Annotated in this window: 104 protein-coding genes and 2 pseudogenes (1 of these 106 only partly in view); 35 read left to right on the forward strand and 71 right to left on the reverse strand. The window is 64.7% G+C overall.

Annotated features, from left to right (window positions below):
• Window positions 1-121: the start of an STM3941 family protein gene (locus YU9_RS0110095; protein WP_027572709.1), read on the reverse strand. It extends 503 nt beyond the left edge of the window; only the first 121 of its 624 coding nucleotides appear in the window; it begins with the start codon at window positions 119-121; the stop codon falls past the left edge of the window.
• Window positions 122-450: 329 nt separating this feature from the next.
• Here YU9_RS0110095 and YU9_RS0110100 point away from each other — a divergent pair, with 329 nt between their 5' ends.
• From YU9_RS0110100 to YU9_RS0110125, 6 genes are read left to right on the forward strand one after another with little or no spacing between them, the layout of a single operon-like run.
• Window positions 451-3,300, forward strand: a complete 2,850-nt coding sequence (locus YU9_RS0110100; RefSeq protein WP_027572710.1) for a bifunctional transaldolase/phosoglucose isomerase — start codon at window positions 451-453, stop codon at window positions 3,298-3,300.
• 13 nt (window positions 3,301-3,313) lie between these two features.
• Window positions 3,314-4,312, forward strand: coding sequence for a phosphogluconate dehydrogenase (NAD(+)-dependent, decarboxylating) (gene gnd, locus YU9_RS0110105; RefSeq protein ID WP_027572711.1), 999 nt, complete (start codon window positions 3,314-3,316; stop codon window positions 4,310-4,312).
• Window positions 4,313-4,340: 28 nt separating this feature from the next.
• A complete protein-coding gene (gene zwf / locus YU9_RS0110110) occupies window positions 4,341-5,852 on the forward strand; it encodes a glucose-6-phosphate dehydrogenase (protein WP_027572712.1) in 1,512 nt (503 codons plus the stop codon).
• A complete protein-coding gene (gene pgl / locus YU9_RS0110115) occupies window positions 5,849-6,598 on the forward strand; it encodes a 6-phosphogluconolactonase (RefSeq protein WP_027572713.1) in 750 nt (249 codons plus the stop codon). Before zwf ends, pgl begins: the two co-directional genes overlap by 4 nt.
• Complete coding sequence (locus tag YU9_RS0110120) at window positions 6,585-7,115, forward strand: gluconokinase (RefSeq protein ID WP_027572714.1); 531 nt, start codon at window positions 6,585-6,587, stop codon at window positions 7,113-7,115. Before pgl ends, YU9_RS0110120 begins: the two co-directional genes overlap by 14 nt.
• 33 nt (window positions 7,116-7,148) lie before the next feature.
• Window positions 7,149-7,961: a Cof-type HAD-IIB family hydrolase gene (locus YU9_RS0110125; RefSeq protein ID WP_027572715.1), complete on the forward strand. Its 813-nt coding sequence runs from the start codon at window positions 7,149-7,151 to the stop codon at window positions 7,959-7,961.
• 160 nt (window positions 7,962-8,121) lie between these two features.
• Here YU9_RS0110125 and YU9_RS0110130 read toward each other — a convergent pair whose 3' ends face one another.
• Window positions 8,122-9,921 carry a glycoside hydrolase family 15 protein gene (locus YU9_RS0110130; protein WP_027572716.1) on the reverse strand — a complete coding sequence of 600 codons (1,800 nt, stop codon included), beginning with the start codon at window positions 9,919-9,921 and terminating at the stop codon, window positions 8,122-8,124.
• Window positions 9,922-9,951: 30 nt separating this feature from the next.
• On the reverse strand, window positions 9,952-11,913 hold the full coding sequence (gene malQ / locus YU9_RS0110135) for a 4-alpha-glucanotransferase (RefSeq protein WP_027572717.1): 1,962 nt from the start codon (window positions 11,911-11,913) through the stop codon (window positions 9,952-9,954).
• 205 nt (window positions 11,914-12,118) lie between these two features.
• Between malQ and YU9_RS0110140 the strand changes: the two genes are divergently transcribed.
• The 6 genes from YU9_RS0110140 to treY are packed head-to-tail and all read left to right on the forward strand — an operon-like array spanning window position 12,119 to window position 26,116.
• Entirely contained in the window at window positions 12,119-14,065 is a 1,947-nt protein-coding gene (locus YU9_RS0110140; protein WP_027572718.1) for a maltotransferase domain-containing protein, read from the forward strand.
• Between the two features lie 11 nt (window positions 14,066-14,076).
• Window positions 14,077-17,370: a maltose alpha-D-glucosyltransferase gene (treS, locus tag YU9_RS0110145; RefSeq protein ID WP_027572719.1), complete on the forward strand. Its 3,294-nt coding sequence runs from the start codon at window positions 14,077-14,079 to the stop codon at window positions 17,368-17,370.
• Window positions 17,363-19,501 carry a 1,4-alpha-glucan branching protein GlgB gene (glgB, locus tag YU9_RS0110150; RefSeq protein WP_027572720.1) on the forward strand — a complete coding sequence of 713 codons (2,139 nt, stop codon included), beginning with the start codon at window positions 17,363-17,365 and terminating at the stop codon, window positions 19,499-19,501. Before treS ends, glgB begins: the two co-directional genes overlap by 8 nt.
• A gap of 3 nt (window positions 19,502-19,504) precedes the next feature.
• On the forward strand, window positions 19,505-21,583 hold the full coding sequence (gene glgX / locus YU9_RS0110155; RefSeq protein WP_027572721.1) for a glycogen debranching protein GlgX: 2,079 nt from the start codon (window positions 19,505-19,507) through the stop codon (window positions 21,581-21,583).
• The gene (gene treZ, locus YU9_RS0110160; RefSeq protein ID WP_027572722.1) at window positions 21,580-23,328 is read left to right on the forward strand and encodes a malto-oligosyltrehalose trehalohydrolase; all 1,749 of its coding nucleotides are present in this window, start codon (window positions 21,580-21,582) and stop codon (window positions 23,326-23,328) included. The genes glgX and treZ overlap by 4 nt, the downstream gene beginning before the upstream one ends.
• Before the next feature lies 1 nt (window position 23,329).
• Complete coding sequence (treY, locus tag YU9_RS0110165; RefSeq protein ID WP_027572723.1) at window positions 23,330-26,116, forward strand: malto-oligosyltrehalose synthase; 2,787 nt, start codon at window positions 23,330-23,332, stop codon at window positions 26,114-26,116.
• A gap of 2 nt (window positions 26,117-26,118) precedes the next feature.
• On the opposite strand, the gene YU9_RS0110170 is transcribed toward treY, so the two are convergent.
• Complete coding sequence (locus YU9_RS0110170) at window positions 26,119-26,436, reverse strand: polyhydroxyalkanoic acid system family protein (protein ID WP_027572724.1); 318 nt, start codon at window positions 26,434-26,436, stop codon at window positions 26,119-26,121.
• A gap of 181 nt (window positions 26,437-26,617) precedes the next feature.
• Here YU9_RS0110170 and YU9_RS45590 point away from each other — a divergent pair, with 181 nt between their 5' ends.
• Window positions 26,618-26,782 carry a DUF3309 family protein gene (locus YU9_RS45590; RefSeq protein ID WP_084298933.1) on the forward strand — a complete coding sequence of 55 codons (165 nt, stop codon included), beginning with the start codon at window positions 26,618-26,620 and terminating at the stop codon, window positions 26,780-26,782.
• Between the two features lie 125 nt (window positions 26,783-26,907).
• Here the strand turns inward: YU9_RS45590 and ligD are convergent, their stop codons facing one another.
• Complete coding sequence (gene ligD / locus YU9_RS0110180) at window positions 26,908-29,583, reverse strand: DNA ligase D (RefSeq protein WP_027572725.1); 2,676 nt, start codon at window positions 29,581-29,583, stop codon at window positions 26,908-26,910.
• Window positions 29,584-29,700: 117 nt separating this feature from the next.
• On the opposite strand from ligD, the gene YU9_RS0110185 reads away from it, so the two are divergent.
• Window positions 29,701-30,588 (forward strand): Ku protein, encoded by an 888-nt coding sequence (locus tag YU9_RS0110185; RefSeq protein ID WP_027572726.1) that lies wholly within the window; start codon window positions 29,701-29,703, stop codon window positions 30,586-30,588.
• 128 nt (window positions 30,589-30,716) lie between these two features.
• On the opposite strand, the pseudogene YU9_RS45595 reads toward YU9_RS0110185, so the two are convergent.
• Window positions 30,717-30,863, reverse strand: a pseudogene (locus tag YU9_RS45595) (winged helix-turn-helix domain-containing protein); the annotation flags it as partial.
• Window positions 30,864-31,160: 297 nt separating this feature from the next.
• On the opposite strand from YU9_RS45595, the gene upp reads away from it, so the two are divergent.
• Both upp and YU9_RS0110205 read left to right on the forward strand, forming a co-directional pair.
• Window positions 31,161-31,796: a uracil phosphoribosyltransferase gene (upp, locus tag YU9_RS0110200; RefSeq protein ID WP_027572727.1), complete on the forward strand. Its 636-nt coding sequence runs from the start codon at window positions 31,161-31,163 to the stop codon at window positions 31,794-31,796.
• Window positions 31,797-31,829: 33 nt separating this feature from the next.
• A complete protein-coding gene (locus YU9_RS0110205; RefSeq protein ID WP_027572728.1) occupies window positions 31,830-33,404 on the forward strand; it encodes an AMP-binding protein in 1,575 nt (524 codons plus the stop codon).
• 32 nt (window positions 33,405-33,436) lie between these two features.
• Here YU9_RS0110205 and YU9_RS0110210 read toward each other — a convergent pair whose 3' ends face one another.
• Entirely contained in the window at window positions 33,437-34,603 is a 1,167-nt protein-coding gene (locus tag YU9_RS0110210; RefSeq protein WP_027572729.1) for an acyl-CoA dehydrogenase family protein, read from the reverse strand.
• Between the two features lie 177 nt (window positions 34,604-34,780).
• Between YU9_RS0110210 and YU9_RS0110215 the strand changes: the two genes are divergently transcribed.
• Together YU9_RS0110215 and YU9_RS0110220 are read left to right on the forward strand one after the other, a co-directional pair.
• On the forward strand, window positions 34,781-35,284 hold the full coding sequence (locus YU9_RS0110215; protein ID WP_371259135.1) for a MaoC family dehydratase: 504 nt from the start codon (window positions 34,781-34,783) through the stop codon (window positions 35,282-35,284).
• On the forward strand, window positions 35,284-36,135 hold the full coding sequence (locus YU9_RS0110220; protein ID WP_027572731.1) for a CoA ester lyase: 852 nt from the start codon (window positions 35,284-35,286) through the stop codon (window positions 36,133-36,135). The genes YU9_RS0110215 and YU9_RS0110220 overlap by 1 nt, the downstream gene beginning before the upstream one ends.
• Before the next feature lie 49 nt (window positions 36,136-36,184).
• On the opposite strand, the gene YU9_RS0110225 is transcribed toward YU9_RS0110220, so the two are convergent.
• On the reverse strand, window positions 36,185-36,568 hold the full coding sequence (locus YU9_RS0110225; RefSeq protein WP_036017215.1) for a hypothetical protein: 384 nt from the start codon (window positions 36,566-36,568) through the stop codon (window positions 36,185-36,187).
• 146 nt (window positions 36,569-36,714) lie between these two features.
• Window positions 36,715-37,512: a fumarylacetoacetate hydrolase family protein gene (locus YU9_RS0110230; protein WP_027572733.1), complete on the reverse strand. Its 798-nt coding sequence runs from the start codon at window positions 37,510-37,512 to the stop codon at window positions 36,715-36,717.
• A gap of 213 nt (window positions 37,513-37,725) precedes the next feature.
• Here YU9_RS0110230 and YU9_RS0110240 point away from each other — a divergent pair, with 213 nt between their 5' ends.
• Together YU9_RS0110240 and YU9_RS48925 are read left to right on the forward strand one after the other, a co-directional pair.
• Complete coding sequence (locus YU9_RS0110240; protein ID WP_027572734.1) at window positions 37,726-37,944, forward strand: hypothetical protein; 219 nt, start codon at window positions 37,726-37,728, stop codon at window positions 37,942-37,944.
• A complete protein-coding gene (locus YU9_RS48925) occupies window positions 37,941-38,117 on the forward strand; it encodes a hypothetical protein (protein WP_198028222.1) in 177 nt (58 codons plus the stop codon). The genes YU9_RS0110240 and YU9_RS48925 overlap by 4 nt, the downstream gene beginning before the upstream one ends.
• Window positions 38,118-38,176: 59 nt before the next feature.
• Here YU9_RS48925 and YU9_RS0110250 read toward each other — a convergent pair.
• The 4 genes and pseudogenes from YU9_RS0110250 to YU9_RS0110265 all read right to left on the reverse strand — a co-directional run bounded on the left by YU9_RS0110250 (window position 38,177) and on the right by YU9_RS0110265 (window position 40,898).
• Window positions 38,177-39,288, reverse strand: a pseudogene (locus YU9_RS0110250) (trypsin-like peptidase domain-containing protein).
• 153 nt (window positions 39,289-39,441) lie between these two features.
• Complete coding sequence (locus YU9_RS0110255; protein WP_027572736.1) at window positions 39,442-39,777, reverse strand: hypothetical protein; 336 nt, start codon at window positions 39,775-39,777, stop codon at window positions 39,442-39,444.
• Between the two features lie 91 nt (window positions 39,778-39,868).
• Window positions 39,869-40,360 carry an Hsp20/alpha crystallin family protein gene (locus tag YU9_RS0110260; RefSeq protein WP_027572737.1) on the reverse strand — a complete coding sequence of 164 codons (492 nt, stop codon included), beginning with the start codon at window positions 40,358-40,360 and terminating at the stop codon, window positions 39,869-39,871.
• A gap of 76 nt (window positions 40,361-40,436) precedes the next feature.
• On the reverse strand, window positions 40,437-40,898 hold the full coding sequence (locus tag YU9_RS0110265) for an Hsp20 family protein (protein ID WP_027572738.1): 462 nt from the start codon (window positions 40,896-40,898) through the stop codon (window positions 40,437-40,439).
• Window positions 40,899-41,233: 335 nt separating this feature from the next.
• Here YU9_RS0110265 and YU9_RS0110270 point away from each other — a divergent pair, with 335 nt between their 5' ends.
• The gene (locus YU9_RS0110270; RefSeq protein WP_245266333.1) at window positions 41,234-42,751 is read left to right on the forward strand and encodes a hypothetical protein; all 1,518 of its coding nucleotides are present in this window, start codon (window positions 41,234-41,236) and stop codon (window positions 42,749-42,751) included.
• Here YU9_RS0110270 and YU9_RS0110275 read toward each other — a convergent pair.
• Window positions 42,740-44,038, reverse strand: a complete 1,299-nt coding sequence (locus YU9_RS0110275; protein WP_027572740.1) for an MFS transporter — start codon at window positions 44,036-44,038, stop codon at window positions 42,740-42,742. The two genes, YU9_RS0110270 and YU9_RS0110275, sit on opposite strands and share 12 nt — an antisense overlap.
• Window positions 44,039-44,376: 338 nt before the next feature.
• Here YU9_RS0110275 and YU9_RS0110280 point away from each other — a divergent pair, with 338 nt between their 5' ends.
• The 3 genes from YU9_RS0110280 to YU9_RS0110290 are packed head-to-tail and all read left to right on the forward strand — an operon-like array spanning window position 44,377 to window position 48,147.
• Window positions 44,377-45,591 carry an ABC transporter substrate-binding protein gene (locus YU9_RS0110280; protein WP_027572741.1) on the forward strand — a complete coding sequence of 405 codons (1,215 nt, stop codon included), beginning with the start codon at window positions 44,377-44,379 and terminating at the stop codon, window positions 45,589-45,591.
• 8 nt (window positions 45,592-45,599) lie between these two features.
• The gene (locus YU9_RS0110285) at window positions 45,600-47,333 is read left to right on the forward strand and encodes an FAD-dependent oxidoreductase (protein WP_027572742.1); all 1,734 of its coding nucleotides are present in this window, start codon (window positions 45,600-45,602) and stop codon (window positions 47,331-47,333) included.
• 19 nt (window positions 47,334-47,352) lie between these two features.
• On the forward strand, window positions 47,353-48,147 hold the full coding sequence (locus YU9_RS0110290) for an IclR family transcriptional regulator (protein WP_027572743.1): 795 nt from the start codon (window positions 47,353-47,355) through the stop codon (window positions 48,145-48,147).
• A gap of 156 nt (window positions 48,148-48,303) precedes the next feature.
• Here the strand turns inward: YU9_RS0110290 and YU9_RS0110295 are convergent, their stop codons facing one another.
• From YU9_RS0110295 to YU9_RS0110310, 4 genes are read right to left on the reverse strand one after another with little or no spacing between them, the layout of a single operon-like run.
• The gene (locus YU9_RS0110295; RefSeq protein ID WP_027572744.1) at window positions 48,304-49,083 is read right to left on the reverse strand and encodes an SDR family NAD(P)-dependent oxidoreductase; all 780 of its coding nucleotides are present in this window, start codon (window positions 49,081-49,083) and stop codon (window positions 48,304-48,306) included.
• A gap of 38 nt (window positions 49,084-49,121) precedes the next feature.
• A complete protein-coding gene (locus tag YU9_RS0110300; RefSeq protein WP_027572745.1) occupies window positions 49,122-49,865 on the reverse strand; it encodes an aspartate/glutamate racemase family protein in 744 nt (247 codons plus the stop codon).
• A gap of 9 nt (window positions 49,866-49,874) precedes the next feature.
• The gene (locus YU9_RS0110305) at window positions 49,875-51,140 is read right to left on the reverse strand and encodes an FAD-binding oxidoreductase (RefSeq protein WP_027572746.1); all 1,266 of its coding nucleotides are present in this window, start codon (window positions 51,138-51,140) and stop codon (window positions 49,875-49,877) included.
• Between the two features lie 3 nt (window positions 51,141-51,143).
• Window positions 51,144-52,805: a thiamine pyrophosphate-binding protein gene (locus tag YU9_RS0110310; RefSeq protein WP_027572747.1), complete on the reverse strand. Its 1,662-nt coding sequence runs from the start codon at window positions 52,803-52,805 to the stop codon at window positions 51,144-51,146.
• Between the two features lie 215 nt (window positions 52,806-53,020).
• On the opposite strand from YU9_RS0110310, the gene YU9_RS0110315 reads away from it, so the two are divergent.
• The gene (locus YU9_RS0110315; protein ID WP_027572748.1) at window positions 53,021-53,710 is read left to right on the forward strand and encodes an aspartate/glutamate racemase family protein; all 690 of its coding nucleotides are present in this window, start codon (window positions 53,021-53,023) and stop codon (window positions 53,708-53,710) included.
• A gap of 59 nt (window positions 53,711-53,769) precedes the next feature.
• Here YU9_RS0110315 and YU9_RS0110320 read toward each other — a convergent pair whose 3' ends face one another.
• The 6 genes from YU9_RS0110320 to YU9_RS0110345 are packed head-to-tail and all read right to left on the reverse strand — an operon-like array spanning window position 53,770 to window position 59,668.
• Window positions 53,770-54,555, reverse strand: a complete 786-nt coding sequence (locus tag YU9_RS0110320) for an ABC transporter permease (RefSeq protein WP_027572749.1) — start codon at window positions 54,553-54,555, stop codon at window positions 53,770-53,772.
• Complete coding sequence (locus YU9_RS0110325; protein ID WP_245266334.1) at window positions 54,552-55,409, reverse strand: ABC transporter permease; 858 nt, start codon at window positions 55,407-55,409, stop codon at window positions 54,552-54,554. The genes YU9_RS0110320 and YU9_RS0110325 overlap by 4 nt, the downstream gene beginning before the upstream one ends.
• 23 nt (window positions 55,410-55,432) lie before the next feature.
• Entirely contained in the window at window positions 55,433-56,482 is a 1,050-nt protein-coding gene (locus tag YU9_RS0110330; RefSeq protein ID WP_027572751.1) for an ABC transporter substrate-binding protein, read from the reverse strand.
• 28 nt (window positions 56,483-56,510) lie between these two features.
• The gene (locus tag YU9_RS0110335) at window positions 56,511-57,818 is read right to left on the reverse strand and encodes an FAD-binding oxidoreductase (protein WP_027572752.1); all 1,308 of its coding nucleotides are present in this window, start codon (window positions 57,816-57,818) and stop codon (window positions 56,511-56,513) included.
• A gap of 15 nt (window positions 57,819-57,833) precedes the next feature.
• Entirely contained in the window at window positions 57,834-58,550 is a 717-nt protein-coding gene (locus YU9_RS0110340) for an HAD family hydrolase (protein WP_027572753.1), read from the reverse strand.
• A gap of 35 nt (window positions 58,551-58,585) precedes the next feature.
• Window positions 58,586-59,668, reverse strand: coding sequence for an ABC transporter ATP-binding protein (locus tag YU9_RS0110345; protein WP_027572754.1), 1,083 nt, complete (start codon window positions 59,666-59,668; stop codon window positions 58,586-58,588).
• 212 nt (window positions 59,669-59,880) lie between these two features.
• Between YU9_RS0110345 and YU9_RS0110350 the strand changes: the two genes are divergently transcribed.
• Window positions 59,881-60,819 carry a LysR family transcriptional regulator gene (locus YU9_RS0110350; RefSeq protein ID WP_027572755.1) on the forward strand — a complete coding sequence of 313 codons (939 nt, stop codon included), beginning with the start codon at window positions 59,881-59,883 and terminating at the stop codon, window positions 60,817-60,819.
• A gap of 137 nt (window positions 60,820-60,956) precedes the next feature.
• Here the strand turns inward: YU9_RS0110350 and uxuA are convergent, their stop codons facing one another.
• The 6 genes from uxuA to YU9_RS0110380 all read right to left on the reverse strand — a co-directional run bounded on the left by uxuA (window position 60,957) and on the right by YU9_RS0110380 (window position 67,199).
• On the reverse strand, window positions 60,957-62,147 hold the full coding sequence (gene uxuA / locus YU9_RS0110355) for a mannonate dehydratase (RefSeq protein WP_036017217.1): 1,191 nt from the start codon (window positions 62,145-62,147) through the stop codon (window positions 60,957-60,959).
• A gap of 11 nt (window positions 62,148-62,158) precedes the next feature.
• Window positions 62,159-63,208: an L-idonate 5-dehydrogenase gene (locus YU9_RS0110360; protein WP_027572757.1), complete on the reverse strand. Its 1,050-nt coding sequence runs from the start codon at window positions 63,206-63,208 to the stop codon at window positions 62,159-62,161.
• The gene (locus tag YU9_RS0110365) at window positions 63,205-64,611 is read right to left on the reverse strand and encodes a TRAP transporter large permease (RefSeq protein ID WP_027572758.1); all 1,407 of its coding nucleotides are present in this window, start codon (window positions 64,609-64,611) and stop codon (window positions 63,205-63,207) included. Before YU9_RS0110365 ends, YU9_RS0110360 begins: the two co-directional genes overlap by 4 nt.
• 4 nt (window positions 64,612-64,615) lie before the next feature.
• Entirely contained in the window at window positions 64,616-65,194 is a 579-nt protein-coding gene (locus tag YU9_RS0110370) for a TRAP transporter small permease (RefSeq protein ID WP_027572759.1), read from the reverse strand.
• Between the two features lie 140 nt (window positions 65,195-65,334).
• Window positions 65,335-66,300 carry a sialic acid TRAP transporter substrate-binding protein SiaP gene (locus YU9_RS0110375; protein WP_371259138.1) on the reverse strand — a complete coding sequence of 322 codons (966 nt, stop codon included), beginning with the start codon at window positions 66,298-66,300 and terminating at the stop codon, window positions 65,335-65,337.
• Window positions 66,301-66,383: 83 nt separating this feature from the next.
• Window positions 66,384-67,199, reverse strand: a complete 816-nt coding sequence (locus tag YU9_RS0110380; RefSeq protein ID WP_027572761.1) for a FadR/GntR family transcriptional regulator — start codon at window positions 67,197-67,199, stop codon at window positions 66,384-66,386.
• 148 nt (window positions 67,200-67,347) lie between these two features.
• Between YU9_RS0110380 and YU9_RS0110385 the strand changes: the two genes are divergently transcribed.
• Both YU9_RS0110385 and YU9_RS0110390 read left to right on the forward strand, forming a co-directional pair.
• Entirely contained in the window at window positions 67,348-68,832 is a 1,485-nt protein-coding gene (locus YU9_RS0110385; protein ID WP_027572762.1) for a mannitol dehydrogenase family protein, read from the forward strand.
• A 94-nt stretch (window positions 68,833-68,926) separates the two neighbouring features.
• Window positions 68,927-69,334, forward strand: a complete 408-nt coding sequence (locus tag YU9_RS0110390; RefSeq protein ID WP_027572763.1) for a nuclear transport factor 2 family protein — start codon at window positions 68,927-68,929, stop codon at window positions 69,332-69,334.
• A 25-nt stretch (window positions 69,335-69,359) separates the two neighbouring features.
• Here the strand turns inward: YU9_RS0110390 and YU9_RS0110395 are convergent, their stop codons facing one another.
• Window positions 69,360-70,136, reverse strand: a complete 777-nt coding sequence (locus tag YU9_RS0110395; RefSeq protein ID WP_371259136.1) for an HAD family hydrolase — start codon at window positions 70,134-70,136, stop codon at window positions 69,360-69,362.
• Between the two features lie 150 nt (window positions 70,137-70,286).
• Between YU9_RS0110395 and YU9_RS0110400 the strand changes: the two genes are divergently transcribed.
• The gene (locus YU9_RS0110400; RefSeq protein WP_027572765.1) at window positions 70,287-71,135 is read left to right on the forward strand and encodes an SDR family oxidoreductase; all 849 of its coding nucleotides are present in this window, start codon (window positions 70,287-70,289) and stop codon (window positions 71,133-71,135) included.
• A gap of 129 nt (window positions 71,136-71,264) precedes the next feature.
• Here the strand turns inward: YU9_RS0110400 and YU9_RS0110405 are convergent, their stop codons facing one another.
• Window positions 71,265-72,152, reverse strand: coding sequence for a dienelactone hydrolase family protein (locus tag YU9_RS0110405; protein ID WP_027572766.1), 888 nt, complete (start codon window positions 72,150-72,152; stop codon window positions 71,265-71,267).
• 704 nt (window positions 72,153-72,856) lie between these two features.
• On the opposite strand from YU9_RS0110405, the gene YU9_RS0110410 reads away from it, so the two are divergent.
• On the forward strand, window positions 72,857-73,435 hold the full coding sequence (locus YU9_RS0110410; protein ID WP_027572767.1) for a MarR family winged helix-turn-helix transcriptional regulator: 579 nt from the start codon (window positions 72,857-72,859) through the stop codon (window positions 73,433-73,435).
• A gap of 12 nt (window positions 73,436-73,447) precedes the next feature.
• Here YU9_RS0110410 and YU9_RS0110415 read toward each other — a convergent pair whose 3' ends face one another.
• Window positions 73,448-74,398: a hypothetical protein gene (locus YU9_RS0110415; protein WP_027572768.1), complete on the reverse strand. Its 951-nt coding sequence runs from the start codon at window positions 74,396-74,398 to the stop codon at window positions 73,448-73,450.
• Between the two features lie 818 nt (window positions 74,399-75,216).
• Between YU9_RS0110415 and YU9_RS0110425 the strand changes: the two genes are divergently transcribed.
• Entirely contained in the window at window positions 75,217-75,987 is a 771-nt protein-coding gene (locus tag YU9_RS0110425) for a response regulator transcription factor (RefSeq protein ID WP_027572769.1), read from the forward strand.
• Window positions 75,988-76,275: 288 nt separating this feature from the next.
• Here the strand turns inward: YU9_RS0110425 and YU9_RS0110430 are convergent, their stop codons facing one another.
• The 37 genes from YU9_RS0110430 to motA form a co-directional block, all read right to left on the reverse strand.
• Window positions 76,276-76,734: a hypothetical protein gene (locus tag YU9_RS0110430; protein ID WP_027572770.1), complete on the reverse strand. Its 459-nt coding sequence runs from the start codon at window positions 76,732-76,734 to the stop codon at window positions 76,276-76,278.
• Window positions 76,731-77,243, reverse strand: a complete 513-nt coding sequence (locus tag YU9_RS0110435; RefSeq protein WP_027572771.1) for a hypothetical protein — start codon at window positions 77,241-77,243, stop codon at window positions 76,731-76,733. Before YU9_RS0110435 ends, YU9_RS0110430 begins: the two co-directional genes overlap by 4 nt.
• Window positions 77,244-77,285: 42 nt before the next feature.
• Complete coding sequence (locus YU9_RS0110440; RefSeq protein ID WP_027572772.1) at window positions 77,286-77,762, reverse strand: rod-binding protein; 477 nt, start codon at window positions 77,760-77,762, stop codon at window positions 77,286-77,288.
• Entirely contained in the window at window positions 77,759-78,178 is a 420-nt protein-coding gene (locus YU9_RS0110445; RefSeq protein WP_027572773.1) for a hypothetical protein, read from the reverse strand. Before YU9_RS0110445 ends, YU9_RS0110440 begins: the two co-directional genes overlap by 4 nt.
• A 6-nt stretch (window positions 78,179-78,184) precedes the next feature.
• Complete coding sequence (fliR, locus tag YU9_RS0110450; RefSeq protein ID WP_027572774.1) at window positions 78,185-78,937, reverse strand: flagellar biosynthesis protein FliR; 753 nt, start codon at window positions 78,935-78,937, stop codon at window positions 78,185-78,187.
• Window positions 78,934-81,015, reverse strand: a complete 2,082-nt coding sequence (flhA, locus tag YU9_RS0110455; protein WP_027572775.1) for a flagellar biosynthesis protein FlhA — start codon at window positions 81,013-81,015, stop codon at window positions 78,934-78,936. Before flhA ends, fliR begins: the two co-directional genes overlap by 4 nt.
• A 75-nt stretch (window positions 81,016-81,090) precedes the next feature.
• Window positions 81,091-81,357: a flagellar biosynthesis protein FliQ gene (fliQ, locus tag YU9_RS0110460; RefSeq protein WP_027572776.1), complete on the reverse strand. Its 267-nt coding sequence runs from the start codon at window positions 81,355-81,357 to the stop codon at window positions 81,091-81,093.
• Window positions 81,354-81,776 carry a flagellar hook assembly protein FlgD gene (flgD, locus tag YU9_RS0110465; RefSeq protein ID WP_027572777.1) on the reverse strand — a complete coding sequence of 141 codons (423 nt, stop codon included), beginning with the start codon at window positions 81,774-81,776 and terminating at the stop codon, window positions 81,354-81,356. The genes fliQ and flgD overlap by 4 nt, the downstream gene beginning before the upstream one ends.
• A gap of 15 nt (window positions 81,777-81,791) precedes the next feature.
• Entirely contained in the window at window positions 81,792-82,202 is a 411-nt protein-coding gene (gene flbT, locus YU9_RS0110470) for a flagellar biosynthesis repressor FlbT (protein ID WP_027572778.1), read from the reverse strand.
• The gene (flaF, locus tag YU9_RS0110475; RefSeq protein ID WP_027572779.1) at window positions 82,202-82,546 is read right to left on the reverse strand and encodes a flagellar biosynthesis regulator FlaF; all 345 of its coding nucleotides are present in this window, start codon (window positions 82,544-82,546) and stop codon (window positions 82,202-82,204) included. The genes flbT and flaF overlap by 1 nt, the downstream gene beginning before the upstream one ends.
• Window positions 82,547-82,600: 54 nt before the next feature.
• Window positions 82,601-83,647, reverse strand: coding sequence for a flagellar hook-associated family protein (locus tag YU9_RS0110480; RefSeq protein ID WP_027572780.1), 1,047 nt, complete (start codon window positions 83,645-83,647; stop codon window positions 82,601-82,603).
• A gap of 3 nt (window positions 83,648-83,650) precedes the next feature.
• On the reverse strand, window positions 83,651-85,126 hold the full coding sequence (gene flgK, locus YU9_RS0110485) for a flagellar hook-associated protein FlgK (RefSeq protein ID WP_027572781.1): 1,476 nt from the start codon (window positions 85,124-85,126) through the stop codon (window positions 83,651-83,653).
• 34 nt (window positions 85,127-85,160) lie between these two features.
• A complete protein-coding gene (locus YU9_RS0110490; RefSeq protein ID WP_027572782.1) occupies window positions 85,161-86,390 on the reverse strand; it encodes a flagellar hook protein FlgE in 1,230 nt (409 codons plus the stop codon).
• A 90-nt stretch (window positions 86,391-86,480) separates the two neighbouring features.
• Window positions 86,481-87,062 carry a transglycosylase SLT domain-containing protein gene (locus tag YU9_RS0110495; protein WP_027572783.1) on the reverse strand — a complete coding sequence of 194 codons (582 nt, stop codon included), beginning with the start codon at window positions 87,060-87,062 and terminating at the stop codon, window positions 86,481-86,483.
• On the reverse strand, window positions 87,013-88,347 hold the full coding sequence (locus tag YU9_RS0110500) for a flagellar hook-length control protein FliK (RefSeq protein ID WP_027572784.1): 1,335 nt from the start codon (window positions 88,345-88,347) through the stop codon (window positions 87,013-87,015). Before YU9_RS0110500 ends, YU9_RS0110495 begins: the two co-directional genes overlap by 50 nt.
• Window positions 88,344-89,522 (reverse strand): chemotaxis protein, encoded by a 1,179-nt coding sequence (locus tag YU9_RS0110505; protein WP_027572785.1) that lies wholly within the window; start codon window positions 89,520-89,522, stop codon window positions 88,344-88,346. The genes YU9_RS0110500 and YU9_RS0110505 overlap by 4 nt, the downstream gene beginning before the upstream one ends.
• Window positions 89,519-90,832 carry a MotB family protein gene (locus YU9_RS0110510; RefSeq protein WP_027572786.1) on the reverse strand — a complete coding sequence of 438 codons (1,314 nt, stop codon included), beginning with the start codon at window positions 90,830-90,832 and terminating at the stop codon, window positions 89,519-89,521. Before YU9_RS0110510 ends, YU9_RS0110505 begins: the two co-directional genes overlap by 4 nt.
• 6 nt (window positions 90,833-90,838) lie before the next feature.
• Window positions 90,839-91,537 (reverse strand): hypothetical protein, encoded by a 699-nt coding sequence (locus YU9_RS0110515; RefSeq protein ID WP_027572787.1) that lies wholly within the window; start codon window positions 91,535-91,537, stop codon window positions 90,839-90,841.
• Window positions 91,534-93,159 (reverse strand): flagellar basal-body MS-ring/collar protein FliF, encoded by a 1,626-nt coding sequence (fliF, locus tag YU9_RS0110520; protein WP_027572788.1) that lies wholly within the window; start codon window positions 93,157-93,159, stop codon window positions 91,534-91,536. Before fliF ends, YU9_RS0110515 begins: the two co-directional genes overlap by 4 nt.
• Before the next feature lie 308 nt (window positions 93,160-93,467).
• Complete coding sequence (locus YU9_RS0110525; protein WP_027572789.1) at window positions 93,468-94,382, reverse strand: flagellin; 915 nt, start codon at window positions 94,380-94,382, stop codon at window positions 93,468-93,470.
• Window positions 94,383-94,658: 276 nt separating this feature from the next.
• Window positions 94,659-95,567 (reverse strand): flagellin, encoded by a 909-nt coding sequence (locus tag YU9_RS0110530; RefSeq protein WP_027572790.1) that lies wholly within the window; start codon window positions 95,565-95,567, stop codon window positions 94,659-94,661.
• A gap of 263 nt (window positions 95,568-95,830) precedes the next feature.
• On the reverse strand, window positions 95,831-96,571 hold the full coding sequence (fliP, locus tag YU9_RS0110535; protein WP_027572791.1) for a flagellar type III secretion system pore protein FliP: 741 nt from the start codon (window positions 96,569-96,571) through the stop codon (window positions 95,831-95,833).
• The gene (locus YU9_RS0110540; protein WP_027572792.1) at window positions 96,568-97,011 is read right to left on the reverse strand and encodes a flagellar basal body-associated FliL family protein; all 444 of its coding nucleotides are present in this window, start codon (window positions 97,009-97,011) and stop codon (window positions 96,568-96,570) included. Before YU9_RS0110540 ends, fliP begins: the two co-directional genes overlap by 4 nt.
• A gap of 42 nt (window positions 97,012-97,053) precedes the next feature.
• On the reverse strand, window positions 97,054-97,761 hold the full coding sequence (gene flgH, locus YU9_RS0110545; protein ID WP_027572793.1) for a flagellar basal body L-ring protein FlgH: 708 nt from the start codon (window positions 97,759-97,761) through the stop codon (window positions 97,054-97,056).
• Entirely contained in the window at window positions 97,762-98,532 is a 771-nt protein-coding gene (locus YU9_RS0110550; protein ID WP_027572794.1) for a MotE family protein, read from the reverse strand. It abuts the gene before it with no gap.
• 67 nt (window positions 98,533-98,599) lie between these two features.
• Window positions 98,600-99,730 carry a flagellar basal body P-ring protein FlgI gene (gene flgI / locus YU9_RS0110555; protein ID WP_027572795.1) on the reverse strand — a complete coding sequence of 377 codons (1,131 nt, stop codon included), beginning with the start codon at window positions 99,728-99,730 and terminating at the stop codon, window positions 98,600-98,602.
• A complete protein-coding gene (gene flgA / locus YU9_RS0110560; protein ID WP_084298934.1) occupies window positions 99,727-100,203 on the reverse strand; it encodes a flagellar basal body P-ring formation chaperone FlgA in 477 nt (158 codons plus the stop codon). The genes flgI and flgA overlap by 4 nt, the downstream gene beginning before the upstream one ends.
• A gap of 13 nt (window positions 100,204-100,216) precedes the next feature.
• Entirely contained in the window at window positions 100,217-101,005 is a 789-nt protein-coding gene (flgG, locus tag YU9_RS0110565; RefSeq protein ID WP_027572797.1) for a flagellar basal-body rod protein FlgG, read from the reverse strand.
• A gap of 18 nt (window positions 101,006-101,023) precedes the next feature.
• Window positions 101,024-101,353, reverse strand: coding sequence for a flagellar hook-basal body complex protein FliE (locus YU9_RS0110570; protein WP_027572798.1), 330 nt, complete (start codon window positions 101,351-101,353; stop codon window positions 101,024-101,026).
• Between the two features lie 2 nt (window positions 101,354-101,355).
• The gene (flgC, locus tag YU9_RS0110575) at window positions 101,356-101,772 is read right to left on the reverse strand and encodes a flagellar basal body rod protein FlgC (RefSeq protein ID WP_018641261.1); all 417 of its coding nucleotides are present in this window, start codon (window positions 101,770-101,772) and stop codon (window positions 101,356-101,358) included.
• Window positions 101,773-101,783: 11 nt separating this feature from the next.
• A complete protein-coding gene (gene flgB, locus YU9_RS0110580; protein WP_036017219.1) occupies window positions 101,784-102,185 on the reverse strand; it encodes a flagellar basal body rod protein FlgB in 402 nt (133 codons plus the stop codon).
• Between the two features lie 64 nt (window positions 102,186-102,249).
• On the reverse strand, window positions 102,250-103,335 hold the full coding sequence (gene flhB / locus YU9_RS0110585) for a flagellar biosynthesis protein FlhB (protein WP_027572800.1): 1,086 nt from the start codon (window positions 103,333-103,335) through the stop codon (window positions 102,250-102,252).
• A gap of 13 nt (window positions 103,336-103,348) precedes the next feature.
• Complete coding sequence (locus YU9_RS0110590) at window positions 103,349-104,389, reverse strand: flagellar motor switch protein FliG (protein ID WP_027572801.1); 1,041 nt, start codon at window positions 104,387-104,389, stop codon at window positions 103,349-103,351.
• 2 nt (window positions 104,390-104,391) lie between these two features.
• On the reverse strand, window positions 104,392-104,766 hold the full coding sequence (fliN, locus tag YU9_RS0110595) for a flagellar motor switch protein FliN (RefSeq protein ID WP_027572802.1): 375 nt from the start codon (window positions 104,764-104,766) through the stop codon (window positions 104,392-104,394).
• A gap of 76 nt (window positions 104,767-104,842) precedes the next feature.
• Window positions 104,843-105,154 carry a hypothetical protein gene (locus tag YU9_RS0110600; RefSeq protein ID WP_027572803.1) on the reverse strand — a complete coding sequence of 104 codons (312 nt, stop codon included), beginning with the start codon at window positions 105,152-105,154 and terminating at the stop codon, window positions 104,843-104,845.
• Window positions 105,135-106,076 carry a flagellar motor switch protein FliM gene (locus YU9_RS0110605; RefSeq protein ID WP_027572804.1) on the reverse strand — a complete coding sequence of 314 codons (942 nt, stop codon included), beginning with the start codon at window positions 106,074-106,076 and terminating at the stop codon, window positions 105,135-105,137. The genes YU9_RS0110600 and YU9_RS0110605 overlap by 20 nt, the downstream gene beginning before the upstream one ends.
• Window positions 106,073-106,969, reverse strand: a complete 897-nt coding sequence (gene motA, locus YU9_RS0110610; RefSeq protein WP_027572805.1) for a flagellar motor stator protein MotA — start codon at window positions 106,967-106,969, stop codon at window positions 106,073-106,075. The genes YU9_RS0110605 and motA overlap by 4 nt, the downstream gene beginning before the upstream one ends.
• Before the next feature lie 142 nt (window positions 106,970-107,111).
• Between motA and YU9_RS0110615 the strand changes: the two genes are divergently transcribed.
• Genes YU9_RS0110615 through fliI form a run of 3 tightly spaced genes read left to right on the forward strand, consistent with a single transcriptional unit; the run spans window position 107,112 to window position 110,000 of the window.
• On the forward strand, window positions 107,112-107,900 hold the full coding sequence (locus YU9_RS0110615; protein ID WP_027572806.1) for a DUF1217 domain-containing protein: 789 nt from the start codon (window positions 107,112-107,114) through the stop codon (window positions 107,898-107,900).
• 3 nt (window positions 107,901-107,903) lie between these two features.
• Complete coding sequence (gene flgF, locus YU9_RS0110620; RefSeq protein ID WP_027572807.1) at window positions 107,904-108,632, forward strand: flagellar basal-body rod protein FlgF; 729 nt, start codon at window positions 107,904-107,906, stop codon at window positions 108,630-108,632.
• Window positions 108,633-108,674: 42 nt separating this feature from the next.
• Window positions 108,675-110,000 (forward strand): flagellar protein export ATPase FliI, encoded by a 1,326-nt coding sequence (gene fliI, locus YU9_RS0110625; protein ID WP_027572808.1) that lies wholly within the window; start codon window positions 108,675-108,677, stop codon window positions 109,998-110,000.
• Here fliI and YU9_RS47560 read toward each other — a convergent pair.
• Complete coding sequence (locus tag YU9_RS47560) at window positions 109,997-110,212, reverse strand: hypothetical protein (RefSeq protein ID WP_156951804.1); 216 nt, start codon at window positions 110,210-110,212, stop codon at window positions 109,997-109,999. The two genes, fliI and YU9_RS47560, sit on opposite strands and share 4 nt — an antisense overlap.
• Before the next feature lie 598 nt (window positions 110,213-110,810).
• On the opposite strand from YU9_RS47560, the gene YU9_RS0110640 reads away from it, so the two are divergent.
• Window positions 110,811-111,446: a MarR family winged helix-turn-helix transcriptional regulator gene (locus YU9_RS0110640; RefSeq protein WP_027572809.1), complete on the forward strand. Its 636-nt coding sequence runs from the start codon at window positions 110,811-110,813 to the stop codon at window positions 111,444-111,446.
• Window positions 111,447-111,993: the final 547 nt, after the last annotated feature.

The raw sequence follows: 111,993 nt of genomic DNA on the forward strand, positions 1-111,993 counted from the left end.
GCAGCCGCAGCTGCGTCACGCAGCGACTGATTTCGAGATCGCAGGACGCGTCGATGCTCACCGTCGACGCAACCGATTGCCGGCTCTCGGCGCCCGCCGAACCTTCATGATGGGCGTGCATGCTTTTCCCCCCAGCTTGGCCATTCGCGGCCAACCCACGACGCAACGGCGGATCCACTTCGCCGAAGGCACTCCACGCAACCGTTGGCTGACAACGCGAGACGGCTGACGCTACGCAAGGAGACCTCGGCCGTATCCTCCGGCCAACGACTTCTACGCAACACAGCAACTGCCCGCCTGGATCGCCATGATCGCGACGGAGTTCCACTGGAGAGTATGACTCTCATACCCTTGATTGGTTCCCTCCGGGGAGCATGTAAGCTAGAGGATAGCGCGTCAGGACCGGCGCGAAAACCCCCTCGTCCGCAGGCTTGGAGAGAAATAAGCATCATGAATCCCGTCAAAGAACTGGAAAAGCACGGACAAGCGGTCTGGCTGGACTTCCTGGCCCGTGGCTTCATCGCCAAGGGCGACCTGAAGCGGCTGATCGACACCGATGGCGTCAAGGGCGTCACCTCCAATCCGTCGATCTTCGAGAAGGCGATCGGCAGCTCCGACGAATATGACGCCTCGATCGGCAAGGCACTGAAGCGCGGCGACCGGACCGTGGCCGACCTGTTCGAGGCGGTCGCAATCGAGGACATCCAGAATGCCGCCGACGTGCTGCGCCCGGTCTATGATCGCCTCGAGGGCCGGAACGGCTTCGTGAGCCTGGAAGTGTCGCCCTATCTGGCGATGGATACCGCCGCCACGGTCGCCGAGGCGCGGCGGCTCTGGAAGGATGTCGGTCGCCAGAATCTGATGGTGAAGGTGCCGGCGACGCGCGAGGGCTTGCCGGCGATCGAACAGCTGATCGGCGAAGGCATCAGCATCAACATCACGCTGCTGTTCTCGAAGGCCGTCTATCTCGAGGTCGCCGAAGCCTATCTCGCCGGCCTCGAGAAATACGTCGCCGGCGGCGGCGATCCGTCGCATGTCGCGAGCGTGGCGAGCTTCTTCGTCAGCCGGATCGACACCATGGTCGACAAGCAGCTCGACGAGAAGATTGCCCGCGCCAATGATCCATCGGAGAAGGAGCGGCTTGCCGCACTGAAGGGCAAGGTCGCGATCGCCAATGCCAAGCTCGCCTACCGGGACTACAAGCGCCTGTTCACAGGTTCGCGCTGGGAGAAGCTCGCCGCCAAGGGTGCCAAGCCGCAGCGCATGCTGTGGGCCTCCACCGGCACCAAGAACAAGGACTACAGCGACGTCCTCTATGTCGAGGAGCTGATCGGCCCCGACACCATCAACACCATGCCGCCGGCGACGCTGGATGCGTTCCGCGATCACGGCAAGCCGCGCGACAGCCTGGAAGAGAATGTCGATGACGCCAGGCGCGTGCTGGAAGAGCTGGAGCGCTCCGGCATCTCGCTCGATGCGATCACCGAGGAGCTGGTCAAGGACGGCGTCAAGCTGTTTGCGGACGCCGCTGACAAGCTCTACGGCGCCGTCGCGCACAAGCGTGCCACCGTGCTGGGGCCCGCGCTCGACCGCCAGCTTCTCTCGCTCGGCGACGGGCTCGGCAAGGCCGTGGCCAAGAGCACCGAGGAATGGCGCGCCTCCGCAAAAATCCGCAGGCTCTGGCAGCGCGACAAGTCAGTGTGGACCGGCACGGACGAGGACAAATGGCTCGGCTGGCTCGACAGCGCCGCCAAGGCCGATATTGCCGATTACGAGGACTATGCGGGCCGCGTGAAGGGCCAGAAATTCTCCGACGCTGTCGTGCTCGGCATGGGCGGATCGAGCCTCGGACCGGAGGTGCTGGCCGAGACCTTTGGCAAGAAGCCCGGCTTCCCCAAGCTGCATGTGCTCGATTCCACCGATCCCGCGCAGGTGCGGGCGATGGAAGGGAAGATCGACATCGCCAACACCGTGTTCATCGTCTCCAGCAAGTCCGGCGGCACCACCGAGCCGAACGCGATGAAGGACTATTTCCATGAGCAGGTCGCCAAGGCGGTCGGGACCAAGGTGAAGACCGGCCATCGCTTCATCGCGGTGACCGATCCCGGGTCGTCGCTGGAGAAGGCGGCAAAGCAGCTGAACTACGCCCGCATCTTCCACGGCGAGCCCTCGATCGGCGGACGCTATTCGGTGCTCTCGCCCTTCGGTCTGGTGCCGGCGGCGACCGCGGGCATCGACGTCAACACCTTCGTCAAGCATGCGCTCGCGATGGCCCGCTCCTGTGGGCCGGACGTGCCGCCATCCGAGAACCCGGGCGTGCAGCTCGGGCTTGCCATGGGCCTCGCCGGGCTCGAAGGCCGCGACAAGGTGACGATCCTGGCGTCGAAGAAGATCGCCGATTTCGGCGCCTGGGCCGAGCAGCTTATCGCGGAATCGACCGGCAAGGAGGGCAAGGGCCTGATCCCGATCGAGGGCGAGCCGCTGGGCGATCCCTCGGTCTACGGCAACGATCGCTTCTTCATCGACATCCGCATCGAGGGAGAAGCGGATGCCGCCCACGATTCCAAGCTTGCCGCGATCGAAGGGGCCGGCCACCCCGTGGCGCGCATCGTCATGAAGTCGATCGAGCATCTCGGCCAGGAGTTCTTCCGCTTCGAGATGGCGACGGCGGTTGCCGGCTCGATCCTCGGCATCAACCCGTTCGACCAGCCGGACGTGGAGGCGGCCAAGATCAGGACCCGCGAGCTCACCGCCGCATTCGAGAAGACCGGCGCGTTGCCGGAAGAGCAGCCGGTGGTCAGCACGGATGAGGCCGATCTCTACACCGACGAGGCCAACGCGGCGGCGCTGCGCGCGGCCGGCGCCAACGGCGATCTCAGCTCCTGGCTGAAGGCGCATCTATCCCGCTCGAACCATGGCGACTATGTCGCCCTGCTTGGCTACATCGCGCGCGACAAGGCGACGATCGACGCGCTCCAGGCCATGCGGCTGGAGGTGCGCGAGAAGCGGCACGTCGCGACCTGCGCCGAGTTCGGGCCGCGCTTCCTGCACTCGACGGGCCAAGCCTACAAGGGCGGACCCGACAGCGGCGTGTTCCTCCAGATCACGGCCGACGATGCCAAGGATCTGCCGGTGCCGGGCCAGAAAGCCAGCTTCGCCGTCATCAAGGAGGCGCAGGCGCGCGGCGATTTCGACGTGCTCACCGAGCGGGGCCGGCGTGCGCTGCGCGTGCACCTGAAGGGCGGGCTCAAGAAGGGTCTCGCGGCCCTCAACGCGGCGCTTAGCGACGCGCTGAACTAAAGGAACAATGCAGATGCAACTCGGCATGATCGGCCTCGGCCGAATGGGCGGCAACATCGTTCGCCGCCTGATGCGCCAGGGACATTCGACCGTGGTCTACGACAAGGACGCCAAGGCGGTCGCAGGACTTGCCGCAGACGGCGCGGTTGGCTCGGCGACGCTGGAAGAGTTCGTCGCGAAGCTGGAGCGTCCGCGCACGGCCTGGGTGATGCTGCCGGCAGGGCGCATCACCGAGACCACGATCGAGACGATCGCCGGCGTGATGCAGGCTGGCGACGTCATCATCGACGGCGGCAACACCTTCTGGCAGGACGACGTCCGCCGCGGCAAGGCGCTGAAAGAGCGCGGCATCCATTATGTCGACGTCGGCACCTCCGGCGGCGTCTGGGGCCTCGACCGCGGTTATTGCATGATGATCGGCGGCGAGAAGCAGGTGGTCGACCGGCTCGATCCGATCTTCGCAGCGCTCGCGCCAGGCGCCGGCGACATCCCACGTACGGAAGGACGCGAGGGGCGCGATCCCCGCATCGAGCAGGGCTACATCCATGCCGGTCCCGTGGGCGCCGGGCATTTCGTCAAGATGATCCACAACGGCATCGAATACGGGCTGATGCAGGCCTATGCCGAAGGTTTCGACATTCTCAAGAATGCCAATATCGAGGCTTTGCCGGCAGATCATCGCTACGATTTCGATCTCGCCGACATCGCCGAAGTGTGGCGGCGCGGCAGCGTGATCCCGTCCTGGCTGCTCGACCTCACCTCGACCGCGCTCGCCGACAGCCCGCAGCTGTCGGAATATTCCGGCTTCGTGGAGGATTCCGGCGAAGGTCGCTGGACCGTGAATGCCGCGATCGACGAGGCCGTGCCGGCCGAAGTCTTGACCGCGGCGCTCTACACACGTTTCCGTTCCCGTCGGGAACACACCTTCGCCGAAAAAATTCTCTCTGCAATGCGTGCAGGGTTCGGCGGCCACAGGGAGCCGAAGCAGCCGGGCGCTTCGAAACCAAAGTAACGAGTAAACAAGCGAAGGCCGACAATTCGTGACAAAAGACCCGCAAGTAAAGCGCAAGCCGGAAAATTGCGCCTTCGTCATCTTTGGTGTCACCGGCGACCTCACCCATCGCCTGGTGATGCCCTCGCTCTACAATCTGGCGGCCGAGCACCTGTTGCCGGAAAAATTCTGCGTCGTCGGCGTCGCCCGCAGGGGCCAGTCGGATGACGAGCTGCGCGACAGCCTGATGCAAGGCCTGCGCGAGTTCGCGACGCGGCCCGTGGACAACGACATCGCCAAGAAGCTGCTGGAATGCGTGACCTTCGTCGAGGCCGACGCAAAGGATCCGCCCTCCTTCGACCTCCTGCGCGAGCATCTGGATTCGCTGGAATGTGCGCACGAGACCGGCGGCAACCGGCTGTTCTATCTCGCCACCCCGCCCGCCGCCTTCGCGCCGACCGCGCGCGAGCTCGGCCGCACCGGCATGATGAAGGAGAACGGCGCCTGGCGGCGGCTGGTCGTCGAAAAACCGTTCGGCACCGACCTCGCCTCGGCGCGTGCGCTGAACACCGAGCTGCTGAAAATCATGGAGGAGCACCAAATCTACCGGATCGACCACTATCTCGGCAAGGAGACGGTGCAGAACATCCTGGTGCTGCGCTTTGCCAACGGCATGTTCGAGCCGATCTGGAATCGCAACCATATCGACCACATCCAGATCACCGTCGAGGAGAGGCTCGGCGTCGGCCACCGCGGCGGCTTCTATGACGCGACCGGCGCGTTGCGCGACATGGTGCCGAACCATCTGTTCCAGCTGATGTCGCTGGTGGCCATGGAGCCGCCGAGCCGTTTCGACGCACATTCGGTGCGTTCCGAGAAGGCCGAGGTGCTCACCGCGATCCAGCGGCCGAGCCTGGAGGAAGCACTGAAGAGCTCGGTGCGCGCGCAATATCTCGCAGGCCGCATCGGCGATAACGACATCCCGGACTATCGCAAGACCTCGGACGTCAAGCCCGGCAGCACCACGGAGACCTATGTCGCGCTCAAGCTGATGATCGACAATTGGCGCTGGGCCGGCGTGCCGTTCTATTTGCGCACCGGCAAGGCGCTGGCGCACAAGCGCACGGAGGTGGCGATCAAGTTCAAGCAGGCGCCGCTGTCGATGTTCTCGGGCACGGCGGTCGATCGCCTGTCGCAGAACTTCCTCACCATCGGCATCGCGCCGACCGAAACCATCGAGCTTCAGTTCAACGCCAAGGTCCCGGGTCCGAGCGTCACCATCGACGGCGTCGAGATGAAATTCCGCTACGGCGACTATTTCCGGGCCGATCCCTCGACCGGCTACGAGACGCTGATCTACGACTGCATGATCGGCGACAACATCCTGTTCCAGCGCGCCGACGGCGTCGAGGCCGGCTGGCAGGCGGTGCAGCCGTTCCTGGACGCCTGGAAGAGCGCGGGCACCAACGGCATCGAGACCTATGAAGCCGGCAGCGAAGGCCCGAAATGCGCCGACGAGTTGCTCCGGCGCGACGGGCGAAGCTGGCGGAAATACTTGTGACTGCGGCCGGCCAGCCGAAGCTGATCGTCGAAGCCGACGCCGACGCGCTTGCCCGCGCCGCGGCCGAACGGGTCATGGCGCGGATCGCGGCCAATCCCGGACGGATCGCGATCTGTCTCACCGGCGGCTCCAGCCCGAAGAAGCTCTATCAATTGCTCGGCAGCGAGGCCTTCCGCGGCAGGATTCCATGGGACCGCGTGCACTGGTTCATCGGCGACGAGCGCTTCGTGCCCGAAAGCGATCCCCTCAACAACATGGCGGTCGCGCGCGCGGCGTTTCTCGACCGCCATGCGCCCGCCGGCCATATCCACCCGATTCCCACCACGGCTGAAAATCCCGATGCCGGCGCTGAAGCCTATGCACGCGAGCTGCAGGCCTTCTATGGCACAGACCAGCTCGATCCGGGACGCCCGCTCTTCGACCTCGTTCTGATGGGCGTGGGGCCCGACGGCCACACCGCCTCGCTATTTCCCGGTTATCCCGAGATCGAGGAGACTCGACGCTGGGTCGTCGGCGTCGCCAAAGCCAATGTCGCGCCGTTCGTGCCGCGAGTCTCGCTCACCCTGCCCGTTCTGGCCTCCTGCCGCGAGATGCTGTTCGAGATTGCCGGGCACGACAAGCGGCCGATCTTGACGCGCCTCTTCAATGGCGAGAATCTGCCGGCCTTACGCGCGCGCTCGGATGGTGAGACTATCTGGCTGGTCGATAGGGCCGCGCTTCCGGAGGAAATTCGTGGGCCGCGCTGAAGCACCTTGTGCATTGATTGTGATGGGCGTGTCGGGTTCGGGCAAGAGCACGGTTGCGAGGGCACTCGGCGGGCGGCTCGGCTGGCGTTTCGAGGACGGCGACAGCTTTCATCCCGCCAGCAATGTCGAGAAGATGCGCGCCGGCCATCCGCTCACCGACGAAGACCGCTGGCCCTGGCTCAACGCCATCGCCGACGAGATCGCGCGGGTCTGCGGACGCGGCGAGCACGTCATCATCGCCTGCTCGGCGCTGAAGCACGTCTATCGCGACGTGCTGCTGCGTGGTCGCGATGACGTCCGCTTCGTCTTCCTGAAGGGCACGAAGGAGCTGATCGCCGAGCGGCTCGCACGCCGCAAGGGCCATTTCATGCCGCCCGAGCTGCTGACGAGCCAATTCAACACGCTGGAGCCGCCGGAGGCGGGAGAGCACGCGGTCACGGTCTCGATCGACGAGACCGTCGAAGCGATCGTGGACGGCATCGTGCGGCAGCTGAAACTGGGCGGCGCGAAACGCTGAGGCAAGAAACCTGATGAATTCCAAGGTCCTGCCATGACGCAAATCTCACTCGTGGTATCCGACGTCGACGGCACGCTGCTGACCAAGGACAAGACGCTGACCGAGCGCGCGCGGAGCACGGTGCAGCGGCTGCACCGGGCCGGCATCGGCTTCACCATCACCTCCAGCCGCCCCGCGATCGGCATGCGCTTCCTGATCGAGCCGCTGGCGCTGTGGCTGCCGGTCGGCCCCTTCAACGGCTCCTCGATCATCGATCCCGAGATGAGGCCGGTCGAGCAGCACCTGATTCCCGCAGGCGCGGCCGAGCGGTCCCTGCGGATCCTTCGCGACTACGGCGCCGACATCTGGCTGTTCACCACCGACAAATGGCTGATCGACAATCCGCGCGGCAGCTACGTCGCCCACGAGCAGCACACGATCCGCGCCGACCCCAGCATTGTGACGGATTTTTCGCCGCATCTCTCCAGCGCCTGCAAGATCGTCGGCGCCAGCGCTGATGCAGCAGGCCTGGAGCGCTGCGAGAAGGTCATGCAAGAGGCACTTGGCAGCGAGGCGATGGCGGTCCGCTCGCAGACCTATTATCTCGACATCACCCCGCCCGGCTTCAACAAGGGCACCTTCGTCGAGGCGATGGCCAAACGCCTCGGCATCTCGACCGACGCCGTCGCCACCATCGGCGACATGCAGAACGACCTCGCAATGTTCCGCGTCAGCGGCACCTCGATTGCCATGGGCAACGCCGCCGACAACGTCAAGGACGAGGCGACGCATGTCACTGCGAGCAATGAGCAGGACGGCTTTGCCGAGGCGATGGAGATGATCTTGAAGCGGAATGGGGTTGGGTAGAGCTGGCCGCGGACTCTCAACCTCTCCCGCTTGCGGGAGAGGTCGCCGCGTAGCGGCGGGTGAGGGCTCTCTCCTCTCGGGGGCTCTCGCCCGCGGAGACACCCCCACCCAGCCCTCCCCCGCAAGCGGGAGAGGGAGCGCACCTCCCTCGGGGCGCTAGTCACTTCGACCGCTGCATCGCCGGCTTTTCACTCTTCAGCCTGGCCGCCGAGAGATTATGTGCGGTGTTGATCAGGGCGATGTGCGTCAGCGCCTGCGGAAAGTTTCCGGTCTGGCGCCGCGCCTCGGAATCGTATTCCTCCGCCAGCAGCCCAACGTCGTTCGCAATCCCAACGACACGATCGAACAGGACTTGCGCCTTGTCGAGGTCGCCCGACAGCACATAGGCATCGGCGAGCCACAGGCTGCAGGCCAGGAACGCGCCTTCGAGCGGCGGCTGCTCCGCTGGCAGCTCGCGCGGATCGTGCCGCAGCACGAAGCCGTCGCGCATCAGGCATTTCTCGACGGAAGCAATGGTGCCGCGGACGCGCGGATCCGATGGCGGCAGGAAGCCGACGGCCGGCAACAGCAGCACGCTGGCATCGAGCAGTTTCGAGCCGTAGGATTCGACGAAGGCATTTTCCTCTGCATCGAAGCCGTTGTTGCAGACGTCGCGATGGATCGCCTCGCGCAGGGTGCGCCAATGCAGCAGCGGTGCCTTGAAGCCGAAGGTCTCGGCACTCTTGATGCCGCGGTCGAAGGCGACCCAGGTCATGACCTTGGAGAAGACGTAGTGTTTGGGCTGACCGCGACGCTCCCAGATGCCGTGATCGGGCCGGTCCCAGATCTCGGCCAGATGATTGAGCACCGCGCATTCCAGCGCCCAGGACTGCTCGTCGAGCTGGAGCTTGACCATGCGCGACTGGTGGAAGGCATCGATCAACTCGCCGTAGACGTCGAGCTGGAGCTGCGCGTGCGCGGCGTTGCCGACGCGCACGGGCTGCGCGCCTTCGTAGCCGCCGAGCCAGCCCGCTTCCCATTCGAGCAGCCGTCGCTGGCCCCAGATGCCATACATGATCTGCATGTTCGCCGGCGAGCCGGCGGCGGCGCGCAGCAGCCAATTGTGCCAAGCCAAGGCTTCCTCGGTGTAGCCCGAGTTCATCAGCGCCAGCAGCGTGAAGGTGGCGTCACGCAGCCAGCAGAAGCGGTAGTCCCAGTTCCTGCTTCCCCCGAGCTTTTCCGGCAAGGAGGTGGTGGGTGCCGCGACGATGCCGCCGGTCGGGGCAAAGGTCAGCGCCTTCAGCGTGATCAGCGAACGAATGACCAGATCCTGATAGTCACCGTCGCGGGCGCAGTGGCCGCACCATTCCTGCCAGAATCTTTCGGTTTCCGCGAGCGCGAGCTCCGGGTCGATCGGCCCGGGTGGCGGCAGATGCGAGGGACCATAGGTCAATACGAAGGGGATGGTCGCTCCGGCCGTCACCTCGAAGTCGGAAACCGTGGTCAGATTCTCGCCGCGGGACTCGACCGGCGTGCGCAGCACGATCATGTCCTGGCCGGCAATTGCCATCAGGGAATGGTCGATCCGCCGCACCCAGGGAATGTCGGCGCCGAAGCCGAAGCGGATGACGAGCTCCATCCGCATCTTCACGGTGCCGCTGACGCCTCGGACCAGCCGCACGATGTCGGACGCCTTGCCGCGCGGCGGCATGAAATCGATCAGCGCGAGGGTGCCGCTCTTCGTCTCAAAACGCGTTTCGAGGATGAGGGTATTGCCGAGATAGCGCCGCGAGATTCGGAGCGCGTTCTCACTCGGCGCGATCAGCCAGCGCCCGTTCTTGTGCGTGCCGAGGATGGCGGCAAAGCAGGCGTCGGAATCGAAGGCAGGCCAGCACAGCCAGTCGATCGAGCCGTTGCGCCCGACCAGCGCCGCGGTCTCACAGTCGCCAATCAGCGCATAGTCCTCGATCCTTTGCATCAATGTCGTACGAGCCTGGGAAGCCCCGGCCTTTCAACTCCCGCCGGTCAGCGAACGTTCCCGCGTCGCGGCCTTCAAAGCCGCGAGATCGATCTTGGAGGCGATTTTGTCGAGCGCGACAGGAAGACGCTGGCGCCAGTTCGGATGCTCGTCGATCGTGCCGGGAATGTTGGGCTGGTCGATCACGCCGAGCAGGTCCTCCATGGACACCGCGAGCAGGCGCGAGGGCGTGCGCGACAGGAAGGCAAGCACCGAATAGAGGTCGTTGGCGCCGATGCCGTTCTGGCGCAGGATCTCGTCGAGCCTGCCGAGCGCATTCCAGCGCGCCTGGTCGTTCTCGCCGGGATCGAGCCCGAGCGAGCGTTTCATCCTGAGATCGCTGAAGGAGCGCCAGCCCGCATAGGTGCAGAGGTCATGCGTGTTCAGCGTGACCAGCGCGTTGGGCCGGTAGTGGTCGACATTGCGGAAATGGCCGGCATCGTCGCGCTCGAACATCATGACGAGATAGGACCAGATGCCGAAATCCTGCATCATCTCTCGGAAACCTTCCGGCACGGTGCCGAGGTCCTCGCCAATCACGATGCATTTGTGGGCCGCGCTCTCTCGCACCACCGCGGCGAGCAGCGCCTCGAACGGCATCTGCACATAAGCGCCGTTGTCGGGCTTGAAGCCGCGCGGCACCAGATAAAGCCGCTTCAAGCCGAGCGCGTGATCGAGCCTGATGGCGCCGGCATGGCGCATCGACGCTGCGAGCATGTCGGCGAACGGCACGAAGGATTGCGCCTCGAGCCCACCGGCATTGAAGCCGGCGAGACCCCAGTCCTGGCCGATGGTGTTGAGCACGTCGGGCGGCGCGCCGACGGCGAGATGGCGGGAAATCGCCGTCTGCTCGTTCCAGGCATCGAAGCCGTTGGACTGCACGCCGACGGCGACGTCGAGGTAGAGCCCGACCCGCATGCCGAGCTGACTGGCGAACTCCTTGGCGGCATGCAGCTGGCTATCGGCCGTCCATTGCACGAATTCGACGAACTCGACCTCGCGCTTATCAGGGCCATTGTGCAGCTCGGCGCATTTCGTCTCATCCGGCTGCTGCCATTCCGCCGGCCATTCCCACCAGGGCGCGGTGAAGCGATGACGCAGCACCTCGAAGCAGGCAAAGCGGGACAACAGCGGCGCGCGGGCGGCGCGGAAGGCGTCAAACGCCTTGCGGCGCGCCTGGCTCGCGCTCGTCACGAAGCTGTTGAAGGCAGCGCGCAAGGCCAGCCATTTCAAAGCCGCCATGTCGGCATAAGGGACGCGATCACCTTCGCGTAAGCGGGCGGCCGTCGCGGCCGCGTCGGGCACGAGGTCTGCCGAGAATTCGGGAATCGCCTCGACGTCGATATAGAGCGGGTTGAGGAAGAGCCGACTGTTGGGCGAATAGGGGCTGCAATCGGCCGGGTGGTCGTCGAACAGGACATGCAGCGGATTGAGCCCGACGCCGTCGGCCCCGAGCTGCTTGGCAAGCCTGACCAGCCCTGCGAGGTCGGTGAAGTCGCCGATGCCCCAATTGCGGTCCGAACGGACGCTGTAGAGCTGCACGGCAAGCAGCCAGCCGCGATCGAAATCGCCGCCGAAGGCGCGCTCGGGCGCCACGATCATCGGCACATCTTCCGTCGCGCCTTCGGCATCGGTCAGTGTCAAGCGGTGATACCCAGGCGCCAGGCCCGCGGGCCAGGCGATCACGGGCTCGCGCGTCTCGCCTTGCGCGATCACATTGCCGTTGCCGAGGATTTTCCATTGCAGCGGTGGCACGCCGATAGAAGCCAATTCCGTGCGCGGATGGCCCAGCGCACGCACCACGACCGGCCCGCTGGCGAAGCGGTAGACCCGCTTCTCCGGCAGAGCCTCGAGGATGGATTTGAGCGCCTCGGGCGCGGTGACCCGCAGCTTGCCGAGGGCATCGATGAATTCGGACTGAACGCCCTTGATCCGGGCTTGAGCTAAAAGATCCATTCGGCACGCAGCTTGCAAGCCATTGTTTGGCCAGGGGCATCGATTTTAACGAGATCGCGGAAGAGGTTAGTCACGCGGTAACTCGCAAACTGCGCTTGCCGTTCCCGAGGGAACCAATGACACACAAGCGGCTTTCTATAATGGTACCAAGCGTGGGTTCCCGACAAGGGAAACGGGCTCCTGCTTTCTTGTCAATGGCATCACCGTGAACAAGACAATTCAAACTGTCGAAAGTGCCGCAGCCGGCAGCGCTTTCCTGATCGAGGACGTCTATCCCTTGATCGACGGCGGCCGCTTCGCCGTGAAGCGGATCGCGGGCGAACCGGTCGAGGTCTGGGCCGACATCTACCGCGACGGCGACGCCGTGATCGCCGCCGCGCTGATCTGGCGCCGTGAGCACGACGGCGAATGGCGGAGCGAGCCGATGAGCCATCACGGCAATGACCGCTGGTGCGGCGCGTTCACGCCCGTTGAGCCCGGCCAATATGTCTACGCGATCGAAGCCTGGACCGACGAGTTCGCCACCTGGTCGCACGCGGTCGCGCGCAAGCAGCGCACCGGGGCCGATGTCAGCCTCGATGCGATCGAGGGCGCCGGCCTTTTGACCAAGGCGCATGGCGCGCGGCAGGACGCAGCAGCGGTCATCATCAGGCAATGCGAGGACTATCTGAGGAACGGCGACGTCGCTTCGCTGCTGGCAACCGAACTCGGCGAAGCCATGGCCGAGAGCCAATCGCGACCCGACCTCACGCGCTCGTCGCCCTTTCCGCTGGCCGTAGACCGCGACAAGGCGCGCTGTAGCGCCTGGTATCAGATGATGCCGCGCAGCCAGAGCGCATTGCCGGGCCGACATGGCACGCTGCGCGACTGCATCGCGCGGGTGCCTGACATCGCCGCCATGGGCTTTGACGTGCTCTACTTCACGCCGATCCACCCGATCGGCCACACACGCCGCAAGGGCCGCAACAACGCGCCGGGGGCGCGTGAAGGCGATCCCGGCTCGCCCTATGCGATCGGCTCGGCCGAGGGCGGCCACGATGCGCTGCATCCCGAGCTCGGCACGATCGAGGATTTCCGCGCGCTGGTTGCCACATGTCTTGAGTACGGGCTCGAGCTCGCGCTGGACTTCGCCGTGCAGTGCTCGCCGGACCATCCCTGGCTGACGCAGCATCCGGAATGGTTCAAATGGCGGCCGGACCGCTCGGTGCGGACGGCGGACGGCCCCTATTCCGACATCGTCATCCCCGATTTCAATTCGGTCGATCGCATCGGCCTGTGGAACGCGTTCCGCGATGCCATGCTGTTCTGGATCGACCATGGCGTGACCATTTTCGCCATCGATAATCACGACACCGCGCCGCTCGCGTTCTGGGAGTGGCTGATCCGCGACATCCGCCACCAGCACCCGGAGGTAATCCTGTTCTCCAAGACCTATGCACGGCCAAAGCTGATGAAGGGCCTCGCCAAGCTCGGCTTCGCGCAGTCCTTCACCTACTTCCCCTGGCGCACGGAAAAGTGGGAGCTGGAGCAATATCTCGGCGAGCTGACGCGCTATCCTGAGCGCGATGTCTATCGTCCGCACCTGTTCGTCAACACGCCTGACCTGTTGCCCTATCACCTCCAGAGCGGCGAGGCCTGGGCATTCAAGTCGCGCATCGCGCTGGCGGCGACGCTCTCGGGCAACTACGGCATCTTTGGCGGATTCGAGCTGCTGGAGCATGAGGCGATTCCCGGCCGCGAAGAATATCTGGATTCCGAAAAATATCAGATCAAGCAGCGCGACTGGGACAAGCCCGGCAACATCAAACCCTACATCGCCGCGCTCAATCGCATCCGCACCGAGAATGCGGCGCTCCGGCAGACGGTCAATTTGCGCTTCCTCGGCGTCGAGGATGGGGAAACCATTGCCTTCGTGAAGCAGACAGCCGAGCCCGCCAATGCCGTCATCGTCGTGATCGCGTTGTCGCGCCATGTGCGCGAATTCTGGCTGCCGCTCGGCGACGTCAGCATTGACGCCGGCGGGCAGCGACACCATGTGACGACACTCGAAAACCTCCTCACCGGCGAACGGTCCCGCATCGAATGGGGCGGAATCAGATTGCGTATCGATCCAGAGCGCGATCCGGCGCTTCTGTTCCGCGGCCTGGCGTAAGGGTTCACGCCATGAATGTCCTGTCTTCCGTCGATGCCAAAAAAGCCGAGGCTGCCGAGGCCGTGGATGAGCTCTGGTACAAGGACGCGATCATCTACCAGCTCCACGTCAAGGCCTTTGCCGACAGCAACAATGACGGCATCGGCGACTTCACCGGGCTGACCGAGAAGCTGCCCTATCTCCAGGAGCTCGGCGTCACCGCACTGTGGCTGCTGCCGTTCTATCCCTCGCCCGGCCGCGATGACGGCTACGACATCGCCGACTACGGCTCGGTCAATGCCGATTTCGGGACGATGAAGGATTTCAAGCGCTTCATCCAGGAGGCACAGAAGCGCGGCCTGCGCGTCATCACCGAGCTCGTCGTCAACCACACTTCCGACCAGCACAAATGGTTCAAGCGCGCGCGACGCAGCCATCCCGGCTCCAGCGCGCGCAACTGGTACGTCTGGAGCGACACCGACCAGAAGTATCAGGGCACGCGCATCATCTTCACCGACACGGAGAAGTCGAACTGGACCTGGGATCCCGAGGCCGGCGCGTTCTACTGGCATCGCTTCTTCTCGCACCAGCCCGACCTCAATTTCGACAATCCGCGCGTGGTGAGCGCCATCATCCAGGTGATGAAGCGCTGGCTGGATGCCGGCGTCGACGGCTTTCGGCTCGATGCCATTCCATATCTCTGCGAGCGCGAGGGCACCTCGAACGAGAACCTGCCGGAGACGCATGCGGTCATCAAGCGCCTGCGCCAGGAGCTCGATGCGTACTCCAAGGGCAAGCTGCTGCTGGCCGAGGCCAATCAATGGCCGGAGGATGTGCAGGAATATTTCGGCCGTGGCGACGAGTGCCACATGGCCTATCACTTCCCGCTGATGCCGCGCATCTACATGGCGATCGCGCAGGAGGATCGCTTCCCGATCACCGACATCCTGCGCCAAACGCCGGACATTCCGGCGAGCTGCCAATGGGCGCTGTTCCTGCGCAACCACGACGAGCTGACGCTGGAGATGGTCACCGACGTCGAGCGCGACTATCTCTGGACCACCTACGCCAACGATCCCCGCGCCCGCATCAATGTCGGCATCCGCCGGCGCCTTGCGCCGCTGATGGACAACGACCGGCGCAAGATCGAGCTGATGAACTCGCTGCTGCTGTCGTTCCCCGGCACGCCGATCATCTATTACGGCGACGAGATCGGCATGGGCGACAACATCTATCTCGGCGACCGCAACGGCGTGCGCACGCCGATGCAGTGGAGCCCGGACCGCAATGGCGGCTTCTCGCGCTGCGATCCGGCGCGCCTCTATGCGCCGCTGATCATGGATCCGGTCTATGGCTATGAGTCGGTGAACGTGGAGGCGCAGTCGCGCAGCCTGTCCTCGCTGCTCAGCGCCACCAAGCGGCTGATCTCGGTGCGCAAGTCGACGCTCGCCTTCGGCCGCGGCACCATGACCTTCATCCGCCCGGCCAACCGCGCCGTGCTCGCCTATGTCCGGCAATACCGCGACGAGGTGATCCTCTGCGTCGCCAACCTCTCGCGCGCAGCGCAAGCGACCGAGCTCGACCTGTCGCCGTGGAAGGACCGCATCCCGCAGGAGATGCTCGGCCGCACCCGCTTCCCTGCGATCGGGGAGCTGCCCTACATGATCACGCTGGGGCCGTACGGCTTCTACTGGTTCCAGCTGCTCGAACGCAACAAGTCCGAGCCGGTGACGCCGCGCGCGGTGCCGGAGTTCGAGACGCTGGTGGTGCCGGTGAACTCGAACTGGGTGTCGCTCGCCCGCGAGCGCGGCGTGTTCGAGCGCGACGTGCTGCCGGGATTTCTGTCACGGACGCGGTGGTTCCGCGAGCACAATCCCAAGCAGATCAAGACCGCGCTGACCTCGGCGGTGCCGTTCTGCGACATCGGCGATAACAGGCCCTGGATCGCTTTCTTCGAGACCAAGCAAGGGGACGCGGCCACGCGCTACGTGCTGCCGCTACAGATCGAGTGGGTGCGCTTCGACCGCGAGCGCTTCAATCCCAAGGCGCTGGCCGCCGTGCGCCAGGGCGCGCGCGAAGGCACGCTGCTCGACGTCGCGACCGACCAGATCTTCATCGGCCTGTTCCTGCGCAATCTGTCGCAGAAGCTCGTGGTGGAAGAGAACAATCTGCGGCTGGACTTCAAGCCCACCAGCCGCTTCGCCGATTACACCATCAAGGAGCCCGAGCGCATCCGCGCGATCGAGCAGTCGAACAGCACCGCGCTGGTCGACAACCAGTACGTCGCCAAGATCTATCGCCGGCTCGAAAGCGGCATCAGCCCCGAGATCGAGATCGGCCACTATCTCACCGAAGTCGCGCGCTTCGCCAACACGCCGGCGCTGCTCGGCAGCGTCGAGCTGGTCGAGGGTAACCAGCGCAGCGCGCTTGGCGTGCTGCATGCCTATGTCGAGAACCAGGGCGACGGCTGGACCGTGACGACGGGATATCTCGATCGCTATATCGACGAGCAGCGCGTGGCGCCGGCCGATGAGATGCCACGCGAAACCCAGGAGCAGGCGCCGTATCTGCATTTCATCGCGCAGATCGGCCGGCGGCTCGCCGAGCTGCATGTCGCTCTGGCCGCGGCAAAATCCGACGATCTCGCTCCGGTGCCGATCGACGCCGCCCAGACCAGGGCCTGGCTGTCCGACCTCAATGCGCGCGCCGAGCGGGTTCTCGAGCGGCTGGCCGACAGCCGCGACGGGCTGCGGGAGGCGGACCGGCCCCTGATCGATCGGCTCACGGCGATGCGCGCGAGTCTGCCCGACGGCCTCAATGCGCTCTTGCCATCCGACATCGGCGGGTTGAACATCCGTCATCATGGCGACTTCCGGCTCGGGCAAACTCTGATCGTGAAGGACGATATCTTCATCATCGACTTCGACGGCGATCCGCGTGTGCCGCTGGCCAATAAGCGGCGCAAGGCGCCGGCCGCGCGCGACGTCGCCGGCCTGATCCACTCGATTGATGTTTCGGTTAACGCGGCCCTCAGTCGCGCGCTCACGGGCGCCTCCGACGAGCAAGACCGGCTTGCGGCCGCGCTCGACGAATGGCGCGAGCGCGCCTCCGCGACCTTCCTGTCCGCCTACCGCGAAACCATGACCGATCGGAGGCTGTGGCCGGACGATCGGCAATCCGCGGAAGGCCTGTTAAGCTTTTTCCTGCTTGATCAAGCGTTCGACGAAGTAGAGTACGAGCTGTCCTACCGGCCTGAAGGGCTCCATGCGCCGCTGACCGGACTGCTTCGCATTCTGTCCAGTGCCGAGAGCGAAGCCCATGCCTAAACTGCCTGCCGAAGCCTATGCGATCATCGAGGGCCGCCACTCCGATCCCTTCCACTATCTCGGGCTGCATCCCGAGGGCGGCAAAAGCGTGGTACGCGCCTTCCTGCCCGAGGCCACCGATGTCGAAGCAGTCGGCGAGCATGGCGAGATCGCTTCGCTCGACCGCGTGCACGATTCAGGCCTGTTCATCGGGGCCCTGCCCAATGGCTCGAAGCACTATCAGCTGCGCGCGAAATTCGGCAACAACGTCGTCGAGTTCGAGGATGCCTACCGCTTTCCGCCGATCCTGACCGATTTCGATCTCTACCTGCTCGGCGAAGGCACCCATCAGCGCCTCTACGACAAGCTCGGCGCGCATCCGATGCGGCTCGAGGGCGTCGACGGCATCGGCTTCGTGGTGCTGGCGCCAAATGCACGGCGCGTGTCCGTGGTCGGCGATTTCAACTTCTGGGATGGGCGGCGTCACCCCATGCGGGTGCGCGGCAGCGGCTATTGGGAATTATTCATTCCGCATGCGAAGGCTGGCGATCACTACAAATTCGAAATCATCGGCCCGCACGGCCACCTGCTGCCGCTGAAATCCGATCCGCTGGCATTTGCCAGCGAGCTGCGGCCGAAGACGGCTTCGATCGTGTTCGACGAGGCGCGTCTGGCGCGGCCGCGCCCGGCGCCAGACGGCATCAGCGCACTGTCGGCGCCGATGTCGATCTACGAGGTCCATCTCGGCTCGTGGCGGCGCAAGAACGGCAATGAATGGCTGACTTATCGCGAGCTGGCCGAGCAGCTGCCGGCCTACGCCCGCGACATGGGCTTTACCCATCTCGAATTCCTCCCCGTGAGCGAGCATCCTTTCGACGGCTCCTGGGGCTACCAGCCGACCGGCCTCTACGCGCCAACCAGCCGCTTCGGCACACCCGATGACTTCGCGACACTGGTCGATGCCTGCCACCGCGAAGGCATCGGCGTGCTGCTGGACTGGGTGCCTGGTCATTTCCCGGACGATCCGCACGGGCTCGGCCATTTCGACGGCACTTCGCTCTATGAGCACGCCAATCCGCTGCAAGGCCGCCACCTCGACTGGGGCACGCTGATCTACAATTACGGCCGCACCGAAGTGACGAACTTCCTGGTGTCGAATGCGCTGTTCTGGCTGGAGCGCTACGCGATCGACGGCCTGCGCGTCGATGCGGTCGCGTCGATGCTCTATCTCGACTACAGCCGGCCGCCCGACGCGTGGATTCCGAACCAGTATGGCGGGCGCGAGAACATCGAAGCGATCAACTTCCTGCGCCGTTTCAACGCGGAAGTGTTCGCCCGCTTCCCGCAGGCGACCACCGCAGCTGAGGAGTCCACTGCCTGGCCGCAGGTCTCACGCCCGGTCGAGTTCGGCGGGCTCGGCTTCGGCTACAAATGGAACATGGGCTGGATGCACGACACGCTGAGCTACATCAGCAAGGATCCGATCTACCGCAAGCACCACCACGGCGAGATCCTGTTCGGCCTGCACTATGCGTTCTCGGAGAACTTCATCCTGCCGCTGTCGCATGACGAGGTCGTGCACGGCAAGCGCTCGATCCTCGGCCGAATGCCCGGCGACGAGTGGCAGCGCTTCGCCAATTTGCGCACCTATTACAGCTTCATGTTCGGCCATCCCGGCAAGAAGCTGCTGTTCATGGGCGCAGAGATCGCGCAGAGCCGGGAATGGAATCACGACCAGTCGCTCGACTGGCACCTGCTCGAATACAAGTACCATTCCGGCATCCAGGCGCTGATCCGTGACCTCAACCGGCTCTACCGCGCGGTGCCGGCGCTGCACCAGATGGATTGCGACCAGGCCGGTTTCGAATGGCTGATCACTGACGATGCCAACCGCAACGTGTTCGCCTGGCTGCGCAAGGGATTCGACGAGCACGCACGGTGTCTCGTCATCGTCAACTTCTCGCCGAACGTTTACCAGAACTATCGCGTTCGTGTGCCCCTTGGCGGCAAGTGGAAAGAAGTGCTCAACTCAGATTCCGCGCATTACGGCGGCAGCAATGTCGGCAATATCGGCGAAGTTCATGCCGAGGGCGGCGAGCTCCGCCTCACCATTCCGCCGCTCGCTGCGATCTTCCTTGTTCCGGAAAGCTGATCAATGCGCCTGACTGCTGGATCGCCTACACGCCTCGGCGCAAGCTGGGACGGACGCGGTACCAATTTCGCGCTGTTCTCCGCCAACGCGCAGAAGGTCGAGCTCTGCCTGTTCGACGCGCAGGGCCGCCGCGAGCTCGAGCGTATCGAGCTGCCTGAGAAGACCGAGGATGTCTGGCACGGCTATCTCAACGACGTCTCGCCCGGCCAGCTCTACGGCTATCGCGTACACGGCCCCTACGAGCCCGAGCACGGCCATCGCTTCAATGCCAACAAGCTGCTGCTCGACCCCTATGCCAAGCGGCTCGCCGGGCGGCTGGTCTGGAGCGATGCGCATTTTGCCTATCGCACCGGCTCACCGCGCGAAGACCTGTCCTTCGACCGGCGCGACAACGCGCGCGGCATGCCGAAGGCCGTCGTGGTCGACGAGACCTTCAACTGGGGCCGCCGCGAGATCCGTCCCAACACCCCCTGGGAAGACACGATCATCTACGAGGCCCACGTCAAGGGCCTGACCCAGAAGCGCGGTGACGTGCCGCCGAATTTGCGGGGCACCTATGGCGGCCTGTCCTCGCCGGCGATGATCGAGCACCTGAAGAGGCTCGGCGTCACCACGGTCGAGCTGCTGCCGGTGCACAGCTTCGTCGACGACCGAATCCTCGTGGAAAAGAAGCTCGCCAATTACTGGGGCTACAACACCCTGTCCTTCTTCGCGCCCGAGCCGCGCTACGCCCAGGACAATGCGCTCGATTCCTTCCGCACCACCGTGGCGCGGCTGCACGATGCCGGGATCGAAGTGATGCTCGACGTCGTCTACAACCACACCGCCGAGGGCAACCACCTCGGCCCGACGCTGTGCTATCGCGGCATCGACAACGCCTCCTATTATTGGCTGAACCGCGAGAACCCGCGCTACTATGACGACTTCACCGGCTGCGGCTCGTCGGTGAACCTCACCCATCCGCGCGTGCTGCAGATGGTGATGGATTCCCTGCGCTACTGGGTCGAGGTCTGCCACGTCGACGGCTTCCGTTTCGACCTTGCCACCACGCTGGCGCGGGAGCCAAACGGCTTCGATCGCCGCAGCTCGTTTCTCACTGCGGTCCGGCAGGACCCGGTGCTGGCGACCGTCAAGCTCGTCGCCGAGCCGTGGGACCTTGGCCTCGGCGGCTACCAGGTCGGCGCCTTCCCCTCGCAATGGTCGGAATGGAACGACCGCTATCGCAGCGCCATGCGCCGGTACTGGAGCGGCGAAGGAAGCCTGATCGGCGACATCTCCAGCCGCATGACCGCGTCGTCCGACCTGTTCAACCACGACGGACGGCGGCCGCGCGCCAGCATCAATCACATCACCGTCCACGACGGCTTCACGCTCGCCGACCTCTTCAGCTACAACGAGAAGCACAACGAGGCCAATGGCGAGGACAATCGCGACGGCTCCAACGACAATCACAGCAACAATTGCGGTGTGGAAGGGCCGACCGACGATCCCAAGGTCATCGGCCTGCGCCGCCAGCTGCGCAAGAACGTGCTGGCCTGCCTGATGCTGGCGCAGGGCGTTCCGCTGATCCTTGCCGGCGACGAGGTCGGCAACTCGCAATCCGGCAACAACAACGCCTATTGCCAGGACAACGAGGTCGGCTGGGTCGGCTGGGACAATCTCGGCAAGGAGGGCGACGACATGATCGACTTCGTCGCCCAACTCGCCGACATCCGGCGCCGTTTCTCGCAACTGCGCAGCCATCGCTGGCTGGATGGCCGACCCAAGGACGGCGCCTCCTATGGTGCGTTGTGGCTGACACCCGCCGGCAACGAGATGACGGAGAGCGACTGGAAATTTCCGGAAGGCCGGTTCCTCTCCTATGTGATGGGCCCGATGGAACCGGGAGGGGCTGCGATCTTTATCGTTCTGAACGCCGCCCCCGAAGAGATCGCATTCAAATTGCCCCAAATGACCGAATACAAGAGCTGGCAGCAGATCCTGAACACGACCGATGCCAAGCTGAATACGATCGACTTCCCGCCAGGGAGCGACAGCAAGGCGCCGCCGCGCTCCGTGCTCGCCTTCGCGGGGGCGCCATGAGGCCATCCTTCGGGGCGAGGCCGACGAAAGACGGCGTGTCGTTCCGGCTGTGGGCTCCCGGCGCGCGCCGTGTCGACCTCCTGCTCGACCGCAGGCACGCGATGCAGCGCCGGCAGGATGGCTGGTACGTCGCCGACATCGCCGGCCTCACCGCCGGCAGCCCCTACAAGTTCAGGATCGACGACAAGATCGACGTGCCGGATCCCGCTTCGGCTTTCCAGCCGGACGATGTGTTCGGCCCAAGCGAGGTGATCGATCACGACGCTTTCGAGTGGCGCGCGCGCGATTGGCGTGGTCGCCCCTGGGAAGAGACGGTGCTGATCGAGGCTCATGTCGGCACCTTCACAGCTGAAGGCACCTACCGCGCCATGATCGACAAGCTCGATCATCTCGCAGCGACCGGCATCACTGCGCTGGAATTGATGCCGCTCGCCGATTTCGCAGGACGCCGCGGCTGGGGCTATGACGGCGTGCTGTGGTATGCGCCCGACAGCGCCTACGGCCGGCCCGAAGATTTGAAGATGCTGATCGACGAGGCGCATCTGCGCGGGCTGATGGTATTCCTCGACGTCGTCTATAATCATTTCGGCCCCGAGGGGAATTACCTCGGCCGCTATGCGCCGACGTTCTTCACCGACGCGCACACGCCGTGGGGCAGTGCGATCGATTATCGCGTGCCGCAAGTGCGAGCCTTTGCCGTCGAGAACGCCCTTTCCTGGCTCAGCGACTACCGCTTTGACGGCCTCAGGCTGGATGCCGCCAATCACATCATGGCTGTCCCGGGCGAGCAGTCCATGCTGCAGGACCTCAGCGTATCCGCCGGCGAGCTTGCCAAGGCGACGGGGCGGCACATTCATCTCGTGCTGGAGAACGGCGACAATCGCGCCAGCCTGCTCGACGCTGCGCAGGAGCCGCCGAACGGCAAATATCGCGGACAGTGGAACGACGATTATCACCACGTCTGGCACGTCATGCTGACCGGCGAACTCGCCGGCTACTACGGCGACTACCAGACCCCGCGCATGGATCTCGCCCGCGCGCTCGCCTCCGGCTTCGTCTATCAGGGCGAGATCTCGGAGTTCTGGGGCAAGAAGCCGCGCGGCGAGCCGAGCGGCAAGCTGCCGCCGGCAACCTTCGTCAATTTCCTGCAGAACCACGACCAGATCGGCAACCGCCCGCTTGGCGAGCGGCTGGAAAGCCTGACATCGCCAAGACAGATCGAGGCGGCGCTCGCGGTTACCCTGCTCGCCCCGATGGTGCCGATGCTGTTTCAGGGTGAGGAATGGGGCTCGACGGTCCCCTTCCCGTTCTTCTGCGATTTCCAGGGCGGACTCGCCGACGCCGTGCGCAAGGGACGCAAGCAGGAATATGCCTGGGCTTACGAAAAATACGGCGACGAGGTGCCCGACCCGCTCGATCCGGCAACGCTGGAATCGGCCGTGCTCGACTGGACCGGCCGCACGCCGCAGCAGGACGCCCGGCTTGCGCTGGTGAAGGACCTGCTCGCGCTCCGTCACAAGGAGATCATGCCGCGGCTCAAGGGCGCGAGCTTCGGCGACGCCGAGGCAGCCGACGACGGCCTGCTCACCGCGCATTGGCGGATGGGCGACGGCACGACGTTGCGCCTTGTCGCCAATCTGTCGGATCACGAGATCATGTCCGACGTCAGCGCGGGCACGCCGATCTGGGGCGGGACCAGCGAGCAGCTTCCGCCCTGGTCGGTGGTCTGGCGCCTCGGAGGTTGACATGCCTCCTGCCATTCCGCTCGCGACCTACCGGCTCCAGCTCACCGCGGATTTCGACTTCGACAAGGCTGCCGAGGTCGTTCCATACCTCAAGGCGCTTGGGATCACGCATCTCTACGCCTCGCCGGTGATGAAGGCGCGCAAGGGCTCGACCCATGGCTATGACACCGTCGATCACAGCCAGTTCAATCCCGAGCTCGGCGGCGAGGCCGGTTTTGCGCGGCTGAGCGAGGTGCTTCAGCAGCACGATCTCGGCCTCATCATCGACTTCGTGCCCAATCATGTCGGCGTGCATTTCGCCGACAATCCCTGGTGGCTCGACGTGCTGGAATGGGGCCAAGCCTCGCCGCACGCGGCCTCCTTCGACATCGACTGGGATCAATTGGCCTACCGCGCCCGCGGCGGCGTGCTGCTGCCGATCCTTGGATCATCCTACGGCGAGGCGCTGGAGCGCGGCGATATCGAGCTGCGTTACGATCGGGATGAGGGAAGCCTTTCCGCCTGGTATTTCGAGCATCGCCTACCCGTCGCCCCGGAGCGCTATGGCGAGGTGCTGCGGATGGTCGTCAAGGAGGCGGACGCGGCGGAAACGGAACCCGGCAAGCGCCTGCTGGCGCTCGCGACCCGCTACACCGGGCTGCGCCGTCCCAATCGCAAGGAAGCCCCCGGCTTCAAGGCCGAGCTCAAGGAGATCGCAGGCGCCACCGACGTCATCAGTCGCGGCCTTGCCGCCTATCGCGCCGGCAAGGACCGCCCGGCACAGACGCTGACGCTGCATCATCTCCTGGAGCGCCAGCACTACAAGCTCGGGCACTGGCGGCTTGCCTCCAGCGACATCAACTATCGCCGCTTCTTCGACGTCAACGGCCTCGCCGGCCTGCGCGTCGAGGATCCCGGCACCTTTGCCGCCACCCACCGCCTCGTGAAGCAACTCATCGCCGACGGTAAATTACAGGGCATCCGACTCGATCACATCGACGGCCTGCGTGACCCCGCACAATATTGCCAGCGATTGCGCCGGCTGGTGCGCGACGCCCAAGGCACCACAAAGCCGTTCTATACGGTGATCGAGAAGATCCTGTGCGAGCACGAGCGCCTGCCGCATTTCGCCGGCGTGCAGGGCACCACCGGCTACGAGTGGATGAACGTCATCACCCAAGTGCTGGTCGACGCCAAGGGGCTAGAGGCGCTGGACGAGACCTGGCGGCAGATCAGCAACCGGCCGCCGCGGCTTGCGCCTTACGTCAAGGACGCCAAGCGGCGCGTGCTGGAGACATTGCTGACCAGCGAGTTCACCGTGCTGACGCGCCTGCTCGCGCGCATCGCCAACGGGCATTATTCGACACGCGACTTCTCAGCCGACAGCCTGCGACAGGCGCTCGAGCTTTATGTGCTGCATTTCCCGGTCTATCGCACCTATCTGACGCACAGCGGCCCCACCGCGCACGACCGCAAGCTGATCGAGGACACCATCGCGCGTGCCCGCCGGGAGTGGTTTGCCGCCGACGAAGGCATTTTCGACTTCCTGCGCGATGCGCTGACCATGGACCTGCTTAAGCCCGGCCGTCCTCCGCACAGCACGCCGCGCGTGCGCCGCTTCGCGCTGAAAGTGCAGCAATTCACCGGGCCGATGATGGCGAAGTCGCTGGAGGACACGGCGTTCTATCAATTCCACCGGCTGCTTGCGCTGAACGAGGTCGGTGGCGATCCCGCGAGCACCGGCCTCAGCATTCCCGCCTTCCACCAGGCCATGCAGGCGCGCGCCAGGGAGTGGCCGCGCGGCATGACCGCGACGGCCACCCACGACACCAAGCGCGGCGAGGATGCCCGCATGCGCATCGTCGCGCTCAGCGAGATTCCCGGCGAATGGACCAGCGCGGTGGCGCGCTGGAAGGTGTTGAACGCGCCGCATCTCACGCTGCACGGCAATTTCCGCGCACCGTCAGCGACGTTCGAATACATGCTCTATCAGACCCTGCTCGGCGCCTGGCCGCTTCAAGGGCCGGCCGATGGCGGCTTCGTCGAGCGCATCCAGGCCTATGCGCTCAAGGCCGCGCGCGAGGGCAAGGAGGAGACGAGCTGGCTCAATCCGCATGAAGCATATGAGAACGGCATCCGAGACTTCATCGAGAAGATCCTCGACCCCGCTCAATCCGCCGAATTCCTGGAGACGTTGCAAACGCTGGCTCGCCGCGTGGCATTGCTCGGCACGTTGAACTCGCTGAGCCAGCTCACGCTCAGGGCGACGCTGCCGGGCGTGCCGGACTTCTATCAAGGCACCGAATTCTGGGACCTGTCGCTGGTCGATCCCGACAACCGCCGCCCCGTCGACTTTGCCGCACGGCACGCGGCGCTGACGTCATTGGAGGCGCCGGACTGGAGCGGCCTGATCAAGGCCTGGCCGGACGGCCGGCTCAAGCTGGCCTGGACGCGCCATCTCCTCAAGCTGCGCAACGAGCTTGCCGACATCTTCGCGCAAGGCGACTACCAGCCGCTGGAGGTTCGGGGCGCTCATGCCGACCAGGTCATCGCCTTTGCCCGCCGCCACAGCCGCGCAGCCGCGATTGTCGTGGTCGGGCGTCAGTTCGCGCCGTTCACCCAGGCGGGCCGGGAATGGCCCGTGCTGGAGGGTTTTGACGCAACGATCGACATCACGGGCTATACTGTGCCCGGCCTTGCGGGGAACGACTTGCCGCTCGCACAGGCTTTCCGCGACTTTCCCGCCTCAGCCATCGCGGCCCGAACGGCGAACGCCATCAGGCCCTCGCGGCAGCGCGTGCACGCCTGAAGTTACTTTCCCCCGTCTTTGGTCAACAGCAATTGGCCGCGCTTCCTGATCGTCGCCTGCGCCATCTCGGCAAAGCGCTGCAACAACCAGGGCAGCACCACCTCGACGCGGACTTGATCGTCGGCGACGTCGACCTGACCGGTCGCCACCTGCCCGAGCGCACGGATGCGGAAGTTCATGCTATCGCCGCTCCAGCGCTCCTCCTCGACCTGCATCACTGGAATGCTTGCTGCGGCGCGGGCAAGCCCTGCCTTGAGCCGACGCACCGCTTCCTCGCGGCCGAGACGATGCGGAATTGAGACGACAAGCGGCGCTGACATGGCCATGCCCCGTGGTGACTGTTCCTCACATAATCATGCCGGCGAGACGGGCAAAGGTTCCATGCGAGTTGATCCTGTGACCGCCCTTTCGTAGCCGGAACTATCAAACCTGCGGCAAGTTGCCCTCACACGACGGGACAGGTGCAAACGACCCTTTCAACAAAGGGCTGAGGAGATTCGCATGTCAATCGGCACGATCATTCTGATCATTCTGGTCATCGCCCTGCTCGGCGGCTTCAGCGGCATCGGCGGCGGTCCGTTCTATGGCACCGGCTATTATGGCGGCGGCGGCCTCGGGCTTGTCATCATCATTCTGTTGATCCTGCTCCTAATGGGACGGATCTAGTCGAAAGCATGAACTCCCGTAGGGGTTAGCCGTAAGGCGTAACCCACCACTTGTCTCTCCGCAGAAGCGAAAGAGGTGGGTTACGCCAGCGGACCGCGCTTTGCGCGGCCGCGTGCCAACCCACCCTACTTCATTTTCCCCGTCAGCTTTTTGACCGCCGCTTTGATCGATGCGGCGGCATCGTCATAACCCTCCCATGCTTTCGATCTCGGCAACAGGCCCGGCACGGTGCGTAGCGTGTAGCGCTTCGGATCGAGGTCGCTCTTCACCTGCGCCCAGGTCAGCGGCATCGACACCGTGGCACCGGCGCGCGCCCGCGGCGACAATGGGGCAACTGCCGTCGACATGCGGTCGTTGCGGAGATAATCGAGGAAGATCTTTCCCCTGCGCAGCTTCTTCGACATGTTGAGCAGATAGCGTTCGGGATTACCGTCGGCCATCCATTGGCAGACGCCTTGCGCAAACGCCTTGGCCTCCTTCCAGCTCACCTTGTCGCGCGCGCCGTGGAGCAGCGGCACCACCACGTGGAGGCCCTTGCCGCCCGTGGTCTTGCAAAAGCTGTCCATGCCGACATCGCTCAGCCGCTGCCGCATCTCCTTGGCCGCCTCGACGACGTCGGCGAAGTCCACGTCCGGCGCCGGATCGAGATCGAACACCAGCCGCCCCGGCGTGTCATAGGCATAGGGCGCGCAGTTCCAGGGATGCAGCTCGACGCCGCCGATCTGCGCCACGGCGGCGAGCCCCTCGAGCCGATCGATCTGAAGATAGGGCTTGCGGTCGCCGGAGACCCGCGCGAGCTCCAGAAGGTTCGACTGCCCCTGCATGGCGTGGCGCTGGAAGAAGCATTCGCCCTTGATGCCGTCAGGGGCGCGGATCAGAGAACATGGCCGGCCCTTGAGGTGCGCGATCATCCATTCGCCGACGGCTTCGAGATAGCGGGCAAGGTCCAATTTGGTGACGGGCTCGCCATTGCCGTCATCGGGCCAGAGCTCCTTGTCCGGCTTGGAGATGACGACACCCATGACCTCGGCATTTTGAGCGGCCTGCCTCGGTTGCCGGCCCGCCTTCGTGCGCGTCGCCTTCTTGGCCAAGGGCTTGGCGAGCTCGGTATCGACCGGCGTCTCGGCCTCGACCTCCTCGGCCGGCTTGTCCTGTCGCAATCCCTTGAACGCCGCCTGGCGGATATTGCCGTCGGCGGTGAAGCCGGCGAACTCGATCTCGGCGACGAGCTCCGGCTTCAGCCAATGCACGTCCCGCGTCTTCTTCGGCGCGTTCTTGCCGCCGAAGGGGCTTTCCTTGGCCTCCACCGCCTTCAGTGCGGGCATGATGCGCTTGACCTTGTCCGCGCCAAAGCCGGTGCCGACCATGCCGACAAAGACGAGATGATCGCCGCGCTGCACGCCGGCCATCAAGGAACGGAATTTGCCGTTGGTGGTCTTGTACCCGCCGATCACCACCTCGTGGCCGGCGCGACATTTCGACTTGACCCAGCTCTCGGTGCGGGCGGAACGATACGGCGCGTTCAGCTTCTTCGACACCACGCCTTCGAGCTCGAGCTTGCAGGCCGATTGCAGCACGGCATCGCCGCCGCTCTCGAAATGCTCGACATAGCGGATCTGGCTCGATTTCCGCTTGCGCGATTCCAGCAGCTCCTTCAGCTGCGCCTTGCGCTCGCCGAGCGGCAGACGGCGGTAATCCTGATTTTCCGCGAAGAGCAGGTCGAAGGCAAAGAAGATCAGCTCGTCCGTCTTGCCATCGGACAGCGCAGCTTGCAGCGAGGAGAAGTTCGGCGCGCCATTATGGTCGAGCGCGACGATCTCGCCGTCGATCATCACGTCCGGCAGCGCTGCCGCTTCCTCGGCAATGGCGGCGAACTTGCCAGTCCAGTCGAGACCCTTGCGCGTCTTCAGCGTCGCCTCGCCGTTCTCGACCCGGAGCTGCACCCGGTAACCGTCGAACTTGATCTCATGGCACCAGCCCTCGTCGGCCGGCGGCCGCTCGACCAGCGTACAGAGCTGCGGCGCAACGAAATCCGGCATCTCCGCGACCTTCTTGACGTTCGTCGCGGTCGTGGCGCTCTTCTTCGCCGTCCGGCCGGCTTTCAACGCGGTGCGCGGCGCCGGCTTCACCGTGCGCCCTTTGCTCTCCTCGGCACGGTTGGACTGCCAGACTGCATCGGCCTTGCCCTTGGGGCCTTTGGCCAGCATGAACGGCTTTGGCGCGCGGCCCTTGCCTTCGGCGATCTGCTCCATCGCGCGGCCGGAGGCGACGGACTTGTCCTGCTCGAGAATGTCGTTGTCCGCGCCTTCGCGGACATATTCGTCACGATGCTTGATCAGCAGCCAGTTGGTACGCTTCTCGCCGCCGCGGTTGCGCATGCGCACCAGGACCCAGCTGCCATGCAGCTTGTCACCGTGCAGGGTGAACTTCAGGTCGCCCTTCTTGAAGCCGGCTTCGGGATCATCCGATTCCCAAGTGCCGCGGTCCCACAGCATCACGGTGCCGCCGCCATATTGGCCTTCGGGAATCGTGCCTTCGAAATCACCATAGTCGAGCGGATGATCCTCGACCTCGACCGCCAGCCGCTTGTCGTGCGGATCGAGCGAGGGCCCCTTCGTCACCGCCCAGGACTTGAACACGCCGTCGAGTTCGAGCCTGAGATCGTAATGCAGCCGAGTCGCGTCGTGCTTCTGGATCACGAAGCGCCGCTGTTTCGAGGGCGCTACCGCGGCCTTGCCCGATGGCTCGGGCGTCTTCTCGAAGTCCCGCTTCTGTCGGTAAGTGGAGAGTTTTTGCAGCACGACCGGTCCCGCTTCTCTTTCGGCATTCAAGCCTATCACGGCAAAAGTCCCGCCCGGAACCAAAACCCTATGGAACGGTTGGGGTTCCAAAACGCCTTGAAAACGCTGGAGAATGGAATGGCCCCGCGCGCCTATTGGAAGGGAACGTTGAAGCTGTCGCTGGTCAGCTGCCCGGTCGTGCTTTATCCGGCGACCACTGCGGCCGAGAAGACGCGATTTCACCTGATCAACCGCGAGACCGGGAACCGGCTCAAGCAGCAGATGATCGATTCCGAGACCGGTGACGTCGTCGAGAGCGACCAGAAAGGCCGCGGCTACGAGCTGCGCAAGGGCAAATATGTCGAGATCGAACCGGAGGAGCTCGAGGCGGTCCAGATCGAGAGCAACCATACCATCGACATCGAGAGCTTCGTGCCGCGCGAGGAGATCGACCAGCGCTACCTCAACCATCCCTATTACATCGCGCCCGACGGCAAGGCCGCCATCGATGCCTTTGCCGTGATCCGCGACGCGATGAAGGACGAGGAGCGCGTGGCGCTGGCCAAGATCGTTCTCACCAACCGCGAGCATGTCATGGCGATCGAGCCACTCGGCAAGGGCCTGCTCGGCACCACGCTGCGCTTCCCTTACGAGTTGCGCGACGAGGACCAGTTCTTCGACGACATCAAGAGCCCGAAGATCACCAAGGACATGGTCGAGCTCGCCGGCCACATCCTGCACACCAAGACGGCACATTTCGATCCCAGCAAGTTCAAGGACGAATACGAGGACGCGCTGAAGGCGCTGGTGAAGCGCAAGGCCAGCGGCAAGAAGATCGAGCTGCCGGAGCCCGAGGAGCGACCGAGCAATGTCGTCAGCCTGATGGACGCGCTGAAGCAGAGCCTGAAAGGACGCGGCGGCAAGAAGACGGCGGCAAAGTCACATGCGCGGCGTGCGACGGGACGGCACCGCGGAGCCGCCAAGAAGGCGCACCGGTCAGGGGCGAGACACAGGAAGGCAGGCTGATTTACTCAGTCATTGCGAGGAGCCCTTGCGACGAAGCAATCCAGAGTGTCTCCGCGGAGGGATTCTGGATTGCTTCGCTGCGCTCGCAATGACGATGTGGGGACAGCATCCCGCCACAAACGACGGAATCAATCCCCCGCTTTTAACCTGTACCCGATCCCGGTTTCCGTCAGCACATATTGCGGCCGTTCGGGATCGGCTTCGATCTTCTGGCGGAGCTGGCGGACATAGACGCGCAAGTATTGCGCGTCGGTCAATTCGTCCCAGAGCTCCTTCGACCGCGGGCCTTCTCGATCGCGTGGTTGCGCCGGAGATGGTCGACGCCACGCTCGAGGAGACCATCGCCGGCCTGCGCGCCATCCACAAGCTGTCGCATGCCACTGCGAAGAGGCCTGCGCCAGAGAGCCATGGACGCCATGCGCGCAGCGATCGACCGCGAACTGACCATGGCTGCCTTTGAAGCGAGCAACCGGACCCGCACCGCGGTCGCGTTGACGGGCTAAGGCCACCTATCCCGCGGAAAAGGCCTGCCTGATCTGGCGCAGTTTCACGGAACCGTGTAGAGCGGTTTCATGAGCACCAGCAACGTCAACGTCGTCGTCCACCCCCTGGTCCAGCACAAGCTCTCCCTGATGCGGGAGAAGGATCGCTCGACCAAGAGCTTTCGCGAGATCCTGAACGAGATCGGGATGCTGCTCTGCTACGAGGTAACGCGCGACCTGCCGCTGGAGCTGGTCGAGATCGAGACGCCGATCGCGCCAATGCAGGCGCCGAAGATCGCCGGCAAGAAGCTCACGCTGGCGCCGATCCTGCGCGCCGGCGTCGGCTTCCTCGACGGCATGCTGGCGCTGATGCCCTCGGCGCGCATCGCCCATATCGGGCTCTACCGCGACCCCGAGACGTTGCAGGCCGTGGAATATTACTTCAAGGCGCCGCAGGACCTGTCCGACCGCACCGTGATCCTGATGGACCCGATGCTGGCGACCGGCAACTCGGCTTGCGCCGGCGCCTCCCTGCTCAAGGCGCGCGGCGCCCGCGACATCCGCTTCGTCTGCCTTCTGGCCGCGCCCGAGGGCATCGCCCAGTTCCAGAGCGAGCATCCCGACGTGCCGATCTGGACCGCCGCGATCGACGAGCGGCTCAACGATCACGGCTACATCGTGCCGGGCCTCGGCGATGCCGGCGACCGGATGTTCGGCACCAAGTAGACAGGTTTGCGCGAGCGCGTTACTCCAGGTGGCATGAGCGCCAACGCATTTTCGCTGCAATCGCTGATCCGGATCGAGACCGCCGCCGATCCTGCTCTCGTGTTTGACGGCGTTCCGGTCTCGCGCGCGGAATTCCTGGCAAAGGTCGAGCAGACTGCCGCCTGGCTTGCGGCCCAAGGCATCGGCAAGGGCGACGTCGTCGCGGTCTGGCTGGTCAACCGGGTCGAATGGCTCGCACTGCTGTTCGCCGCCGCACGGCTCGGTGCGGTCGTCGCCGCCGTCAATACGCGCTACCGCAGCGCGGAAGTTGCGCATCTGCTCAAACTGTCCGGTGCCAAGCTCATGGTGGTCGAGGCCGCATTTCGCTCGATCGATTTTGCCGCCATCCTCGCCGACGTCGCCAAGGCCGAGGTGCCCGCACTGCAACAGCTTGCCGTGGTCGGCGCGGATGCGATCCCGGCGCACTGGGCCTGCCTGCGGTTCGATGCGTTTGAGAAGCCCTATCCACCGGCTCCGCCGATTCAAGATGACGTCGACCTGCCCGTGCTGCTCTATACGACGTCAGGCACCACAAAGGGGCCGAAGCTGGTCGCGCATTCGCAGCGGACGCTGGCCACGCACGCCGCCTCGGTCGCCCACGCGCTCCAACTCGATCACCGGCGTCATTCGCTGCTGGCCATGCTGCCGTTCTGCGGCACGTTTGGCATGACCAGCCTGCTCGGCTTCATCGCGGCCGGCGCGACCATCCATGTGCTCGACGCCTTCGAAGCCGCGCCGGCCCTGAAGATTCTCAGCGCGTGCAGGATCACGCATTCCTTCGGCTCGGACGAGATGTTCCGCCGCATCCTTGCGCTCACCGATGCGCCACGGCCGTTTCCGCATCTCGAAATCTGCGGCTTCGCCGCATTCCAGCCCGGCTGGCGCGAGCTGGCAGCGGAGGCGGAGGCGCGCGGCATGAAGCTGTTCGGCCTCTACGGCTCGAGCGAGGTGCAGGCCCTGTTCTCGATCGGCCGCGCCGGTGATGCCTTCGCCGATCGCATCGAGGGCGGCGGCTGGCCGATGTCGCCTGATGCAAAAGTGCGCGTCCGGGACACCGAGACCGGCGAGCTCGCGCCCCAAGGCGTCTCCGGCGAGATCGAGATCAGCGCACCCTCGCGCTTCCTCGGCTATTTCAACAATCCGGACGCGACGCGCGATGCGATTGCCGCCGACGGGTTCTTCCGCACCGGCGACATCGGCCGGCTGCGCGGCGACGGCTCCTTCGTCTACGAGACCCGCGCCGGCGATGCGATGCGGCTCGGCGGCTTCCTGGTTGCGCCCGGCGAGATCGAGGACGAGCTCAAATCCTGCGCCGGCGTGGCCGACGCCCAGGTCGTCGCGGTCGACATCAAGGGCCAGGCACGCTGCGTCGCCTTCGTGACCCCGACGAAGGAGCCGCCAATGCAGGAGACGCTGATCGCGCGCCTGCGCGAGCGGCTTGCCGGCTACAAGGTGCCGGCGCGGATCTATGTCGTGGACGCCTTCCCTGTCACCGACAGTGCCAACGGCGTCAAGATCCAGCGCGCCAGGCTTCGTGCCATGGCGATGGAACGGATCGCCGCCGAATAGGCGGCCTATGTGATCTGCGCCACAAGACTCTTTCAGTACGACTTCGCGAGCCCCAGCACCTTTTCCGCGATGAAGCTGAGCGCGAGCTGCGGGCTGACCGGCGCGATGCGCGGGATCAGCACCTCACGCAAATAGCGCTCGACATGGAATTCCTTGGCATAGCCGAAGCCGCCATGGGTCATCACCGCCTGCTCGCACGCCGAGAAGCCGGCTTCGCCCGCGAGATATTTTGCGGCATTGGCCGCGGCGCCGCAGGGCATGCCCTTGTCGTACTGCCAGGCCGCCGACATCACCATCAGCCAGGCCGCCTCGAGCTCAACCCAGTTCACCGCGAGCGGATGCTGGATGCCCTGGTTCTTGCCGATCGGGCGGTTGAACACGACGCGCGTCTTGGCGTATTCGGTCGCGCGCGACAGCGCCAGCTTGCCGAGGCCAACGGCTTCCGCCGCGATCAGGATACGCTCGGGGTTCATGCCTTCGAGGATGTACTGGAAGCCCTTGCCCTCTTCGCCGATGCGATCCTCCATCGGGATCTCGAAATCCTCGAAGAACAGCTCGTTGGAATCGACGATCTTGCGACCCATCTTCTCGATCTCGTGGACCTTGATCCTGTTGCGGTCGAAATCGGTGTAGAACAGGCTGAGACCGTGGGTCGGCGAACGCACCTCTTCCAGAGGCGTGGTGCGCGCCAGCAGCAGGATCTTGTGCGCGACCTGCGCGGTCGAGATCCACACCTTCTGGCCGTTGACGATGTAACGGTCGTTCTTGGCCACCGCACGCGTCTTGAGCTGCGTGGTGTTGAGGCCGGTGTTGGGCTCGGTCACCGCAAAGCACGCCTTCTCGCGGCCGTCGACCATCGGCGGCAGCATGCGCTTGCGCTGTTCTTCCGTGCCGAACACCACAACGGGATTGAGCCCGAACACGTTGATGTGCACGGCGGAGGCACCGGACATGCCGGCGCCGGATTCGGCTATGGTGCGCATCATGATCGCGGCTTCCGTGATCCCTAGCCCGGAGCCGCCATATTCCTCCGGCACGCAGATGCCGAGCCAGCCGGCGTCTGCTAAGGCCTTGTGGAAGTCGTGCGGGAAGCCGCCGTCGTGATCCTTCTTCAGCCAATAGGCATCCGGAAAGCCCTCGCAGATCTTGGCGATGGCGTCGCGAATGGCTTCCTGCTGATCGGTGAGCGCGAAATCCATGTGCCTGATCTCCTCCTTGGGAGCCGCGACCGCGCCATCCCTTTCCTTCGCGTTCCCCACGCAAAGGCCGTCGCCGCTTGCTGCGTCTGGACGTGCCCTCGCCCGCGTTCTTAGCTCGAAAAACTGCGCACAGATACGTGAATTTGTCCGCGAAGTGTGTCTACCATGCATGGGGTCATGCGGCGCGACGGTGCGAGCGCGCCGTTATTTCGCAGGGAGGAAACCGCGATGGCCGGACTTTATTTCGAGGACTTTTCCGTGGGCCAGGAGTTCAGGCATCCGCTGACCCGGACCGTCACGGAGATGGACAACACCATGTTCAGCCTGCTGACGCTCAATCCCCAGCCGCTGCACATCGACGCGCATTTCGCCGAAAAGACCGAGTTCGGCCAGCGCATTTTCAACAGCCTTTACACCCTCGGCATCATGATCGGCATGACGGTCTATGATACGACCCTGGGGACCACCGTCGCCAATCTCGGCATGACCGACGTCACGTTTCCGAAACCGGTCTTCCATGGCGACACCTTGCGGGCGACGACAAAGGTGCTCTCGGTGCGGGAATCCAAATCGCGGCCCAAGGCCGGCATCGTCGAGTTCGAGCACCACGCCCTGAACCAGAACAACGAGATCGTCGGCAAATGCCGCCGCATGGCGATGATGCACAAGAGGCCGGTCTGATGCGTTCGATGCTGTTCGTGCCGGGCGATTCCCCGCGCAAATTCGAGAAGGCGAGCGAAGGCAGGGCCGACGCGCTGATCATCGATCTCGAGGACTCCGTCGTCACCGAGAAGAAGGCGGAAGCGCGCACGCTGACGCTGTCGATGCTGAAGGGACGCAGCGGCCCGCATCAGCTCTACGTCCGCGTCAATGCTCTGGATACCGGCATGACGCTGGCTGATCTTGCCGCCGTGATGCCGGGCAGGCCCGACGGCATCGTGCTGCCGAAATCGCAAGGCGGCGACGACGTGCGGCAGGTCGCGACCTGGCTCGAAGCGCTCGAGGCGGCGGCCGGCATCACGGTCGGCGCGACCCGCATCGTCTGCGTGGCGACCGAAACGGCCAGTTCGATCTTCGGGCTCGGCAGCTACAAGGGCTGCTCCCCTCGCCTCGCCGGGCTGATGTGGGGCGCTGAGGATCTTTCGGCCTCGCTCGGCGCCACAGAAAAGGCCTCTGGCGGCGTGTTCCACAGCCCCTATCGCCTCGCGCGCGATCTCTGCCTCATGGCCGCGGCGGCCGCCGAGGTCGCGCCGATCGATACCGTCTATACCGACATCGACAATCTCGCGGGCCTGGAAGCCGAAACGCGTGCGGCGCGGCGCGACGGTTTTTCGGCCAAGGCGCTGATCCATCCCAAGCATGTCGACATCGTCAACGCGGCCTTCGAGCCGACCGATGCCGAGCGCATATGGGCGGAGAAGGTGATCGCGGCGTTCGCGAGCAATCCCAATTCCGGCACGCTGCGGCTCGACGGCCAGATGATCGACAAGCCGCACCTTCGTGCTGCGAAGAAGATTCTCGGCCAGGCCTAGAGCAGGACGCAAAGCGCGTCAGGTAGGCCCCAGCTTGAAGCTTCCGACCTCAGTCAAATCCCTGAACGGGCGGTGCCGGGGATTGCGCCGGCACGGCGGGCGCGGCTTGAACCGGCGGGGCCGGATTGCCGGCAGCTCGCATCTGGCCGTTTGCTGCCATCGCCTCGCGCGTGCGCGACGGGCCGCCGGTCGCGGCCGCGCGGCGCGGCGGCTGCCGGTGTCTTGCCGACTGCGAACCTCTCATGCCCCAGGAGCGGGCGATCGAAGGTCCGGCCGTGTAGCCGATCAAGGCTCCGGCGACCGCACCGACCGGGCCCAGCACGACCGCGCCCGAGACCGCGCCGAGCGCCGCATCGCCTGCGCGCTCCTGCGCAACCGCGCTCGCAGGCACGCAGGCCAGCATTGCGACAGCAGTGATCAGAGCTTTGTTCATCGGAGCGCCTCCCTCACGGGAATTCACTCGTTCTCAAATATGGCCGCACGAGGTTCACTTGCCGGCCAACAAAAGGCAATCGACCGCGGAACCCGGCCATGGCAGGGCTCCGCTGCCACTGGCGGTTGCGGCAGCGGCAGCGGCCGCTACACGATCTTGATCGACATGTCGGGCAGGCCCTCGAGCTTGCAGAGCAGCACGTCGCCCTTCGCCACGGGGCCGACATTCTCCGGCGTGCCGGAATAGATGATGTCGCCGGCTTTCAGCTCGAACGCTTCCGACAGCTTGGCGATCTGCTCGGCCACGCTCCAGATCATCTTGCTGAGATCCGAGTTCTGCCGCACGGTCCCGTTGACGGCCAGCGAGATCGCGCCCTTCTCGAAATGACCGGTCTTGCTCGCCGGGTGAATCGGGCCGAGCACCGCGGCGTGGTCAAAACTCTTGCCGATTTCCCAGGGCTTCTTCTCGGCGGCCATGCCGTTCTGGAGATCGCGCCGGGTCATGTCGAGGCCGAGGGCGTAGCCATAGACGTGGTCGAGCGCCTTATCGACCGGGATATTGGTGCCGCCGGACTTCAGCGCGGCGACCAGCTCGACCTCGTGATGATAATTCTTGGTCAGCGACGGATAGGAATGATCGGCGACCTCGCCGATCGCAACGTTCTGGATCGCGTCTGTCGGCTTCTGGAAAAAGAACGGCGGCTCGCGGTTCGGATCCGAGCCGCGCTCGATCGCATGTGCCGCATAGTTGCGCCCGATGCAGTAGATGCGGCGGACCTGAAACACCTGGGTCTCGCCGACGATCGGGATCGTGACCATCGGCACCGGGAAGATCGGCTTCGGTCCGGCCTGCGCTGCGGCCGGCGCGACCTCGACCAGGGACACTGCGGTGGCCGCCGCCGCGGTTGCAATCAGGTCCCGTCGCGTCGGTGAGATCCTTCTCATGTCAGGTGCTCCCTTCCTTGTCCTTGGGCAGCGTCAAGCGCTCCGATCTGGCTGATAGTCGATCTTCAGCGTGCCAGCAACAAGGACGGGCACGGCACGGGCTTCGAACATCTTGACACCGCTCTTCCGCTGCATAATTTTTTTCGCCGAGAAGAGACTTTCTCACCCTCGGAAAATTCAAAGGACTTAACGCGACCGTCTGGAGAGACGACGATGCTCGATGAGAATCTGGCCCGCATTCGTGCGCACCGCAACAACATCCACCGCTACCGGCGCCTGCTGCAGACCAGGCTGTCGCAGCTGGAGCGCCATTTCATCGAGAGACGCCTCGCAGAAGAGCAATCGGCGCTCGATGGCCTGACCGCAGCGACCTTTCCTGTCAGCTTCCGCGCACCGGGAGCGCCGGCCAATGCGACGGGGGTGGCGCAATGAACAATCAGCGAGACTTGCTCATTCGAGGCAGCGAGAAGGTGATCGGCCATTACGAACTGCTTCTTGCAAGCGCGAAGAACGAGCATGAGCGCGAGCTCTATCGCCAACGCATCGAGCGCGAGCGGCGGCTGATCCAGGACCTGCAAGGGGGGCTGGATCACCGCGCGGCCTGAGCCGGAGATCATACGGCCCGCGACCGTCGCAGGGGACGAACCGCCCCCCTGCTTTCGGTTCAGCGAACGAGACGATTGGGGCCTGCGAGCGCACTGGAGGGTTCGAGCGCTGGCGCCACCCGCACGGTGGCGGTGAGCGGCGCACCATTTCGCAGCAGAGTAAGCCTCACATCCTCGCCGACCCGCGTAAGGCCGATCGTGTTGCGGAGCTGGGCGGCGGTGCGGATCGGGCGGTCGTCGGCTCCGGTCACGATATCGCCCTTGCGCAAGCCGGCCTTCTCGGCGGGCGAATCCGCCGCGATCTCGGCGATGACGGCGCCTTGACTCAATCCCTTGTTGACTGACGGATGCAGATCCTTCAGCGAAATGCCGATGCGGCCGCGCTCGACGCGACCGTTGGCAATGATCTGCACCATCACCTTGCGCGCCATGTTGACCGGAATGGCAAAGCCGATGCCGACATTGCCGCCCGCGGGCGAGATGATCGCCGAGTTGATGCCGACGAGCTCGCCGCGCAGGCTGACCAGCGCTCCACCGGAATTGCCGGGATTGATCGCCGCATCGGTTTGGATGAAATCCTCATAGCCCTGCTTGCCGAGGCCGGTCCGTCCCAGCGCGCTGACGAGCCCTGATGTCACGGTTTGGCCGAGGCCGAAGGGATTGCCGATCGCAAGGACGAAATCACCGACCTCGAGCCCGTCGCTATTTCCGAAGGGAAGCGCTTTGAGCCCGGCCGGATTCTGGACCTGGAGCACCGCGACATCCGTCGGCGGATCACGGCCGATGATGGCGGAAAACTGCCGGCCGTCCTTGGTCGTGATCTGAACCGCGGAGGTGCCTTCGACCACGTGATTGTTGGTCAGCACATAGCCGCGCTGGGCATCGACGATGACCCCGGAGCCGGTCGCATTGACCTCCCTCTCGATTTGCCGGGGAACGTCGAAGAATTCGCGGAAGAGCGGATCGCGATAGAGCGGGTTGTCCTCGCGCACGCGGCCGTGAACGGAAATGTTGACCACGGCGGGCATCACCTGACGCACCAGCGGCGCCAGGGTCGGTACCGAGCCGCCGGTCTTCAGATCCGGAATCTGGCCGGCCGGCAGGCTGCGATACTGTGCGTCAGCACCAGCAAGGCCAGGAAAAGCAGACGCACAGCATTCATCATCGTCACCTGCCGCTTGTGTTGTGTGGATATTCGAGACCCTGGTGGCTTCAGCCTCCGTCGCGTGGCGCGACGATCCACCCCTGCAATGCTAGATAAGGAACGGCCCAGGCTGCCGAGGATTGGCCGAGCAGCACCAGTCCGAGAATGGTGGGGTGAACATCATGCGGCCCGCCCTTCAGCGGCGGCCCATGGCCGCCGCAGCCGCATCGGCACGCCGCCGCCGCGCGGTGGGTCGTCATTGTCATTGTCACCGTCGAGCTTGCGCAGGGCGGTCAGAATGTCGACGAGCCGGACCGTGTGGCTCATGCTGGGGATCTCGCGCAAGGCCGGACAGGATTCGACCGCGTACATGTCGGATGCCCAGGACGACAGGATGATGCGCTTCTCCGGCGTCGAGAGCTCCTCGGCATTCAGGACTTCGGCAGGCGAGTTGTAATGGGCCGCGGGATGAAACAGCGGATTGAGAGTGCCGACATTGGTATTCACGTTGGTCATTGGCGGTGCCTCCCTCAAACTCCTTTCCAAAGGGACGGGGTTGTTGACGACTACGGGACGGCGGCGCCAATCGCCGCCGCCCCGATTGACACTAATGCGTATTGATCGCGATGCGCTTGACGCCTTCGCGCGTCTTTTCGGATTTCGGCAGCGACACGGTCAGGACGCCGTTGCTGAACGACGCCTCGGCCTTGTCCTCCTCGACGCCCTCCAGCGGGATTCGCCGTTCGAAGGCGCCGTAATAGCGCTCGGTGAAGTACCTGCCTTCGCCGTTGCGTTCCGCCTTCTTCTCGCCGCGGACGGTCAGAACGCCATTGGCGATCTCGACCTCGATGTCCTTCTCCGTCAGGCCGGGAAGCTCGGCCGAGACCGTCAGCGTCTTGTCGGTCTCGCTGAGCTCGACCTTCGGCCAGCCGAAACGACCTTCCATCAGCGGCGACAGGCCGGTCCCGCCGAAGCCACGGAAGACGTCGTCGAACAGACGGTTCATCTCGCGATGAAGCGTCAGGAAGGGATCGAAAGTATCGCGCACCGGCGCAAGCTCCTGGTTTCTCGACCAGGGAATGAGATCACGAAAAGCCATGGTTCTCTCCTTCATGCATCGGGAGCGCGGCCCGCGCATCCGCGCGCCGCGTTCCGCCGTTTGATCGATCGAGCGCTCAGGCTGCTTTCTTCTGCTCGATCTGAGATGCCGCAGGAGCGCCGCCCGCAATCGGAATCCGGCGCGGCTTCATGGCTTCCGGAACCTCGCGGACGAGGTCGATGATCAGGAGCCCGTCCTCGAACGAGGCCTGCTTCACCTGGACGTAGTCGGCGAGGTTGAACACGCGCCGGAACGGACGCGCAGCGATGCCCTGGTACAGGTATTCGCGCGGAGCGGTCTCGGGCTTCTTGCCCTCGATGGTGAGCGCGTTCTGCTCGGCGGTCACGGCGATATCGCTCGCGCCGAAACCCGCCACGGCAAGGCTGATCCGGTAGTGGTCTTCGCCGGAGCGCTCGATGTTGTAGGGGGGATAGTTGTCCTCGGTCGCCTGGCGCAGCGTGCTGTCGACGAGGTCGGCCAGGTGATCGAAGCCGATGGTGGAGCGCCACAGGGGCGCGAAGTCGAAACTGGTCCTCATAACCAAGTCCTCCAAAGAGCAAGATGGATACGAAGGAGCGCAAGGCGGGGATTCAGACGGGTCCGAAAAGACCAGCCCGGCGCCCGTGCCGGACCCGATTCTGGCATCCGGCACACCGCTCTCGCGGCGAAAAACGACTTAGAAAAACGAATGTCGATTTCAAGGGGGCTGCCGAAGATTTTTTTGTGCCCCTGGTTGTTGGTGCCGGGACCGCCCCCTTGCCGCCGGCGGTCGGCTCCTGAGGCGCTACCGGCGGCGAGTGCTCCGGTAGGCGTCGATATGAGGTAAAAATACAGATAAATTGTTGATCTGGATAAAGGCCAGGATTGCCTCGCATGCATCGGGGCCGGCGCATGACGACGATCGCGCTGCTCGTGACCGCAACGATGTGCGCGGCGCACGCTGGCGATATCTTCATCGCACCCACCGATCTGAAAGCGCTCGGAACGATCGACGCGCGCTTTCAATCCTACAACATCGAGATGGTGGAGGTGACCGGCGGGCGGTTCTGGAAGCCCTATCCGCCAACGGGACGTGCCTTCGATGAGCGGGATCGTTACAGCGCGCGACCGCCGATCGATCTCGCCAATGCGCGACTGCGCCTACTCGCCGCGGCGTTGTCGCCAGCCTATCTGCGCGTGAGCGGCACCTGGGCCAATGCAACGTTCTTTGCCGAGGCGCCGGGAAAGCCGCCGCCGGGATTCAATTCGGTGCTCAGCCGGGCGCAGTGGAGCGGCGTCGTCGAGTTCGCGCGTGCGGTCGATGCGGAGATCGTCACCTCCTTTGCGATCAGTTCCGGCAGCCGTGATGCCAACGGCCTATGGAAGCCGGATCAGGCGCAGCAGCTGGTCGACACCACGCGCGCGCTGGGTGGCCGTATCGCCGCCGCCGAATTCATGAACGAGCCGACGCTTGCAGTGACGGGCGGCGCACCGACGGGATACGATGCGACCGCCTATGGCCGTGACTTCAAGGTCTTCCGCGATTGGGTGCGGCGCGCCGCACCTGAGACGCTGATCCTCGGCCCGGGCTCGGTTGGCGACGCACCTTCGCCATTCGGTGCGGGCATCACCACACGCGACCTGCTTGCCGCATCCGGGCTTGGCGTCGATCGCTTCTCCTATCACCATTACAACACGATCTCGCCGCGCTGCGGCGGGCACGATGATCCGGCGCAGGCCCTCTCGGAACAATGGCTGGCCCGCACGGATACGACACTCAGGACCTATCAGGCCCTGCGCGACGCATTCGAGCCGAGCAGGCCGATCTGGCTGACCGAGACCGCTGATGCGGCCTGCGGCGGCAACCGATGGGACCGGACCTTTCTCGACACGTTCCGCTATCTCGACCAGCTCGGACGCCTGGCGAGGGCCGGCGTCGAGGTGGTGATGCACAACACGCTGGCCGCCAGCGATTACGGCCTGCTCGACGAAGCAACATTCCGGCCGCAGCCGAGCTATTGGGCCGCGCTGCTCTGGCGCCGGCTGATGGGAACGATCGTGCTCGACGCAGGCAAACCTGCCCCGCGCGATCTCCATCTCTATGCGCATTGCCACCCGGCCACGACAGGTGCGGTGTCGCTGCTCGCAATCAACGCGTCGCGCCGCACGTCACACGCGCTGACGTTATCGGACTCCGCCGAACGGTACACACTGCACGCGGCGCGGTTGCAGGGCACGATTGTGCAGTTGAACGGCAAGAGACTCGCGCTGACCACAGCTGGCCAGCTGCCGCGGCTAGAGGCCCGCGCAACACCGCCGGGAGCAGTTCGGCTCGCGCCGACGACCATCACCTTCCTGGTGTTTCCGAACGCCGCAAATCCCGCTTGCTTGTCCCGACGTTCAGGATTGTAGCAAATCCCGCGCCGTCTCCGGCGCCATCAGCGTCGCGATGATCGTGACGATCGACAGCGCGACGATGTAGACCGACACTGCCCAGTACGAGCCGGCCCATGCCAGCAGCCCAGCCGCGATCAGCGGCGAGAAGCCGCCGCTCAGCGCCGCCGCGACGTTGGCGCCGAGCGAGGCGCCGCTGTAGCGCACCTGGGTGCGGAACAGCTCGGGCATGAACGCGGCCTTCGGCCCGAACAGCAGCGCATGGGTGAGCGTCATCGTGACGACGAGCGCGAGCGTGATCAGCGCCGGCTCCCTGGTGTCGAGGAACCAGAACAGCGGAAAGGCCAGCGCAACCGAGAATATGCCGCCGGCAAGATAAAGCGCCTTGCGTCCGAAGATGTCGGACAGCCAGCCTGCAAGCGGCAAGGTCGCGAACTCGACGATCGCGGCATAGACCACGGCATCCAGGATCACCTGCCGTGGCAGACCGAGCTTCGTCGTCGCGTAGACCACCGTGAACACGGTGAGGAGATAGGCCAGCCCAACCTCCGACACGGTGATGCCGATCGCCAGCAGAAAGCTGCGCCAGTCGCGGCGCAGCACCTCGAGAGCCGGCTGCGCCAGCACCTCCTTGCGTTCGACGATCTCCTTGAAGTGAGGCGTCTCGGCGAGCTTGAGCCGCACGATGAAGCCGACGCCGACGAGCAGAATGCTGATCAGGAACGGCACGCGCCAGCCCCAGCTGAGGAAATCCGCCTCGGGCAGCTTCGTCATCAGGCCGAAGATGCCGGTCGATGCGGCGACGCCGACGGGGAAGCCAACCTGCACCAGGCTGCCGTAGAAGCCGCGGCGATTGCCGGCGTGCTCGATCACCATCACGACCGCGCCGCTCCACTCGCCCCCCAGCCCAATGCCCTGAACGAAACGAAGGATAACGAGCAGGATCGGGGCCCAGACGCCGATTTGACTGTAGGTCGGCAGGCAGCCGATCAGGAAGGTGCCGAGTCCCATCGCGATCATGGTCGCGACAAGCATGGTCTTGCGGCCGAGCCGGTCGCCGTAGTGCCCGATGATCGCGCCGCCGATCGGCCGCGCGACGAAGCCGACCGCGTAGGTCGAGAACGCCGCCAGCGTACCGAAGAAGGGATCGAAACTCGGGAAGAACAGCTTGTTGAAGACCAGCGCGGCCGCCGTGCCGTAGATCAGGAAATCGTACCACTCGATGGCGGTGCCGAGCGCGCTCGCCCACACCACATGCGCCGTCGTCGATCGCTCCGCCGCGGAGACCCCCGTTGCTATCGTCATGCCCTGCCCCAACGATTCCAGAGGGCATCATGAATAATCGTGATGACGGTTGCAACCTGCCCGCGCACTTGGTCGCTCTCGTGCCCCGGACGCTGCGCAGCACGAAGTGATGCGCTGCAGAGCCGGACCCATGCTTCCTCGAGCAATCAGTGCCGCATGGGTCCCGGCTCTGTGCAGCAGCGCAAGAGCGCTGCAGCGCGCCCGGGACACGTGAGCGTTCGGTGCCGCAACCGCGGAACTCGCCCCAACCACGCCATTCGCTATTGACAAATTAGTTAGCTAATATCTAATTTCTTCAAATCCGGCGCGCCAAGCGGCCAATAAGAGAGGGAACGACAATGAAAGGGCTTCTGGCCTCCGCCATGCTCGCGGCCATGACTTCGGCAGCCGTGACCACAGCGGCCACCGCACAAGTCTCCGACGACGTGGTGCGGATCGGCGTGCTGACGGACCTGTCGAGCTGGGGCCGCGACAATAGCGGCCCGGGTTCGGTCGAGGCAGCGAAGATGGCCGTGGAGGAATTCGGCCCCACCGTGCTCGGCAAGCCGATCGAGATCATCAGCGCCGACCACCAGATGAAGACCGATGTCGGCGTGCAGATCGTCCGCGGCTGGTTCGATAACGGCAAGGTCGACGCCGTCGTCGACATCCCCAATTCCGGCATTGCGATCGCCGTGCACAACATGGTGCGCGAGCGCAATAAGATCGCCCTGCTCTCCGGCCCCGGCGCGAGCTCGCTGACCGACGAGCTGTGCAGCCCCAACACCGTGCATTTCACCTACGACACCTATGCCCTGTCCAAAGTGACGGCCTCCGCCGTGATCAAGGAAGGCGGCAAGTCCTGGTACTTCATCACCGCCGACTATGCCTTCGGCCAGCAGCTCGAGAAGGATGCCACGCGCTTCATCAACGAGATGGGCGGCAAGGTGCTCGGCGGCGTCAAGCATCCGACCAACACCGCCGACTTCTCCTCCTTCGCGCTGCAGGCCCAGAGCTCGAAGTCCGACGTGGTCGCTTTCGCCAATGCCGGTCAGGACACCGACAACGCCATCAAGCAGTCCGGCGAGTTCGGCCTCGTCCAGGGCGGCCAGAAGCTCGTCGGCTTGCTCATGTTCGACACCGATGTGCACGCGATCGGGCTGAAGGCCGCGCAGGGCACCTACATGACGACGGCATCCTACTGGGCCATGGATGAGGCGACGCGCGCCTGGTCGAAGAAGTTCTACGAGCGCACCAAGGTGATGCCGACCATGATCCAGACCGGCGTCTACGGCTCGGTGTTGCACTATCTGAAGGCCATCAAGGCGGCCGGCACCGACGATTCCGCCAAGGTGATGGCCAAGATGCGCGAGCTGCCGATCGAGGATACATTCGTTCACGGCGGCAAGTTGCGCGAGGACGGCCGCGTCATCCGCGACATGTATCTCGCCAAGGTGAAAAAGCCCGAGCAGTCCAAGGAGCCGTGGGACTATCTCGACATCGTCAAGACCGTGAAGGGCGAGGACGCCTTCCGCCCGGTCTCCGAATCCAAATGTCCGCTCCTGAAGAAGTGAGGTGAGACATGACCGGCACCGATCCTAGCGCCATTGAGACTTACGAGTGCGATGTGCTCGTGGCCGGATCGGGTTGCTCCGGCATGTCGGCGGCGATCACCGCGCGCCATCGCGGGCTCGACGTGCTGATCGTCGAGAAGGAGCCGCGCTTCGGCGGCACCACCGCCCGCTCCGGCGGGTGGCTCTGGATTCCCGGCACCTCGCTGGCAAAGGCCTACGGTATCGAGGAGACGCCGGAGCAGGCACGTACCTATCTGCGGCACGAAGCAGGCAACAATTACGACGCGGCACGGGTCGATGCCTTCCTGAGCGCTGGCCCCGAGGCGGTTGACTTCTTCACCACCAAGACCGCGCTCCGCTTCGACATGCCGCTGGTGTTTCCCGATTATCACGCCGAAGCGCCCGGCGGCGCGCAGGGCGGCCGCTCCATGGTGACGCGCCCGTTCGACGGCCGCGAGCTCGGCGACCTCATCAAGACGCTGGGCAAGCCGCTGCCCGAGCTGACCGTGTTCGGCATGATGCTGGGCTCCGGCAAGGAGATCATCCATTTCATGCGGGTGACGAAGTCGCTGACCTCGGCGGTCTATGTCGCCAAGCGGCTGTCGCGGCATCTGATGGACGTGCTCCGCTACGGCCGCGGCATGACGCTGACCAACGGCAATGCGCTCGCAGGACGCCTGGCGAAATCCGCGCTCGACTTGAAGATTCCGATGTGGCTGTCCTCTCCGGTGCGCGAGCTGACGGTCGAGAACGGTGCCGTCACCGGCGCGATCGTTTCGCGCGAGGGACGCGAGGTGTGCGTCCGCGCGCGACAAGGCGTCGTGCTCGCCTGCGGCGGTTTCCCGCACGACGCGGCACGCCGCAGGAAAATGTTTCCGCACGCGCCGACCGGCAATGAGCACTATTCACCCGGGCCGACCGGCAATACCGGGGATGGACTACGTTTGGCGGAGGCCGCCGGCGGACGCATTGAGGACCGCCTGCCGAACGCGGCAGCCTGGGTGCCGGTGTCGCTGACGACGCGTAAGGACGGTTCCAAGGGCGTGATGCCGCATTTCATCGACCGCGCCAAACCCGGCGTGATCGCGGTGATGCCCGACGGCAAGCGCTTTGCCAATGAAGGAAATTCCTATCACGACTTCGTCCAGGCCATGGTCAAGGCGGCCAAGCCCGGCGAGGAGATCGCCGCCTTCCTGGTCTGCGACCACAAGACGTTGCGCACGTACGGCCTCGGCTGCGTACCGCCTTTCCCGATGCCGCTGGGTCATCATTTGAAGACCGGCTACCTCATGCGCGGCGATACGCTGGAAGCGCTTGCGGCGAAAGCAGGCATCGATGCGAAGGCGTTCGTCGAGACCGTCAAGCAGTTCAATGTGACGGCGCCGCTGGGCCAGGATACCGATTTCGGCAAAGGCACCAAAGCCTATAACCGCTACCAGGGCGATGCGCTGCACGGCCCGAACCCCTGCGTTGCGCCGATCGAGAACGGTCCGTTCTACGCCATCAAGATGGTGATCGGCGATCTCGGCACCTATGCCGGCATCGTCACCGACGAGAACGCGCGGGCGCTCGACGCCGAAGGCCGGGTGATTCCCGGCCTCTACGCTGCCGGCAACGACATGGCGAGCATCATGGGGGGCAACTACCCCGGCGCCGGCATCACCCTTGGGCCGGCGCTGACCTTCGGCTACATTGCCGGCAGACATCTTGCCGACAGCGCCGCCAAGCGCAACGCGGCGTAAGCAAAACGCCAGGAGGCGCATGAAGAGAGAGAGCCGCGGCATCCAGTCGATCGAGGTCGGCGGAGAATTGCTCCGCGCGCTCGCAAGGAGCGGCGAGCCGATGATGCTGCGCGATCTCGCCCGCGAGGCCGGCATGACCCCGGCCAAGGCGCACCCCTATCTCGCCAGCTTCTCCCGCATCGGCCTGATCGAGCAGGACGAGACCACCGGCCGTTACGAGATCGGCGCGCTGGCGCTGGAGCTCGGCCTGATCAGCCTGCGCCGCCTCTCCGGTGTGCGCATCGCGCGTCCCAAGATCGCTGGCCTCGCGAGCCAGATCGGCCACGCCGTCTCGCTCGCGGTCTGGGGCACGCACGGCCCGACCGTGGTGCAGCTCGAAGAGCCGGCCCAGCCGGTGCACATCGTGATGCGCGTCGGCTCGGTGATGGCGCTGCTGGAGACCGCGACCGGCCGCGCCTTTGCAGCGTTCCTGCCGGAGAAGACGATCAACGCCGCGCTCGACAGCGGCCTCGACCGTCACGGCGTCGGCTACAATCCAAAGCGCGCCGTGAAGGGCGCGAAGGTCGCCGAGATGCTGATCGAGGTCCGCAAGCACGGCCTCGCCCGTGCGCTCGGCGATCCCCTGCCCGGCGTCAATGCGTTCTCCGCGCCGGTGTTCGATCATTCCGGCCACGTCGCGCTGGTCATCACCGCGATGGGGCCCGAAGGCACCTTTGATGCCCGCTGGGACAGCCCGATCGCGCACGCGCTGCGCGACTGTGCCAGCGGCATCTCGAAGCGGCTGGGTCACGGGATGACGATCGCGGCGGAGTGAGGGGCAGACTGCCCACCTTACGACGATTGTCATTCCCCGCGAAAGCGGGGAATCCAGTACGCCGCAGCGGATGTGGCGAGAGCGAGCTCTTCAACGCCGGCCTCTGGAATACTGGATCGCCCGGTCAAGCCGGGCGACAGCGAGAATGGAGCCGCCCTACTTCTCCTTCACCGGCACCGTATAATTCAGGACCAGCCGGCCGCCATCCGGATAGATCGTCTGCCCGGTGATGTAGGACGCATCGTCGCTGGCAAGGAACGCGACAACGGACGCGACCTCGCTCGGCTCGCCGCCACGGCCCGCCGGCGTGCGTGACATCACGGTCTTGCGGGCATCCTCCGAGGTGTAGATCGACGACGCCACCATGTCGGTCAGGATCGTCCCCGGCCCGACCGCGACGACACGAATGTTGTGTGGGGCCAGTGCGACAGCCGCGACGGAGGTGAGCTGCTTCATGCCGCCCTTGGACATGGCATAGGTCGCCAGCGCCGGGATCGCCAGCAGCGCGTTCACCGAGGACATGTTGATGATGACCCCGCCGCCACCTTGCGCGATCATCTGCTTCGCCGCCGCCTGCACGCCGAAGAACGCGCCCTTCAAATTGATGCCGATGATCTCGTCGAAATCCTGCTCGGTGATGTCGAGAATGTCCTGATTGCGAGCCACGCCGGCGTTGTTGACCATGATGTCAAGCCGGCCGAACTCCTTCACCGCGGTGGCGACGAGCTGATCGACATCAGGGCGCCTGGCGACGTTGCCGACGACGGTGCGCAAGGCATCCGGCCGTCCCAGCTCGGCGGCCGTGGCGGCGAGGCCATCGGCGTCGACGTCGGAGATGACGACCTTGACGCCGTCGTCCAAAAATCTCTTCGCGCAGGCCTTGCCGATGCCGCGCGCCGCGCCGGTGATGGCGGCGACCTTGCCGGACAGTTTCATGGTCTCACTCCAGGACTTCGGACGATCTCACCGTCAAATCACGTGAATACGCGCGGGCGCAAGCCCGCATGAAACCAGGTGATCATGGAATAGATGTCGTAGACGGGCAATCCCACTTCAGCCTGAAGCGCCGCGGCATAGGGCGGCATATTGGTGCATTCGAGCACGATGGCGCCGACATCCGGATTTTTGGCAACGAGCTCCTTGCCGGCCTCGACCACGTCGCGCTCGGCCTGGGCGATGTCCATGTCGTCCTTCTCGGCCTTGATCAGGACACGGAAAAACTCCTTGCCGTTCTCAGTGCCGACCAGCGGCGTGTCGAGCGGCACGCCGGCACCTTCGAGATGGGCCGGCGTCAAGGTCGAGCCTGATACCGTGACGAGGCCGACGCGCTTGCCCGGCGGCAGGGTTGCCTGCACCCACGGCACCTGCATCAGCGAGGAGGTCGCGACGGGAACGCCGACGGCCGCCGCGATCTCCTTCTGAAACAGCGAGAGGAAGCCGCAATTGGTGGTGATGGCCTCGGCCCCCAGCCGCACCAGATCCTTGGCCGCGTCGATGAAGTCCGGCAGCAGGCCGGCCGCACCCTTTAGCACCACCTTCTCCGGCGAGGCGCCGCTGACGACGCGATAGAGCACCGGGAACGGCCAGGTCGTGCCGTTGCCCATGTCGCCGGGGATGCGGGGGAAGCGCGCTTCCAGCATCAGGATGCCGAGCGGCGCGCCATAGACGGCCTTGCCGCCACGGGCGATGCGAGAAGGCGAGTTGGCAGGATAAGTCATGGTGCGCTCTCAGAGGAAACGATCGGGTGCGAACGGCGCGAGTGGAATCTCGGCCTGCTTGCCGCTCAGGAGCTGGGCGACAAGACGGCCGGTGCGGGCCGAGCCGACCAAGCCGACATGGCCATGGCCGAAGGCATAGACGATGTCGCGGGAGGCGCGCGCATAGCCGATGCAGGGACGTCCGTCCGGCATGCTCGGGCGATGGCCGAACCAGGTTTTGATGCGCGAGGCCGGGATGTCCTTCGGCAGTTTCGGGAACATCCCGAGCAGATGGTTGCGCAGGATTTCGGCACGCTTCCAGTTCGGCGCGGCTTCGAGACCGGCGATCTCGACCGTGCCGGCGGCACGCAGGCCCTTGTCGGTCCAGTTCACCACCATCTTGGCGTCGGATACCATCATCGAGCTGCGCGGACCTACTTCCGGCTTCTCGATCATGACGTGATAGCCGCGCTCGGTCTCGAGCGGCAGGGAATCGCCGACTGATGCGGTGAGCTGCTTCGAGCGGGCACCGGCCGCGACCACCGCGGCATCGCAAGCGATCTCGCCGGTCTCGGTGAGCACAGCGACGAGCTTGTCGCCGTTGAGCTTCAGACCAGTCGCCTTGGCCCGCACGTGCTTCGCGCCACTGGCGATCGCATGAGCGGCGAGCGCCGCGACATAAGCGCCGGGATCGCGGCAGCGCCCGGCCTCCTCCACCACCACGCCAAAGGTGTAGCGCGGATGCAGGTCCGGCTCGCGCTGGCGCATCTCGTCGGCGTTGAGCTCCAGCCATTCGACGCCGAGCTTCTTGCGCAGGCGCCAGCCGAGATCGTTGTCGAAATTGCCGCGCGAGGTGAACACATGCATCACGCCGTTGCGCTCGATCAGTTCGGGTACGCCGGCCTCTTCGGCAAGCTTCTTGTGCAGCAGCGGCGCATCCTTCAAGAGGTCGCGCAGCGCAGACGCCGTCGTCTCGACCCGCGCCTCGGTCCAGCCCGAGAGCAGGTACTTGACCAGCCAGGGCAGCGCCTTCGGCAAGTAAGACCAGCGGATCGCGAGCGGGCCGAGCGGGTCCAGGAGATAGCCCGGCACCTTCTTCCAGACGCCCGGCTCCGACGGCGGGATCACCGAATGCGACGACAGCCAGCCGGCATTGCCATAGCTCGCCGCCTGTTCGCCGCCGGGCTCGCCCGGATCGATCAGCGTGACGCGATGGCCCTCGCGCAGTGCCTCGATGGCGCTGATCACGCCGACCGCGCCGGCTCCGATGATGGCGACGTGACGGCCCTCAGGCATTGCTTACGCCTTCACCTGCGGCACAAAGTCCTTGCCGACCGAGATCGCGCGCGGATCGATGATGCAATGCAGGATCGACGGCTTGCCCGAAGCGAGCGCGCGCTCGAAGGCGGGTGCGAACTCTTCGGTACGCTCGACCCGCTCACCATGACCGCCGAACGCCCTGGCGTACATCGCGAAGTCCGGGTTCTTCAGCTGGGTGCCGACGACGCGGCCGGGATAGTCGCGCTCCTGGTGCATGCGGATGGTGCCGTACTGCGAATTGTCGACCACGATGACGACCAGCGGCGCGTCGTATTGCACGGCGGTCGCGAATTCCTGGCCGTTCATCAGGAAGCAGCCATCACCGGCAAAAGCGACGACGACGCGATCCGGATATTGCCGCTTGGCAAGCACGCCCGCCGGCACGCCGTAGCCCATCGAGCCCGAGGTCGGCGCGAGCTGCGCGGCAAAGCTGTGGAAGCGGTGATGGCGGTGAATCCAGCCGGCATAATTGCCGGCGCCGTTGCAAACGATCGCGTCCTTCGGCAAGCGGTCGCGCAGCCAAGTCATCACCTGGCCGTACTGGAACGTGCCTGGCAGCTCGCGCGCCTTCTCGGTCCAGGCGAGATAATCCGCATGCGCCTTGGCCGCCTCGCCCTTCCAGGCGACGGCTCCAGCCGGCTTCAGCGTCTCGACGGCGGCGGCGAAGGCGGCCGGCGTCGCCTGGATCGCCAGCGCCGGTTGATAGACGCGGCCGAGCTCTTCCGAGCCCGGATGCACATGGATCAGCTTCTGCCGCGGCGTGGGAATGTCGAGCAGCGTATAGGACGAGGACGGCATCTCCGACATGCGGCCGCCGATGAGCAGGATGACATCGGCGCCCTCGATGCGCGCCTTCAGGCCCGGGCTCGGTCCGATGCCGAGATCGCCGGCATAGTGTGAATGGTCGGCGTCGATCAGCGAGGCCCGGCGGAACGAGGTCGCGACCGGCAGGTCGAACCGCTCGGCGAAGCGCGCGATGCTCCTCGCCGCCTCATCCGTCCAGCGTGAGCCGCCGAGAATGACGAGCGGCGCCTTGGCGCCGGCAAGCATCGCACCGACGCGCTCGATATCGGCAGGCGCCGGCCAGCTCACGGCGGGCTCGATGCGCATGGCATCGGCAACGGCCGCGGTCTCGGTCAGCATGTTCTCCGGCAGCGCGATCACCACGGGACCGGGACGGCCCTGCATGGCGACGCGGAAGGCGCGCGCGACCAACTCCGGAATGCGGTCGGGGCGATCGATCTCGACCGCCCATTTCGCCATCGAGCCGAACACGGCTTTGTAGTCGAGCTCCTGGAACGCCTCGCGCTCGCGCATGCCGGTGTCGACCTGGCCGACGAACAGGATCATCGGCGTCGAATCCTGCATCGCGATGTGGACGCCGTGGCTGGCATTGGTGGCGCCGGGTCCGCGGGTCACGAAGCAGACGCCGGGCCGCCCGGTGAGCTTGCCATAGGCCTCCGCCATCATCGCCGCGCCGCCTTCGGCACGGCAGATCACGACGTCGATCGGGCTGTCATGCAGCGCATCGAGGGCCGCCAGATAGCTCTCGCCCGGCACGCAGGTGACGCGCTCGACGCCCTGGGCGACGAGCTGATCGATCAGGATCTGGCCCCCGGTGCGGGTGTTGCGAATGGTCATGTCGGCTCCCTCAAGGCTTTGGCGATGCACTCATATTCGGAAACTGGCGTAGGACAGGCCGAGAGAGCGCGCAAGTTCGAAAGGCGTCTCGCAGCCTGCGCAGGCGTCATGCCCGTCCCTGCCGTTTGCACTACAGGCTCTGTCCGCGGTCACGATGGCGAGCTTCGAAATCTTCGTCTACGATCCGGCCGAACCAACTCGGCTGGAGCACCGGAATGCAAACCATCGGTCTGATCGGAGGCATGAGTTGGGAGAGCACCGCGCTCTACTACAAGCTCATCAACGAGCGGGTCCGCGACCGCATGGGCAAGCTGCATTCCGCCCCCCTGCTGATGTATTCCTACGATTTCCAGGGGATCAAGGAGATGCAATACGCCGGCCGCTGGAGCGAGGCGGCGGCCAGTCTGGCGGAGGTGGCCAGGCGCCTTGAAAGCGCCGGCGCGCGAGCGATCGTGCTGTGCACGAACACGATGCACAAATTGGCCCCCGAGATCATCTCGAGCATGACCGTCCCGTTCATTCACATCGGCGACGCGACGGCGCAGCGGATCCGGGCCAAGGGATACCGGCGGGTCGGATTGCTCGGCACCAAGTTCACGATGGAGGAAGACTTTTACATCGACCGATTGCGCGCGCACGGTCTCGACGTCCTGATTCCTCCCGCAGACGAGCGCGCCGAGGTGAATCGCATCATTTATGACGAGCTGTGCCTCGGGATCGTCGCTGCGCCCTCGCGCCGTCGCTACCAGGACGTGATGGCGGCGCTCGTCGCCGGCGGCGCCGAGTGCATGATCCTCGGCTGCACCGAGATCACGATGCTGGTCGGCCCGGACGACACATCGGTCGAGACGTTCGACACCACGGCCATTCACGCCGAGACGGCGGCTGATTTCGCGATCGGATGATTTGACCTCCCCGATTTCAGCCCCTTGCCGGGATCGAGCTCCGATGACGTGGGCTATCCTCACCCGCTCCGCTTCTGCCGCGTGCTTGCCAGCAGCACCAGCATGAAGGAGGCCGCCGTCATCAGCGTCGAGATCGCGGCGATGGTCGGGTCGATCTCGTCGCGGAGCGCGGTGAACATGCGCTTGGTCAGCGGCTGGTACTGGCCGCCGGAGATGAACAGCGCGACGATGGTCTCGTCCATCGCCGAGATGAAGGCGAAGATGCCGCCGGCGATCACGCTGGACTTGATCTGTGGCAGCGTCACCGCGAAGAAGCTGCGCAGACGATTCATGCCGAGACTGCGCGCCACCATCTCCTGCGAGGGGTCGAAGCTCTGCAGACCCGCCAGCACGGAGATGACGACATAGGGCAAGCCCAGCATCACGTTGGCGAGCACGAGGCCGGACATGGTCGCGACCAGGCCGATCTTGGCGTAGACGAAGAAGATCCCGACCGCGGTGATGATGATCGGCACCACCAGCGGCAGCAGCAGCGCCATATGGATGATGCGCATGATGCGCAACTTGGACTGGCTGATGGCATAGGCGGCGGCCACCCCGAGCGGGGTCGCAATCACGACGGTCAGCAGCGCGACCGTCAGCGTCACCCGCGTCGCCTGCATCCAGGCGGCGTTTGAGAAATATTGCTGGTACCAGCGCAGCGAGAAGGACGGCGGCGGGAAGCTCAGGAACCGCGCGCTGGAGAACGAGATCGGCGCGATGATCAGGACGGGCAGGATCAGATAGACCAGCACCAGCGCGCTGATCACGTAAAGAGCCATCCGGGCGGGCGAGGTGCGCATCATTGTCGCCCCAGCACGCGATCGAGCGAGATAAAGCGGCTGACGACGAAGAAGATCAGGAGCACGCTCAGGAGCAGCACCACGGCAACCGCGCTCGCAGCCCCGAACTGGTTGTAGAGTTCGACATTGCGGCTCACCAGCATCGAGACCATCACGGTGCGACCGCCACCGAGCAGCTCTGGGGTGATATAGAAGCCGAGGCAGAGCACGAACACCATGGTGCAGCCGGCGAGCACGCCCGGCAGCGACAGCGGCAGGAACACGCGGAAGAATGTCAGCGATGGGCTCGCACCCAGGCTGGCGCCGGCCTGCATGAGATCGCCGGGAATCTTCTGCATGGTGGCATAGAGCGGCAGCACCATGAATGGCAGCAGGATGTGCACGGTCGCAACCACCGTGCCGAAGGTGTTGTGGACTAGCGCGAGCGGCTCGGAAATCACATCGAGATAGCGCAGGAACTGGTTGATGACGCCGGTGCGCTGCAACAGCGCCAGCCAAGCGTAGGCGCGCACCAGCACGCTGGTCCAGAACGGCAGCACGACCAGCGACAGGATGAGGATGCTCCATCCTTTCGGCACCGCGTTGGCGAGATAGGCGACGGGATAGCCGAGCAGCAGTGCGATCCCCGTGACCGCGAGGCTGATCTCGAAGGTCAGCGCAAAGCTGCGCCAATAGACGTCTTCGGTGAAGACGCGGCGATAATTCTCCAGCGTGAAACCGTCATGGTAGACCGATTGCCACGCCAGCCAGCCGACCGGCAGCACGATCAGAGCCAGGATCACCAGCAGCGCCGGCGACACCAATGCGAGCATCAGGCCGTGCTCGCGGCGCTGATGCTTCTGGGAGGGATCTGGCATCGATATCGTCAACGCTGCCTCGCTTACTTCTGCATGAAGGACGCCCAGCGCTTCTCGGCCGCCTCGCCCGCGGGTGAGGACCACCAGGCGTAGGACATCAGCGCCTGCTTGGCCGCATTCGCCGGCTCGCTTGGCAATTGCGCGGCGCGCTCGGGCTTGATCACGCCGGTGTCGAACGCCTTCGGGTTACCGGGGCCGTAGTCAATGTGGAGCGGAAGGTTGGCCTGGTGCACGGGATCGACGGCCTCGTTGAGGAATTTCACCGCTGTGTTCAGATTCGGCGCACCCTTGAGGATGCACAGCGACGTGCTCTGCAGAATGCCTTGATTGTAGGTGAAAGAGACCTTTGCGCCCTCCTTCGCAACGGCGCTGACGCGGCCGTTCCAGGCCATCTCCATGTCGACCTCGCCGTCATTGAGCAGCTGCGCCGACTGCGCGCCCGAGGTCCACCACACCGTGATGTGCGGCTTGATCTCCTCCAGCTTCTTGAAGGCGCGGTCGACGTCGAGCGGATAGAGCTTGTCGGGCGCGACACCGTCGGCCATCAGCGCCGCCTCGAGCGTGGCGATCGGGTGGTTGCGCAGCGCCCGGCGGCCCGGGAATTTCTTCACGTCCCAGAAATCCGCCCAGCTGTTCGGCGCGTCCTTCGGGAACGTCTTCTGGCTGTAGGCGAGCACGCTGGAATAGAACTCGTAGGACACTGAATACGGGCTGCGATAGGCCTCGGGCATCGCCGCGGCGTTGGGGATTTTGGAGAAATCGAGCTTCTCGATCAGCCCCTGCTCGCCGCCGCGCAGGCAGTAGCCGGTCGGGGTGTCCACGACGTCCCAGATCGGCTTGCCGCTGCCGACCTGGGTCTTGATCGCGGGCCAGGCATCGGGAATGGAGTCCTGGTTGATGGTGATGCCGAGCTTCTTGGCGGAGGGATCGAGGATCGCCACCGTCTGCGCCTGCTGATAGGCGCCGCCTTGCGAGACGAAAGTGATCTGCTCGGCGGCCTGCGCCGTGGTGCCGCAGAGCGCGACCGCGCCCAACAGAGCATAGCCAAATCCGGAATTCCGTTTCGTCATCATCCTCGCCTCCTCCATCGCCAAAGTGATCTCACTGACCGATCGCATCGAGAAACTGGTACCAGCCGGCGACCATGCGCACGGCGGGCTCGCGCAGCGGATAGAACGGAATGGGCTTCATGCGCCTGACATCGAGCAGGCCGACGTCGGGCGTCTCGCCGCGCACGAAGGCAGCGAGATAGCGGCCCATCAGGCTCGACATCGCGACCCCGGCGCCGTTGTAGCCGAGCGAGACCAGCGTGCGGTCGTCGAGCCGGCCGATATGCGGCACCGAGTCTAGCGTCATCGCGACGAGGCCCGACCATTTGTAGGCCAGCGGGATATCGGCGAGATCGGGGAAGATGCCGACCATCGCCTTGCGCAAGGCGTCGAACGCGGCCTGCGAGTCCTGCTTGCCGAAGGCACCGCGGCCGCCAAAGATCACGCGATTGTCGACCATGCGAAACCAGCGCATCATGCGCTTGGTCTCGGTATAGGTTCTCCCCGTCGGCATCAGCCGACCTGCAAGATTGCGCGGCAGCTTTTCGGTGGCGATGATGGCGCTGCGGAACGGGATCAGCGTGCGCTGCATCTGGGCGGTGGCATCGGTCAGATCCGAATAGCTGTTGGTGGCGATGATCGCCTGCTTCGCCCGAACCGCGCCTTTCGGCGTCTCGGCGACGATGCCGCCATTCTCCCGCCGGAGTTTGACCACCGGCGATTCCTGGAAGATGGCAACGCCGCGGCGTGCGACACCATCGGCAAGGCCGCGCAGATAGTTCAGCGGATGGATGCCGCCCGAGCCGGGATTGAGCACGCCGCCGACGAAGGCATCGGAGCCGGTCTCCTCGCGCACGCCGTTCTTGTCGAGAATGCGGACCTCGGCGGAGCCCATCTCGCGCGTCATCCAGTTGGCCTCGTCGACCGCGGCCCGGAGCGTCGTCTCGTTATGTGCTGCCTTGACCTGGCCGGTACGCGTGAGCTGGGCGCTGGTGATGCCGAACTCGCTGACGAGCTCTTCGACCATGTCGGTCGATTCATGCGCAATCTCGTACATGCGGCGCGCCATGGCGCGGCCGTGCACCGCATCGATCTCGCGGAACGAGAGGCGGAATTTTGCCGTGATCACCCCGCCATTGCGGCCGCTTGCGCCCCAGCCGGGGCGGTTGGCCTCCAACACGACCGGCGCGAGCCCGCTCTTGGCGATGTGGTGCGCGGCGGAGAGGCCGGTGTAGCCGGCACCGATGATCACAACATCCGCCCGCTGATCGCCCGACAGCACGGGATAGTCGCGCGCCGGCTCCGCCGTGGCTTCCCACAGCGAATTGGCCGATGGCAGCGCGCTCCAGTCCCGTGTCATGCCGCCGCCCCTCCGTCACGCCGCCGGACCGATCGCGGCGTCGGCGAGCGCCTTCAGCGTCGGATAATGGAAGTCCGGCTTGGTCAGCGTCTCCACCGCCGGCGTGCCGCCGAAGCCGGCGATGCCTTGGCGGCGCTCGATCCAGCACACCTTGTAGCCGAGCTTCCGCGCGATCCCGATATCGTGGTATTGGCTCTGCGCGACGTGCAGGATGTCGGACTGCTTGTAGCCGAAGGCGGACTGGCGCCCTTTGTTATAGGCGAAGAATTCCGGATTCGGCTTGGCTACGCCGGTGTCGTCGGCGCAGACCGTGTCGTCGAAGGGATCGCCGAGCGCATGCGCGTAACAGGAGAGCGCGACGCGGTCGGCGTTGGTCATCGCAACCAGGCGGAATTTCGTCCGCAGACGCTTGAGCGCCTCGATCGAATCCGGGAACGGTCCCCAGCGCAGCACCGCGAGCTGGAACGCGTCGCAGGACGCATCGTCGGCCGGCAGCCCGAGCTCCTTGCCGAGATAGCGGTAGACGTGGAACATCACCTCGCTCGAGCGCTCGTAATGCTTGTCGCGGCCGCGCTTGTAGGATTCGAAGACCTGGTCATCGCTGAGCTCGGCCGGCGTTTTGCCGGAGATCCTGCGCACCGCGGCGAGCACGCCGGTCTCGAAGTCGATCAAGGTGCCGACGACGTCGAAAGTGAGAACCTTGAAATTGCTGAACGCGGCTTGGGTCGACATTTTGGTTTCTTCTCTCGGGTTGGATGAGGCTGAGTTCAGTCCCCCACCCTGGGGACGACAATCGTGTCCTCGGGGTGGAGCGTCACGGTGAGGCTGCCGCCGAGCGGTGGAATGCGGCTATAGGCCTGGTGGTAGGCCGGCTGGCGCAGGCTGAGCGCGATGCCGTCGGCGAGCGCGAGGAAGATGCGCAGGCTCTCGCCCTGATAAACGACGTCGGTGACCGTTCCGGTCAGCCGGTTGCAGGCGGCATCCTGCGCGCCGTCGTCGATCAGCAGTTTCTCGCTGTGCACAGCGAGCATCAGCGCGTCGCCATCCGGAATGGCGCGGGCGCTGCGCAGCAGCGCATTGCCGAGCGCGACGCAGGCCGCATCGACACGGCGAACGGGCAGCATCGTCGCCTCCCCGATGAAGCTCGCTACGAAGGAATTTGCCGGATAATCGTGCAGCCGTTCGGGCGCGTCGATCTGGATCAGCCTGCCGTCCTTCATCACCGCGACGCGGTCGCTCATGGTCAGCGCCTCGCGCTGGTCATGGGTGACATAGATGATTGTGGCGCCGATGCGCTTGTGCAGCGCGCGCAGCTCGATCTGCATGGATTCGCGCAGCTGCTTGTCGAGCGCGGAGAGCGGCTCGTCCATCAGGATCAGGCGCGGCTCGAAGATCATGGCGCGCGCCAGCGCCACACGCTGGCGCTGTCCGCCGGAAAGCTGCGCAATGCCACGCTCTTCATATCCGGCAAGGCCGACCATCGCGAGCGCCGCGCGCACCTTGTCAGGCCAGCTCGCTTTCGGCAGCCGGCGCGCGCGCAGGGGAAAGGCGACGTTCTCGCCGACGCTCATATGCGGGAACAGCGCGTAGTTCTGGAAGACGACGCCGAGATCGCGCTTGTGCGGCGGCATGTAGGTGACGTCGCGGCCGCCGAACAGGATCCTGCCCGACGAGGGCAGGATGAAGCCGCCCAAAATGCCGAGCAGCGTGGTCTTGCCGGAACCGGACGGACCGAGCAGCGAGACGAATTCGCCGGCGCCGACATTGAGGGACACGTCGTCGAGGGCGCGAACGGGGCCATAGGCCTTGCTCGCGGATCTGATCTCGACGCTTTCCGCTCGTTTGTCCAACGATCGACCTCGCCTCATTCCCGCAACGGCGCGCCTCACTGCGCGCCATAAGCCTACTTTATAGACAGGGGAGCTGACGCACTCACGGTCGAAGCGTGCACCGCACCATCTCTTCTCTCGCAAGCCCAGTCTTTAAGCTGTCATGCCGATGACACCAGACTTGGTAAAACTCGGCAATTGCCAAATTCTCACGCGGCTCATAACATGGCGTTATGCCCGAGCTGCGCCGCATGCTGCCTTCCAGTAACGCCCTGTTCGTCTTCGACGCGGCGGCGCGCAATGGTAGCTTCACCGCGGCGGCGGCAGAGTTGAATGTCACGCAGCCGGCGGTGAGCCGAATGCTCGGTCAGTTCGAGGAGCATCTCGGCGTTCGCCTGTTCGACCGCAAGGCGGGACGCGCGGTACTCACCGAAGAAGGCGAGCTCTTGTATCGCCGCGTGCTCGAAGGCTTTCGCAGCATCGAGAGCGGGCTCGTGGAAATCGAACGGCGGCGCAAGGGCACCGAGACGGTGACGCTGTCGGTCTCCTCCGCCTTCACCACGCATTGGCTGATGCCCCGCATCGACAAGCTGCAGAAGCAGTTTCCGCAAGTCGATCTGCGCTTCCAGCTGATTTCCGGCGCGCTGCGCGGGCCGGTCGAGAATGTCGATCTCGGCATGCGCTTTCGCGATCGCGACGAGCCGTCGTCCGGCGGCACGCTGATCATGAAGGAGGTCATGCTGCCGATGTGCAGTCCGGGCTATCTTGGTGAGAGCGATCCCGCGGAAGGCAACACCATCATCCGGCTTGCGGAGACGCCTGGCGATTGGGCGGCGGATTACGCTTCGCTCCTCACCGGGCGCCGCGGCGCAGCCAAGGCGCTGAGCTTCACCGATTATGCCGTCGTGGTGCAGGCCGCGCTGCTCGGCCAGGGAATCGCGCTCGGCTGGCTGACGGTCGCCTCGCACTGGCTTCTCACCGGCGCACTGGTGCCTGCCTCCGACAGGCTCACCACCACGCGGCGTCTCTGCGAGTTCCTGCCGCCGCGCAACCGCGCGATGCGCCCGATCGCCGCCGAGATCCGGGACTGGATCATCGCCCAGATGAAAAGCGAGATCGCCGCGATCGACCGGCTCTACCCGAAGCTCGGCGCGATGGACGCGTGTTACTAAGCAGGCGGTCTTGGGGCGAAGCCCCGCTCTCTCCACGTCATTGCGAGCGCAGCGAAGCAATCCAGAGTCTTTTCCGCGGAGGGATTCTGGATTGCTTCGCTCCGCTCGCAATGACGATGTCGACAGAGCTTTGGCCTCTATCGATGCTCGATCGCCCTGATCGCGCCGCGGAGTTCGGCGAGGCCGCGCAGGCGGCCGATCGCGGTGTAGCCGGGATTGGTGCGCTTGGTGGCGGCGAGATCATCGAGCATGCGGTGGCCGTGGTCCGGGCGGAACACGATTTTCTTGTCTCGTGAGCGCTGAGCGTTCTCCTTCAACAGCGCCTTGAGCACCGCGATCATGTCGACGTCGCCGTCGAGATGATCGGACTCGTAGAATGACAGGCCATCCGCCTCGCGCTTGGTCGCGCGCAGATGGGCGAACGCAATGCGCGGACCGAAGCGCTCCGCCATTTCGGGCAGATTGTTCTCCGCGCGCACGCCGAGCGAGCCCGTGCACAGGCAGATGCCGTTCGCCTTCGACGGCACGGCATCGAACAGCGCCTGATAATCGTCCGCGCTGGAGGCAATGCGCGGCAGGCCGAACAGTGGCCGCGGCGGATCGTCCGGATGCAGCGTCAGGGAGACACCGAGCTGCTCGGCGACCGGCGCGACCCGCGCGAGGAACTCGGCGAGATGCTGCCGCAGGATCTTTGGCGTGATGTCGCGATAGCTCTCCAGCCGGTCTCGGAATTGCGGGATGGTCATCGGCTCGGTGGTCGAGCCCGGCAGCGCGCTGGCGATGACCATGACGAGATAGTCGATATCGGCCTGGCTCATCTGGTCGAACAGCTTTTTCGCGCGCGCCTGCTGCTCGGGCGAATAGTCCTGCGCAGCGGCCGGACGCTTGAGGATATGCAGCTCGAATGCCGCGAAGCGGTCCTGGTCGAACCGCATGGCGCGGGCGCCGTTCGGCAGCTCCCATTCGAGATCGGTGCGGCACCAATCGACGACAGGCATGAAATTGTAGCAGATGATCTTGATGTCGCTGGCGGCCACCGCCTCCAGGCTCGCGATCCACGCTTCGATCGACTTCGTCCCCTTTCCGCCGAGCCGCTTGACGTCGTCGGGAATCGGAATCGATTCCACCACCGACCAGGTCAGCTGCGAGCGGCCGGGCTGGCCGTTCTCGATAAAATTCTTGCGCTCCTCGACCGCCTTGCGCGTCCAGGATTCGCCGATCGGCACCTGATGCAGTGCCGAGACGATATCGCTCGCCCCGGCCTGCCTGACATCATCGAGCGAGACCGGATCATCCGGCCCGTACCAGCGCCATCCCTCCAGCATCATGGATCTCTCCATCAATTCGCGGTCAGCACGACCTTGACGCTCTGCGAGCGGTCGAGCGCCAGCCGCAGCGCGTCGGGCGCGGTCGACAGCGGCCGCTCGGCGGTGACCAGCGACAGCACATCGACGCTGCCGTTGCCGATCAGTTCCACCGCATTCATGAACTCGAAGCCGAAGCGGAACGAGCCGCGCAGATCGATCTCCTTGGCCATCACCGCGTTCGAGGGCGTCGGGATCTGGCCGCCGGGCAGATTGCCGATCTGCACCACGACACCGCCGCGCCTGACGATGCCGATCGCGCTGGCAAGGCCTGCAGCCGTGCCGGAGACCTCGAAGGCAACATCGTAAGGACGTGCGGCGGCCTGCGCCTTCAGGCCCTCCTCACCTCCCGCAACGTTCTCGACGTGCGAGGCACCAAGCCGGCTGGCAAACGTCAGAGGCGCCGGTGCGATGTCGGCGACCGTGATGTCGGCCATGCCGGCGCGGCGCGCGGCGAGCATGGTCAGAAGCCCGATCGGGCCGGCACCAAAAATGATGCCGCGCTTGCCCTCGATATTGCCGGCGCGGGCGACCGCGTGGAGGCAGACCGCGAGCGGCTCGGCCAGCGCCGCGGCCTGATAGGACACGTGGTCCGGAATCTTCACGCACTGCGCCGGGATTGCGTCGAAGTAATTGGCGAAGCCACCCTGCATGTGCGGCGTCTTCGACGCCGAGCCCATGAAGTAGATGTTCTCGCACAGGTTCGGCCGGCCTTCGCGGCAGGCGACGCAATGGCCGCACCAGCGCGACGGGTTGACGGCAACGCGGTCGCCGACCTTCAGCTTGGCAGCAGTGCCGGAGATCTCCACGACCTCGCCGGAGATCTCGTGGCCGAGCACCAGCGGCGACTTCACCACGAAATCGCCGGTGCGGGCATGGCGGAAATAGTGCATGTCCGAGCCGCAGATGCCGCCGGCGCCAAAGCGGATGCGCACCATGCCCTGGCTAAGCTTGTCGAGCGGATGCTCGATCATGCGCAGATCTTCGGGGCCGAACAGGGTTGCGGCGAGAGCGGTCGAGGTCATTTGGAGAGTCCCATGTATTTTGGCAGCCAGAGGGTCAGGTCGGGAATGTAGGTGATCGCGATCAGCGCGAGCAGCAGCGGCACCAGCCAGGGCAGGATCGCGACCGTCGTGCGCTCGACCGAGAGTTTTGCGACGCGGGCGAGCACGAACAGCACCATGCCGAGCGGCGGATGCAGCAGGCCGATCATCAGGTTCAGCGTCATGATCAGGCCGAAATGGATCGGGTCGATGCCGAGCTTGAGCACGATCGGCAGCAGGATCGGCACCAGGATGGTGATCGCCGCAGTCGTGTCGATGAAGCAGCCGACGAACAGGATCAGCACGTTGGCGAGCGCCAGGAACACCCATTTGTTGTGGGTGATGCTGAGCATCCAGTCCGACAGCATCTGCGCCGCCTGCGACACCGTGAGCAGCCAGGCGAAGATCGAGGCGGCGGTGACGATGAACAGCACCGAGGCCGTTGTCTCGATGGTGTCGAAGGTCGCCTTCGCCACCGTTTGCAGCGTCATGGTCCGGTAGCGCACGAGGCCGAGGAACAGCGACCAGATCACGGCGGCGACCGCGGCTTCCGTCGGCGTGAACCAGCCGAGCGTCATGCCTCCGATCAGGATCACCGGCGCCATCAGCGCCATCACCGCCGAGAAATCGAAATACCAGTCGATCAGGAGCAGCGTGCCGAGGCCGATCACGACCGCCATGTTGACCGAGAGGCCGGCGAGCACCATCAGCCAGATCGCCATCGGGAACGACAGCACGATCAATATCTCGAGGCCGGCCGAGCCGAGCTGCGGCCAGGAGAACGGCGTGTCACTGCCCCATTTGTTCTTGTGCGCGAAATAGGTGACGGTGGCCATCATGAACAGCGTCAGGACGACGCCGGGAATGACGCCGCCGAGGAACAGCGCGCCGATCGAGACGTTCGCCATCATGCCGTAGATCACGAACGGCAGCGACGGCGGGATGATCGGCCCGAGCGTCGCCGAGGCCGCGGTGACGCCGACCGAGAACTCGGTGGAGTAGCCGTGGTCCTTCATCGCCTTGATCTCGATGGTGCCAAGACCGGCGGCATCCGCGATCGCGGTGCCGGACATGCCGGAGAAGATCACCGAGCCGATGATGTTGACGTGACCGAGGCCGCCACGCATCCACCCCACCAGAGCGACCGCAAACTTGTAGATGCGCCCGGTGACGCCGGCGATGTTCATGAGGTTGCCGGCCAGGATGAAGAACGGCACGGCAAGCAGCGGAAAGCTCTCGACACCAGCGATCATGCGCTGCGCCAACGTGACGTCGGGTGTTACGCCGCTGACCAGGATGTAGAGCAGCGACGACACGGCCATGGCGATCGCCACGGGAACGCCGAGCAGCATCAGGATCAGAAAGCCTCCGAGCAAGAGCAGCATGGTCTTATCCTTCCGATCCGTCGTAGGCACCGGGACGTTCGAGGACCGAGTAGCCCTGCCGCCAGTTCTGTAGCGCCACCTGCACCGAGCGTGCGAACATCAGCACGAAGCCGAGCAGCACGGCGTAATAGACGTAGTTCTTGGCAAAATTGATCGTGGTCATCTGCTCGTCGCCGATGATCTGGATATAGACCCAGACCAGCTTGGTGGCGTAGCCGAAGAAGGCGATCCGGATCAGGTCGATCGCGGTCGACAGCACGCGCCCTACTGGATGCGGCAGATAGCGATAGACGAGGTCAACCTGGATGTGCCGCGACAGCCGCACGCACATCGAGGCGCCGATGAAGACCACGCCGATGAGGCAGTAGGTCGCGATCTCCTCGGTCCAGGCGTAGCTGTCGTTGAGCACGTAGCGGGTGAAGAACTGGAGGAAGACGGCGAGCGCCATCACCCAGAAGATCGCCAGCGCCACCCAGTCCTCGAAGGCGTAGATGCCGAGATCGACCTTCGGCGTCGCCTCCTCCTCGAAGGTATGGGCGATCTCGTCCGCGGTGATCTGCCGGTGGATTTCGGCGGTGGACATGGGGGCACTCCTCAAGCATCTCAGTCGTCATTCCGGGGCGGCTCGACGGGATCGCGCAAAGTGCGGCCCGGAGAGCCGAACCCGGAATCTCGAGGTTCCGGGTTCGACGCTGACGCGTCGCCCCGGAACGACGGGGCTAGTCATTTCACCGCCTGGATCTTCTCCCAATCAGCCTTGCGATAGCCGAACGTCTCGAACGCGACGTTCTTCAGCACGGTGTCGCGGAATTCGTTCTTGTCGACCTCGGTCACGGTCAGCCCCTTTTCCTTGAAGAAGGCGACCAGCTTGGCTTCGTTCTGCTTGATCTCCCCGGTGGCCTTGGCTGCTGCCTCCTGCGCCACGTCGGTGAAGATCTTCTTGTCCTCGTCGCTGAGCTTCTTCCAGAGCGCACCGGCGATCACGGTGTTGAGGTGGTCGACGATGTGGCCGGTCAGCACGATGTGCTTCTGCACCTCGTAAAACTTCTTGGCCTCGATCGTGGTCAGCGGATTCTCCTGCGCCTCGACCGTGCCGTTCTGGAGCGCGAGGTAGACTTCGGCAAACGCGATCGGCGCGGTGTTGGCGCCGCAGGCGCGCGGCATTGCGAGGTAGGCCGGAACGTCGGGCACGCGCATCTTCAGGCCCTTCATGTCGGCACAGGTCTTGATCGGCTTGTTCGACGAGGTCTGGCGCACGCCGTAATAGGTCACCGCGACGATATGGTGGCCGCTCTTGTCCTCGTACCCCTTGGCGAGCTCCTTGAAGATGTCGCTCTTGGTGTAGGCGAGCAGATGATCGGCGTCGCGGAAGGTGTAGGGATAATAGGTCACGCCGATCGGCGGAAAGCTCTTGGCTGCGAAGCTCGAGCCGGAGATGATGATGTCGACCGAACCGAGCGACAGGCCCTGATTGATGTCGGCTTCCTTGCCGAGCTGGGAGGCCGGATAGACTTCGATCTGGTAGCGCCCGTTGGTGCGCTTGCCGATCTCCTGCGCGGCCCAGACCGATGCGGTGTGGAACGGCTCCGAGGTCTCGTAGACGTGGGCCCATTTGAGCTTGGTCTGCGCCATGCTCGCGCTGGTCGCTGCCAGCAGCGTGGCGGCGGAGATCGCCGCGGCAATCGTCATCTTCTTCAACATCGACTTTTCCTCCATCGTTCAAGTCTGCTTCTTGTTCGCCCGCGTCCGAAGCGGATGCGGGCCGCCCAATCTCATCGCCGCCGCGCGCCGCTGCTCGCGGCTGGCTTCTTCTTCGGCGCATGTTTCGGTTTCGACGGTTTTGCCGCCGATCGCACCGTGCGGCTTTGCCCCGAAGCCGGTCCCGCCGCGGTCTCGGCACCGAAATTCTGCGCAAAACGTTCCTGGGATCGCGCCAGATGAGCGCGCATGGCTTCACGCGCGGCGGCCGGATCATGCGCCGCGATCGCGTCGCGCACGGCGCGATGCTCGTCGAGCGCCGTGCGCCACGTGCCCGGGCTCTCGAAATAATGTGCGAGCTGCGCGAAATAGGGATTGAGACGCTGGTCGAACAGCTCGCCGACCACCCGCACCAGCACGGCATTGCCGAGGCTTCCGGCAATCGCGACATGGAACGCGCGGTCGTGCACCATCGAGGCTTCGCCGGGATGCTCGACGTTCTCCATCGCGACCAGGGACGCATCGATGCGGGCGACGTCATCCTCTGTCGCCACGCGCGCGGCCTGCTCGGCAATGGCGCTTTCCAGGAATTCGCGGGCCCGCAGCAGCTCGAATGGCCCCTCGATGACGGACGCGGGTGCGGGCGCGGCGACGGCGGCGGGCTCGATCACATAGATGCCGGAGCCGACGCGAATGCGGAGGCGGCCCTCCACCTCGAGCGCGATCAAGGCTTCGCGCACCGTCGGCCTGGACACCTTGAGCTGCTCGGCGAGCTCGCGCTCGGTCGGCAAGCGGCTGCCGACCGCGTACTCGCCGCTGTCGATCAGGCTTCGCAATTGATCGGCGACCTGGCGATAGAGCCGTCTCGCCTCCACAGCTTCCAGCGGCACGCTGGTCCTCCCGAAAGGGTCTCGCGCAGCGCCTCCCGAGACGCCCGCGGCCCGCCAATTTTGGAAAATTGGTCTTACCAATTGACCGGAGCATTGACCGAGGACGGGCGCCATGTCAAGCAGCGGCCAAACACAGGGAGAGACGACCATGCGCCAGAGTTCGATGCGTCTTGGCCGCGCCAATCTCGACCGGCTGCCGCCAGCCATCCGCCGCCCGGCCTATGATCGTTCGCGCGTCACGCCCGGCATCGTGCATCTCGGCCTCGGGGCGTTTCATCGCGCGCACCAAGCGGTTGTCATCGATGACTGCCTTGCCGCCGGCGCCACGTCCTGGGGCATCGTCGGCGCCAGCCTGCGCAGCCCGCACACGCGCGACGCCCTCGCCCCGCAGGATCATCTCTACACGGTTGCCATACGCGCCGCCGAAGGCACCGAGCACCGCGTCATCGGCGCCCTGCTCGACAGCGTCGTCGCGCGCGAGAACCCGGCGCGGCTGGTCGAGCGCATGGCCGATCCCGCCACCCGCATCGTCTCGCTGACGGTCACCGAGAAGGGCTACTGCCACACGCCGCAGACCGGCGACCTCGACGAGCGGCATCCCGATATCGTGCACGATCTCAACAATCTCGATGCGCCGCGCTCGGCACCCGGCTTCATCGTCGCCGCCCTGGCACGCCGGCGGGCGCTGGGCGCCACGCCGTTCACCGTGCTGTGCTGCGACAACCTCGCCGCCAACGGCCACACCGTGCAGCGGATCGTGACGCAGTTCGCCGCGCTGCGCTCGAAGGATCTCGGCAAATTGATCGCGGATGCGGTCGCCTTCCCCTCGACCATGGTCGACCGCATCGTGCCGGAGACGACGGATCGCGACCGCGATGCGGTCGCATCGGCGCTGGGCATGCGCGACGCCTGGCCGGTCATGACCGAGCCGTTCACGCAATGGGTGGTCGAGGACCGCTTCACGGCGGGCCGGCCGGACCTTGCCGCTGCGGGTGTCGAGCTCGTCACAGACGTCAGGCCGTTCGAGTTGATGAAGCTGCGGCTGCTCAACGCCAGCCATTCCGCGCTTGCCTATCTCGGCTATCTCTCAGGCTACGAGACCATCGCCGACACCATGCAGGATCCGCATTTTGCGCGCCTTGCCGCGCAGGTGATGGAAGAGGCCGCGGTAACGCTGACCATGCCATCAGGCACGGATCTCGCCGCGTATCGCGCCTCGCTGCTGAAGCGCTTCGCCAATCCGGCGTTGCATCACCGCACCTGGCAGATCGCGATGGACGGCTCGCAGAAGCTGCCGCAGCGGCTGCTCGGCGCGATGCAGGATCGCCTTGCCAGGAACCTGCCGATCGCAACGCATGCGCTCGCGGTGGCCGGCTGGATGCGCTACGTCACCGGCCTCGACGAGAAGGGCCGACCGATCGACGTGCGCGATCCACTCGCCGGCGAGTTCGCCGCGCTGGCGCGCGAGGCGGGACCTGTTGCCGAGCGGCTCGCGCCCGCACTGCTCGGTGTGGCAAAGGTGTACGGCCCGCTCGGCGCCGAGCCGCGCCTGCGCGAGGCCGTCACGGCGGCGCTCGGCCGCCTCTACAAGGATGGCGCGCGGCAGGCCGTAGCAATGCACGTCTCGGCGTGAGCACAAAGTGGGCAGCATCTTGGATGCTGCACTGCGGCCAAAATCGACGGAAGTCGCGCTTGATTTTTGCCTGTCATTGGCTCACGCGAGAGCGATGGGAAAGGACACCAAGGTCATCGCCGCCAACGCGGCCTTCTACGCCGCGTTCTCAACGGGCGATTTCGCCGGCATGGAACGGATGTGGGCGGATGACGACCGCATTTCCTGCATCCATCCCGGCTGGCCGGCCATCATCGGGCGCGCCACAGTGATCGGAAGCTGGCGCGATATCCTGCAAAACCCGCAGCGGCCGCAGATCGTCTGCGCAGAGCCGCAGGCGATCGTCGACGGCGACAGCGCCCGCGTGCTCTGCATCGAGATCGTCGACGGCACCGCCTTGGCCGCCGCCAACCATTTTCGCCGCGTCGGCGACGACTGGCGCCTGGTGCACCATCAGTCCAGCCCGATCGCGCAGATTGTCGAGCAAGCCGAGGACGATAGGACCAGTCACCGCGTCCACTGAAGGGCGACGATCACGCGAGCGTGATCTACTGTGCATGGGGTTGTTTTTCAGTTTTTTGTTTGGCGATCCCGAGGTCCGACAGATCATCCAGCACGACCCGCGCCGCGGTGAAGTCATCGTCCGCAAAGAACATGCTGCGCGTGATCAGAACCGGGATGCCGGCGCGCGAGGCCGCGACCAGGCCGTTGGCGGAATCCTCGATCGCAACGCACTCGGCGGCGCCCAGCTTCAGCCGCGCCAGGATCTCGAGATAGACGTCCGGCGCAGGCTTCTTGTGCCTGACATCATCGCCGGCGACGATCGCCTCAAAATCCGCGGCCCAGCGCTTGCCCAGCGCCTGCGAGAGCAGCGCGTCGATATTACCGTGCGAGGTGGTGGTCGCAATTGCAAGCCGTTGGCCCCGCGCCCTCGCCGCAATGAGCAGATCCGTCACGCCGGGCCTTAAGGGACAGCAGCCGGTCTCGAACAGCTCGGCATAATGCGCGGTTTTGATGCGGTGGAGCTCTGCAATGTCCATGTCCGATAATGGCGGAGCGGTCCCCAGCCTCTTGTGGTAGGCGCGCATGCGCTCCTTGCCGCCCGTGACCCGCAACAGGTCCTTGTAGACGGCGCGGTCCCACTGCCAGTCAAGACCGTGGCGGGCGAAGGCAAGGTTGAAGGCCTGCCGATGCAGCTCCTCGGTCTCGGCGAGGGTGCCGTCGATATCGAAGATCAGCGCGACCGCGCGCCGGATCAGCTCGTTGGCGTCGCATCGCACCGTCGCGGGTGCCTCCGCCTGCGTGATCGACCCGGTCGCCAACAACGTCTGCCTCCCGACCTACCTCTGACGAGCGAGCATCCCGCGAAGTGGCAGGCGAGACAAATCGCAATATCTTTTGCCGGACCCAAAAATCTCTTATGAGCGAAAGGCGCGGCTGGCGCGAACGGGAACTCAGACCTGCACGGGAGACGCATGCGGCTCTTCATCCTAGGCCTCGGCTACAGTGCCCGGCACTTCGTCCGCACACACGGCGACAGCTTCTCGCATGTCGCCGGCACTGTGCGCGACCCCGCGCAGCGGAACGATCTCGCCGGCCTCGAGGCGCATCCGTTTTCGGGTAGCCGTCCCTCGCGCGAAACGGTGCAACGAGTTCACGACGCCGATGTCCTCCTGGTGTCGATCCCGCCCGGCAGCACCGGCGATCCCGCGATCGCGGCGTTCGGCGACGTGCTCCAGGGGAGCCGTCGCAGGATCGTCTATCTCTCCACCATCGGGGTGTACGGTGATCACGGCGGTGCATGGGTCGACGAGAGCACGCCGCCGCAGGCAGCCCTCGACCGCACGCGCATGCGGGTTGCTGCGGAGCAGGCCTGGATGGACACGGCGCGCGGCAATGCCGTGATCCTGCGGCTCGCCGGCATCTACGGTCCCGGCCGCAATGCGCTGGCGACGCTGCGCGCGGGGACGGCGAGGTGCATCATCAAGCCCGGACAGGTCTTCAACCGCATCCACGTCGATGACATCGCGAGCACGATCATGGCCGCTGTTCATCACCCGGGCGGCGGCGTTTGGAACGTCTGCGACGACGAGCCTGCGCCGCCACAGGACGTTATCACCTATGCCGCGCAGCTGATGGGCATTGCACCGCCGCCTGAAGAAGAGTTCGCGGCTGCCGAGATGTCGGCAATGGCCCGCAGCTTCTATGCCAGCAGCGCGCGTGTCTCCAACGCAAAATTGAAGCGCGAGCTCGGCGTCACGCTGGCCCACCCCACCTATCGACACGGCCTCGACGCACTGTGGCGCGCAGGCGAAGGACGATAGCAGGCAGGCGCCGCCGAAGCGCCGGAAAGGCCCAGAGCAAATGCAGATCGCCTTCGGGCGGTCTGAGCGCGCGCCTCGTCCTTCGAGACGACCGCTTCGCGGTCCGCGCCGCCCTCTTGATCTCCAGCGTCAGCTCAAGACGCCGTACTTCTTGAACCAAGCCTCGGCCCGCTTCCAGGCGTCTTCCGCGGCGTCCTTGCGGTAACTGCCGCGATAGTCGGCATGGAAGCCGTGCGGCGCTTCGGGGTAGATCTTGAAGTCGGCCGTCTTCTTGCTCTGCTCGAGCGCTGCCTTCATCTGCTCGACCTGGGCGACGGGAATGCCGGTATCGGCGCCGCCGTAGAGGCCGAGCACCGGCGCCTTCATCTCGGGCGCGAGCTGCATCGGGCTCTTCGGCCACAGCGGATTGGCAGGATCGACCAACGTACCGTAGAAGGCAACGCCCGCCTTGAGAGCGCCGCTGTGGGCGGCATACTCCCTGACCGTGCGGCCGCCGCGGCAGAAGCCGATGATGCCGAGCCTGGTAGTATCGCCGCCTTGCGATCCTGCCCATGCCACCGTCGCATCGAGATCGGACAACGACTCGGCGTCCGGCTTCGCATTCACCACCGGCAGCAGGTCCTTGACGTCCGAGACCTTGGTCAGATCGACGCCCTTGCGGAAATAATAGTCGGGCGCGACCGCGAACGCACCGAGCTTGGCAAGGCGCCGCGTCACGTCCTTGATGTATTCGTGCAGGCCGAAGATCTCCATCGCCACGATGATCACCGGCGCCTTGGTGTTGCCGGCGGGCCGGGCGAGATAGGCGGGCATCTCCTCGGAGCCGACCTTGATCCTGGCATCGCCAGCCCCAAGACCATTGGTGTCGGTCGTGACCACCTCGGCGCGCACCGGCCCGGCCGCAAGCGTATACCCTGCCGCCACGGCCGCAGTGGCACTCATGAATCCGCGGCGCGAGACCGGGGCGTTCTTTGTCAGCCCGACGACGTCGGGCGTCATGGTGGTCTCGAAGCTCATTGGTCCATTCCTTCCTGCTGATTGCCATCCCCCGGAGGCGACGCATTCGCCAATAGTTGCCGGCGGAACGCAAGTCACCAGCCTGCGAGCACGCTCGCTTTCACGCCAAGCCACGACGGCCGGCGATCGCGCAAGCCGCGGCTGCTTGAAGGATTCGAGGATGTTGCCGAGAGTGGCGGCCAACGCGACACGGCTGGCGTTGAACGGCGCTGGATTCCCAACGACACTCCGACATTCCCTGGATCGCGCGTGCCGAACTTAACCCTCTAGCTGCATTGCATCGCAACATCCATTAACCGAAAAATGCGGTTCTTTTCCTGCCGGCCGGTCCGTCAGACGTCGCATGGAATGCTCTTGTTCGCGCACTCGACAGGCTCAACCGCAACAAATGGCAATCGCGGCGGCGACAATGACACATCATGTTGCTCGCGCATCGCACGCCATCGCCAATTCTCGTGCGAACCGTCGTCATTTGATTGAAATTTTCGGAAGATCTGAGCCACGCGATTTACTCGAACTTTCTTCGTGACACCCTAGTTCCACGGCCGGAAGTTCCATCTCCGGAAACGGAGAGGCTCCTTCCCCGACGCGCGATCGGCCGCCCGGCAACGGACGACGGAGCGCAGGCGCGTTTCATTCTCATCCGCTGAGATTGCGCTACCCAAGGCTCAATTGAGTAAACGTTTATCCGACCTGGAACTGAAATGAATTTGGCTCGTGAATCGATTGAACTGCTGGAGCAGGTCGCGCGAATTCTGTGGTTCGAAGGCACCAAGCACGGCTTGCGCGACCGCGAATGGATGGCGCTGCGATTCCTCTCCCGCGCCAACCGGTTTTCCCGAACGCCGTCGGCGCTGGCGAGCTACGTCGGCACCACGCGCGGCACCGCCTCTTTCATCATCGGCGAGCTCGAGCGGCTCGGTTATCTCGAACGAAAGCGCTCGGCCACGGACAAGCGATCGGTGATGTTGAGCGTAACGCAGCAGGGCAAGAAGTTCCTGGTGCGCGACCCCGTCAACGTTCTCGTCGAGGCGATTGCCGGCCTTGGCGACGACGTCAAGATCCGCTTCCGTGACACGTTCCGGCACGTGCTGGACCACTCGGATGCTGCCGAGCAGCGGCACCACACCGACGTTTGCAAGCGGTGCATCTTCCTGCGGGAAGATCGCACCACCACAGACAGCAAGACGACCGCCGAGTTCAGCTGCCGCCTGTTTCGCGCGCCGATCGCGGAGGCGGAGGTCGATCTGCTATGCACCAGCTTCGAGCATCACCGTCAATAGAGGACGGCTCGATCAAGGCGTTGCCTTGCGTGACGAATAGATGACGCCGCCGCCGGCTTCCACCACCAGGCGCCCGTTCTCGTTCCTGATCTCTTCGATGCGGCCAAGACCGGGCACCTGTTGTCCGAGCACGGCCTCGATGACGCCGTTCGGGCCTTGCAGGATCGCAATGCCCTCATAGGCCTGGCGGACCGACCAGCCCTTGATCGTCTTGCGCGGCACAGGCGCACGCTCGGGCGCAGGCACTGATCCCGTGAATTCGGGCGCTGCGACCGACGCCATCATCGGCCCTTGCTGTGACACGGGCTGCGATTGCGCCATTGCCGGCGCGGGAGCCTGCGCCTGTACCTGAGCGAGCTTGTCGAGCTTCACTGTGGAGGACGAGCTCACCCGCTCGATCCGGTCCAGGTTCTCGGCAAACCTGCCGAAGCGATCATTCGTCACCTTGCTCGATTGATCGACCGCGGTGCGCAAGCCGTCGAGATTCTCGGACACGCCCGACACCTGCTTGCGCAGTTGCGCGACGGTCTCACGCAGAATTCTGATCTCCGCATTGGCTGCAGCGTTGTTCTGAGCGGGCTGGGTGGTGAGATAGGCGATCACGCCGGTGCAGGCGCAAACCACCAACATGGCAGCGACCGCCAGAGTTGCGAGCGGCGCGACCCATGTCGGACGGGGTGGCGGCGGCTTCGCCACGATCACCGCCGGCTTGATCACGGTCGGCGCAGGTTTTGGAATCGCCATCTTGTCGAGACGGGCCTTGGCACGAATGCGCTTCAGCCCCTCAAGAGCTTCCTTCGCGAGAGCCTCGTCGCTCGCCGCGGCCGATACACGCTTTGCGCTCGCAGCCCGCTTGGTCGCTCGCGTCGTATTGTCCTTTGTATCGCTCGCCTCCGGAGCAGGCTTCGCCGCCGCGGAGGCATCCGCGGTCGCGTTGGGACGAGCTTGTCCATCGGACAACATGTGAAAATGCTCCGTTCGTTTCGATCTGTCGAACGGTGACGTTATTTGGCGAAGCTTGCCCGAAACTGCGCATCGAAAAACATTTCATCGTCGCGATGCGACGCCGCATGAGTCAATCGCGCCATACACGTGGCGATAGTGCGACTCGAAAGACACACACTCGCCAAGATTTCACCAAGCTGGAGTTGCCGCACGAACATGAGTCAAATTGTCGCATGTGGAAAACCGAGCTCCGGGGTCAATCCGGGGTTGAAAACCCCTCGATATGCGTGACCCGGAGCACCACTCAAAATAGCTGTAATTCTACGGGGATGCGGAACTTTACAACCGGAACGATGCAAAACTAGTTAAAGATCCAAATCAACTGATGCGATTGAATACATCAAGAAACAACCTGAAACGAATCAACAGCATCAAGCCCGTGTAGCAATCGCTTTCTTACGCACGCTTGATCGGAAATCGGCAATTGTTACGGTCCTACTCAAGTGATTCTCGCCAGTTGGCGAGGAGATCGACACAGTTCAGCAGTGTTCGGACGCGATGAGCAACTTGGCGCAACTGTTCTAGGTCGTTTCTCAATCCGCTCCGCGAGGTGATCCGTAAGACACCCGCCGAGCCTCACGCAGTAAGCGTTTCAGTATCGAGTCGAAGTAGCAGGCCTGTAAGACACAGGCACTGAATGCGTAGGGCTGCCCGCGAATATCGAAACCATAACAACGGTTCGCGGGAAGGAATGTCGTCAAACAGCATCGTTGCCGAGCCGGGGCATCACAACAACCAACCGGCCGCAACAAGTGCGAAACAGGGGCGAAAGACTGATGTATATTATCGTTGATGATCGCGAGAGCGTCGCGAACAGCTACGTCGGAGGGCTCGTTCGCGAAGGTGTATCGTCGATCGGCTTCTCCTCCGGAGAATTCTGGGACTGGCTGCAATCTGCGAGTGAATCGGATCTGGCGGCGGTAGACGCCTTTCTCCTTGGGGATTGCGATGCCCGCGGAAGCCTGCCGCGGGCGATGCGCAAGCGCTCCTCGGCGCCCATCATCGCCATGAGCGGCCAGAAGATGCTCAAGAACACGCTGGAGCTGTTCGAATCGGGCGTCGACGACGTCGTACACGTGCCGATTCACCTGCGCGAGATCCTCGCCCGAACGGCCGCAATCGCGCGCCGCCGGGTGGGCGAGCTACCGAGGCCCTGCGAGAGCAGGATCCAGGTCTTCTTCAACGGCCGTGACCCCGAGATCGCGGGCCACGCCCTCACCCTGCCCCGCCGCGAACTGCGCATTCTCGAATATATGGTCGCCAACCACGGCAAGTGGATCACCAAGACGCAGATCTTCAACGCGGTCTACGGCATCTTCGAGTCCACCTTCGACGAGAGCGTGATCGAGAGTCACGTCAGCAAGCTGCGCAAGAAGCTCCGCGACCGCCTCGGCTTCGACGCGATCGTGGCCCGGCGTTACGTCGGATACCGCCTCAACATCCCGGCCGGCGAGACCCTCGACGAGCCGGTGCAGGAGCTCGACGACGTCGGCATCCTCCTGAACAGGGCGCATGCTGCCCCGGCGGCATACCCGGCCGGAAACTGACGGCAAGACACTGCCACGAAACCGGCAACGGCCTCTGCGAAGCTTCGCGGAGGCCGTTTGCATTTTCAGAGGCAGAGACCCGAAGGCACCCACTTCGCTCGAAAGCACTTTAAGGCCCGACGGGCCTGAGCGCACGCCTCATCCTTCGAGACGACCGCTTCGTGGTCCCTCAGGACGAGGCAAAGTGGCAGCGATGCCTGTTAAGGCTTAAGGCTGCCGCCGCCGCACACTCCGCCCTGATCCTGAGGCCCGCCAAAGGCGGGCGTCTCGAAGGATGCGCCTCACGCTCTACGGCTTCTGCTGGAATTCTTCCTTGGACACGTAGTTGAAGTCCTCGACCAGGACGTCCTGGACGATGTCGGCCTGCATCCGCTCGTTGACGCGCTGCTTGATCGCCGTCGTCAGAATGGAGAGGTCGTAACGGGCGAGCTTCCTGAAGTCGAGACGCTCGTCGGCATAGATCCTGCGAAAGGCCTCGTCGACGACGAACGGCTCCGGCGGAACGTTCAGCTGGTGCATGGTCCGCGCCTCCATGGTGTAGACGAAGCGCGCGACGATGTAGCCCTGCACGTTGCCGTTCTCGACCATGGGCACGCTCAGGGCCCGCGTCTTCTGATATTGCAACCCGTCGAGATACTCGTCCTTCGCCGGCAGCAGGCTGCCGTTCTCCTTCCAATAGGCGACGGCATAGCTCGTGCCCGCGGTGAGGATGCACACCCAGAGTCCGGCCAGCACCAGTCTGATCATTTTCCGTCCTGCACTGTGCGACCGGTATAGGTGCCGTCCGACTCGGCCTCCTTGACCGCCTTGACGATGATGCTCGCGACCTCACGTACCGCGTCGTAGTGCATTTCCAGAATTGAACGATTCCGCTCGAGCTTCTCCCGTAGCCGCTGAATCTCCTCGGTGATCTCGACTTCGCCGCCGAGATGCATCCGCGCCCGCATCAGGCGGACGAACTCGAGCATGCTCCGGCTCTTCCGGGCGCTGAAGTCGTCGAAATCGATCTTCTGCCCCGTCGCGAGCGCGACCGTCTCCTCCTCGACGATACTCGCGAGCCGGCGGATTGCGGCCAGGAGGCCACGCACCTCGTCCGATCTCACTGCATCCGCGGCGTCGGCCATCGCCTCTCCACTCGCGATCGGCAGCAGGACGGGCAGCAGCGCATCGCTTGCCGCTGCTTTCGTCGTCATCACCTCGGTATCCGCGACCGCCGGGTCTATCGCCATGGCTGCCGCGCCTTCTAGTACCTGCATCGGAAATTCACCCCTCAACTTCTGTCACTCGTTCGCGGATCATCATCCGGCGTTCCCCGCAGCGTCCGGCCCGGCAGGATGCGCGGCGGCGAGCTGCTTGGCGATGCCAATGCCCTTGCCATTTGCCAGCTGGTTGCCAAGCTGCTCTGCAAGCATCGACTTCCAGACGCCGCCAGCCGTGCCCTTGCCAAAGACCTCCTCCGACTCCTTCGGCAACATCGTCTCGACGAAGGTCTGGAGGATGAAGGCTTCGAACTTCCGGTAGACCTCGCCGGATGCCGGCGCCTTGATCACCTGCACGGGAGCCCCGTTCACTGCACCCGACTGCGCTTCGGCGACCTTCGCCGCGGATTGATCGGCAGCCGCAGCGGCCTTGCCGACCTCCGCGTCCATCGTGGCGGCGAAATCGGCGCCCGAGGATTTCAGCGCGTCGAGCTTCGCGGTCGCCGTGCGCTGCGTCACGGGGTCGGCGGCTTCGAGGACATCGAGAACGAGGTCTGGCGTCGCTGTCACGATCATGTCTTGTTCCGGTTGGCTGGCGGTGGCATCCACGTGCGCACGGTAAGGCTCGTTCCCGTCATTTCCTCGAGCGAGCGCTTCTCGGCGTCGCGAAGCTTGTCTGCGAGCGCGGCCTTCGCGACCTCCTCGAGCTGCTTCACGCGGCGGGTCTCGCGGCGGACCTGGTCGAGCTGTCGCGAGGCCTGCTCCTTCACGGCGCGCGCGCCGACGCTCGTCCTGTTGAGCCGCCGAGCGATTGATTCGCTCGTTGATCCCGCCGGCGGCCTTCCATCGTTCAGGGCTCCGACCAGCCATTCCTGCTCGTCCTGCAGGCTGCGCTCCTGCTGCCGCAATTGCGCGAGCTGCCATTCGGACAGCCGAAGCTGGAGCTTCACCAGCGAGACCATCCGGCCGAGCTTGTCCGCGCGCGACGTCATGACCGGTCACTCCGCGAGCCACGACGAGACGCCGAGCATGAACTGCGTCAGCAGCTCGTCGCTGGTGAGGTAGAGCAGCAGGAAGCCGCCGAACAGCACGAAGGGCACCGAGATGAAATAGACCGGAATTGCCGGCGTCAGCTTGTTGATCAGGCCAACCGCCAGGTTGACGATGACGGAATAGACGATGAAGGGGCTCGCGATCCGCAGCGTCAGCACGAACGCTTCCGACAGGCGGCCGACGAGCAGGTCGAGCGCCATGCTGCCGCCGAGCCTGTTGCCGGGATGCCAGACGTCGTAGGAGTTCATCAGCCCGCGCAGCACCTGCCAATGCTGGTCGGTCATGAAGAACAGCGTGGTGACGGCCGCCATGATCAGCGGCACGAGGGCCGGCGCCGGATCGGTGTCGCCGACCGGTGTGCCCGGGATGTTGCTGAGCCCGATCGCACTCGCCATCACGGTCGCCATGGTCTGGAGGGCGAGGAAGAACACCCGCCCACCGAGCCCGATGACGCTGCCAACCACGAGCTCGGAGCAGATCAGGAGCGCCAGCGTCAGCGGCGCCGCATTGTCCGTGAGCGGTTTCAGGATCGAGACGAGGATCGGCGTCAGCGCAAACGTCGTGACCAGCGCGACGAACAGGCGCACCTGGGGCGGAACGTTGACACTGGAATAGCCGGGCACCAGCATCAGGCAGGCGCCGATGCGGCAGAACACGATGAACGTCACCAGCACGCTGTCGGCGAGCCCAGAGATCACGATACGGCTCCGAGTGCCCTGATCTCGGCGCTGCGCGCGACTTCGACATGCGACAGAATCGGCAGGGTCGGGAACACCCGCTCCAGGATCATCCTGACATAGGGACGGGCCTCGGGGGTCACCGCCAGCACCACGCTGGTGCCGCTTTCGGTGAACTTGCGGATCGTGGCGCTGGCTTCCGTCGCGAACTGCTCGATCAGTCGCGGGTCGGCGTCGAACGCGACGACATCGCCCTTGGCGTCGCGCTTCAGGCTTTGGTGGAAAGCGAGGTCCCAGCGGTTGCCGAGACGGACCACGTTGAGCACGCCATTGTCGGAGAGGTCGCCACAGATCTGCTGGGCAAGACGCGTCCGCACGTGCTCTGCGACCTGCTCGGAGCGCCGCACATGGGGCGCGATCTCGGCAATCGCCTCGAGGATCAGATGGAGGTTGCGGATCGACACGCGCTCGGCCAGCAGGATCTTCAGGATGGCCAGCAGGCCCGAATAGGAGATCTGCGAGGGGCAGAGATCCTCGACCAGGCGCTTGTATTCGGGATCGAGCTGGTCGAGCAGGGCGCGCATGTCCTTGTAGGACAGGAGCTGGGCGAGGTTCGCCCTGATCACTTCGCTCAAATGCGTGAGCAGCACCGACAGGTTGTCGACCGGCTTGCAGCCCTGCCGCTTGACCTCGTCGGTGAAGGCTTCCGTCACCCACAGCGCCTTCATGCCGAAGGCGGGTTCAATCACCTCGTCGCCCGGCACGTCCGGCTTGCCGTCCTTGTCGACCAGCACCAGCACCTCGCCGAGCCTGAGCTCACCATGGGCGACGCGCGTGTCGTGAATCCGGATCTGGTAGCTCTTGGGGTCGATCGACAGATTGTCGGTGAGCTTGATCTCGGGAATGACGAATCCGTACTGCTTGGCGAACTTCTTGCGGATCTTGGCCACACGGTGGGCAAGCTCGGTGCGCGAGCCCAGGAGATGGACCGAAAGGTGGCCGCCGAGCGCCAGCTCGATCTCGGCGGTCTTGAGCTGCTCCTTGACGGATTCCTTGGCCTCGTTCTGGGCACGCTCGTCGGCCCTGCGCGCATCCTCCTTCTGTTTCAGCGCGGCCTGCCGCTTCGGCAGCGAATAGCCGACGAAGGCCATGACACCCCCAAGCAGCACGAAGGGCGCCATCGGCAGCCCCGGCATCAGGGCGAGCACGAACATCATCAGCGCGGCAGCCGACACTGCGCGCGGATAGCCGCCGAGCTGCCGCAGCACCGCCTGCTCCGCCGAGCCCCTGGTGCCGCCCTTGGAGACCAAGAGGCCCGCCGACAGCGACACGATCAGCGCCGGCATCTGCGACACCAGACCATCGCCGACGGAGAGCTTGGTGTAGACGTCGGCGGCGCGGGACAGGGTCAATCCGTGATGGGTGACGCCGATGACGATGCCGCCGAAGATGTTGATCGCGGTGATGATGAGGCCGGCGATGGCGTCGCCGCGCACGAACTTCGAGGCGCCGTCCATGGCGCCGAAGAATGCGCTCTCCTCTTCGAGCTCGCGCCGCCGGCGCTGGGCTTCCTTGTCGTCGATCAGGCCTGCGGACAGGTCCGCGTCGATCGCCATCTGCTTGCCGGGAATGGCGTCCAGGGTGAAACGGGCGCCGACTTCGGCGATGCGCGTCGCACCCTTGGTGATCACGACGAAATTCACCGTAACTAGGATCGCGAAGATGATCAGGCCGATGACGAAGTCACCCCCCATGACGAACTTCGAGAAGCCGGCAACGACGTGGCCCGCGGCCTGTTCGCCCTCCCCTCCCCGCGACAGGATCAGGCGCGTCGTCGCGATGTTCAGCGCCAGGCGCAGGATCGTCGCGATCAGCAGCACGGTCGGGAAGGCCGAGAAATCGAGCGGCCGCTGAATCCACAGCGCGACCATCAGGATCAGCGCCGAAAGTGCGATCGAGAACGCGAGGCCGAGATCGATCAGGATCGGAGGAATCGGCAGGAACAGGATCGTGAGCATGGTCACGATGCCGCCAGCAAAAAAGGCATCCGCCCCCAGGCGGCGCGGATTGGGCAGGCTAGCAGCTAACGTATCGGCCATGGGTCACCGGCAGAGGGGTCCACCCGTAATCTGCCGCGCAAAGCTTACGCGAGGGTGGTGCCGGGGCTGTCCGGATCAGAAGCCGTGCTCGATCCGCGAATAGACCATCTCGGTGAAGGTCGACAGATGCGCGCCGATGAAGGAGCCGGAGACGGCAACGACCAGGAGAATGACGATGATCTTCGGAACGAAGGTCAGCGTCACCTCCTGGATCTGGGTCAGAGCCTGGATCAGTGCGATGACGGTGCCGACCAGCATCGCGGCGCCAACCGCCGGCCCGGAGGCGACGATGATGGTCCAGATCGCAGCCTGGACGATGTCGAGGGCGTCTCGCTCGTTCATGACTGGCTGATCGTGAGGCCGGGCCCGACGGCGACCTTCGTGCCGTCCTGAAGGGTCGCGATGGAGCCGTCGCTGTTGATGGCGACCGAGACGACCTCGCCGCTGAAACTGGCACCGGTCGAGTCGGTGAAGCTGACTGTCTTCCCGATCAGCCCGTTGGCTTGCGACAAGGATTGCGAAGACAGCAGCGCGTCCAGCTTCGAATTCGTCTGCATCGCCTGCTCGACCGTCGAGAGCTGGGCGAACTGACTCATATATTGCGAGGTATCCATCGGATTAGTCGGGTCCTGGTTCTTCATCTCGGCGACGAGGAGCTGAAGAAACGTGTTGTAGTCCACGCTGTTGCTCGACGTCGCCGAGGTGGAGCTGGTCGAGCTGGACGACTTGCCGGTCGTGTCGGTCGCGCTGGTGACGTTCATCTAGCCTCTCCGCTGTCAGGCAGCTTCGACTGGGGAAATCGTGGCGGCGCCGGCCAGGATGGCCTGCTCCACCGGGAACAGGGCCCGAATCCGCTTGAGCGCCTCGAAGTAGCGGGTCGCCCCGACCAGTTCGTCGATCGCGCCGAGTCCATCCAGCATCTCGCGGCTCTCGCACACCGCACATAGGGCTGCGTGATGCTGCGCGTAGAGCGCCGCAGCGTCGCGGACGTCGGTCGGGTTCATCAGCATGAGCTGGACGATGAAATAGAGCTGCCGCAGCGCCGTGGTGGCGTCGGAAGCCTGCATGACCTGCCCTTCGAGCAGGAACATCACGTCGTTGACGAGCTCGACGGAGACCTTGCGGTCCACGCGGAGCACCGCGCCGTTGATGTAGATCCGTTCGCCTGCACGCAAGGAGATCTTCATTAAAGCGCGTCTCGGATCAGGCGGTTGATTTCGATGAGCTGCACCACGTCGTTCGACCGCTGTTCGCGGAGACGGTCGGCTTCCTTGACGACCCACAAGCCGATCGAGATGATGTCGGCGCGCAGCTTGTCCGGGAGCCCGTTTTCCGGGTGCGCGAGATCCTCGATGAAGATGGTCCACAGCCGCCGCACATAGAGCAGGCTCTCGACCAGGTCCTCGAGGCTGAAGCGCCCCTTCTGGATCCGTTCGAGCCGGTCGATGCCGAGGCTGAGCGCCTGCCGCTCGCGGCTTCGCGCCTCATAGCCACTTTCGTCAACGACCGCTTCATAGGCTTCAAACGTCATCAGGACCACTCTTCGCAGGAGACCGAACAACTAGACAAGGTGACGAGCCCCGGGTCAGAGGTAATTGATGAGGCTGATCTTCTGGAGCTGCGAGGTGAGCGCCAGGGCCGTCTGGATCTGGGTCTGCAGGGTGTTGACCCGGACCGAGGCTTCGGTCGGGTCGACCTTCTCGATACCGACGATCTGATTGTTCAGAATGTCCTGCTGCGTCTTGAGCTTCGTGGTTGCGGTGGTGATCCGCTGCTGGACCGTGCCGACGGTGCCGCCGAGCGCGGCGAGGTCGCTGATGGCGTTACCGACGAGCCCGATGGCCTTGTCCACGACGACCTGGAAGGTCTCTTGGCTCAGGTTTACATTCCCGAGATCGGCCATCATGGTGTAGGCCTCGGCGAGCCTGCGGAAGCCGGTCTGGTTGGCGCTGACGGACGTATCGGCGATCTCGGTCGTGGAGATGCGGCTTTGCATGGTCTGGTCCGTGGCCGATGACCAGTTGGTGTTCCAGGCCGGGCTCGCAAACTCGGCATCGAAGGTGGTGTCGAGGAAGGTCTGCATCTGGGCCGGGGTAATGGTGCCCACGCTGGGCGAGGATTGCGAGAAGCCGAAGGCCGCGAGAAAATCGGCATCGACCCGGTTCTTGCTGGCCGAGCCCGCGGTGTAAGCCGTGATGGGCGCGTTCTGCGTGTTGATGCCCGAGAACAGATACGAGCCGTTATAGGAAACGTTCAGCGCGCCGATCAGATCCTGCAGATTGGAGGCCGCAGGCGGCAGGATGACCCGCCCGCCACCGTCGGTGCTGCGGGCCGCGATCAGGTCCTTGAGGAAGTCCGTCGCAGTCTTGCTGAGCTGGGTGATCCGGTTCTGCGTCACGTCCAGGCGTCCCGAGACGAGCCCGTTGGTATCGACGAGCTGATCGGCGAAGCTGAAGTCGGCCCGCAGCGTGAGATCGCTTCCCGTCGTGGCACCAAGCTCGAGACCGACATCGGCGAAACGGCCGGTGGTCGCCTCCGTCGAGGCCTTGCTCAGCGCCGCCTGGTTGCTCGTGATCGAAGACCTCAACGACGAGGACAGCATCAGGGTGGAAATGTAGTTTGCGCTCATCATGACTTAATTCCCCACGGCAGCCAGCAGGCTCTGCAGCATTTCATCGACGGTCGAGATGATCTTCGACGACGCCGAGTAGGTGCGCTCGACCTGGAGCATCAACGACATCTCGTCATCCATGTTGACGCCGTTGACGTTCGACAACGCCGTGACGCTGCGGTTGAGCAGTGTGGTCTGGTACTCGGAGTTGTCGTTGGCGGTCTTGCGCTGATTTTCAATCCAGCTTGCCGACGACGACGCGAAGTCGATCAGGCTGCCGCTCGGCTTGCCTTGCGTGGTTGCATCGAATGGCTGCGACGCGTCCATGCCGCTGATGAGCTGCTGCAGCCGGGCCGAATAGCCGCCGTTGCCGGCGGTATTGTATTGATAAGCGGGGTTGCCGCTGATCGCACCGTCGCGCAGCAGATTCGGGTTGCCGCCCAGAGCCGGGTCGACCGACGCAGCGACCGAGATCGTGCCGGCGAGGCCCACCGAGACGGTTGCGCTCGCGGGCATCGCGGGCGCGCCGGGATAGGTGAAGAGACCGGGGACGTCGGGCAGCGCCGCGGCCGTTTGATCGCTTTCCCTGAAAGTATTGATCAGGCCGCGCGCGATTTCGTCGAGCTGGCTCTGATAGGTGACGGTGTCCTGATCACGCAGCTGAGCAAGACCGGCTAGCTTGCCCGACTTTAGCGGCATCACCGAATTGGCGCCGGTTACCGGGACGCCGTCGATATAGACCGCGTTGCCCGTGGTGCCGGGCGTATAGATATTGGTTGCCGCAAAGCTCACCGTCCGCGCCGTCTTGTCGAACAGCACGACGCCGCTGTCGGTGTAGAGCGCCGCATCGCCGTTGGGGCGGATCGACATCGAGACGCCGACCTCCTGCGACAGCTTCGAGACGATGTTGTCACGCTGGTCGAGGTAGTCGGTGATGTCGTCGCCGGAGATCGTGCCCTTCACGATCGCGGTGTTCACGGTCTGGAACTGGGAGAGCAATTGGTTGATGTTTTGAACCGACGTGTTCATGTCGGCATCCGCGCCGTCACGGACAGACTGCACGGTCCGTGTCGCCTGGTTGAGCGCGGCGGCCATGTCCTTGGCGGACGTGACGGCCGCCTGCGCCAACGTGGTGTTGTCCGGCGCGTTGGCATATTTCTGCAGCGCCTCCTTCAGCGCATTGAGCTGCGCTGTCGGAGACTGGTCGAGTTCCGGATCGTCCACTGTGGCAGATGCGATCTTCTGGAGACCATCATAGATCGCGCTCTGCTTGGCGGAGGACGACGTCGCGATCAGGACATTGTTGAACAGGCCGCCGCTCGCGGCGCGCTGGATCGCCGCGACATACACGCCAGCATTCGGCAGATTGTCCAGCACCGCGATCTTGCGCGAATAGCCGGTAGCGCTGGCACCGGAGATGTTGCGCGAGATCGTCGAGGACTGAATGCCCGACGCCATGAGCGAAGCGCGAGCGGAGTCGAGAGCGGCGGTAAGGGACATGGTTTGCTCTTGCCCGGAATGGGCGCTGAAGGATTCAGCGCTTCAGGTTGACGACGACGTCGAGCAGGTCGGCACCGGTCTGGAACGATTTCGAGTTGGCGGTGAAGCCGCGTTGGGCCTCGATCATCGAGGTCAGTTCGTCCGCGAGATCGACATTGGAGTCTTCGAGGGAGCCAGACTGGATGGTACCGAGCCCGGCTCTGCCGGCATTGGAGACCTCCGCGTTCCCCGAGTCCAAGTTGGTTGAATAGACGTTGCCCGGCTCCGGCGTGAGATTGTCGGGGCTCTCAACGTCTGCGACCGCGATCGTGAACAGATTCAGCGTCTGACCGTTCTTGAGAATGGCGGTGACGTACCCATTCTGATCAATATCGACCTTATCGATGGCCGAGGGAACACTGCCATTGACCGTCGCCTTGAAGCTGAAATCCGTACCGACCTGCGTCATGTTTGACAGATCGAGGGTCATGGTCGCGCCGTTGGGGACCGGTATCGCGAGAGTTGTCGGACTCGCTGCAGCCAACGCACCTTTTCCGGCCGTCGTCGTGTCGAAGGTATACGTGGTGGCGGCACCGAGCGCGCTGCCGGTGGTCGAATCATAGGCCTGGATCTGCCAAGTGTCTGATCCGGCGGCCGTCGCGGTGTGAGCCATATAGAGATCGATCGTGACAGCTTGACCGATATTGTCGTACGCCACGATCGAGCTTTTCGATGAATATGACGCCGGGCCGGGCGGGCCGGCAATAACAGCCGATTTCGGATCCAGATTGCCGGTCGTCAGCGTCCCGGCCGTCGAAGCTACGGGCTGCTGCGATACCTGGGCAATGTTCACGATCTGCAACCCGCCGAGGGTATTTTGCGAGATGTCCACCTTGCCCGGCTTGCCCAAGAGATAGTAACCGGCCGCATTCACCAGATTCCCCTGAGCGTCCGGCACAAACGACCCGGCGCGCGTCATGAACTGCTGCGTGTTGTTGGCGTTCGATACCACGAAGAAACCATTGCCCTGAATGGAGAGGTCCGTAGTCGACGTGGTGAACTGCGTATGTCCCGCATCGCTGATGGCATAGCGGACGGTAGTCTCGACGGCGCCGGAATCGTAATTGCCGGAGCCGCTCTTCAGGATCAGCGAGGAGAACTCCGTGGAAGCCCGCTTGTAGCCGGTCGTGTTGACGTTGGCGATGTTGTCCGAGACCGTCGACAGCTTGTTGGACTGCGCGGACATGCCGGAAACGCCGGTGCGCATAACACCATACAGGCTCATGAATTGGGCTCCTTTGGTAGGTTGCAGCTACAATGGGGGGTCTTGCTTGCGCGGGGCTGATGATTGGAAGCGATGCACAACTTCATGTTGTCATGTCGTTTTCGGCTGACAGAACGAGCGCGCCTTGTCGGTCCACGCGCCGAAGCCGCTCGAGACGAGATGAGCGACGATGTGACAGACGTAGCGCTTCTGCGCCGGCTGGTTGTTGGGACCGGCATTGTAGCGGGCGACTGCCATGGTCCAGCTGCCCTCGCGCTGCTTCAGCTCCTTGAGGAAGCGCGCGGCGTAATCGACGTTCCTGGCGGGATCGAACATCGCCCGTACCGAAGCGAACTTGTCGCCGTGATAATAGTGGTTGATCTGCATGCAACCGAGGTCGATCAACTTGATCCCCTTGGCTCGCATCGTCTCGAAATTCGCGATTGCGTCATCCATGTCCTTGGCGAACACGGTCTGCCCGTCGGCGCCGAGGGCATACGGATGGAGCGCACCGCGCCGACCAGTCTCGGTGAGGCCGACCGCATAGAGAATGCCGAGCGGAATCCCGTGTTGCTGGGCCGCGCGCGCCATCTCGCGCTCGCAGGGGCGCGCAATCTCGGCGGCCGCCTGGGCGGCGCTCGCATTAGAGATAAACAGGGCCGCGACGATGATGCGGCGCCACGTCCTGATCATGACGCGTCTCCTGATTGAACTGGCGCTCCTGGCGGGCCTGCTTCGCGCCGCCGTCGGATTGCCCCGATGACGTGCCGGCACCGCCGAATGCGCCTTGCGACTGCGGCGAGGACTGTTGCTGGCCCGAGAGCTGCGGCTGCGATTGGCCGGAGCCGCTCTGGAATCCGTCGAGCGAGCCGTGCTGGACCGGCGCGACGTCCGCGACATAGCCCGCCGACTGCATGAGATCGCGGATCTGGCCGCGCTGCTGGTCGAGCATTTGGCTCGTGTCCTTGCGCTCGGCCGCAAGCTGGACGGACACCTCGGTGCCGACGAGCCTTAGGCGCACGGTGACATTGCCGAGCGCGGGCGGTTCGAGATTGACGGTCAGGATCTTGAGCGGCTGATCCGGCGCATTGGTCTGGGACGCTGTAAGATCCGGCGCTGCGGACGCCGCCGGTGCCGAGGACTCCTTCAGCTCGGCGACGACTGCATTGGCGACCTGTTGCGGAGCGTTGAACTGCGCCGGCGGCAGATGGGTCTCCTGCTGGACCACGGTGACCTTGGTCGTCTCGGGCAGCGCGGCGCGCGCCGAGGCCTTGGCAGCGCGCTCGACATTGGCCGTGACCGCCTCGAAGCCGGGTGTCGCGGGCATTGCGCTCGACGCCTCCGTGCCTTGCGTCGGTGCGGACTGCGCCGCGCCAACCACTTGCGAAGCCGCAGCCTGCGAGCGCGCGGTGGGAACGACACTGGAGGGCGCAGTGTCGACCGTCGCTGCCTTCGCTGCGCCGGTGGCGGGAGCCTCGCGCTTCGCCGTGGAGGACCGCTCGTCGCGCGCGGGCGCGTCCTTATCGGCGGATTGCATCTGCGTTTTCACGGCAGGCGCGGCAGCGATCTCCTGCCCGACCACGACGGCAATGCCCGATTGACCCTGGACATCTGCTCCGGCGGCGTGATCCACCTGACGCAGTTTCTCCGGCGACCTGTCGGCCTTCTTGTCGGAGGACTCCTCAGTGAAATCCGGTCCCTCGGACGCCGCGATGTGTTCGCGTACCGTCGCGTCCTTCTCCTTTGTCGGGTGAACTAGGCGCGTGCGCAGCGTTGCGGTCTTCGCGGTCGTATCGCTGCCATCATCGCTCAGTGCCTGCTTCGCGAGGTTCGAGACGGTGTGGAGCAGATCGTTGAACGACGAATTTCCCTGCGATTTGGTCCCGGCGCCCTTTGCGGAACGCGACGTCCCACGCATGTTGAGGCTCTCGGCGAGACCCGAGAAGAGCTGTCCGGAGGTTCCACTGAGCTTGGTCATGGACGGCGGTCCCTGGTCAGGAGTTCGAGTTCGCCGAGTTGCTTCTGCGCGCGCGCGAGCGTCACGGTCGATGACGCCAGATCGAGCCGTGCCGGCGTTGCCGGAGGCTTGTCGGCCGCGGCGGCTGGTCCGCCCGCGAACGGCTTGCGGACGTCGAGCGCGAGCTGCACCGTGGCATTGAGGAGGGGGACGTCGCGCTCGGGCAGCTTCGACCGGTCGAGCGCCTTCAGCTCGGCGAGACCGCCGTCATATTCGTCGGTGAGCGCCCGCGAGGCGCCGCGGAAGAAATGGGCCCGCTCGCGCTCCGCCGAGGCGTCCGCGCTGAACGTCAGCGCCCGCTCGCCGGCAAGGCGGGTCACGGCCAGCCGTCCACGCACCATCGCGGCGCGCGCGATCACGAGATACAGCTTGAGGCGGCTCGCGCGATCGATCTGCTCCAACAGGGCTGCGATCCGCGCAAAGCGGCGCTCGTCGAGTGGCAGGCTCGATTGCGTCAGCCCCGCGGAGAAGCGCTGCCAGAAGTCGCCGGCATAGATCGAGTTACGGTAATGGCGGATATAGGCCAGCGTCAGAAACTCGAACTTCTCGAAATCCTCCGCCTGCCCCACCAGCAGGATCTCGCGCCGCAGCGCCGCCTCCTCGACGAGCGTGCCGGGCAAGAGCAGGCGCGCGTCGTCCAGACGCTCGATCGCGAGCGATGCCTCGGCACGCGCGAACAGCGCGCCCTGGACCAGCGCGACCTGTCCGCCCAGACCTGAGGGGATCGTCCGCGGCTTGACGTCCTTGAGCAGCTCCCGCGCTTCGTCCTGACGACCCTCGACATAGGCGAGCGCACCATTGAACAGCCGCTCGTCGACGTTCATCTTGTCGCGCGGCAGCTTGCGGACGACCTGCGGCGCGCCGCCGCTGAGCAGGTAGATGACCACCGCCTGGCTGTTCTGCGGATTGCTCCACACGGCGGGATCGGCAGCGAGAAACTTCTCGCCGATCTGCCGGATCAGCGCGATGTGACTGCTGTGCGCGGCGGTGTCGCCGTTGGCGATGCCGTCCTGCACCGCCTGTAACGCACGGACGAGCTCATAGGGTTCGCCGGACTGGGGCGCAGGTTGAGCAAGCGCGTTCGCCGCCGTGAACGGCAGCAGCAGCAAGGCAGCGCGGCGCAGCAGCCTGATCAAGGGCGCTTCTCCCGGATCAGGATCTCGATCCGGCGGTTCTGTGCGGCCGCCGGATCGTTCGGAAGCTTCGGTCGCCGATCGGCGTAACCTTCGACATGCTCGATCCGCCGTGCATCGACGCCGGAGCGCACCAGCATGTAATAGGCCATCTGCGCACGAGCGGTCGACAGCCGCCAGTTGTCGTAGGTCTCCGAACGATACGGCCGATTGTCGGTATGGCCGCGGACGATGATCATGCCCTGGCGCTTCGTCAGCAGCGGCCCGATCTTGTCGATCACGCGGATCAGCTCGGGCCGCGGCTCGGCCGAGCCGACCGCGAACATGCCGAAGCTCGCATCGTCGGTCAGGCTCACCAGGAGTCCTTCCTCGACCTGACGCACCTCGGCCGCCGGCCCCGCGCCCGCCTTGATGTCCGACAGCGCGTCCGCGATCGCGGACTGAAGCTGCTTGAGGGTCGGCTGCTGCGTTTGCGCCGCATCGCGCGGCTCGGACTCCTTCGCCGTGTCGTTGGGACGCGCCTGCGGTGCGGCGCTGGCCTGAACGCCAGCTTGGCTGCTGCCCTCGCGCGAGGACTGCGTCGCTGCAGGGCCGGGCGGCAGCAGGGGCGACAGGCTTGCGGACGAGCCATCCGCGTTCGGCGCCACGCTTCCGCCGGCATCATCCGTCTTGCCGCGGCGCGGCTGCGCATCTCCCTGACCTGCGCCGGACGCGTTGTCGCGCGCGGAGGCATTCGGCTTTGGCTCGCCGTCGATGAAGCGATCGGCGTCCTTGGACGCCTGCGGCGCCAGCCTCCAATAGCCGGGATCGAAGGGATCGCGGTAGGCATCGCCACCTTTGAGGCCCTCCTCTTCGACGGACGTCAGAGCGCCGGCACGCCGCTGGCCCGAGGACTGGTTCGCGCTATTGGCGATCTCGGCGAGCGTCGCATAGGGATCGCGGAACAGCACCTTCTCCTCATAGGAGGCCGGCTTCTCGGCGGTTGGCGAGTCACCGCGACGTTCTTCGTTCGGCCCGGCCGGCTGACGCTTGCCATCCTGGCCTTCGAACGACGACGGCTCCTTCTTGGAGAGATCCTTGAGACCCTTCGGGGCAGGTGCGTTCTCCGCGAGCTTGATCGGGTTGAAATAGCTCGCGACCACCTGCTTCTGGTCCTGGTTAAGCGCATTGAGAAGCCACATGACCAGGAAGAATGCCATCATCGCGGTCATGAAGTCCGCGTAGGCGATCTTCCAGACGCCGCCGTGATGCGCCTCCTCGGCGAAGGCGCTGCGCCGGCGGACGATCACGAGCTCATGCTTGACCTCTTCCATGGCGGACTACCGGCGCGCTTCCTTGAGACGTTCACTCCAGGCGGAGATCTGCGTCTCGATCACGGTCTGGTCAGCCACGACGCGGACCTCGGAGATCTCGGCGGCCTCGTATGCGATGCCCGTTCGCCTGGACGCCTCGAGCTGCGTCTTCACGAGGTCGAGCAGCTCGCTCGGGCCAGTGACCTTGAACACCGGCACCGGAGAATTGCCGGTCAGCGCCGCGACCTGCTCGACCAGCGATCCGATCGCCTTGTCGCGCACCGCCTCGGTGAGGAACGGCAGCAAGATCCGCGCAACGGAGCTTGCGATGTTGGTCTCGATCTCGCGGCAGGCCGCCTCGAAGCCGCTGACGATCGCGACCGCCTGCTGGTCGGACCATTTGGCCCGCTCCTCGCCGAGCCGGATCGCGCTGCGGACGCGCTCCTCGGCGAGCTTGGCTTCGCCTTCTGCAACGCCGGCCGCATGGCCGCGCCGATAGGCATCGTCCAGGAGATTGACCGGCGGCGCTTCCGTCGTGGGTGCCGCAGGCGGCGCCTGAAGCTGCGGCTGCGATTGGGGCTGAGGCTGCGGTTGAGGCTGCGGCTCGCGCCGGGCTTCCTTCGGCCTGGTCAGCACGTCCTGGATTTTCGGCGGCGGAGGCGGCGGCGACTTGACCCGGCCATTCGCATCGAACTGCGTCAGGAGTTTTCCGATTGCCGCGTTCATGCCGCCTCCTCGCGCCGCATCCAGTCTTTAAGGATCGCTGCCGCCTGCATCTGATCGAGCCGGACAATCTGCTCCAGCCGCTTCTGCGGCGTTCGCTGCATCTTGCCTTCGAGGTCTTCGACGAGGTTGAGCTCGGCCTCCTCGCTGTCGGCTAACGCAAGAGCCGCCGAAGCCTCGAGTTGGGCGGCCTCGGCCGCCTCGGCCTGCTCCTGCTCCGCACGATGGGTCAGAATGCCGTTGACCGCGGGCCGCAGCCCGAACCAGACCAGCATCGAAGCAACGGCCAGGATCGTCACCGCGTTGATCACGCTGCCGAGCTGCTTGTTGATCATCTCGACGAAGCTGATCGGGGGCACCGGCGCCAGCTCGCGCGAGCCCTCGATGAAATCGACCGCCGTTACCTGGATCTGATCGCCGCGCGCCTTGTCCAGTCCGCCCGCCGTCGCCGCGAGCTGGCTGATCTCGGCGAGCTTGCTGTCGACGATGGCCTGGTTGCTCTTGTCGCCGAGATCGGCGACCAGCCGCGCGCGGTTGACCAGGACGGCGATGAACAGCTTCTTGACCGAATAGCCATCGCTCACCGTCGTCGTGGTCTTGGACGAGACCTCGAAATTGGTGACGTCCTCGCGGCGGGTCTTGTCCTCGCTGGAGTTCTTGCCGCCGCCCGCATTCACCTGCTGGTCGGGGAGATTCTGCTGCACGGTGGTCGGCGTCGAACGGTCGGCGTTCTGCGAGGATTCCTTCTCGCGCACGTTCCGCACCGAACGCTCGGCGCGGCTCTCGGGATCGTAGACCGTCTCGTTGATCTGCCGCTTGTCGGTGGACAGCTGCGGAGCGACGCTCACCTCGAAATTGTCCAGGCCGAGATACGGCGTCAGCGCCTTGCGGATGTTCTCCTGCACCATGCCGCTGACCGTCTTCTGCAGGCTCGCCATCTTCGTCGGCGCGGCGCTCGCCTCGTCCTCTTCGGCGAGCAGCATCGAGCCGTCGGCGTCCAGCACCGTCACCTTGTCGCGGCTCATGCCGGGGATGGCGGCAGCGACGAGATGACGGATCGACTGCGCCGTGCGCGCCTCGATCGCGCCGTCGGTGCGCAGCACGACCGATGCCGAAGGCGGCTGCTGCGTCGCGCGGAACGAGCCGCGCACCGGCAGCACGATATGCACCCGCGCCGCCTTCACGCCCTTCATCAGTTGGACCGTGCGCGCAATCTCGCCTTCCAGCGCCCGGAGCTTGGTGACCTCCTGCATGAACGAGGTCAGGCCGAGTGAGCCGATCTTGTCGAACAGCTCGTAACCCGAATTGGCGCTGGTCGGCAGCCCCTTCTCGGCGAGCAGCATGCGCGCCTGCATGGTCTGGCTCGGACGCACCGAGACGGCGTCACCGGCGGTATTGACGTCGAAGGCGATGTTCTGCTCGCGCAGCGCAGCGCCCATGCGTGTCACGTCTTCGCGGGTGAGGCCGGTATAGAGCGTCTCGAACTCAGGCCGGCTCAGATAGTACGCACCGCCGACGACGGTGACGAGAACGGCAAAGCCGATCAGTCCCAGGGCCATCAGGCGTCGCGGCCCAAGCTCCAGCAGATTGTTGAGCAGTTGCTGTATCTGCGCACGACTGAGCATATGACCTCGTACCAATGCGAATGGTGAGGACACTCAGCTGCCAACCTTGTCTGAAGGTTGCGCGAGGCCACGAATGTGTCGGTTCGCTGGCGAGGCGTTGCAATTTTACAAGAAGCCTGGGCGACGCAATCACAGTTTGCCAGCCACAAGCGGACGCTCGGGCGCATGGCAGCGCGATCGGCTGCGGCGTGTTGCACGAAGTGTGGCGTCGGGAGGTCGATTGCCGGCACGTCCTGTGCCGTCGCGTCCGCCGATCATGGCGGGGACCGTGCTCCCTGAGGGAGCACGGTCGTTTTCGAAAGCGCCGCTTAGCCGCGGAACAGCGACAGGATGCTCTGGCTGTTCTGGTTGGCGATCGACAGCGCCTGAACGCCGAGCTGCTGCTGGGTCTGCAGCGCCTGGAGGCGGGTCGATTCCGCGTTCATGTCGGCGTCGACGAGTTGGCCGACACCACGGTCCACCGAGTCCATCAGGGTCTTCACGAACTCCGTGTTGGTCGAGATGCGGTTCTTGACCGCACCGAGATCGGCAGCAGCCGAGCTCACCGAGTTGATCGCGGCCGTGACCTTCGCGATGTAGCCATCGAGCGTGGTCTGGTCAGCGGCCGAGTCGGTCAGCGCGGAGATGTTGATCGTGTCGACCGACGCGCTGGCGCTCACCGTGTCCAGGATACCGGTCTGCGTGGTGGAGTAGAGCGTGTAGTTGGCGGTCGTCACCGTGATGGAGCCGATGGTGGGCGTGCCGCCGACACGCGAATACGACGAGACGAGATTGAAGCTCGTCGGCGTGGTGCCCGTCGTCGTGCTCAGCCAGTTGATGCCGTTGAAGGTGGCCGAATTGGCCTTGAGCTTCATGTCCTGCTGGATCTGGGTGATGTCAGCCTGGATCTTGGTGCGGTCGATACCCGCGGTCTTGGCTTCGACCAGCAGCGCCTGGAGCTTGGTCAGGCCGGATTCCTTGTCGCCGATCACCGAGGTCAGAGCGGTATATTCGGTGTCGACGGTCGCGGCCGACAGACCGAGCGAGTCGGAGACGGCGGACAGCGCGGCGTTGTCGGAGCGCATCGACGTCGCGATCGACCAATAGGCAGCGTTGTCCGAAGCGGTGGACACGCGCTGACCGGTGGAGATCCGGTTCTGCGTGGTGGCGAGTTGGGCGCTGACAGACCGCAGGGTCTGGAGCGCGGTCATTGCGGAGGAGTTGGTGAGAAGACTAGAACCCATTTTGATGTCCCTTTGAAGATTGAATCGAGCTTAGGGGACATACCGGGCTTGCACCGGTACGACAGAGCGGCGTCATGCCTTTGGGCTTTCCGCAAACGCGGGTTCAAAGCCCAATCTGTCGTAACGGCGAGGTTAGCGAGCGAAGCTTGTGCGAGGCTTGTGGCTCTGTGCTCCAGCTGCAACAGGTAGCCGAAATGAGGGCGTGCGCAGCGTCACGCCAAACGACAAGGGCCGCGCTTCGTCGGAAGCGCGGCCCTCCTTTTGGTGATTCAGCTCTTAGCGGAACAGCGACAGGATGCTCTGGCTGCTGTTGTTGGCGATCGAAAGCGCCTGAACGCCGAGCTGCTGCTGGACCTGAAGGGCGGCCAAGCGGGTGGATTCCGCATTCATGTCCGCGTCGACGAGCTGGCCGACACCGCGATCAACCGAGTCCATCAGCGACTTCACGAACTCCGTGTTGGTCGAGATACGGTTCTTGACGGCGCCGAGGTTGGCGGCGGACGCGGCCACCGAGTTGATGGCAGTCGTGACCTGCGCGATGTAGCCATCGAGCGTGGTCTGGTCAGCTGCCGAGTCGGTCAGTGCGGAGATGTTGATCGTGTCGACCGACGCACTGCCGCTCACGGTGTCCAGAATGCCGGTCTGCGTGCTGGAGTAGAGCGTGTAGTTGGCGGTCGTCACGGTGATGGAGCCGATCGTGGGCGTGCCGCCGACACGAGAATACGACGACACGAGGCTGAAGCTCGTCGGTGTGGTGCCGGTCGTCGTGCTCAGCCAGTTGATGCCGTTGAAGGTCGCGGCATTGGCCGTGCTCTTCATCTGTTGCTGGATCTGGGTGACGTCCGCCTGGATCTTGGTGCGGTCGATACCCGCGGTCTTGGCTTGGACCAGCAGCGACTGGAGCTTGGTCAGACCGGAGTCCTTGTCACCGATGACCGTGGTCAGAGCGGTATATTCGGTGTCGACGGTCGCGGCCGACAGACCGAGCGAGTCGGAGACGGCGGAGAGCGCGGCGTTGTCGGCGCGCATCGAGGTGGCAATCGACCAATAGGCAGCGTTGTCCGAAGCGGTGGCCACGCGCTGACCGGTGGAGATCCGGTTCTGCGTGGTGGAGAGTTGCGAACTCACAGACCGCAGGGTCTGGAGTGCGGTCATGGCAGTCGAGTTCGTAAGCAGGCTTGACATTGCGAATGTCCCTTTATGTACGCGTTTACATTTTCACGAGGGGACATACCGGGCTTTCACCGGTACGGAAGGGCGGCATCATGCCTTTGGACTGATGTGGGTGGGGTCCAACCCGCCGTGCCGCATTGCTAGCACGCCGAATCTTGCTTCCAGATTAAGGACCGCCTGAATTCCATAGTAAAATCATATGGTTAACATTACCCGTCGCTAACCATAACCAGCGTGTATCGCTTAACCATATTCTGGCCAGCGAGCTCGGGCGGTCACGAGAACGAGCGCACCAGTCCGGAGGCGAGCAGATTCCAGCCGTCGATCAGCACGAAGAACAGCATCTTGAACGGCAGCGCGAGGATCGTCGGCGGCATCATCATCATGCCCATCGACATGGTCAGCGTCGCCACGATCATGTCGATCACCAGGAACGGCAGGATGATGAGGAATCCGATCTCGAACGAGCGCCTGAGCTCGGAGATCATGAAGGCAGGGATGATGACGCGCAAATCGACCCGCTTGTCGTCGAACTTCTTGCGGAAGCTCTCCGCGGCGAGCGCTTCGAAGGTCTGGAGATCCTTGTCGCGGACATGGGCCAGCATGAACTCGCGGAACGGATCCGTGATCTTCAGATAGGCCTGCTCCTCCGATATCTCGTTCTTCATCAGCGGCTGGACGCCGCTCTCCCAGGCGCGGTCGAAGGTCGGCGCCATGACGTAGAAGGTCATGAACAGCGCGAGACTGATCAGCACCAGGTTGGCCGGCGTGGTCTGGAGGCCGAGACCGGCGCGCAGGAACGACAACGCCACCGCAAATCGCGTGAAGCTCGTCACCATGATGAGCAGCCCCGGGGCCACCGACAGCACCGTGATCAGTGCCATCAGCTGGATGATCCGGCCGCTGGTCGAGCCGTTTCCCGGCGGCAACAGGGAATTCAGGTCTGGAATCTGGGCCAACGCCGCTTCGGGCAGCACGACCAGAATCAACGCGAGCAGCAGGATTCTCACTCTCACTGAATCACCAGCGTCTCGATGATCAATTCGCGGACCTTGCCCGACGAGCGGATGTTGGCGCGCTCGGTCAGGTCGTCACGCAGATGCTGGAGCCCGCGCGAGCCCTCGAACTGCGCAACCGTCGTCGAGCGCAGATAGGTGACGATATCCTCGCTGATGTGGGCGGCCAGAATGCCGGCATCCTCGTCGCTCATGCTGTCGGTCACCATGGAGGCTTCGATGCGCGCCCAGTTGTTGGCCGGCGCGGCGAGATTGGTCACGATCGGAGATAGTTTCCGGAGCCGCGCGCTGCCGGCGTAGCTCGACGCGATCGGCGGCGGCGTGACGCTCTTCTTGGCATCGGCAACGCGCTCGGCGGTCGCGATCAGATGCAGACCGGCAAGTGCGCCCGCGCCGATCGCGATCAGGGTCAGCACGACGATGGCCGCAATCAAGCGCATGGCGCCCCCTGCCGTCGCGACGCGACCCTACGGCTGCGAACCTCAGAATGGTGCCACGGCGTCATAGATCCGGTGTCCCCATCCAGGCTGCTGCACGTCCGACAGATTTCCGCGCCCGCCATAGGACACGCGCGCCTCGGCGATCTTGTCGTAGGAAATCGTGTTGGCTCGCGAGATGTCGCGCGGACGCACGATGCCGCCGACGTTGAGCACGCGCATCTCCGTGTTGACGCGAAATTCCTGCGATCCGCTGATCATCATATTGCCGTTCGGCAGCACGTCGGTGACGATGGCCGCGATCGACAGCTTGATGTCCTCGGTGCGGTCGATCTGGCCGTTGCCCTTGATCTGGGTGTTGGTGCTGAGGTTGGCGTTGGCCTGGCCCTTGTCGCTCCATCCTGCGACGTCCATCAGCCAGTCGAGCCCGAACTTGACCTGGGAATCGCGAGAGCGGCCGGTCTTGTTGTCGAGCTTGGCCTTGTCCTGCATCGAGATGATCACCGTCACGACGTCGCCGGTGCGCCGGGCGCGGGGATCGCGGTAGAGATCGGTGCCGTCGTCCCAGGTCGAGCGATAGCTGACGGGCGTGCGCATGCGCGGCGTCACCGGGATCGGATCGGCCTGCGTCCTCAGGCCGCTGCCGACGGGCGACATCTGCGGACCGGTCAGGACTTCGGCGGGATCATGGAAGCATCCGGCCAGGAGCACGGACGCCGCCAGCAGCGAGAGGATGAGGAGCGGCTTGTTCATCTATTTGGTCTTTCCGTCGTCCACGCGACGCATGCCGCCGAGCAGGTCGGCGAGGTGCGCCGCGCGTGCCGTATCCATCTCGTTGAAGATCGCGCTCGAGCTTCTCGGGCTGAGCTTGGCGAGCACCGCGGCGGCGGTCTCGTCGGCCATGCCGGCGATCTGGGTCGCCGCAGCCTCGGGCTTCATGCGCGAATAGATCTCGACCACGCTCGCTTCGGCTTTCTTCAGGAAGTCGTCGCGCAGCGCCATCCACTTCTCGTATTCGGCGCGCTTGGCCTCGACTTCGGCGATGCGCTCGCGGAGCAAACTCTCGGCCTTCTCCAGCTCCTTGAGCTGCCAGGCCAGCCTTGCGTCGACGGCGGGATCGGCGACGTTGCTGCAGAACAGGGCGATTTCGTTGTCCGGAGCCGGCGCAGCCTGCGGCGGCGCAGGCTTCGGCGGCGCCGTGACACCGGCGGGCTTGGCCGGACGTACCAGCGCGGCCGCAGGCGCGGGTGTCGGCGTCTCCGGAGCCGGCACCGCACCGGTAATCGTCGGTCCTGAATCTTCGGCCGCCCATGCCGTCGCCCGGACCGAAGCATTGTCGCCTGGTATCGCGGTGCCCGGCGGCTGCGGCTTCTGCGGTCCGCCCGCGCGGGCGCGCGCGAAGGAGAGCAGGTTGAGCGGCTTCGACGGCTTGGCCTCGTCCAAAGCGAGCACGGGCGAGGCGCTCGCGAGCACCGATGCCGCGGCCAGCAGGAGGAGTTTGGCTTTGTGATCCAGCTTCAGCATCGGGCCGCGTGCGATTCTCGCTTCAGACCTGAGCATTGAGCGACCAAGCTTGCACGACGCTTGTGCATCATTGCACGATGACGTCGGCCTGGAGCGCGCCTGCGGTCTTGATCGCCTGGAGGATCGCGATGATCCCTGAGGGCTTCAGGCCGATCTGGTTCAGCCCGCGCACCAGGCGCTGGAGATCGACCCCGCTCAGGATCGCCACCTGAGATCCGGCCTCGTTGGCCTCGACCACGGTCTGCGGAACGACCACCGTCTGCCCGCGCGAGAACGGCGCCGGCTGCGACACCACCGGCATCTCCGTGACACGAACCGTCAGATTGCCGTGGGTCACGGCGACGGTCGATATCCGCACGTCGCGCCCGATCACGACCGTGCCGGTGCGCTCGTTGATGACGACCCGCGCCGGCGTGTCCGGCTCGACCACCAATTCGCCGATCTCAGCGAGGAAGCGGACAGGGCCGATATTGCGCGGCTTCGACAGCACGATGGTGCGGTAGTCGCGCTCGAAGGCGATCTGCGCGCGGTAGCGACCGCCGGCGTAGCGGTTGATGGCGTCGAGAATGCGCGTTGCGGTGACGAAGTCCGGGTTCTTCAGCTGGAGCACCAGGAACTCCATCTCGTGGAGGCTTCCCTGCACCTCGCGTTCGACCAGCGCACCGTTCGGGATGCGTCCAGCCGTCGGCGTGCCCTGGCTGACGTTCTGCGCCTGGCCTCCGACGCTGTAACCGGCGACCGTGATCGCGCCCTGCGCCACCGCATAGACCGCGCCGTCCGCCGCGCGCAGCGACGTCATGACCAGCGTGCCGCCGAGCAGCGACGTCGCATCGCCGAGCGACGACACAGTGACGTCCATGCGCTCGCCGGGCCCGATCGAGGGCGGCAGGTCAGCAGTCACCATCACCGCCGCGACGTTGCGCGTGCGCAGCGTCGTCGGACGCGGGGGGTTGTTGGTGCTCGTGGTCTCGTTCCTGACGTTGATGCCCATGTTCTCGAGCATCGATTGCAGCGACTGTTCCGTGAACGGAGCGTTGCGCAGCGTATCGCCGGTGCCGTTCAAGCCGATGACGAGGCCGTAGCCGACGATCTGGTTTTCGCGCAAACCCTTGATGTCCGCGATGTCCTTGATGCGGACGGCGGCCTGGGCGCCGGCGGCCGACACGACCAGGATGAGCGCAAGCAGGAGCCTGGTCATGACCCGTCCACGACCTTGACGGTCCCGTCCGGCTGGACGACGCCCTTGATGATCACCCCGGTGTCCGTATTGCGCACCGGGATCAGCGCGCCGGCCGCACCCGACTGCATCGCCGAGCCGTAAGTGACGATGGACAGACCGCTGTCCTCGACCACGACCTTGACCATGGCGCCGCGGGCGACGGTCCAGGGATCCTCCACCGCATTGGTCGGGATCGGTTGGCCGGGCAGCAGCGCGCGCCGGGCCATGCGACCGACCAGGACCTGACGTCCCTCGATGAACATGGCAACGCCGAGCAGGCTCGGAGCGAAGGCGCGCTCGGTGATCATCTCTTCCCGGATCAGCTCGCCGGCTCGGATCGCGACGGCCGGCACGGGAAGCCGCTTCTCCTCGGCCGCAGCGACGCGCGCCGCGACGAGAATCAGCAGCACGGCGGCCAACCCGCGCATGATCAGGCCCACCCAGTTCAACATCAAGACACCAGAGCTAGCGCATGCCCTTCGAGACCGTCTGGGCCATTTCATCCGAGGCCTGAATGACCTTGGCGTTCATTTCGTAGGCGCGCTGCGCCGAGATCAATTCGGTGATTTCCTTGACCGGGTCGACGTTCGAGGCTTCGAGCCATTTCTGGTTGATCTTGCCGTAGCCGGCATCGCCCGGCAGACCGACGACCGGCGTGCCGGATGCCGTGGTCTCGCGATAGAGATTTCCGCCCAGCGGCTCCAGGCCGGCTTCGTTGGCGAAGTTGGCGAGGTTGAGTTGGCCGATCTGCCGCGGATTCACTTCGGTGTCGAGCTTGGCAAACACCTGGCCGGTCTGGTTGACCGTGACCTCGACCGTCCCCTGCGGGATGGTGATCGCGGGATCCAGCAGGTAACCGTCAATCGTGACGAGCTGGGCGTTGGCGTTGACGTTGAACGAACCCGCACGGGTGTATTGCACCTCGTTGTTGGGTCCGAGCACCTGAAACCAGCCGCGGCCGTTGATCGCAAGATCGTAGGGATTGCCGGTTTGCGTCAGCGCGCCCTGGATGTGCAGCTTGCGGATCGCCGCCGACTTGACGCCGAGGCCGAGATTGGCGCCTTCCGGAATCGGCGAGGAGCCGTTGGTGTTCGCGACACCCTGCATGCGGTCCATCTGGTAGAACAGGTCCGTGAACTCGGCGCGCGCCCGCTTGTATGAGGTCGAGTTGATGTTGGCGATGTTGTTCGCGATGACTTCGATGTTGGTCTGCTGGGCGTTCATGCCCGTGGCCGCAATGGCGAGCGATTTCACTATCGTTACTCCTTCAGATCAAATCGACATCCGAACGACTTCTTGGTAGGCCTGCACGACCTTGTCGCGAACCGCGACCGCCGTCTGCAGGGCCTGCTCGGCCGACATCAGCGCTTCCACGACGCGGCGCGTCGATTCCTTGCCTTGCATCGCCGAGATCGACGCCGCTTCGCCCGCCTTCAGCGTCCCGATCGCGTCAGTCGTCACCTGCTTCATCACCGATTCGAAGCCGACGTCGTCACTGGTCTGGATCGCGGTGGTCGCCGCCGGCGCGACGGCCTGCGTCTCGGTCGCGCGGGCCGTCGCCTGGCCGGCGGATACCGCCGTAGATGAAATCGCCTCAAGCATTGTCAGCTCCTTAAGAGGTCGATGGTCATGCCGAGCATGGACCTCACCTGCTTCACGACCTGGAGATTGGCTTCATAGGACCGGTTGACCTCCCGCATGTCGGCCATCTCGATCATCATGTTCACGTTCGGCAGCTTGACGTAGCCGGCCTTGTCGGCAGCGGGATGCCCCGGATCGTACTCGACACGGTACGGCGTGGTGTCGACCCCGATCTCCTTGACCTTCGCGAGCTGCGCGCCCGAGGCACGGTCCATCGCGGCGTCGAAGGTGATGGTCTTGCGCTGATACGGATCGGCGCCTGCGGTGCGTCCGGTCGAGGTGGCGTTCGCGAGGTTCTCCGAGACGATGCGCATGCGCGTCGACTGCGCTTCGAGCCCGGAGCTCGCGACCGTCAGAGAGGCGCTCAATGAGTCCAGCATGTCAGTTCACCTCAGGCCTTTGCACTCGACAGCACCATCCGGTGAAACGACCGCACGATCGCCGAATTCATCGAATAGTCGCGGCTGACGTCGCTGCCCTTGATCATTTCCTGCTCGAGGCTGACGGAGTTTCCGGAGTGAACCACTTCCCAGCTGTCCTTCTTCGCGGTCGCCCGCGTGTCGGTCTCGGTTGCGGACAATTGCATGTGCGACGGCGACGTCGTCGCAAGCCTGACCGGCATGCTGTCGAGCACCTTGTTGAACGGCTCGACGTCGCGCGCCCGAAAGCCCGGCGTGTTGGCGTTGGCGACGTTGGTGGCGATGGTCGACTGGCGCAGTTCGAGATACCGCGCCTGCGACGATGCGAGTTCGAAGAGATAAAGCGGTCCCACGACGGCCCCATTCTGATCCATTCGGGACAAGCCTAGGGCGTTAAGCTTTCGTCAAGCTGTTGCGCGAAGCACCATCCTCGGAAATCTACTGAACCTTCTCGGGCCGCGGCGTCTGCTTGGATTGGAGGAAGTAGATTATCTCGGCGACCGGCCGGAAGAATTCCGCCGGAATCACCTGATCGACCTGGACCGCCTCGTAGAGCGCGCGCGCCAGCGCCTTGTTCTCGATGACGGGGATTCGGTTCTGCTCGGCAACCTCGCGGATCTTCAGCGCGATCACGTCCATGCCCTTGGCCACCACGAGCGGCGCAGCGTTTTCCTCGCGCTTGTAGCGCAGCGCGATCGCAAAGTGCGTCGGATTGGCGATCACCAGCGTCGCGCGCGCGGCGGAGGCGATCATGCGTTGGCGCGAACGGTCGCGCGCCAGTGAGCGCAGGCGCGCCTTGATCAGCGGATCGCCTTCCGCCTGCTTGTGCTCGTCCTTGATCTCCTGCCGCGTCATGCGCAGCTCGCGTCGCCAATGGAAGCGCGCCCAGGCGAGGTCGATCGCCACCAGGACGATGGTCGCGATGCAGATCGCCGACACGATTCGCATCGCGATGTTGAGAATCATCTCCGGCAGCGCGACCGGATCGGTGTACATCGCCTCGAACGCCTTCGCTTCGGACGTGCGGAGCACGAAGGCGACGACGGCGGTCACCGCGGCAAGCTTGAACAGCGACTTGGCGAACTCGATCAGGCCCTGCGTTCCGAACAACCGGCTCCAGCCGCTCACCGGGGAGATTCGCGACAAGTCCGGCTTGATGCGCTCGAGCACCAGGCGCGGCGCGTTCTGCAGCAGCGAAGCGGCGAGCCCGAACACCACCAGGATGACGACCAGCGGCACCAGGAACCGCAGTGCCTGGAGCCCGACCACGGTGAGCAGGTTCTGCGCGTCAGCGCCGGTAGAGAGCGGGAAGCCCTCGGGATCGTCGAGCAGACTTTTCAACGTCGGCGTCAATTGCTGCACGCCCTGGCCGATCAGGAACGCCTGGATCACCATCAGCGCGGCCATCGAGGCGAAAATGGAGGCCTCCCGAGAGACCGGAATCTTGCCCTGTTCGAGCGCATCGCGGACTTTCTTCTCGGTCGGCTCTTCTGTCTTGCTCTCCTGATCGGATGTTTCTGCCATGCCCGTTCAGCGGTCAGCGAAAGACCAGCTCATCCTCCTGCTCGGGGTTGAGCTCGATTTCGCCCTTCTCCGCCAGTTCGAGCGCGAGGTCGGTGATCACGCGCCGCGCCTCCAGCACGTCGCGCTGGTTGGACGGCTCGCCGATGGCGAGCTCGTGCTCGACGACGCGGCGGACGCGCGAGGCGACCGAGGACAGGATCAGCTCGCGGAAGTTCTTGTCGGTGCCCTTCAGCGCGACGACGATGCGATCGGTCGGCACCTGGTCGAAGATCATGGTGCGCGCCTTCGGCGTCAGGTTGACCACGTCGTCGAAGGTGAACAGCAGCTCCTTGAGCACTTCGGCCGACTTCGGCCGCTTCTCCGACAGGCTCTTCAGCATGTCCTCGATGTGGCCGCGTTCCATCTTGTTGATGATATCGGCGACGCGGGCGTAGGTGTCAGCGCCAAGGTTGCGGGCGAAGTTCAGCGTCAGGTCCTCATGCAGCGTCTTCTCGATGATGCGCATGGCGTCGTCGACGATCGGCTTGAGGCTCAGGACGCGCCGCATCAGTTCGTTGCGCAGGCTCGATGGCAGCTGGCTCATGACCTTGGCGGCGCAGGCCGGCTTGACCTTGGACAGGATCAGCGCCGCGGTCTGCGGATGCTCCTTGGACAGGTAGCTCGCCAGCGAGTTTTCCGACACCGACGAGACGCGGTCCCACACCGAGCGGCTCGAATTGCCGAGCAGATCCGACATGATCTGCGAGACCTGGTCGGCCGGAAGCACGTCGCCGAGCACGGCTTCCAGTCCGCCGAGCGTGCCGAGAATGTTCGCGCCCATCGAGAACTGCTGGGCGAACTCCTCAACGATTCCCTCGAGCTCCTGCGCGGTGATCGGCCGCAGCTCCGCCGCCGCCTTGGTGACGATGCGGATCTCCTGCGGCTCGAACTGCTGCAGCACGCTCGCCGCCGCCTGCCGGCCCATCGCCAGCAGGAGCGCGGCGACCTTTTCCGTGCCGCCCAGCGTGGTAACGCCTCGCTGCTTGACGGGAGCGATGCCGACCGGTGCCGCCATGGTCAGGTATCACCCTGCCCCAGCGGCCCGACGATCTCCGTGAGCGAGACGCCGAAGCGCGAATTGTCCTCTTCGACGACGACCACCTCGCCGCGGGCGACGATGCGGCCGTTGACGACGACATCGACGGGCTCCCCGACCCGGTGATCGAGCGGAACCACCGCGCCGCGTCCGAGCTTCATCAGGTTTGCCACCGGAATGGTCGCCGATCCGAGCACCACCTGCATGGTGACGGGAATGCGCAGGATGGCGTCGACATTGGCAAACTTGCCGGTCTCCTCGGCCGTGCGCTGGGCGATCTCCGCCAGCCGCTCCAGCGGAGACGTCTCGGCCTCTGCCGATGCAGGTGCAGACTCATAGTCGAAAGATTGCGCCATTTGTTATCGCCTCTTGGTATTTCCGCTCCCGGAGCGCCGTGGCGTTCCGATCGTATTCGTGCTGCCGGCTTCGGCTTCAATGCTTGTTCAGGTCGGCGCCTGCGGTCGCGGCGGGCGCGAGCCCGCTCCGCGCATCGAGCGCCGCGATCGCCTCGTGGGCCTGATCGATCTTCGTGCTCAGCACGTTGGCGAGCCGTCCGAGATTTGCGGTGGAATCGTGCGCCGCCGTGATGACCGTGTCGAAGGCGCCCGCCGTCTCGTGCACGATGGTCGAGAATTCGCCCTGATAGCTGCGCAACCGCGCCAGCTCTCGGTGCATCCTGGTCACCCGCATGCTGGTGAAGGCGAGCGCAATCAGCAGCACGACATCAACGAGATAGGATATCATCGACGAACTCCCGCTTCTGATCGACGGGATCTGCCACCTGCATGGCGTAATAGCCATCAAGCTGGCCGATCTGACACCAGAACAGCACCTGATTGTTGCTTTCGAGACGGGCCAGCGTGCGCGGCGTGGCCTCGAGCTCGAGCACCTGCCCGACCTTGAACTTCACGACGTCGCCGAGCGTCACCATCTTCTCGTCGAGCACCGCGCTGAGCGTCACCTCGGTCCGGTGGACCTCGCTCTCCATCTGCTCGCGCCAGCGTGGGTCGGCTGCGCGACCATCGCTGACGACGACATGAGCGAGCTTCTGGCGGAGCGGATTGAGCGCGGAGTGCGGAATGATGAGGAACATCTGGCCGCCGCGGTAGAGCGCCTGCAGCATGATGTTTGCGCAGATCGACATGTTGCCGCTCCGCCCGATCGCCAGCGAAGCCATCGCCGTCTCGACCCGCTCTACGCGAAAGGTGACGTTCGAAGTGCCGGCGAAGGCGGATTGCAGCGCCTTGGCGAAACGTTCGAACAGCGCCTGCACCAGGCGGAGCTCGATGTTCGAGAAAGAGCGCTCGACGTCGAGCGGCGGCTCGGCGCCGTCGGAGCCGAACATCGCCTCGACCATCGTGAACACGAAGTCACGGTCGAGCATGATGATGACGCGCGAGTCCCACTGCTCGGCATAGAGCACCGCCGCGACCGCGTTGGCCTCGTAGTCCTTGATGATGTCGCCGACCCGGTCGTTGGTAATGCCGTTGACCGAGAAATAGCAGGGCGTTCCAGCCATCGGCTGCAGGCTGTCGGTGCACGATGCGGCCATGCGATCGAAGATCACATTGAGCATCGGCATACGATCGATCGATATGCCGGCGGCGTCCAGCAGGTAGTTCGGCAGCTGCTTGCGCTGATCGACTTCGACGTCTTCCATCATCATGCGCGCGCCGCCTTGGGTTCAGCATCGGCAACGACGGCCTTGGGACCTGCGATGGTCTCGTTCTCGACGACGTCGATCGAGGGACGCTCGCTGCTCGAGATCATCTTGCGGCCGTGCTCGACGGCGATCTGCGGCATGGCGCCGTTCATGAACGCCAGCAGCGTCTGCTTGACGATGATGTAGGGCCGGCACTTCTTCTCGCGCGTCATCTTGATCTTGATCGCGAAGGGCGAAATGATGCCGTAGGACAGGAAGATGCCGGCGAAGGTGCCGACGAGGGCGGCGCCGATGAAGCCACCCAGCAGCTTCGGCGACTGGTCGAGCGCGCCCATCGCCTTGATGACGCCGAGCACCGCGGCGACGATGCCGAGGGCCGGCATCGCCTCCGAGACCGTCACCAGCGCATGGTAAGGTGCCAGCTTGCCCTTCACGATGGTGTGGATCTCCTCGTCCATCAGCGCTTCGATTTCGTGCGTACGCGCGTTGCCCATGATGATGAGGCGGACATAGTCGCAGATGAACTGGAGCAGCGAGGGATCCCCGAGCACGCTGGGGAATGCCTTGAAGATCTCGGACGACGAGGGATCGTCGATATGCGCCTCCACCTCGTTGCGGCCCTTGCCCCGCAGCTCACGCATCAGGGCGTGCAGCGCGCCGAGCAGGTCGAGGTAATAGCGCTGTCCCGGCACCGCGTTGGTGATGGCCTGCATGCAGGCGACCCCGCTGTCCACGACCGTCTTCCATGGATTGGCCAGGATGAAGGTGCCGACCGCGGTACCTATGATGATGACGAATTCCCACGGCTGCATGAGCACGGCCAGGTGTCCGCCCATGGCGGCAAAGCCGCCGAGCAGCGCCGCTACCGTGATGAAAATCCCCACGAAACTGCCCAACACGCCGCTCCATCGCCGATCCCACTGGGAATACCTAGTCGGCGACGCTTGCGCGAAGCTGGCTCCTTCGTCGCCAGCCCCGCGCAAGCAATTGGCGGCAGCTTGAAGCGGTGTCGCAACGGCGGCCAGAGGGGCGCGTGTCATGCTATCCACCATCGCGGACTACACCAGGCTGACCAAGGACATGGGCAAGTCGCTGACGCAGGTCGCGAAGCAGCCGGACGTCAGCCGCGAGACCGATTATTTCCTCAGCCATATCGGCAAGGTGAAGACCATCGACGATTTCCTGAAGGACTATCGTCTCTATTCCTACGCGATGAAGGCCTATGGCCTCAGCGACATGACCTATGCCAAGGCTTTCATGCGCAAGGTGCTGACCGAGGGGGTTGCGAGCAAGGACGCCTTCGCCAACAAGCTGACCGACACCCGCTACCGGCAATTCGCAACCGCCTTCAATTTCGCCGCACTCGGCGACAAGGCGACCCAGACCGCCGCGGCCACGACCGGCACCGCGACCCAATACGTCACGCAGACGATGGAGGAGAAGGCCGGCGATCAGAACGAAGGCCTGCGTCTGGCGCTGTATTTCACCCGCAAGGCTTCCACGATCACGACCGCCTACCAGATCCTCGCGGACAAGGCGCTGACGCAGGTGGTGCAGACCGCGCTCGGCCTGCCGGCGACGATCAGCTCGGCCGATATCGACGCCCAGGCCAAGATGATCGCGAGCAAGGTCAAGCTCACCGACTTCCAGGACCCGGCCAAGGTGACCAAGTTCGTGCAGCGCTTTGCGGCGATGTGGGATGCGACCCAGGCCCAGAGCGACAGCTCGACCAATCCCGCGCTGGTCCTGATCGCCGGCGCCGCGACGTCGATCAGCATGGATACCAACGTGCTCACGACACTTCAGAACATCAAGTTCAACAGGTAAGTCATGCAATCGGCTCTGTATGTGGGATTGTCGGCGCAGGTCGCCCTCGAAAAGCGCCTCCAGACGATCGCCAACAACGTCGCCAACGTCAACACGGCGGCCTTCCGCACCGACGTGGTGAAGTTCGAGACCGTGCTGTCCAAGGCGGGGCCAACCCCGGTGGCGTTCTCCTCGCCTGGCGACAACATCATCTCGCGCGAGATGGGCAACATCACCGAGAGCGGCAACCCGCTCGACGTCGCGGTGGTCGGCCAGGGCTGGATCGCCTTCGCCGGTCCGAACGGCACGGTCTACACGCGCGACGGCCGCCTCCAGATCGCCCCCAACGGCGATCTTCAGACCGTGAGCGGCTTCCCGGTCGTCGATTCCGGCGGCGCGCAGATCACGCTCGACCCGAACGGCGGACCGATCTCGATCGCGCGCAGCGGCGCGATCACCCAGGACAACAACGAGATCGGCACCATCGGCCTGTTCAACATCCCGGCCGACGCCAATCTCGAACGCTACGGCAATTCTGGCGTGACACCCGACCGGCCTGCGACCGCCATCGCCGATTTCTCCCGGGACGGCTTCAAGCAAGGCTATGTCGAGGGTTCCGGCGCCAATCCGATGCTCGAATTGACGCGGCTGATCTCGGCCTCGCGCGCCTTCGACGGCACCAACTCGATGATCGAGGGCACCGAGAGCTCGCTCCAGAACGCGATCCGGACGCTCGGCGAACCCGGCAAGTAGACCGCGCCTCGCGCGCATTGAGATTGAGGTTGGACGGTTTCCTTGAACGCTCTTCGGCAACTTGAGTGGGCGCTGCTGGAGCTTCAGCAGAGCACTCCCCTGGCAAGCGTCAGCGGCGCGATCTCCGAGATCGCGCCGACGCATTTCCGTGTCTCCGGCCTGTCGCGCTTCGTCAGGCTCGGCGAGCTCATCGGCGTCAATTCGGCCGGCAAGCGCCAGATCGGCGAGGTGGTACGGATCGACAGCGACGGCATCGTTGCCAAGCCGTTCGACCGGCAATTTGCTGGCGGGCTCGGCTCGGTCGCCTACCGGATGCCGCCTCTGTCCTTCGCGCCCGATCCGAGCTGGAAGGGCCGCGTCATCAACGCCCTCGGCGCGCCGCTGGACGGACAGGGGCCCCTCACCCAGGGATCCCAGGCGGTCTCGGCGGAGGCGGAGGCGCCGTCGGCCATGAAGCGCGCACGCGTGCACAAACCGCTGCGCACCGGCGTGCGCGTCATCGACCTGTTCGCGCCGATCTGCGCCGGCCAGCGCGTCGGCATCTTTGCCGGATCGGGCGTCGGCAAATCGACGCTGCTCGCGATGCTCGCCCGCAGCCAGGGTTTCGACACTGTCGTGCTGGCCCTGGTCGGCGAGCGCGGCCGCGAGGTGCGCGAGTTCATCGAGGACGTGCTGGGCACCGACCGTCATCGCGCCGTCACAATCGTATCGACCGGCGACGAAAGCCCGATGATGCGGCGGCTGGCGCCGAAGACGGCCATGGCGGTCGCCGAATATTTCCGTGATCGCGGCGAATCGGTCCTGCTGATGGTCGATTCGATCACTCGGTTCGCCCATGCCGCTCGCGAGGTCGCGCTCGCCGCAGGCGAGCCCGCGGTTGCGCGCGGCTACGCGCCAACGGTCTTCACCGATCTGCCGCGCCTGCTGGAGCGCGCCGGGCCCGGCGAGGAAGGATCCGGCACGATTACCGGGATCTTCTCCGTGCTGGTCGACGGCGACGATCATAACGAGCCGATCGCGGACACGATTCGCAGCACACTTGATGGGCACATCGTGCTCTCCAGGCACATCGCCGACCAGGCGCGCTATCCGGCCGTCGACGTTCTGGCCTCGGTCTCGCGCCTCGCCCATAACGTCTGGGACCCCGAGGAGCGCGAATTGGTGAGCAAGCTGCGCGCCATGATCGCGAAATACGAGGACACGCGCGACCTTCGCCTGATGGGCGGATATCAGTCGGGCCGTGATTCGGGTCTCGACCAGGCGGTCGAGATGGTTCCGAGAATCTACAGCGCGATGCGGCAAGGCGCTTCGGCCCCGCCGAGCGCCGATCCGTTCCGCGAGCTCCGGGACATGCTCAAGGGCGATTAGCCGGTGGAGAGGGTGAGGCGACGCGACAGCCGCCTGCCGCCCGTCCTGCTCGTGGTTTTCGACAGCAGATTGCGCATGTTGCCACGCTTCCAGCGCATGCGCGCATCGGTCACCGATTTCCGCCGTAATCCCATCCACCGTGAGCGTAACGCGTGGCCGCAGTGCAAGCGATCGAGCGGCGATTCCGCGAGCACGGCAACAACAACCGGCACGTGCAATTCCTACGAGTTCCCCTGACGATTCTGCGGTAGAACGCAAAGGTTGTGGATGACGTGCCGGCGCACATGATCGTCGTGCACAAGCTTCGATCAGTTTGCGTCAACGACGGACAGCAATGTGCCGTGCAATCAAACCTTCGTATGTTGCGCCGCATGCTGCTCGTCAGGCAGCGTATTGCGTTCACCATCATGTGTCCCGAAGAGCGAGATTGCCTTGAACGTTACATTCGCCTGCAACGACATCCAGTCTCCGCGAGGGTCTCTACTTGATTTTGTTGAGAAGCTCATTCATCGTTTCCGCGGAATACAAGAAACGTCTGCTTGTGACTTGAACTTTGGGGGCTTCGGTTGAACTACTCCGATCCACCGTCTGCCGGCGACGGCAACCCGGGCTCCCGCGCGACGACGCTGTTGGGGTGCCATCGGCGGCGCAGCCTGTCGCTCCGGACGATGCGACGCGCCTCGGCCACGGTCGGGCCCGTTGCGGTTCGTGCCTTTGAACGAGAGTTCGACACGACATGCTGCTCGGACACTCAAGGCGCAAAGCGGCTTCGGGACGCCGCAGACGAAGTTCCGGGGACGAGGTAGATTCATGCCATTGGCGCGAGAAGCCGTCGAGCTGCTGGTTCAGGCGGCGAGGGCTTGGTATTTCGAAGGCAACCAGCATGGATTGCGCGATCGGGAGTGGATGGCACTGCGCTTTCTCGGCCGCGCCAACCGGTTTTCGCGCACCCCGTCCGCGCTGGCCGGCTTCATCGGCGCCACCCGAGCGACTGCATCGCAAATCGTGAAGACTCTGGAGAGCAAGTCCCTTCTGGTGCGAAAGCCATCGCATGAGGACAAGCGTTCCGTCGTCCTGCACGTCACCGCCCAGGGCGACAAATGCCTGAACCAGCACGACCCGATCAACCACGTGTTGAATGCGGTCACGGCGCTCGGGACCGACGAGTGTATCAGGCTGCGCGATTCTCTCCGCGAGATTCTCAATCATCTCGACGCGGCCCATCAGCGGCTCGATGCCAGCATCTGCCGGGACTGCATGTTTCTCGCAGAGCGCGGCCCGGGCACCGGCAAAGGACGTGGAACCGCCGAATTCATGTGCCGGCTCTATCGTGCTCCGATCTCGCTCGAGGAGACCGAACTGCTGTGCACCAGTTTCGAGCGCACGCGTGACCGCCCCAAGATCGAGCAGCATCTCGACCGTGGGCGCGTGGCCAGCCAAGGCTGAGGCGCGCGCTCGCAATGACGGAGTGTGTGGCGATAGCTCGCTCTCCAAGTGACGCTGTCATTCCCCGCCTCGTGCGCAATCGCGCACTGGGGCGGGGAATCCAGTACGCCGCGGCCTCTCGATTCAACCACTGCCGTCTCGGAGTACTGGATCGCCCGGTCAAGCCGGGCGATGACAGCGCGTGCGTGGTGGCAGACGTGCATATTCATTCTCGCGGCGCAATTCGCCCGAGCTTTGCCTGATCGCTCCACCCTCTGAAAGCCAAGAGGGCGCAGGGAAGGCCGCATAGGCGTTAAGGTAGCGCGAGCATCGATTGATACGGACGTTTTCGAGGAGGCTCGCGCAGGTGCCGCCCAAGCGCTCGCTTTCTGCGGCGGAAGCAACGGATGGTTGGTTGTGGAATGATCGCTTGTAGCAAGGATGCAACGAGTTGTTGCAAAACACGCCAAGCGCCAGGTGCCGTCAGGCGGCCTGCATCCAGCGGGGAGAGTCCTCGAAGTCGCGGGCAAGCGGCTCGAGCAGCAGGATGATCAAGAGGTGTGCCAGC

It is taken from the genome of Bradyrhizobium sp. WSM1743, assembly GCF_000473065.1.
Taxonomy (GTDB): Bacteria; Pseudomonadota; Alphaproteobacteria; order Rhizobiales; family Xanthobacteraceae; genus Bradyrhizobium.

What these genes read in the sequence shown, in the direction of transcription:
- YU9_RS0110100 (WP_027572710.1), top strand. Translation starts at nt 451, where the DNA reads ATGAATCCCGTCAAAGAACTGGAAAAGCACGGACAAGCGGTCTGGCTG.
- gnd (WP_027572711.1), top strand. Translation starts at nt 3,314, where the DNA reads ATGCAACTCGGCATGATCGGCCTCGGCCGAATGGGCGGCAACATCGTT.
- YU9_RS0110125 (WP_027572715.1), top strand. Translation starts at nt 7,149, where the DNA reads ATGACGCAAATCTCACTCGTGGTATCCGACGTCGACGGCACGCTGCTG.
- malQ (WP_027572717.1), bottom strand. Translation starts at nt 11,913, where the DNA reads ATGGATCTTTTAGCTCAAGCCCGGATCAAGGGCGTTCAGTCCGAATTC.
- treS (WP_027572719.1), top strand. Translation starts at nt 14,077, where the DNA reads ATGAATGTCCTGTCTTCCGTCGATGCCAAAAAAGCCGAGGCTGCCGAG.
- glgB (WP_027572720.1), top strand. Translation starts at nt 17,363, where the DNA reads ATGCCTAAACTGCCTGCCGAAGCCTATGCGATCATCGAGGGCCGCCAC.
- glgX (WP_027572721.1), top strand. Translation starts at nt 19,505, where the DNA reads ATGCGCCTGACTGCTGGATCGCCTACACGCCTCGGCGCAAGCTGGGAC.
- treZ (WP_027572722.1), top strand. Translation starts at nt 21,580, where the DNA reads ATGAGGCCATCCTTCGGGGCGAGGCCGACGAAAGACGGCGTGTCGTTC.
- treY (WP_027572723.1), top strand. Translation starts at nt 23,330, where the DNA reads ATGCCTCCTGCCATTCCGCTCGCGACCTACCGGCTCCAGCTCACCGCG.
- YU9_RS0110170 (WP_027572724.1), bottom strand. Translation starts at nt 26,436, where the DNA reads ATGTCAGCGCCGCTTGTCGTCTCAATTCCGCATCGTCTCGGCCGCGAG.
- YU9_RS45590 (WP_084298933.1), top strand. Translation starts at nt 26,618, where the DNA reads ATGTCAATCGGCACGATCATTCTGATCATTCTGGTCATCGCCCTGCTC.
- YU9_RS0110185 (WP_027572726.1), top strand. Translation starts at nt 29,701, where the DNA reads ATGGCCCCGCGCGCCTATTGGAAGGGAACGTTGAAGCTGTCGCTGGTC.
- upp (WP_027572727.1), top strand. Translation starts at nt 31,161, where the DNA reads ATGAGCACCAGCAACGTCAACGTCGTCGTCCACCCCCTGGTCCAGCAC.
- YU9_RS0110205 (WP_027572728.1), top strand. Translation starts at nt 31,830, where the DNA reads ATGAGCGCCAACGCATTTTCGCTGCAATCGCTGATCCGGATCGAGACC.
- YU9_RS0110210 (WP_027572729.1), bottom strand. Translation starts at nt 34,603, where the DNA reads ATGGATTTCGCGCTCACCGATCAGCAGGAAGCCATTCGCGACGCCATC.
- YU9_RS0110215 (WP_371259135.1), top strand. Translation starts at nt 34,781, where the DNA reads ATGCGGCGCGACGGTGCGAGCGCGCCGTTATTTCGCAGGGAGGAAACC.
- YU9_RS0110220 (WP_027572731.1), top strand. Translation starts at nt 35,284, where the DNA reads ATGCGTTCGATGCTGTTCGTGCCGGGCGATTCCCCGCGCAAATTCGAG.
- YU9_RS0110225 (WP_036017215.1), bottom strand. Translation starts at nt 36,568, where the DNA reads ATGAACAAAGCTCTGATCACTGCTGTCGCAATGCTGGCCTGCGTGCCT.
- YU9_RS0110230 (WP_027572733.1), bottom strand. Translation starts at nt 37,512, where the DNA reads ATGAGAAGGATCTCACCGACGCGACGGGACCTGATTGCAACCGCGGCG.
- YU9_RS0110240 (WP_027572734.1), top strand. Translation starts at nt 37,726, where the DNA reads ATGCTCGATGAGAATCTGGCCCGCATTCGTGCGCACCGCAACAACATC.
- YU9_RS48925 (WP_198028222.1), top strand. Translation starts at nt 37,941, where the DNA reads ATGAACAATCAGCGAGACTTGCTCATTCGAGGCAGCGAGAAGGTGATC.
- YU9_RS0110255 (WP_027572736.1), bottom strand. Translation starts at nt 39,777, where the DNA reads ATGACCAACGTGAATACCAATGTCGGCACTCTCAATCCGCTGTTTCAT.
- YU9_RS0110260 (WP_027572737.1), bottom strand. Translation starts at nt 40,360, where the DNA reads ATGGCTTTTCGTGATCTCATTCCCTGGTCGAGAAACCAGGAGCTTGCG.
- YU9_RS0110265 (WP_027572738.1), bottom strand. Translation starts at nt 40,898, where the DNA reads ATGAGGACCAGTTTCGACTTCGCGCCCCTGTGGCGCTCCACCATCGGC.
- YU9_RS0110270 (WP_245266333.1), top strand. Translation starts at nt 41,234, where the DNA reads ATGCATCGGGGCCGGCGCATGACGACGATCGCGCTGCTCGTGACCGCA.
- YU9_RS0110275 (WP_027572740.1), bottom strand. Translation starts at nt 44,038, where the DNA reads ATGACGATAGCAACGGGGGTCTCCGCGGCGGAGCGATCGACGACGGCG.
- YU9_RS0110280 (WP_027572741.1), top strand. Translation starts at nt 44,377, where the DNA reads ATGAAAGGGCTTCTGGCCTCCGCCATGCTCGCGGCCATGACTTCGGCA.
- YU9_RS0110285 (WP_027572742.1), top strand. Translation starts at nt 45,600, where the DNA reads ATGACCGGCACCGATCCTAGCGCCATTGAGACTTACGAGTGCGATGTG.
- YU9_RS0110290 (WP_027572743.1), top strand. Translation starts at nt 47,353, where the DNA reads ATGAAGAGAGAGAGCCGCGGCATCCAGTCGATCGAGGTCGGCGGAGAA.
- YU9_RS0110295 (WP_027572744.1), bottom strand. Translation starts at nt 49,083, where the DNA reads ATGAAACTGTCCGGCAAGGTCGCCGCCATCACCGGCGCGGCGCGCGGC.
- YU9_RS0110300 (WP_027572745.1), bottom strand. Translation starts at nt 49,865, where the DNA reads ATGACTTATCCTGCCAACTCGCCTTCTCGCATCGCCCGTGGCGGCAAG.
- YU9_RS0110305 (WP_027572746.1), bottom strand. Translation starts at nt 51,140, where the DNA reads ATGCCTGAGGGCCGTCACGTCGCCATCATCGGAGCCGGCGCGGTCGGC.
- YU9_RS0110310 (WP_027572747.1), bottom strand. Translation starts at nt 52,805, where the DNA reads ATGACCATTCGCAACACCCGCACCGGGGGCCAGATCCTGATCGATCAG.
- YU9_RS0110315 (WP_027572748.1), top strand. Translation starts at nt 53,021, where the DNA reads ATGCAAACCATCGGTCTGATCGGAGGCATGAGTTGGGAGAGCACCGCG.
- YU9_RS0110320 (WP_027572749.1), bottom strand. Translation starts at nt 54,555, where the DNA reads ATGATGCGCACCTCGCCCGCCCGGATGGCTCTTTACGTGATCAGCGCG.
- YU9_RS0110325 (WP_245266334.1), bottom strand. Translation starts at nt 55,409, where the DNA reads ATGCCAGATCCCTCCCAGAAGCATCAGCGCCGCGAGCACGGCCTGATG.
- YU9_RS0110330 (WP_027572751.1), bottom strand. Translation starts at nt 56,482, where the DNA reads ATGATGACGAAACGGAATTCCGGATTTGGCTATGCTCTGTTGGGCGCG.
- YU9_RS0110335 (WP_027572752.1), bottom strand. Translation starts at nt 57,818, where the DNA reads ATGACACGGGACTGGAGCGCGCTGCCATCGGCCAATTCGCTGTGGGAA.
- YU9_RS0110340 (WP_027572753.1), bottom strand. Translation starts at nt 58,550, where the DNA reads ATGTCGACCCAAGCCGCGTTCAGCAATTTCAAGGTTCTCACTTTCGAC.
- YU9_RS0110350 (WP_027572755.1), top strand. Translation starts at nt 59,881, where the DNA reads ATGCCCGAGCTGCGCCGCATGCTGCCTTCCAGTAACGCCCTGTTCGTC.
- uxuA (WP_036017217.1), bottom strand. Translation starts at nt 62,147, where the DNA reads ATGATGCTGGAGGGATGGCGCTGGTACGGGCCGGATGATCCGGTCTCG.
- YU9_RS0110360 (WP_027572757.1), bottom strand. Translation starts at nt 63,208, where the DNA reads ATGACCTCGACCGCTCTCGCCGCAACCCTGTTCGGCCCCGAAGATCTG.
- YU9_RS0110365 (WP_027572758.1), bottom strand. Translation starts at nt 64,611, where the DNA reads ATGCTGCTCTTGCTCGGAGGCTTTCTGATCCTGATGCTGCTCGGCGTT.
- YU9_RS0110370 (WP_027572759.1), bottom strand. Translation starts at nt 65,194, where the DNA reads ATGTCCACCGCCGAAATCCACCGGCAGATCACCGCGGACGAGATCGCC.
- YU9_RS0110375 (WP_371259138.1), bottom strand. Translation starts at nt 66,300, where the DNA reads ATGACGATTGCCGCGGCGATCTCCGCCGCCACGCTGCTGGCAGCGACC.
- YU9_RS0110385 (WP_027572762.1), top strand. Translation starts at nt 67,348, where the DNA reads ATGCGCCAGAGTTCGATGCGTCTTGGCCGCGCCAATCTCGACCGGCTG.
- YU9_RS0110390 (WP_027572763.1), top strand. Translation starts at nt 68,927, where the DNA reads ATGGGAAAGGACACCAAGGTCATCGCCGCCAACGCGGCCTTCTACGCC.
- YU9_RS0110400 (WP_027572765.1), top strand. Translation starts at nt 70,287, where the DNA reads ATGCGGCTCTTCATCCTAGGCCTCGGCTACAGTGCCCGGCACTTCGTC.
- YU9_RS0110405 (WP_027572766.1), bottom strand. Translation starts at nt 72,152, where the DNA reads ATGAGCTTCGAGACCACCATGACGCCCGACGTCGTCGGGCTGACAAAG.
- YU9_RS0110410 (WP_027572767.1), top strand. Translation starts at nt 72,857, where the DNA reads ATGAATTTGGCTCGTGAATCGATTGAACTGCTGGAGCAGGTCGCGCGA.
- YU9_RS0110415 (WP_027572768.1), bottom strand. Translation starts at nt 74,398, where the DNA reads ATGTTGTCCGATGGACAAGCTCGTCCCAACGCGACCGCGGATGCCTCC.
- YU9_RS0110425 (WP_027572769.1), top strand. Translation starts at nt 75,217, where the DNA reads ATGTATATTATCGTTGATGATCGCGAGAGCGTCGCGAACAGCTACGTC.
- YU9_RS0110430 (WP_027572770.1), bottom strand. Translation starts at nt 76,734, where the DNA reads ATGATCAGACTGGTGCTGGCCGGACTCTGGGTGTGCATCCTCACCGCG.
- YU9_RS0110435 (WP_027572771.1), bottom strand. Translation starts at nt 77,243, where the DNA reads ATGCAGGTACTAGAAGGCGCGGCAGCCATGGCGATAGACCCGGCGGTC.
- YU9_RS0110440 (WP_027572772.1), bottom strand. Translation starts at nt 77,762, where the DNA reads ATGATCGTGACAGCGACGCCAGACCTCGTTCTCGATGTCCTCGAAGCC.
- YU9_RS0110445 (WP_027572773.1), bottom strand. Translation starts at nt 78,178, where the DNA reads ATGACGTCGCGCGCGGACAAGCTCGGCCGGATGGTCTCGCTGGTGAAG.
- flhA (WP_027572775.1), bottom strand. Translation starts at nt 81,015, where the DNA reads ATGGCCGATACGTTAGCTGCTAGCCTGCCCAATCCGCGCCGCCTGGGG.
- fliQ (WP_027572776.1), bottom strand. Translation starts at nt 81,357, where the DNA reads ATGAACGAGCGAGACGCCCTCGACATCGTCCAGGCTGCGATCTGGACC.
- flgD (WP_027572777.1), bottom strand. Translation starts at nt 81,776, where the DNA reads ATGAACGTCACCAGCGCGACCGACACGACCGGCAAGTCGTCCAGCTCG.
- flbT (WP_027572778.1), bottom strand. Translation starts at nt 82,202, where the DNA reads ATGAAGATCTCCTTGCGTGCAGGCGAACGGATCTACATCAACGGCGCG.
- flaF (WP_027572779.1), bottom strand. Translation starts at nt 82,546, where the DNA reads ATGACGTTTGAAGCCTATGAAGCGGTCGTTGACGAAAGTGGCTATGAG.
- YU9_RS0110480 (WP_027572780.1), bottom strand. Translation starts at nt 83,647, where the DNA reads ATGATGAGCGCAAACTACATTTCCACCCTGATGCTGTCCTCGTCGTTG.
- flgK (WP_027572781.1), bottom strand. Translation starts at nt 85,126, where the DNA reads ATGTCCCTTACCGCCGCTCTCGACTCCGCTCGCGCTTCGCTCATGGCG.
- YU9_RS0110490 (WP_027572782.1), bottom strand. Translation starts at nt 86,390, where the DNA reads ATGAGCCTGTATGGTGTTATGCGCACCGGCGTTTCCGGCATGTCCGCG.
- YU9_RS0110495 (WP_027572783.1), bottom strand. Translation starts at nt 87,062, where the DNA reads ATGATCAGGACGTGGCGCCGCATCATCGTCGCGGCCCTGTTTATCTCT.
- YU9_RS0110500 (WP_027572784.1), bottom strand. Translation starts at nt 88,347, where the DNA reads ATGACCAAGCTCAGTGGAACCTCCGGACAGCTCTTCTCGGGTCTCGCC.
- YU9_RS0110510 (WP_027572786.1), bottom strand. Translation starts at nt 90,832, where the DNA reads ATGGAAGAGGTCAAGCATGAGCTCGTGATCGTCCGCCGGCGCAGCGCC.
- YU9_RS0110515 (WP_027572787.1), bottom strand. Translation starts at nt 91,537, where the DNA reads ATGAACGCGGCAATCGGAAAACTCCTGACGCAGTTCGATGCGAATGGC.
- fliF (WP_027572788.1), bottom strand. Translation starts at nt 93,159, where the DNA reads ATGCTCAGTCGTGCGCAGATACAGCAACTGCTCAACAATCTGCTGGAG.
- YU9_RS0110525 (WP_027572789.1), bottom strand. Translation starts at nt 94,382, where the DNA reads ATGGGTTCTAGTCTTCTCACCAACTCCTCCGCAATGACCGCGCTCCAG.
- YU9_RS0110530 (WP_027572790.1), bottom strand. Translation starts at nt 95,567, where the DNA reads ATGTCAAGCCTGCTTACGAACTCGACTGCCATGACCGCACTCCAGACC.
- YU9_RS0110540 (WP_027572792.1), bottom strand. Translation starts at nt 97,011, where the DNA reads ATGCGCTTGATTGCGGCCATCGTCGTGCTGACCCTGATCGCGATCGGC.
- flgH (WP_027572793.1), bottom strand. Translation starts at nt 97,761, where the DNA reads ATGAACAAGCCGCTCCTCATCCTCTCGCTGCTGGCGGCGTCCGTGCTC.
- YU9_RS0110550 (WP_027572794.1), bottom strand. Translation starts at nt 98,532, where the DNA reads ATGCTGAAGCTGGATCACAAAGCCAAACTCCTCCTGCTGGCCGCGGCA.
- flgI (WP_027572795.1), bottom strand. Translation starts at nt 99,730, where the DNA reads ATGACCAGGCTCCTGCTTGCGCTCATCCTGGTCGTGTCGGCCGCCGGC.
- flgA (WP_084298934.1), bottom strand. Translation starts at nt 100,203, where the DNA reads ATGTTGAACTGGGTGGGCCTGATCATGCGCGGGTTGGCCGCCGTGCTG.
- YU9_RS0110570 (WP_027572798.1), bottom strand. Translation starts at nt 101,353, where the DNA reads ATGCTTGAGGCGATTTCATCTACGGCGGTATCCGCCGGCCAGGCGACG.
- flgC (WP_018641261.1), bottom strand. Translation starts at nt 101,772, where the DNA reads ATGCTGGACTCATTGAGCGCCTCTCTGACGGTCGCGAGCTCCGGGCTC.
- flgB (WP_036017219.1), bottom strand. Translation starts at nt 102,185, where the DNA reads ATGGATCAGAATGGGGCCGTCGTGGGACCGCTTTATCTCTTCGAACTC.
- flhB (WP_027572800.1), bottom strand. Translation starts at nt 103,335, where the DNA reads ATGGCAGAAACATCCGATCAGGAGAGCAAGACAGAAGAGCCGACCGAG.
- YU9_RS0110590 (WP_027572801.1), bottom strand. Translation starts at nt 104,389, where the DNA reads ATGGCGGCACCGGTCGGCATCGCTCCCGTCAAGCAGCGAGGCGTTACC.
- fliN (WP_027572802.1), bottom strand. Translation starts at nt 104,766, where the DNA reads ATGGCGCAATCTTTCGACTATGAGTCTGCACCTGCATCGGCAGAGGCC.
- YU9_RS0110600 (WP_027572803.1), bottom strand. Translation starts at nt 105,154, where the DNA reads ATGATATCCTATCTCGTTGATGTCGTGCTGCTGATTGCGCTCGCCTTC.
- YU9_RS0110605 (WP_027572804.1), bottom strand. Translation starts at nt 106,076, where the DNA reads ATGATGATGGAAGACGTCGAAGTCGATCAGCGCAAGCAGCTGCCGAAC.
- YU9_RS0110615 (WP_027572806.1), top strand. Translation starts at nt 107,112, where the DNA reads ATGCTATCCACCATCGCGGACTACACCAGGCTGACCAAGGACATGGGC.
- flgF (WP_027572807.1), top strand. Translation starts at nt 107,904, where the DNA reads ATGCAATCGGCTCTGTATGTGGGATTGTCGGCGCAGGTCGCCCTCGAA.
- YU9_RS0110640 (WP_027572809.1), top strand. Translation starts at nt 110,811, where the DNA reads ATGCCATTGGCGCGAGAAGCCGTCGAGCTGCTGGTTCAGGCGGCGAGG.